General features: G+C 59.7%; 71 protein-coding genes, 4 pseudogenes and 1 other annotated feature. Of the genes and pseudogenes, 52 read left to right on the top strand and 23 right to left on the bottom strand.

All coding sequences use genetic code 11. The annotated features are described in order from the left end of the window. Positions 1-20: 20 nt before the first annotated feature. From NKI20_RS07425 to gfa, 3 genes and pseudogenes are all read left to right on the top strand, one after another. Positions 21-480 (top strand): annotated as a pseudogene (locus NKI20_RS07425) (glutathione S-transferase family protein); the annotation flags it as partial. 55 nt (positions 481-535) lie between these two features. Next, positions 536-1,663: an S-(hydroxymethyl)glutathione dehydrogenase/class III alcohol dehydrogenase gene (locus tag NKI20_RS07430; protein ID WP_352829500.1), complete on the top strand. Its 1,128-nt coding sequence runs from the start codon at positions 536-538 to the stop codon at positions 1,661-1,663. 286 nt (positions 1,664-1,949) lie between these two features. Further along, a pseudogene (gene gfa, locus NKI20_RS07435) lies at positions 1,950-2,372 on the top strand (S-(hydroxymethyl)glutathione synthase); the annotation flags it as partial. A gap of 124 nt (positions 2,373-2,496) precedes the next feature. Here gfa and dddP read toward each other — a convergent pair. The 6 genes from dddP to NKI20_RS07465 all read right to left on the bottom strand — a co-directional run bounded on the left by dddP (position 2,497) and on the right by NKI20_RS07465 (position 10,196). Continuing rightward, complete coding sequence (gene dddP, locus NKI20_RS07440; protein WP_352829502.1) at positions 2,497-3,828, bottom strand: dimethylsulfonioproprionate lyase DddP; 1,332 nt, start codon at positions 3,826-3,828, stop codon at positions 2,497-2,499. Positions 3,829-3,894: 66 nt separating this feature from the next. After that, on the bottom strand, positions 3,895-4,926 hold the full coding sequence (locus NKI20_RS07445; protein WP_352829504.1) for a GlxA family transcriptional regulator: 1,032 nt from the start codon (positions 4,924-4,926) through the stop codon (positions 3,895-3,897). 81 nt (positions 4,927-5,007) lie between these two features. Next, positions 5,008-5,700, bottom strand: a complete 693-nt coding sequence (locus NKI20_RS07450; protein ID WP_352829506.1) for a cobalamin B12-binding domain-containing protein — start codon at positions 5,698-5,700, stop codon at positions 5,008-5,010. A 92-nt stretch (positions 5,701-5,792) separates the two neighbouring features. After that, positions 5,793-7,442 (bottom strand): ABC transporter substrate-binding protein, encoded by a 1,650-nt coding sequence (locus NKI20_RS07455; protein ID WP_352829507.1) that lies wholly within the window; start codon positions 7,440-7,442, stop codon positions 5,793-5,795. 53 nt (positions 7,443-7,495) lie between these two features. Next, positions 7,496-9,037 carry a trimethylamine methyltransferase family protein gene (locus NKI20_RS07460; protein WP_352829508.1) on the bottom strand — a complete coding sequence of 514 codons (1,542 nt, stop codon included), beginning with the start codon at positions 9,035-9,037 and terminating at the stop codon, positions 7,496-7,498. Positions 9,038-9,287: 250 nt separating this feature from the next. Further along, entirely contained in the window at positions 9,288-10,196 is a 909-nt protein-coding gene (locus NKI20_RS07465; RefSeq protein WP_352829509.1) for a LysR substrate-binding domain-containing protein, read from the bottom strand. 137 nt (positions 10,197-10,333) lie between these two features. Between NKI20_RS07465 and NKI20_RS07470 the strand changes: the two genes are divergently transcribed. The 22 genes from NKI20_RS07470 to NKI20_RS07575 all read left to right on the top strand — a co-directional run bounded on the left by NKI20_RS07470 (position 10,334) and on the right by NKI20_RS07575 (position 35,005). Further along, a complete protein-coding gene (locus tag NKI20_RS07470) occupies positions 10,334-11,689 on the top strand; it encodes an NAD(P)/FAD-dependent oxidoreductase (RefSeq protein WP_352829510.1) in 1,356 nt (451 codons plus the stop codon). A 17-nt stretch (positions 11,690-11,706) separates the two neighbouring features. Continuing rightward, entirely contained in the window at positions 11,707-12,579 is an 873-nt protein-coding gene (locus NKI20_RS07475) for a dihydrodipicolinate synthase family protein (RefSeq protein WP_352829511.1), read from the top strand. A 1,056-nt stretch (positions 12,580-13,635) separates the two neighbouring features. Next, complete coding sequence (locus NKI20_RS07480) at positions 13,636-14,907, top strand: ABC transporter substrate-binding protein (protein WP_352829513.1); 1,272 nt, start codon at positions 13,636-13,638, stop codon at positions 14,905-14,907. 75 nt (positions 14,908-14,982) lie between these two features. Continuing rightward, on the top strand, positions 14,983-16,044 hold the full coding sequence (locus NKI20_RS07485) for a dehydroquinate synthase/iron-containing alcohol dehydrogenase family protein (protein WP_352829515.1): 1,062 nt from the start codon (positions 14,983-14,985) through the stop codon (positions 16,042-16,044). 140 nt (positions 16,045-16,184) lie between these two features. Then, entirely contained in the window at positions 16,185-17,018 is an 834-nt protein-coding gene (locus NKI20_RS07490) for a helix-turn-helix transcriptional regulator (RefSeq protein WP_031250987.1), read from the top strand. 253 nt (positions 17,019-17,271) lie between these two features. Continuing rightward, positions 17,272-18,228, top strand: coding sequence for a branched-chain amino acid ABC transporter permease (locus tag NKI20_RS07495; protein ID WP_352829517.1), 957 nt, complete (start codon positions 17,272-17,274; stop codon positions 18,226-18,228). Then, positions 18,228-19,268 (top strand): branched-chain amino acid ABC transporter permease, encoded by a 1,041-nt coding sequence (locus tag NKI20_RS07500; protein WP_352829519.1) that lies wholly within the window; start codon positions 18,228-18,230, stop codon positions 19,266-19,268. Before NKI20_RS07495 ends, NKI20_RS07500 begins: the two co-directional genes overlap by 1 nt. Beyond that, positions 19,268-20,053 (top strand): ABC transporter ATP-binding protein, encoded by a 786-nt coding sequence (locus NKI20_RS07505; RefSeq protein ID WP_084629368.1) that lies wholly within the window; start codon positions 19,268-19,270, stop codon positions 20,051-20,053. Before NKI20_RS07500 ends, NKI20_RS07505 begins: the two co-directional genes overlap by 1 nt. Beyond that, entirely contained in the window at positions 20,040-22,199 is a 2,160-nt protein-coding gene (locus NKI20_RS07510; protein WP_352829522.1) for an ABC transporter permease, read from the top strand. The genes NKI20_RS07505 and NKI20_RS07510 overlap by 14 nt, the downstream gene beginning before the upstream one ends. Next, entirely contained in the window at positions 22,200-23,039 is an 840-nt protein-coding gene (locus NKI20_RS07515) for a phosphoenolpyruvate hydrolase family protein (RefSeq protein WP_352829523.1), read from the top strand. Between the two features lie 5 nt (positions 23,040-23,044). Continuing rightward, positions 23,045-25,729, top strand: a complete 2,685-nt coding sequence (locus tag NKI20_RS07520) for a flotillin domain-containing protein (protein WP_352829525.1) — start codon at positions 23,045-23,047, stop codon at positions 25,727-25,729. Between the two features lies 1 nt (position 25,730). Continuing rightward, positions 25,731-26,168, top strand: a complete 438-nt coding sequence (locus NKI20_RS07525) for an SRPBCC family protein (protein ID WP_023725041.1) — start codon at positions 25,731-25,733, stop codon at positions 26,166-26,168. 99 nt (positions 26,169-26,267) lie between these two features. Further along, positions 26,268-26,684 (top strand): nuclear transport factor 2 family protein, encoded by a 417-nt coding sequence (locus NKI20_RS07530; protein WP_023725040.1) that lies wholly within the window; start codon positions 26,268-26,270, stop codon positions 26,682-26,684. A gap of 13 nt (positions 26,685-26,697) precedes the next feature. Beyond that, positions 26,698-27,144 (top strand): SRPBCC family protein, encoded by a 447-nt coding sequence (locus NKI20_RS07535; RefSeq protein ID WP_023725039.1) that lies wholly within the window; start codon positions 26,698-26,700, stop codon positions 27,142-27,144. Beyond that, complete coding sequence (locus tag NKI20_RS07540) at positions 27,141-27,947, top strand: FAD binding domain-containing protein (protein ID WP_352829527.1); 807 nt, start codon at positions 27,141-27,143, stop codon at positions 27,945-27,947. Before NKI20_RS07535 ends, NKI20_RS07540 begins: the two co-directional genes overlap by 4 nt. Further along, a complete protein-coding gene (locus tag NKI20_RS07545; RefSeq protein ID WP_352829529.1) occupies positions 27,947-28,429 on the top strand; it encodes a (2Fe-2S)-binding protein in 483 nt (160 codons plus the stop codon). The genes NKI20_RS07540 and NKI20_RS07545 overlap by 1 nt, the downstream gene beginning before the upstream one ends. Next, positions 28,426-30,267 (top strand): xanthine dehydrogenase family protein molybdopterin-binding subunit, encoded by a 1,842-nt coding sequence (locus tag NKI20_RS07550; protein ID WP_352829531.1) that lies wholly within the window; start codon positions 28,426-28,428, stop codon positions 30,265-30,267. Before NKI20_RS07545 ends, NKI20_RS07550 begins: the two co-directional genes overlap by 4 nt. A gap of 1 nt (position 30,268) precedes the next feature. Continuing rightward, positions 30,269-31,291 (top strand): xanthine dehydrogenase family protein molybdopterin-binding subunit, encoded by a 1,023-nt coding sequence (locus tag NKI20_RS07555; RefSeq protein WP_352829533.1) that lies wholly within the window; start codon positions 30,269-30,271, stop codon positions 31,289-31,291. Continuing rightward, positions 31,291-32,175, top strand: coding sequence for an AAA family ATPase (locus NKI20_RS07560; protein WP_352829535.1), 885 nt, complete (start codon positions 31,291-31,293; stop codon positions 32,173-32,175). Before NKI20_RS07555 ends, NKI20_RS07560 begins: the two co-directional genes overlap by 1 nt. Then, entirely contained in the window at positions 32,172-33,266 is a 1,095-nt protein-coding gene (locus NKI20_RS07565) for a vWA domain-containing protein (RefSeq protein WP_352829537.1), read from the top strand. The genes NKI20_RS07560 and NKI20_RS07565 overlap by 4 nt, the downstream gene beginning before the upstream one ends. Further along, on the top strand, positions 33,263-34,138 hold the full coding sequence (locus tag NKI20_RS07570; RefSeq protein WP_352829539.1) for an amidohydrolase family protein: 876 nt from the start codon (positions 33,263-33,265) through the stop codon (positions 34,136-34,138). Before NKI20_RS07565 ends, NKI20_RS07570 begins: the two co-directional genes overlap by 4 nt. A gap of 18 nt (positions 34,139-34,156) precedes the next feature. Further along, positions 34,157-35,005: an N-acyl homoserine lactonase family protein gene (locus tag NKI20_RS07575; protein WP_352829541.1), complete on the top strand. Its 849-nt coding sequence runs from the start codon at positions 34,157-34,159 to the stop codon at positions 35,003-35,005. Between the two features lie 215 nt (positions 35,006-35,220). On the opposite strand, the gene NKI20_RS07580 is transcribed toward NKI20_RS07575, so the two are convergent. Continuing rightward, positions 35,221-36,096, bottom strand: coding sequence for a LysR family transcriptional regulator (locus NKI20_RS07580; protein WP_352829542.1), 876 nt, complete (start codon positions 36,094-36,096; stop codon positions 35,221-35,223). Between the two features lie 144 nt (positions 36,097-36,240). On the opposite strand from NKI20_RS07580, the gene NKI20_RS07585 reads away from it, so the two are divergent. The 4 genes from NKI20_RS07585 to NKI20_RS07600 all read left to right on the top strand — a co-directional run bounded on the left by NKI20_RS07585 (position 36,241) and on the right by NKI20_RS07600 (position 40,599). Further along, positions 36,241-36,813 carry an isochorismatase family protein gene (locus tag NKI20_RS07585; RefSeq protein ID WP_023725028.1) on the top strand — a complete coding sequence of 191 codons (573 nt, stop codon included), beginning with the start codon at positions 36,241-36,243 and terminating at the stop codon, positions 36,811-36,813. A 106-nt stretch (positions 36,814-36,919) separates the two neighbouring features. Further along, positions 36,920-37,975, top strand: a complete 1,056-nt coding sequence (locus NKI20_RS07590; protein ID WP_352829544.1) for an alkene reductase — start codon at positions 36,920-36,922, stop codon at positions 37,973-37,975. Between the two features lie 54 nt (positions 37,976-38,029). Beyond that, on the top strand, positions 38,030-38,785 hold the full coding sequence (locus tag NKI20_RS07595) for a pirin family protein (protein WP_352829546.1): 756 nt from the start codon (positions 38,030-38,032) through the stop codon (positions 38,783-38,785). Positions 38,786-39,009: 224 nt separating this feature from the next. Further along, positions 39,010-40,599, top strand: coding sequence for an MFS transporter (locus tag NKI20_RS07600; RefSeq protein WP_352829548.1), 1,590 nt, complete (start codon positions 39,010-39,012; stop codon positions 40,597-40,599). Positions 40,600-40,762: 163 nt separating this feature from the next. On the opposite strand, the gene NKI20_RS07605 is transcribed toward NKI20_RS07600, so the two are convergent. After that, positions 40,763-41,994, bottom strand: a protein-coding gene (locus NKI20_RS07605; protein ID WP_352829550.1) for an IS3 family transposase whose coding sequence is annotated in 2 segments (ribosomal slippage) — positions 40,763-41,703 and positions 41,703-41,994 — 1,233 coding nt in all. Because the reading frame shifts where the segments join, the coding sequence is not laid out codon by codon here. Beyond that, positions 41,594-41,710, bottom strand: a sequence feature (AL1L pseudoknot). It overlaps the preceding gene by 117 nt. On the opposite strand from NKI20_RS07605, the gene NKI20_RS07610 reads away from it, so the two are divergent. Continuing rightward, on the top strand, positions 41,975-43,000 hold the full coding sequence (locus NKI20_RS07610; protein ID WP_352829552.1) for an HlyD family secretion protein: 1,026 nt from the start codon (positions 41,975-41,977) through the stop codon (positions 42,998-43,000). The genes NKI20_RS07605 and NKI20_RS07610 overlap by 20 nt on opposite strands. 196 nt (positions 43,001-43,196) lie before the next feature. Here the strand turns inward: NKI20_RS07610 and NKI20_RS07615 are convergent, their stop codons facing one another. Then, positions 43,197-43,961: an SDR family NAD(P)-dependent oxidoreductase gene (locus tag NKI20_RS07615; RefSeq protein WP_023725023.1), complete on the bottom strand. Its 765-nt coding sequence runs from the start codon at positions 43,959-43,961 to the stop codon at positions 43,197-43,199. Between the two features lie 335 nt (positions 43,962-44,296). Between NKI20_RS07615 and NKI20_RS33690 the strand changes: the two genes are divergently transcribed. The 3 genes from NKI20_RS33690 to NKI20_RS07630 all read left to right on the top strand — a co-directional run bounded on the left by NKI20_RS33690 (position 44,297) and on the right by NKI20_RS07630 (position 47,832). Then, positions 44,297-44,926 carry a hypothetical protein gene (locus NKI20_RS33690; protein ID WP_502898048.1) on the top strand — a complete coding sequence of 210 codons (630 nt, stop codon included), beginning with the start codon at positions 44,297-44,299 and terminating at the stop codon, positions 44,924-44,926. A 217-nt stretch (positions 44,927-45,143) separates the two neighbouring features. Continuing rightward, positions 45,144-46,202, top strand: a complete 1,059-nt coding sequence (locus NKI20_RS07625; RefSeq protein ID WP_352829554.1) for a methyltransferase domain-containing protein — start codon at positions 45,144-45,146, stop codon at positions 46,200-46,202. A gap of 196 nt (positions 46,203-46,398) precedes the next feature. Then, a complete protein-coding gene (locus NKI20_RS07630) occupies positions 46,399-47,832 on the top strand; it encodes a pyridoxal phosphate-dependent decarboxylase family protein (protein WP_352829556.1) in 1,434 nt (477 codons plus the stop codon). 146 nt (positions 47,833-47,978) lie between these two features. On the opposite strand, the gene NKI20_RS07635 is transcribed toward NKI20_RS07630, so the two are convergent. Then, positions 47,979-48,893, bottom strand: a complete 915-nt coding sequence (locus NKI20_RS07635; RefSeq protein WP_352829557.1) for a LysR family transcriptional regulator — start codon at positions 48,891-48,893, stop codon at positions 47,979-47,981. Positions 48,894-49,012: 119 nt separating this feature from the next. Here NKI20_RS07635 and NKI20_RS07640 point away from each other — a divergent pair, with 119 nt between their 5' ends. Next, a complete protein-coding gene (locus tag NKI20_RS07640; RefSeq protein ID WP_352829559.1) occupies positions 49,013-49,972 on the top strand; it encodes an NmrA/HSCARG family protein in 960 nt (319 codons plus the stop codon). Positions 49,973-50,013: 41 nt separating this feature from the next. After that, positions 50,014-50,379, top strand: coding sequence for a hypothetical protein (locus NKI20_RS07645; RefSeq protein ID WP_352829561.1), 366 nt, complete (start codon positions 50,014-50,016; stop codon positions 50,377-50,379). Between the two features lie 223 nt (positions 50,380-50,602). Here the strand turns inward: NKI20_RS07645 and NKI20_RS07650 are convergent. The 3 genes and pseudogenes from NKI20_RS07650 to NKI20_RS07665 form a co-directional block, all read right to left on the bottom strand. After that, a pseudogene (locus NKI20_RS07650) lies at positions 50,603-51,040 on the bottom strand (integrase core domain-containing protein); the annotation flags it as partial. Positions 51,041-51,119: 79 nt separating this feature from the next. Next, positions 51,120-52,259 (bottom strand): epoxide hydrolase family protein, encoded by a 1,140-nt coding sequence (locus tag NKI20_RS07655; protein ID WP_352829563.1) that lies wholly within the window; start codon positions 52,257-52,259, stop codon positions 51,120-51,122. 1,004 nt (positions 52,260-53,263) lie between these two features. After that, positions 53,264-54,445: an ROK family protein gene (locus NKI20_RS07665; RefSeq protein WP_023725021.1), complete on the bottom strand. Its 1,182-nt coding sequence runs from the start codon at positions 54,443-54,445 to the stop codon at positions 53,264-53,266. A 252-nt stretch (positions 54,446-54,697) separates the two neighbouring features. Between NKI20_RS07665 and NKI20_RS07670 the strand changes: the two genes are divergently transcribed. The 8 genes and pseudogenes from NKI20_RS07670 (at position 54,698) to NKI20_RS07700 (ending at position 63,178) form a co-directional block, all read left to right on the top strand. After that, complete coding sequence (locus NKI20_RS07670) at positions 54,698-55,990, top strand: glycoside hydrolase family 30 protein (protein WP_352829565.1); 1,293 nt, start codon at positions 54,698-54,700, stop codon at positions 55,988-55,990. Between the two features lie 60 nt (positions 55,991-56,050). After that, a complete protein-coding gene (locus NKI20_RS07675) occupies positions 56,051-57,301 on the top strand; it encodes an ABC transporter substrate-binding protein (RefSeq protein ID WP_352829567.1) in 1,251 nt (416 codons plus the stop codon). 59 nt (positions 57,302-57,360) lie between these two features. Further along, positions 57,361-58,281, top strand: coding sequence for a carbohydrate ABC transporter permease (locus tag NKI20_RS07680; protein WP_032996096.1), 921 nt, complete (start codon positions 57,361-57,363; stop codon positions 58,279-58,281). A 44-nt stretch (positions 58,282-58,325) separates the two neighbouring features. Then, the gene (locus NKI20_RS07685; protein WP_050593900.1) at positions 58,326-59,108 is read left to right on the top strand and encodes a carbohydrate ABC transporter permease; all 783 of its coding nucleotides are present in this window, start codon (positions 58,326-58,328) and stop codon (positions 59,106-59,108) included. 37 nt (positions 59,109-59,145) lie between these two features. Further along, complete coding sequence (locus NKI20_RS07690) at positions 59,146-60,147, top strand: ABC transporter ATP-binding protein (protein WP_352829568.1); 1,002 nt, start codon at positions 59,146-59,148, stop codon at positions 60,145-60,147. A gap of 96 nt (positions 60,148-60,243) precedes the next feature. After that, positions 60,244-60,507, top strand: a pseudogene (locus NKI20_RS33695) (IS91 family transposase); the annotation flags it as partial. Positions 60,508-61,458: 951 nt separating this feature from the next. Further along, a complete protein-coding gene (locus NKI20_RS07695; protein WP_352829570.1) occupies positions 61,459-62,352 on the top strand; it encodes an alpha/beta hydrolase in 894 nt (297 codons plus the stop codon). Positions 62,353-62,476: 124 nt separating this feature from the next. Then, positions 62,477-63,178 (top strand): TetR/AcrR family transcriptional regulator, encoded by a 702-nt coding sequence (locus NKI20_RS07700; RefSeq protein ID WP_352829572.1) that lies wholly within the window; start codon positions 62,477-62,479, stop codon positions 63,176-63,178. Between the two features lie 109 nt (positions 63,179-63,287). Here NKI20_RS07700 and NKI20_RS07705 read toward each other — a convergent pair whose 3' ends face one another. Beyond that, a complete protein-coding gene (locus NKI20_RS07705; RefSeq protein WP_352829573.1) occupies positions 63,288-63,881 on the bottom strand; it encodes a TetR/AcrR family transcriptional regulator in 594 nt (197 codons plus the stop codon). Positions 63,882-64,031: 150 nt separating this feature from the next. Here NKI20_RS07705 and NKI20_RS07710 point away from each other — a divergent pair, with 150 nt between their 5' ends. The 8 genes from NKI20_RS07710 (at position 64,032) to NKI20_RS07745 (ending at position 73,345) form a co-directional block, all read left to right on the top strand. After that, positions 64,032-65,204, top strand: coding sequence for a patatin-like phospholipase family protein (locus NKI20_RS07710; RefSeq protein WP_352829575.1), 1,173 nt, complete (start codon positions 64,032-64,034; stop codon positions 65,202-65,204). 105 nt (positions 65,205-65,309) lie between these two features. Beyond that, positions 65,310-66,095: an acetoacetate decarboxylase gene (locus tag NKI20_RS07715; protein ID WP_352829576.1), complete on the top strand. Its 786-nt coding sequence runs from the start codon at positions 65,310-65,312 to the stop codon at positions 66,093-66,095. Between the two features lie 43 nt (positions 66,096-66,138). Beyond that, positions 66,139-66,909 carry a 3-hydroxybutyrate dehydrogenase gene (locus NKI20_RS07720; RefSeq protein ID WP_352829615.1) on the top strand — a complete coding sequence of 257 codons (771 nt, stop codon included), beginning with the start codon at positions 66,139-66,141 and terminating at the stop codon, positions 66,907-66,909. A 223-nt stretch (positions 66,910-67,132) separates the two neighbouring features. After that, entirely contained in the window at positions 67,133-68,215 is a 1,083-nt protein-coding gene (locus tag NKI20_RS07725) for an efflux RND transporter periplasmic adaptor subunit (RefSeq protein ID WP_352829578.1), read from the top strand. Continuing rightward, positions 68,215-71,313, top strand: coding sequence for an efflux RND transporter permease subunit (locus NKI20_RS07730; protein ID WP_352829580.1), 3,099 nt, complete (start codon positions 68,215-68,217; stop codon positions 71,311-71,313). The genes NKI20_RS07725 and NKI20_RS07730 overlap by 1 nt, the downstream gene beginning before the upstream one ends. Before the next feature lie 13 nt (positions 71,314-71,326). After that, positions 71,327-71,926 (top strand): hypothetical protein, encoded by a 600-nt coding sequence (locus NKI20_RS07735; protein ID WP_352829582.1) that lies wholly within the window; start codon positions 71,327-71,329, stop codon positions 71,924-71,926. A gap of 166 nt (positions 71,927-72,092) precedes the next feature. Next, the gene (locus NKI20_RS07740) at positions 72,093-72,527 is read left to right on the top strand and encodes a hypothetical protein (RefSeq protein WP_352829584.1); all 435 of its coding nucleotides are present in this window, start codon (positions 72,093-72,095) and stop codon (positions 72,525-72,527) included. 608 nt (positions 72,528-73,135) lie between these two features. After that, positions 73,136-73,345 carry a hypothetical protein gene (locus tag NKI20_RS07745; protein WP_352829586.1) on the top strand — a complete coding sequence of 70 codons (210 nt, stop codon included), beginning with the start codon at positions 73,136-73,138 and terminating at the stop codon, positions 73,343-73,345. A 6-nt stretch (positions 73,346-73,351) separates the two neighbouring features. Here NKI20_RS07745 and NKI20_RS07750 read toward each other — a convergent pair whose 3' ends face one another. The 8 genes from NKI20_RS07750 to NKI20_RS07785 all read right to left on the bottom strand — a co-directional run bounded on the left by NKI20_RS07750 (position 73,352) and on the right by NKI20_RS07785 (position 81,314). Continuing rightward, the gene (locus tag NKI20_RS07750) at positions 73,352-73,588 is read right to left on the bottom strand and encodes a hypothetical protein (RefSeq protein WP_352829587.1); all 237 of its coding nucleotides are present in this window, start codon (positions 73,586-73,588) and stop codon (positions 73,352-73,354) included. 353 nt (positions 73,589-73,941) lie between these two features. Further along, positions 73,942-74,658: an aspartate/glutamate racemase family protein gene (locus tag NKI20_RS07755; protein ID WP_352829589.1), complete on the bottom strand. Its 717-nt coding sequence runs from the start codon at positions 74,656-74,658 to the stop codon at positions 73,942-73,944. A gap of 28 nt (positions 74,659-74,686) precedes the next feature. Continuing rightward, entirely contained in the window at positions 74,687-75,949 is a 1,263-nt protein-coding gene (locus NKI20_RS07760; RefSeq protein WP_352829590.1) for a MalY/PatB family protein, read from the bottom strand. A 31-nt stretch (positions 75,950-75,980) separates the two neighbouring features. Continuing rightward, complete coding sequence (locus NKI20_RS07765) at positions 75,981-76,709, bottom strand: amino acid ABC transporter ATP-binding protein (protein WP_502898053.1); 729 nt, start codon at positions 76,707-76,709, stop codon at positions 75,981-75,983. Between the two features lie 63 nt (positions 76,710-76,772). Next, positions 76,773-77,912 (bottom strand): amino acid ABC transporter permease, encoded by a 1,140-nt coding sequence (locus NKI20_RS07770; RefSeq protein ID WP_502898049.1) that lies wholly within the window; start codon positions 77,910-77,912, stop codon positions 76,773-76,775. A gap of 3 nt (positions 77,913-77,915) precedes the next feature. Continuing rightward, entirely contained in the window at positions 77,916-79,103 is a 1,188-nt protein-coding gene (locus NKI20_RS07775) for an amino acid ABC transporter permease (protein WP_352829592.1), read from the bottom strand. Positions 79,104-79,174: 71 nt separating this feature from the next. Then, positions 79,175-80,188 (bottom strand): amino acid ABC transporter substrate-binding protein, encoded by a 1,014-nt coding sequence (locus tag NKI20_RS07780; RefSeq protein ID WP_352829593.1) that lies wholly within the window; start codon positions 80,186-80,188, stop codon positions 79,175-79,177. A 163-nt stretch (positions 80,189-80,351) separates the two neighbouring features. Then, positions 80,352-81,314, bottom strand: a complete 963-nt coding sequence (locus NKI20_RS07785) for a LysR family transcriptional regulator (RefSeq protein ID WP_352829595.1) — start codon at positions 81,312-81,314, stop codon at positions 80,352-80,354. A 600-nt stretch (positions 81,315-81,914) separates the two neighbouring features. On the opposite strand from NKI20_RS07785, the gene NKI20_RS07790 reads away from it, so the two are divergent. Beyond that, complete coding sequence (locus NKI20_RS07790) at positions 81,915-83,012, top strand: polyamine ABC transporter substrate-binding protein (protein ID WP_352829596.1); 1,098 nt, start codon at positions 81,915-81,917, stop codon at positions 83,010-83,012. 52 nt (positions 83,013-83,064) lie between these two features. Here NKI20_RS07790 and NKI20_RS07795 read toward each other — a convergent pair whose 3' ends face one another. After that, positions 83,065-84,810 (bottom strand): adenylate/guanylate cyclase domain-containing protein, encoded by a 1,746-nt coding sequence (locus tag NKI20_RS07795; protein WP_352829598.1) that lies wholly within the window; start codon positions 84,808-84,810, stop codon positions 83,065-83,067. Positions 84,811-85,313: the final 503 nt, after the last annotated feature.

The raw sequence follows: 85,313 nt of genomic DNA on the forward strand, positions 1-85,313 counted from the left end.
TCACTAACCTTGCTGGGCCGGAATGGTTCCTGGAGCTCAACGCGCTCGACCAGTTGCCGGTCATCCAGGATGACGGTCCCAATCCTGCGCGACGCGCAGGCGATCCAGATCTATTTGGCTTGAAATACGATCCGTCGCGCACCTGGCAGCCGCGCGGCGATCGCGCTCTGCTCGGCGAGATCAGCTAGTGGCTGGCCTTCGCCTACGGATCACCTCGAGCGCTTCGGTCGCCCGCTTGCACGATGCGATGTTCTACGATTTTGATATCGATGCCGCCGCGCCGGCGCGCACCGCCTGCTCTGCATGCCCGACGAACATCGGTGGTTTGACGAGCAGCAGGGCCGTGGCTGGGTCTGTTCGGCCTCGCATCCGACCATCGCCGCGGAGGTCCGGCGCTGGTGCGATCGCGTGAAGCGCATCAAGGGGTTCATGGTCATGTCGGGTGTGTTCCTGGCCGGACATGCCAAGGCCGCGGCATGATTTCAATCAGCAAGCCGGAGCAAGTGCTCCGGCACAATGTCTTGGGAGAGAACAAATGAAAACCCGCGCCGCTGTCGCCGTTGCCGCTGGAAAGCCGCTGGAGATCATGGAGGTCGACCTCGATGGTCCGCGCGACGGGGAAGTGCTGGTCGAGATCAAGGCGACCGGCATCTGCCACACCGACGAGTTCACTTTGTCGGGGGCCGATCCGGAAGGCCTGTTTCCGGCCATCCTCGGCCATGAGGGTGCCGGCGTCGTCGTCGATGTCGGCAAGGGCGTCACCTCGGTCAAGAAGGGCGACCACGTCATCCCGCTCTACACGCCGGAATGCCGGCAGTGCCCGTCCTGCCTGACGCGCAAGACCAACCTGTGCACGGCGATCCGCGCCACGCAGGGGCAAGGCCTGATGCCGGATGGCTCGTCGCGCTTCTCGATCGGCAAGGACAAGATCTTTCACTATATGGGCTGCTCGACCTTCTCCAATTTTACCGTGCTGCCCGAGATCGCGGTCGCAAAAGTCAATCCCGACGCGCCCTTCGACAAGATCTGCTACATCGGCTGCGGGGTCACCACCGGCATCGGTGCCGTCATCAACACCGCCAAGGTCGAGCAGGGTGCAACCGCTGTCGTCTTCGGTCTCGGCGGCATCGGCTTGAATGTCATCCAGGGGCTGAAGCTTGCGGGCGCCGACATGATCATCGGCGTCGATCTCAACAACGACAAGAAAGAATGGGGCGAGCGGTTCGGCATGACGCATTTCGTCAATCCGAAGGAGATCGACGGCGATATCGTGCCTCACCTCGTCAACATGACCAAGCGCGGCGCCGACCAGATCGGCGGCGCCGACTACACATTCGACTGCACCGGCAACACCAAGGTGATGCGCCAGGCGCTGGAAGCCTCGCATCGCGGCTGGGGCAAGTCGGTCGTCATCGGCGTCGCCGGTGCCGGCCAGGAGATTTCGACCCGGCCGTTCCAGCTGGTCACCGGGCGCAGCTGGATGGGCACCGCCTTTGGCGGCGCGCGCGGCCGCACCGACGTGCCGAAGATCGTCGACTGGTACATGGACGGCAAGATCCAGATCGACCCGATGATCACCCACACGCTGAAGCTCGAGGACATCAACAAGGGCTTCGACCTCATGCATGAGGGCAAGTCGATCAGGAGTGTGGTGGTTTATTGAAAGAGGTTCGAATTCGCTTCGTCGACCCTGAGAAGTCGACGATCCATCGAATACGGAACTTTGGCGAGGATCTTTGGCGGAGCTTTCGACAGGAAAAGCACGTCACGATCAATCTGGAGGAGATCGACCGTGCTCAAGATGAGATCGCTTACCTCGTGCATGACAGTTTTTCAGGAGGAGCCTGACCGAAGTGCATCGTCTGCTGAAGGTGCATTTCAAGGAAACTGAGGTGGTCATCGAGACCTAATCGAGATGACAAAACAGGGAGGAAGAAAATGCGGAAAAACTGCATCCCAAGATCGACAATGGCCTACCCAAGGAAAGCGCCAGCTTTGCCGGCGGCACGCTGGTCTGTGCCTGCACCAGCAAACCGGTGAAGGTGAAGATCAAGGGCCAGATCGCCCACAACCATGCCTGCGGCTGCACCAAATGCTGGAAGCCGGCCGACGCGCTGTTTTCGGTCGTCGGCGTGGTGCCGAGCGACAACGTCAAGGTCACGGCAAACAAGACGAAGCTGAAGGTAGTTGACAAGAAGGCGCTGATCCAGCGGCATGCCTGCCGCGGCTGCGGCGTTCACATGTATGGACCGGTCGAGCGCGACCATGCCTTCAAAGGTCTGTCCTTCATCCACCCGGAACTGTTTCAAGAGAGTTACTGGGCACCGCCCGGCTTTGCCGCCTTCGTCTCCTCGATCATTGAATCCGGCGTCGCCTCATTTCGGACCTGCTGTCGACTGACGTCAAAGTCCAAGAGCGGCACTTAATTAGAGACGGTCGCGATTGCCTCAAAAGCGGACACGGCTAATCGACGAACAGTTTCACAGATGGACAATGCTAGATCATCAAAGCCGGATCAAATGGGCATTTTGTCAGGTTTTCAAAACCGCTCTCCGTGATCAAAACCTGCTCTTCGAGCTTTACGCCTTCACGGCCGCCGACGGCACCGATATAGGCCTCAACGCACAATGTCATTCCCGGCTCGAGAACATAGTCGAATGCTCCCGGGATAAAGTCTTCGGGATAGAGGATCGCGGGATATTCGTCGCATAGACCGATGCCGTGCATCATGACGCCATATCGCTGATCCACGAACTCGGCAGGGAGCTTGTGGCCGCGCTCGGTTAGTTCGTTGAATGATACGCCAGCTTTTAGCATGGCCATGTTGGTCATCATGTGCCCGAACACGATGGCGTGTAGCCTTCGCTGTTCGTCGGTTGGCCTGCCGTCGCCGCAATACCAAGTGCGCGAAAAATCCGCACACATACCATAAGGCCCGATCATGTCGGTGTCGAACGCGACCAGGTCCGCTGGCATAATGCGTCGAGGGCCGGCTTCTTGCATCCACGGGTTCGTGCGTGGGCCGGAAGTCAAAATGCGCGTTTCGATCCACTCGCCGCCGCGGGCGATGTTTTCGGCATGAAGAACCGACCACAATTCTGTTTCGGCGATGCCTGGCCGCAAACGATCGCGCATCTTGCCAACGGCGATTTCGCATGTGGCTAGCGAGCAGCGCATCGCGTTGATCTCGTCGACACCTTTGATGGCCCTCGCATGCTCCATGAGTTGCATGCCGTTGCAGACCTCGATGCCGACTCCTTCCATCGCGCGCAGGCCGGGAATTTCGATTTTGTCGACGGCAAGACGTCGGTTCTTGCCGGAACAGCGTCGCATTAATTCATCGATCTGCCCCGCGAATTGTTTGGCGATTGGTTCCTCTGCATCACCGGCAACGAAATAGTAGAATCCCGCCCCACCGTCTCGGATTTCGTTGATGAGCGGCAGGTAGGTCGAAAGATGATTGCAGCGGTGAAAGTCCCAGAGAACGACATACCCATCCGCTGACACGAACACGGCTCGCGACGGATTGTGCATGGTCCAGATATGCATGTTCGAGGAGTCGGTCGCATATCGAATGTTCAGCGGATCGAAGCAAAGCACGCCGGCGTAATCCCGTTGGCGCAGCTGTTGCACGATGCGGTTTAGCCGGGTTTTCCTCATCCGTTCGACGTTAGGGGCAGTGAGTCCGAGCTGCTCCCATTCAGCAAAAGCGACATCTGTAGGGCCGATTTCCACCCGATCGTTGTTGTCGATGGTCCCGTCCGCCTTGAGTGCCGTTGCGCCTCGGGTCGGATCGATCTTGTGATTCACGATCGAAAACGAAGACATTGATGATTCCTAACGGCCGAATATGCGTGTCTGTGGGCCCGCCGAATTGACCGTCACGGCTGAAGATCAGGATCGACAAGCGCTCGGATTCGCGCCGAACGCTTGGCGGAAGCACTTCGAGAAATGTGATGCCGACGCGAAACCGCACGCGATGGCGATCTCGACCACCGGCAGTTCTGTCTTTTCAATGAGACGCTTGGCGCGGCTAAGCCTCAAATGCAGGTAGAACCTCATGGGAGACGACGTAATCGACCGCTGGAAAAGCCGTTCGATCTGACGCTGCGAGCGGCCGACGCATTTTGCGATGTAGCGGAGCGGCAGCGGGTCTTCAATATGCTCCTCCATGATTTGAATGACGTCTGCCAGCGACTTGCAGATGCCGGTTTCACCAGCGTTGATGGTCGATTGTCTGTCCGAAGCGGGGCGCCAATGCCCGGCAGTCGTATGTCGGCAGACAGCCAACGCGATGTCTCTGCCAAGGCGCTCGCTGATCAGCTCCATAACCAGGTCGAAGGACGCGAACTCTCCTGCGCAAGTCAGGAGGAGAGGATCGCGAACGAACAGTTGGTCGGTAACCTGCAGGCGGCCAAACTTTTCCGAAAGGGCGGCCCTCTGGTTCCAATGGATTGTGCAAGCGGTATCGTCGAGTAATCCGCTTTCCGCCAGCAGCCATGTGGCGGTACCCAACGCCGCGATTGAAACCCCTTGCCGCTTGCAAAGCCGAAGAATCTTCGTGAGGGAAGTCGACATCTGCTTTTGGACCGGCTCGCCCGCGCAGACGATGACCATGCTTGGTCCCTTGCGGGACTGAATGCATTCTCCAGTGCCGGCAAAATTACCGCCGACCGAAAGGATGAACCCGCTGGCGCATTCAACTGGCTGGCCATCCGGGCTCGCAATCGTCCACTCGAAGGCGGATCGGCCGGAGATGGAATTCGCAAGGCGAAGGGGATCCACGAAGGACGAAAGGCCGAGCTGGGAAAATCCTGGTAGTGCAAGAATAGCCAGTCGGTACACGTCTTGGGTGTCGATCACCTGCCGGCTGGGATTCCATCCCACAATCCGTGAAGGGTCTCCCGCTGAAAATGGCGCATTCATAAGGTCATACATCCTCGTTGACGGTCATCAACATCGAGCGGGCGTTGGCACCAGTGTCTTGCAGGATGGATACCGCCGCCATCAGCCGCGGACGTTGTGCTTGCGCTTCATGAAGTCCTTGGCGGTTTCGACTGCCACAGCCGCGTCGCGGCAATAGGCGTCGGCGCTGACGGCCTTGCCGAATTCCTCGTTGAGCGGCGCGCCGCCAACCAGCACGACATAGTCGTCGCGAATGCCCTTTTCCTTCATCGTGTCGATGACGACCTTCATGTAGGGCATGGTCGTGGTCAGCAGCGCCGACATGCCGATGATGTCGGGCTGGTGCTCTTCAATCGCTGCCATGTATTTCTCGACCGCATTGTTGATGCCGAGGTCGATGACGTCGAAGCCGGCGCCTTCCATCATCATGCCGACGAGGTTCTTGCCGATGTCGTGGATGTCGCCCTTGACGGTGCCGATCACCATCTTGCCCTGCTTGGGCGCGCCAGTGGCGGCGAGCAGCGGCCGCAGGATGAACATGCCGGCCTTCATCGCATTGGCCGACAGCAGCACTTCGGGAACGAACAGGATGCCGTCGCGAAAATCCTCGCCGACGATGCGCATGCCCTCGACCAGTGCCTCGGTCAGCACCTTGTAAGGCACCCAGCCGCGCTCGAGCAGGATATTGGTGCCTTCCTCGATCTCGTCCTTCAACCCGTCATAGAGGTCGTCGTGCATCTGCTGCACCAACTCGTCGTCGGAAAGCTCGGAAAGGATGATCTCGTCGTCGGCCATGTCGGGTCGCCTCACGCATAGTTCAAAGGAGGTCGGTACCCCATGCTCGATGGGGCACCGACCAGGCTTCCGGTTGGAGCCTTGGGAGTCTGCTAGGCTGCCAGCCAGACCTTCTGCAAATCCATCTGGAAAGTCTGGTGGATTGCATAGTTCTGAACTTTTTTGTTCATGTGACCAAAGAGGCTCTGCCAGAACGGCTGGATGATGACCCCAGAATCCTGAAGCACATCTTCGATGTCCTTCATCAGTTCCTTCCGCTTGGTGGCGTCGCTGACCGAGAACGCCTTTTTGAGCTTGGCATCGAAGTCGGGGTTTGCGTAAGCAGTCTCATTCCAAGCCTCGCCAGTGCGATAAGCCAGCGCCAGGACCTGAACCCCGAGCGGCCGCATGTACCAGACGGTCAGCGAATAGGGATACTTCGCCCAGTCGTTCCAGAAAGTCGAACCCGGAAGCACCGTGCGCTTGACCTTGATGCCGGCCTCTCGAAGCTGCGCCGCAATGGCGTCACCGGTGTTCTTCTGCCAGTCTTCGTCGATCGAAATCAGCTCGTGCTCGAAGTCGGCATTTCCGGATTCAGCAATGAGTTTCTTCGCGCCCTCGACGTCCCGGCTTTTCTTAGGCAGGGCAAAATATTCCGGGTGGATCGGGCTGACGTGATGGTTTTCGCCGACCGTTCCCCGTCCTGCATAGCCGAGTTGAAGGATAGTGTTGTTATCGACCGCCATCTGCAGCGCGTTACGGACCTTCTTGTTGTCATATGGTTTGTTGGTCGTGTTGGTGCGGCACACTAGAGTCGTTGCGGTAGCGACCTCCGATTTGACCACGTCCATCTTGTCCAGGATGTCGATGAAGTCAGCCGGCGTCTCCATATTGACGTCGATCTCACCGGAGTCGAAGGCAGCCACCGTTGCCTGGAAGTCGGTGCCATAGTCGATGAATTGCACGCCATCCAGCAGGGCTTCGCCGCCCCACCATTTGCCATTCTCGCGGCGTTTGACTTCAGCCTTGCTGCCGACCGCATAGGATACCAGTTCGAATGCCCCCGTTCCGATCGGCTTTGCGACCGGGTCAGCGCCGTCGGAATCGAAACTGCGATGGACGATCAGTCCGGGGTAGTCGGTGAAGTTCGCGATGATGGCGATATCCGGCTCGCTCAGCTTGAGCTTGACGGTATGGTCATCGACCTTGACGATCGCTCCATCTCTTGCCTTGCCGGTCTTGGCATCGATCAGCCCCCCGACGCGCGCGGCCATCGAATTGCCGGAGACGCCCTTCTCGCACCAGCGGGTGATGTTGAGGACTACGTCATCGGCGTCGAAAGCGTCGCCATTGTTCCAGGTAACACCCTTTCGGACATGGAAGACATATTCGGTGGCATCGTCATTGACCTCCCAGCTTTCCAGCAGGACAGGTTCAAACGTGAATTCGTGTGTGTAGCGAACCAGCGGCTCGAGCCAGCAGCGAGAAATGTTAGCAAGTTCAACCCAGTCATAGGTACGTGGGTCTTTCTGCGCCTTGACGGGCATGGACACACGTAGGGTCCCGCCCTTCTTTGGCTCGGCGGCGCTTGCGGGCTGGGGCAATGCTACGCCAATCAAGCCGTAGGCCATTGCAGCCGAGGCGCCGAACGTGCTCGCAAGCGCGAGAAATTCGCGCCGGTCCATTTGTCCCGCTTTGACTTCGCATGCCATCTTTTCGATGGCAGCCGGAACGCGATTCCCATTGCTTCTGAAGAGTCCCATTTTCTTCTCCCTTGGTTTTCCCGGATGTTGATTGCAGGCTCGTGCGCGGGCCCTTAGGCGAGGCTTGGCGAGATTTCCTCCTGGCGTTGCGCCACGAATGCATCGAGTTCCTCGCGCACGGCTGGATCCATCTGCGGCTGCTCGTAACTCGCGATGATCGATTTCGCCTTCTCACGGCAGCGCTGCGCCATATCCTTGGAGCCTTTGACCTTCCACTGCTCGTAGCTGAGGTAATCGAGAATCTCCGGCGCGAAGAATGCGTCCTTGAAGCGCTTGAGCGTGAAGGAATCTCCGAGATAGTGGCCGCCGGGGCCGATGCGCCGCACGGCCTTGAGAGCGTCGTCGAAATGCTCGAACGAAATCCCCTGCGCGTATTTTTCGATCAGCAGGTTCTGTTCGGCATCGGCGACAAACTTCCCCATGCAGCATACGAGACCGGCCTCGTCCCAGCCGCCCGCATGCATCATCAGGTTCGCGCCTGCACTCGCTCCCGACATGTAGGCGATCGCCGACTCGTATCCGGACTGAGCATCAAAGGTCTTGGCGGACGACTGGGATGCAGTCGTGCGCCACGGCAAACCATACCGCCTTGCCAGTTGGCCGATGACGGCGTTGATCAGGGTGACTTCGGGCATGCCGGACATCGGGGCGCCGCTGCGCATCGACACCGAGACTGAATATTGCCCATAGATCATTTTGGCGCCGGGCCTGACCAGTTGGGTGTAGGCGAGCGCTGCGAGTGCCTCGGCGTTCAACTGGGCGATTGTGGCCGGGATGTCGGCGGGAGTGTTTGCGGCGCCGAGCACAAAAGGCGACAGCAGGACGACCTGGTTCGCCTCGACGAAAGCGCGGAGCCCTTCCAGCATGGTCGAGTCCCAGACAAGGGGCGAGTTTCCCGATACGTGACCGAGCATCACCGCGTTCTGATACATAAAGGCCTTGCCGTGGACGATCTGCCCCATGGCGATCGAGTCCTCGGCTCGCTGCTTCCCGGTCGTCAGACCGAAGAACGGCATGTTCGTTTCCACCAGGCTCGAATGGTTGATGTGCAGATGGCGCCATGGAACGGCGATGTCGGTCGGCTCACAGGTGAACCCGCCCGCGATATGGAACCCAGGCAGCATCTGGGTCAGCCGGTTCATGTTCCGCAGGTCCTCGATCGTGGATGCGCGTCGCACACCCTCAAGATCCCGGACATTTGGCGCGCCTTGCATGGCGCTGAAGGTCATGGTGTCGGGCGCGATCTCGAAACGCTGTGACGGATCGCGAGAGGTCATCTCAAAGCGGGATGGCGCCTTCGAGATGAGATGCATCAGCATCTCGCCATCGAGGCGCACACGTTGGTCTTGGACATCTGCGCCAGCCTCCTTCCATTGCCGGATCGCCGTTTCATCCCGGAATTCGATTCCGATCTCGCGCAGGATCGCCAACGAAGCCTGGTGAATGCGCTCAAGCTGCTCGGCCGTGACGGCCTCCACAGGCCGAATGCCGTACTTGATGGTCGAGACGCGAGGCCTCTTCTCTGTTTCCCGGGCAGCTACGACCGACGCGCGTCCTCCGCGGCGTCGGATTACGGGAGTATCGGTGTCCATCATCGCGTTTTCCCAGGGGGCGCAAAAGGTCCCCGCCAACAGAAGTTTCTTCGGTCCGCGTACGGACCCCGCTCATTGACCTTGATGGTAGGGGTCAACGATCATTCTGAGAATGTGCAAAAGGTTTCGCTGGCGTTAAACTCAGTTTATACCTGGGTCGACTGCGCAGGCCCTCGTTACCTGGCAAGGACCCCCGAAAGGCGACGCGGCGGGGGGTGGGTACGGGAACCGAGGCAGCGTTGCCGGCAGCCGTCTAAGGGCGCAATTCCTTCGAGTGAGCGAGGAACCAGTCTACAAGAACCTTGGACCTCTTGTTTTTGCCCGGATCTTCATTGGACAGGAGGAAGAAGGCGCGGTCGGTCTTGATCTCGGTCGCGATGGGTCGAACCAGCAGCCGGTTGTTGAGCAATTGTTGGGCGGTCAGGGACCATCCGAGCGAGATTCCTTCGCCTGCAAGAGCTGCCTGAAGCGTCAGCTGATAGTCATTGAATACAATGTTCGGTTTAGTCTCGCTGGCATCTCCGCCTGCGAGCGCGACCCATTCGGGCCAGCTCATGCGCCGGCGAAAGGCATCGGACGAATGAATGAGCTGGTGTCGAACCAGCTCATCGACGCTCTGAGGAGCGGGATGCGCCAGAAGATATGCGGGGGAGCAGACGGGGAAAATGATCTCGTCGCAGACGAACCAACTGTTGGTCCGATCAAAATCCCGTGGTCGCACCCACACGGTAACGTCTACTTCGTGGTCGGGCTCGATATCCCGATCGGTGGCGACAACCTTGATCTTAACGTCGGGATGCTCTTCCTGGAAATGATAGAGCTGAGGCGCAAGCCAATGTGCCGCGAGGGATGTCGACGCCGCAAAAGTGACGTACTTCGTACCGCGATCGGAGATGGTCTCGAGCCGCTGTTCCAGACGGCGGAAGCTGGTGCGCACCTCATCGTAGAGCTGCCTGCCTGCCTCCGTCAGCTGCACTCCTCGATTATCGCGGGCAAAGAGTGCGGTCCCACAATGCTTCTCGAACATCTTGATCGAGTGCGAGACACTCGGCTGCGTCACGTTGAGCTCGCTGGCTGCATTTTTGAAACTTAGGGTTCGGGCAGCCGCTTCGAAGACAAAAAGCGAATGCGTCGAGGGCATCAGGCTGCGAAGCTTTGACATGAAGCAGTTCTATATCAGACGCTATCTTTTCCGTCTACGAAACACCCGCCAAGCGGTCTATTCCAAACAGGACACAACGCGACCGCCGATCGTAGCTAAGGCTTCGTCACCGGCCGCCCTAACCCAGCGAGTTGGCAGTGGATTCGTTCAACCAAACCATGACGAAAGAGCGCAAAGTCGTTCAGCCACCCCATCCCGAACCGACTATGTCCGGTTGGTACACTACGTCAGGGCCGGAGTTGGTGCTGCTACCTCAAGAAGGCGACGTTGCATGTGACTGCCTGGTGATTGGCGGCGGCTGGATGGGGCTTCACGCGGCCCGTCGATTTGCCGAACTTAACCCGCAGTCTTCGGTTGTCTTGGTTGATGCCGGCCGCATTGGCAACAATGCATCCGGACGGTGCATGGGTTTCGTCATCGATCTCGCGCATAACCCTCGGAAGCGCGATTTCGTCGAAGACATCAAAGGGAACAAGGAAGAGCTGTTCGTTAACCTGGACGGGATCGCCTACATCCGAAGCGCTGTCGAAGAGCATGGGGTCGATTGCGACTGGGACGCGCAGGGAAAATACCACAGCGCGGCCACCGCTCACGGCGTGGAGGACCTGCACCGCTTTTCGGAGGCGCTGGATAAGCTTGGCCAGAACTACAGCTGGGTGGAGACCCCCGAAATCCAGGCGATCACCGGCAGCAAGCACTACATCAAAGCCTTGCATCATCCCGGCACCGTCTTGGTCCAGCCTGCGAAATATCTCCAGAATACGACAAGAAGCCTGCCCGCGAACGTCACGGTTCACGAAAACACCCCCATCGTGGCGGTGCAGTTCGGGGCACCGAAGCACGTCTGCGAGACCCCCACCGGAACTATCAGGGCTTCGAAGGTCATCATCTGCGCGTCAGGCTATCTGACGAAGTTCGGTTTCTTCGATAACCGCGCCATACCGCTGTACACATTTGCGAGCATGACACGACAGCTCACCGAGAGCGAGCTTTCGCAGGTGGGGAACAAGAGAGCCTACGGACTTATCCCAGCCAACAGCTTCGGCACGACGGTTCGTCGCACGATCGACAACCGGCTTTTCCTTCGCAACGTCTATTCCTATGCGACGGACTTCAAGACCACCACGCAGGACGTGATGAAGGCTCGGGTGCAGCAGCAGATCGCATTCGATCGGCGGTGGCCGGAGCTCTCGTCGATGGGCTTCGAGGCCAGTTGGGGTGGTCTTCTTACTCTCGCGCAAAATGGCGGAATGGTCTTCGGCGAGTTGGCGGAGAAGGTCTACGGCGCCGCATTCTGCAACGGTACAGGCGTCGCGCGAGGAGCTGCCTTCGGCAAGGCCATAGCCGACCTGGCGTCAGGGCGATCGTCGCCGGTAGTCGACATCCTCAAGACGCGCGCAAGTCCCAGCAAGCCCTATCCCAAGCCTGTCACAGCGATGGGCGTTCGAATCGTAACCGCGGTCCGTTTCCGACAGGCCGGAGCTGAAGTCTAGATACAACGAGAGAGATCATGGCGGACCTGAAGGGCATAAATCTGGCAATGCAAACACCGTTCGATGAGAATGGTGCGATCAACTATTCGATTTTCGAGGATCTGATCGACAAGTACCTCGCCGCAGGTGTTCACGGGCTGGTGCTTGGCGCAGGGACCGGGCAACATCCCTATCTTACCGAGGCCGAGTGCAACCGCCTCTACGAAGTAGGCGCAAAGCGAATAGCTGGTCGCTGCAACGTCATTTGCCAAACCTCCGCTTTGAATATGGACGAAGTCATCAGAAGGTCGCGTCACGCGGAGTCCGTCGGCGCCGACGCATTGATGGTGCTGCCACCCTACCTGGAGGGTCCGAGTGATGAGCAGGGAATCTTCGACTTCTACAAAGCGGTCGATGCTGAACTAGGTATCGACCTGGTCGGCTACAACATCCCACAGGCCACCGGCATTTCGGTTTCACCACAGCTGTTTGAGCGCCTGAGCCAGTTGAAGAACTTCAACTACATCAAGGACAGTGCAGGGGACTTTACTGTCCATCAGGAATACCTGCAGACAAGCGGCACGGTCCTCAATGGCTGCGACACCACCACACTCTACGCGTTGATGGCCGGGGCACGCGGCGTCATATGGGGCGGTGCGAATTACATGCCTTCTGAAGCGGTCGAGCTATATAGATTGGTGGACCGCAAGGAATACGAACAGGCGCTAGCGCTCTGGCAGCGCATGTTGCCCTCGTTGCTCTTCATCTGGAGGTCGCCCTATACGCCGTCGGTACTTCGAGCGGCGCAACTGCGCGGCTACGGAACAGGAAATGTTCGCAGCCCATTGAGAAAGCTATCGGCAGATCAGGAAGCGCAGCTTCGCCGTTCGCTTGAACCTTTGGGCGTCTAGAGCGAAGAGAGGCGAGGGCTTCGTGAGAATCGTTCATGTTGGTGCGAGTGGCGTGATCGGCAAGGCCGTGTCGGCCGAACTCGGCAGACGGCATGATGTCATCGCTGTCGGTCGAAGCACCGGCGATTCCCAGGTCGATATCGACAATCCTTCGTCAATAAGTCGAATGTTCAGTCAGATTGGCGAGTTCGATGCCCTGGTATGCACAGCGGGCAGGTGTGGACAAACCGGGAAACTTAGCACCGACGGTCTGCATTTGGGTATGTTGCGAACGCGATGGCGGCTCCAGACGATGATGATCCCGATAGACTATCGACGTTCGCCTTAAGGCGGAGGCGGGACCGATTCAGGAAGGAATTGCGCGATCTCCTAAGTATCGCCGATCCGACCGAGTTCCTTCAATTGGTTTGGTCGCTTGCGTCGCTGCACGAGGGAGAGTTCGGCCGCGCGCGCCGCTTCGGCCCAGACTTTAGTCTACCGGAGATGGAGCTAGCGAAGGAACGTTTTCGCTTTGCGCCCTGGCTCCTCGAGACGGCTTGCTGAAGTGAATTCCCAGCGGCAATTGCATCGACCAGTTGCGCTTCCGCCTTGGACCTGACCGATGCCGCACTCGCCGACCTGGCGGCCATCCCCGCCGCCGAATAGCATCGCCGCCTGACGACCTAGACTAGCGGTCAACCAGCAGCTTCCTGACTTTAGCGAGGCGGGTCAGAATCCTGACCCGTCAGCGCTAGCCACTCGAGATACAGCGCAACGTCCCGCTGAGTCTCCCAGACCTCCGTCGCCACGGGTTCCGGCATGCAGTCGAACAGCGAACGGTTGGCGCAAAACATTCGAGCGGTTCGGGCGAACCGACCTGAGCTGTCAAGGGCCCGTGGATATTCCCCCTCAGGTTTCCGAGGCGACGAGTGGTGCGGGTATAAACTAGGTCGCTGGGATTCAAGAATCCGACGCTCGGCAATGACTCGCCACCCTCGGCGCTTCTCCTGCGCTCGAAGCTGGTTGACGCTTCCTGTCCGCTCGCAATGACAAAGAGCGTTGTTCAGGGAGGTTATCGTGACAAGATTCTATAGACAGGCGGTATCGACGCTTGCCATTTCTACGCTCGCTATCGTTGCCAGCGGAGCCGGTCATGCTAAAGCCGAGGCGCTGAAGGTCGGCATTCTGGCCACGTTGGAAGGAACCTACACCCTACTCGGCCAGGATGGCGTGCGCGGCATAGAAGTGGCGCTCGGCGCTGCCAAGAAAATGGCTGGCGGCCGAGAGATCGAGACGATCGTCGCATCCACCGATACGACACCTGACAGTGCCGTTCGGGCGGCACGCAAGCTGATCGAGCAGGACGGCGTCCAGATTATCATCGGACCGGTTTCCGGCTCGGAAGGCATTGCGATCCGTGACTACGCCAAGACCAAGCCCGATGTCACCTTTATCAACGGCAGCTCTGGCGCGATGGAAACGACATACGTGGATCCTTCCGCGAACTTCTTTCGCTTCAACACTGACGGCGCGCAGTGGTCCGCAGGACTTGGAAAATACGTATATGACAAAAAGGGCTACAAGACCGTGGCGACGGTCGGAGAAGATTATTCCTTCATCTATACCCAGGTCTTCGGCTTCGTGACGGAGTTTTGCGGCGCCGGCGGCAAAGTTGCCAATCGGTTCTGGGTTCCGCTCGGAACGAAGGATTTTGCCTCAATCATCGCCGCGCTGCCGGACGATGTCGATGCGATCTATCTGGGGCTGGGAGGCGGCGACGCTGTAAACTTTCTCAACCAATATCAGCAGGCCGGCGGCAGCGCCAAGCTGATCGGCGGCACGATCATGGTTGACGGCACCGTGCTGACCTCGCAGGGCAAGGCCAAGGAGGCCTTGATTGGAACCCCATCGTCTGGACCGCAAGCCGATACCTGGAACGACCCGAAATGGCAGGCCTGGGTCAAGAAGTACCAGGACTTTTTCCCTGCCGACAAACGTTTTCCAACACCGTCGCTGTTTGCGACGACATACGCGAATGCGACCAACGCCATGCTCCAGTGCCTTGAAAAGACTGGTGGGGATCTCTCCGGCGGTCAGGCTAAGTTCCGCGAATGTCTTTCGACGCTCACACTGGACGCGCCAAACGGACACATCACGCTTGACAAGAACCGCCAAGCGGTGGGCTCGAACTTCGTGACCGAGGTGGCGCAACTCGCCGACGGGAGCCTCGCCAACAACCTGGTCGAGAAGGTCGACAACGTCAGTCAGACTCTCGGCATCGATCCGGCGGCCTTCGCCAAGATCGGCTTGCCGAGCCGCGACGTGCCGGAGTGCAAGGCGTCCTACTAAGCCATAGCCAGGCTGCCTCAAGCGCCGGTCGCGACGTGCGGCCGGCGCCGCTCTAGATGACGCGGAGATGCCTAGATGACGCTGATCACATATTCTTCGCGCGTGCATTTCTCGGACGGCATAACAGAAGAAGCGATTTTCGCGGAATTTGAAAGTTCCGGCATTCACCGCCCCATTCTTGTCGGGGACTTTGCATCTCTCAGTCCGCAAGTTTCAGAGCGGCTGATCGCAGCATTGCCTGCCTGGCGGCTCGGGAGTGCATTGGATATGCCTGTTGACGCCGCTGGCGCTGCCCTAGCCTCCAGAATAGTCGAAGCATTTCGTGACAGACGCGCAGATGCACTGGTTGCAGCCGGCTCTTCGCGAGCACTTGAGATCGTGCGACAGGCACATCAAGGATTTCGAAAAATTGCGGGGAGGGGTCTGCCGCCAATGCTCTTTATCCCTTGGGTGTATGGCCTTCCAGATCCACAAGACCAAGCGGCACATTCAGGGCGCGAACAACATCCCGAGCTCAAAACGTCCACGGTGATCATTCTCGACCCGACCTTGACGAGCGACGCAGACCGACACGCGACCGCATCGGGCTTGGCCACGGCGCTGTCGCGCGCCATCGAGGCCTTTCTCTCGCCGGCGTTTCATCCTCCGGCCGACGGTGTCGCGCTAAGCGCTGTCCGCTCAGCAGCCCGCGCGCTTCGAACGATCGACCAACGCGCCGACATTGGCTGGCGCCGAGACGCGATGGCTGCGAGTTTCGGTGCAACCCTTGCGCAGGAGAAAGGCGCTGGTCCGGTACAGGCGCTCGTCTATGCGCTGTCCAGGCACTTGAAGGGACCGGCGGATGGAGGTGATCTACGGGCGGTCCTGCTGCCGCGTGTCTTGGCGGTGAGGAACATTCCGGCCGAGCAGGCGCGACTGCTCAAGGAGGCACTCAACCTCGATGGCGATGCCTTGATCGCAGAGGGAATTGCAGAGCTTCTGCGTCCTCTAGGCTTCCCACAACGGTTGTCGGATGTCGGTATCGCTGAGACGAACTTGGAACTCGCGGCCATAGATGCAGAAGAAATGGTCCATCTCTGGCCTCGAAACGCGACCCTCATGGCGGGCGCGAAGTCGCTGCTGGCGGCCGCTCGTTGACTTCCAGCGGTCTTTTTTCGTTACTGAGCGTCTGATCATCGTGCTGTTTGGCTTGCGTTGCGAGGAGTTTCTCTTGCGCGGCAAAGAAAACAGGCCACACTCCGAACCTGAAAAAGAGTATGGCATCTGGGAGGAATGTCATGAGCGAGGCTTTGGCCGTCAGCCATGCCGCTTTTGGGCGAGCAACGTTATATCGCCTCGATCGGCCCATCATCGTACATGCCCATCGCGAGGGGCATCTGATCTTCTATTTGTCGGAAGCGACAGCCCGAATGGCAGTCGGCGACGCCAACGTTTTGCTCGATAAGAGCACAGTCGTTGCGGTCAGCCCCTGGGAGCCGCATAATTTCCAGGTCGATAGCGCGTGGGCTGGCGCGGCGTGCATATGTCTGGTGCTCTACATCAAGCCCGTTTGGTTCCTGGAAAATGCGCAGTCAGCCGAGTACGCATTGAGCTTTGGCCGCTCCGACATTCGTGTCACGCCATCCCTCTTGCATCTTGCCATGCGGCTTGCGGCCGCGCTGAGAGACGGCATCGAAGATGTCGACGTCGAGCCGCTGTTTTTCGAAGTCACCCGCCTTGCGTACCAGCTCTCCTGGGAAGACGGGCAAACGACGTTGGTTCGACCCCATCACACGAACGCGCTTTGTGACTTTCGCGTCAGGCGATCACTGCGCTTGCTCAAGGAATTCGTCGGCGACGAGATCGAAATAGAAAGCGTCGCGCGGGAAGTGGGGCTTTCGCGTCCGCATTTCTTCAAGCTCTTCAAGCAACAGGTCGGGATCCCGCCGACCATGTACCTAAACACACTGCGCAGCGAGCGGGCGATAGAAAGCCTCATCACAACGGACCGCACAGTCGCCAACATTGCCGACGACCTCGGCTTCTCCAGTCAGGCCAGCTTCAGCCGTTTTTTTGCGGCCAACGTTGGCATTCCGCCGTCCGAGTATCGTCGCGTCGCTCATCACGTTTGAGCCGCAGCCCCCGCGCGGGCACCTTTTTCCGATCCGCTGCGTCGTGACGAGACTTTCGGGTAAATCCGTCGGCGTCGACTGATCCTAATTTAGATTCACAGAGAAAGAGGGCGCGGCTGCGAGCATCGCCCCGAGGAGGAACTGTGTCCGGATTCGCCAAGTCGCTAACTGTACCCGACGTCTGTGCGGAAGACGCATCGTGAGAGATTTTGCTGCCCGTCGTCCCCTGTCCACAGGGCTCATCGGGCTCGCCTTGCTCGCCCTGATCTGGCTGATCTTCGCCGTCTGGCCTGCAGGTCTGGAGGACGTCATAGGGCGCAAGAAGGTATTTTTGAACGCCTTCTTCAACGGCATTACACTTGGCGGTCTGTATTTCCTCGTTGCCTCTGGCTTCACCCTGATCTTTGGCCTCATGCGCAACGTGAATATGGCGCATGGTTCGCTCTACCTGCTTGGCGGCTACGTCGGTTTCTTTGTCTCCGAATGGACGGGTTGGTGGCTTCTCGCCTTCCCCGTGGCGTTCGTGGTCGTCGGCGCGCTGGGCGTCGTCATGCAACTTGTCGTCTTCCGGCCGATCCAAGGTCAGGACCTGCGTCAAACGCTGGTGACGATCGGTCTGTCCATAGTGATTGCGGATCTCATGCTGTGGGGTTTCGGAGGCGACTTCTATAACATCCAGGCGCCATCATGGCTGGGTGGGCCGATGGCCACCTTCTTCGTCACGGCGGTCAAGCCTTCGGGCGATGCTGTCTATCTCAGCTATCCGCTCGTGCGGGTCGTCATCTTCGCCGCATCTGTCGTCGCTGGCATTGGAATATGGCTGCTGCTCAATCGGACCCGTATCGGCATGGTGATACGTGCGGGGGTTGACGATGGCGAGATCCTAGAGGCCATGGGGGTACGGCTTCAAATTGTGTTCGTCGCCGTTTTTGCCTTCGGCGCGGGGCTCGCCGGTTTGGCCGGAGTCGTGGGGGGTACTTTCCAGTCGCTGGCTCCTGGCGAGGACATTCGGTTTCTGCTGGGCTCACTCGTCGTGGTCATCGTGGGTGGCATGGGTTCCATTCCCGGAGCAGCGATCGGCGCCCTGATTATCGGTCTCTCCGAACAGTTCGGGTCCGTCTACTTCCCGACCTATGCGGTGGTGGTCACCTTCATCATCATGGCTGTGGTGCTTGCGTTTCGGCCACAGGGCCTGCTGGGGAGGGCGTAATGGCTTTCAATATCGACCAGCCCCGTACCGAACCGTTGCTCCTTGAGCGCGTTCCGCCCGCGTATTGGATCATTGGGTCGCTTCTTCTGACGATGCCCGTTTTCGCCGGCCCTTTCGTCCTGTTTCAAATCTTCGGCTGGAGTTTCGCCCTTGGCCTGATTGCGCTCGGGCTCACCGTGCTGGCCGGCTACGGCGGCATGGTTAGCCTGGCCCAAATGACCGTTGCGGGCTTTGCCGGCTATATGCTTGCGATTTTCGGCAACAGCGCCGTCGTCTCGATCAGCCAGGGTTGGCCATGGTATGTGGCAATTCCGCTGGCGATCATCCTAGCTGCTTTATTCGCGACCGCCATCGGCTGGCTGGCGGTACGAACAGCCGGCATTTACACGATCATGATCACGTTGGCGGTGGCCGCCGCGTTCTTCTATTTTACCCGGCAGAATTACGACATTTTCAACGGCTTTACAGGGTTCAACCACACACTGCCGCCGGAACTCTTCGGCATAAATTGGCGACACCCGGTCCCGTTCTATTACCTGTCTCTCGCCATGGCGGCGCTGTTTTACGCCATTGTCTGTTACGTCGTGCGCGCCCCATTTGGCATGGCCCTGCAAGGGGTGCGCGACAATTCCCGGCGAATGGCGGCCCTTGGCTATTCGGTTACCGCTCATCGGGTCTCAGCCTATACGTTCGCCGCCATACCCGCTGCCATCGGCGGGATATTGCTGATGTGGGGTTCAGGGCAGATTTCGCCTGGCACTGCGGGCATTGGACCGGCGATCGACATGTTAATCATCGCAGTCGTCGGCGGCCTTCGTCACCCTATCGGTCCCTTCATTGGTGCGCTGTTGTACGTCGTCCTCAAGACGTTTGCGATCGACATCCTCATGGCGCTTGGGTTGGGCGCGGAGCGGTTCAATCTCCTGATCGGTGTTGGATTTCTTGTCATTGTGGCGCTTTCTCCAGACGGCATTCTCGGCCTTTGGGACCGCTGGCGCGATTCACGAGGGGTCGACCGCCTGACGGGGAGGCGATCGTGATGGCCGTGGCCCCAAGCATCGCCGCTGGCGCAGCAAACGCGCTTGAGCTACGCGGATTGTCCAAATCGTTCGGTGCGCTGGCAGCACTGGCCGATATTGATCTGGTCGTAAGCCCCGGTGAACGTCGTGCTGTGCTCGGCTCCAACGGAGCCGGAAAGACAACCCTCTTCAATTGCATCACTGGCGACTTTCGGCCAACGGCCGGTGCCATCCGTTTCTTTGGCGAGGACGTCACCGCGTTTCCGGCTTACGAGCGCATTCGCCGCGGGCTGCGCCGGACCTATCAGATATCCCTTCTGTTCGGCGGGCTTTCTGTTGCCGACAACATCTACCTTGCTTGCCGGGGCGTGTCGCGCGGCAGGTTCTCGATGCTGCGGCCCAGACGCGACGACGCACTAGTCGCTGCTTCCGAAGACCTCGCCCGCACCGTCCACCTTTCGGATGTGAGCGACAGACGCGTAGCCGACTTGTCCTACGGCCAACAACGCCAGCTCGAGATCGCCATGGCGTTAGCGGGCGCGCCTCGCCTAGTGCTTTTTGATGAGCCGGCGGCCGGACTGAGCCCGACCGAGCGGCGGAATCTGGTCGACATTCTCACCGGTCTCCCAAGCCACATCGGCTACATCATCATCGAGCACGACATGGATGTGGCGCTACGCGTCAGTGACCGCGTCACCTTGATGCACAACGGCCGCATCTTCAAGGATGGCAAACCAGCCGAGATTGAAGAAGATCCGGAAGTGCAGGCGCTCTACCTCGGCGGAGGCGAGCATGGCCACTCCTGAGCACGGGATTCCAGCGCTCGAAGTGCGCGACCTCAACGTCTATTATGGGCGCAGCCATGCGTTGCAAGGCGTCAGTCTGACCTTGTCGCGCGGAGTCATGTCCGTTGTCGGCCGCAACGGGATGGGCAAGACGACGCTGTGCAAGGCGATTATGGGCATTTTGCCCGCAGCATCCGGATCCGTGGCGTTCCGTGGCTGGCAGACGAGTGGAGCTCGTCCGGCCGAGATTGCGCGTGCCGGCATCGGCTATGTGCCGCAGGGGCGGCGCCTATGGCGTTCGCTCACCGTTGACGAGCACCTGCGGCTCGTCGCAACGAAAGGCGGCGCCTGGACGCCTGAGCGTGTCTACTCGATTTTTCCTCGTCTTGCGGAACGCCGGCAAAACGGTGGTGCCCAGCTTTCGGGTGGCGAGCAGCAGATGCTGGCGATCGGGCGCGCCCTTCTCACAAATCCGAAGCTTCTAGTGATGGACGAGCCGACCGAGGGGCTGGCGCCTGTGATAGTCGATCAGGTGGCCGAAATGCTTGTCGATCTCGGCCAGCAGGGCGACATCGACGTTCTTGTGATCGAACAGAACATCGGCGTTGCTTGCGCGGTCGCTCGCGACGTGGCGATCATGGTCAACGGCCGCATCAGCCGGATCATCGACGCCCATGTTCTCGCCGGCGATCGGGATCTTCAACAGACATTGTTGGGGGTCGGACGCCACGCGCACGACGAGATCGCGCCTGCTGCCGAGCCAGCCGCCTCCATCCCTGCAAGCTCGACTAAAATATATGTTTCCAACCCGGTGGCGCCGACACGGTGGACCCCTCCCGTCCCCGTCGGGCTCATCGAGGGCGCGGCCCGTACGATGACGCCGGTCGCAACGATTGGCTCGGGCCGCGCCGACCCTTCCGATCGACGGAAAACTCCGAGTGGCGGTGTAGTCTATGTCTGCGGCACCCTGGATACCAAGGGCATCGAACTGCGCTTCATGCGCGACATTCTCAAGGGCCATGGTCTGAATGCCCGGCTCGTAGATCTGTCCACAACCGGAAAGCCATCCGGCGCCGAGATTCCGCCCTATGTGATCGCCGCTTTACACCCCCGCGGTGCGGCAGGAGTCTTTACCGGGGATCGCGGCTCGGCCGTGGCGGGCATGACCTTGGCGTTCGAAGCATGGATGAAGAGGCAGACCGACATCGCTGGCCTTCTGGCGGCAGGTGGGTCAGGGGGCACAGCTATGGTCGCTCCTGCCTTCCGGGTTCCGGCAATCGGCGTGCCAAAGCTGATCGTATCTACGGTCGCCAGCGGCAATACCGCGCAATATGTAGGTCCCGCCGATATCATCATGATGCATTCGGTCGCCGACGTTCAGGGTATCAACTCGATCACGCGCGAGGTCTTGGGCAATGCGGCCAATGCCCTTGCCGGAATGGTCAAGGCACGTCTGGTTGAAAAGCCGCCGGCGCCTGCCAAGCCGGCCATAGGCCTGACGATGTTCGGCGTCACGACTCCCTGTGTCGACGCGATCACGTCGGCCTTGAGCGCCGACTACGACTGCCTCGTCTTCCATGCGACCGGCACGGGCGGACGGGCCATGGAGAAATTGGTCGATTCGAAGCTTCTCGACGGCGTCATCGACATCACCACGACCGAGCTCTGCGATATGGTCGCCGGCGGCGTCTTTGCGGCGGACGAGACACGTTTCGAGGCCATGATCCGGTCTGGCCGGCCGTACATAGGCGCTGCCGGCGCGCTAGACATGGTCAACTTCAATGCGCCGGAAACGGTGCCCGAACGCTATCGCGATCGGCTGTTCTACCGGCATAACCCGCAGATCACGCTGATGCGCACAACGGTCGAGGAAAACGTAGCGATTGCACGTTTCCTGGGCGCCAAGCTGAACCGGATGACTGGCCCGGTCCGGTTCTTCCTGCCCGAGGGCGGTCTTTCGCTGCTGGACGCGCCAGGCAAACCCTTCTGGGACCCAGAAGCCGACGCGGCCCTGTTCAAAACTCTTGAGAACGTGGTGCAGCAGAACGCGAACCGGCAACTGATCCGCGTCAAAGAGAACATCAACGACCTCGACTTCGCTCAACTCGTTGTCCGCACGTTCCGCTCCCTCCACACACAAACGCCTGCCGCCAGAAAGGGCGCGTGAATGTTCCCTCGTAATGAGCTTCTGAAAAAATTTCGCGCCATGCGTGACCGAGGCGAGCCGATCATCGGCGGCGGTGCGGGTACCGGTCTGTCGGCGAAATGCGAGGAAGCGGGCGGTATCGACCTGATCGTAATCTACAACTCCGGCCGCTACCGAATGGCCGGTCGCGGCTCGCTTGCTGGTCTCATGCCGTATGGCGACGCGAATGCAGTCGTCATGGAGATGGCCACCGAGGTCCTGCCCATCGCCAGAAATACGCCGATATTGGCTGGTGTCTGCGCTACCGATCCGTTTCGGCTGATGGACCGTTTCCTGGATCAGGTGAAGTCTGCTGGATTTTCCGGCGTGCAGAACTTTCCGACAGTCGGCCTGATCGACGGCAATTTCCGGGTCAATCTGGAAGAGACTGGAATGGGCTATGCTCACGAAGTCGAGATGATCCGCATGGCGCGGGCGCGCGAACTTCTGACGACACCTTACGTCTTCAGCGAGGCCGACGCCCGGGCAATGGCTGAGGCCGGAGCAGACATCATCGTGGTGCACCTGGGGCTGACGGTCGGGGGTTCGATCGGCGCCGGCACCGCGGTCAAACTGGAAGAGGCGCCCGCAATAACCGACGCCTGGGCCGCGGTTGCGCTCGACGTCAATCCAGATGTGCTCGTGCTGGTTCACGGGGGCCCGGTCGCTACACCGGAGGATGCCGCGTTCGTGCTGAACAACACCAGGCATTGCCATGGTTTCTATGGCGCATCGTCAATGGAGCGGCTCCCCACGGAGCAGGCGATGACCGAGCAGACCTCGAAGTTCAAGAAGATCGTTCGTCAGACGGCCGGGAGATAAGCCACATGATAGGTCAACTTATCGGACAACTCATACTCTGGCTCATACTGGCCGTAATTGTCGTCTTCGTCCTCTTCTGGGTGATGCACTGGCTCTATCGCCGGTCGACGAAAGAGGTGGCGTTCGTACGCACCGGCTTCCTCGGCGAAAAGGTGGTGATCGACGGCGGTGCATTTGTTTGGCCAATCGTCCACGACATCACGCCCGTCAGCATGAATTCCATCCAACTCGGTGTTACCCGCGATCGGGAGCAGGCGCTCATCACCAAGGACCGGCTTCGCATCGATGTAGATGCGGAGTTCTATATTCGCGTCAAACAGGATCGGCAGAGCGTCAGCCTGGCCGCTTCGACGCTCGGGCGCCGCACACTTGAGCCGGAGCGTATCCATCAACTTCTTTCCGGCAAATTCGTTTCGGCGCTGCGCACCGTTGCCAGCCAATTAACGATCGACGAAATCCATGAGAACCGCGACGACTATGTCGCGCGGGTGCAAGCGGTCGCTCAAAACGGATTGGACAAGAACGGGCTGGAACTTGAAGCGGTGGCTATCACCGACATCGACCAGACGGACATCGCATATTTCAATCCATCAAACCGGTTCGACGCAGAAGGCTTGACGAGCGTCGTCGAGGCTGTCGAAGGGCGGCGGAAGCTGCGCAACGACATCGAGCAGGAAACCATGACGCAAATCCGGGCACGCAACCTGGAGGCGGAACGGAAATCGCTCGACATCGAGCGCGCAAGCGAGGAAGCCCGGCTCGAACAGGAACGTGAGATCGAATTCCGCCGCGCCGCGCAGCGATCCGAACTGACGCGCGAGCGTTCTGAACGTGATCGAGATGCCGAGCATGCGACCCTTCTCTCCCGGGAGGCGGTCGAGACGTCGCGCATACGGATCGAGCAGCAGATCACCGAGGCACGGATCGCTTCTGAGCGTGAGGTGCGCCAGCTTGAGATTGGGCGGAAACGCGCGATCGATGAGGCCGAGATCGCGACCGTCGAAGTTATCGAGAAGGCGCGGCTGACGCAGCAGCAGGAGATCAGTGCGACCCGTATCAAGAACCAACAGAGCACCGATGTAGCGGAGATTACGGCTCTCGAGACTGTGGGAAAGGCTCGCATCACCCAGGAACGAGTCGTCACGGAAGCGCGGATCGCGAATGATCGGGAGACGCAAACGCAGGAAATTGAACGGCAGCGTGCAGTCGACGAAGCCGGGATCACGGCGCGTCAAGTGGTCGAGACGGCGCGCATCGCCAACGAGCTACACATCACGGAGGCGCGCATCGGCATGGAAAGAGCGACTCGCGAAGCCGAGATCGCACGCAACCAGGTCGTGGACGAGGCCGAGATCAAATCAAAACACGTCACGGAAGAGGCTCGGATAGCGCGCGAAAAGGCGCTCGCCGCGGATCGCATTGCCTATGAGCAGGATTTCAAGGAACGCGAAATTGCACGGAACCGCGCTGTGGAGCTTCTCGCGGTTTCCGCCGATGAGGAAGTGCAGGCGGCCAAGATCATGGAGCAGGTGCGGTTGCGCACGGCCGAGATTGCCCGCGACGGCGAAATTCGCTCGCGTGAAATCGCGAAGAATGAGGCAATCGAAACGGCCGAGATCAGTTCGCGCCGACAGGTCGATAGCCAGCGAATTGATGAGGAAGGCGCCACCGCGGCGGAGAAGATCGCCCGTGACATGCGCGTTAGGGAGCTGGAGATCGAGCGAAACAAGTCCAACGATTCTGCTCAACTCGTCGCCGACACAGCTGTCGAGACAGCGCGGGTGACGAAGGCGAAGACCATCGATGCCGAGAAGATCGGCGCCGAGTTGGCTCTCGATACACGCAGGCTCGAGCGGCGCAAGGCGTTGGAGCAGCTGGAGATTTCGCGCGTCCAGATCGTGCGCGAAGCCGAAATCGCCAGCCAGGAGGAGATCGAACGGGCCCGGATCGCTTCGGAGCGCGGGCTCGACGACGCTCGCATAAGTCATCAGACGGACCGTCGCAAGCTCGAGATCGCACGGGAGAAGGCGGTGGAGGAGGCCGCTATGGAGAAGGCGATCACTATCTACGCGAAGTCGCTGCAGGAAAGTGCGGCCGCCGTCGAAGCCGAACAGGCACGAGCGCTCGCTGCAGGGGCCGCCGAAGAGGTGGCCACGGCGCGCGAGACCGCCGCCGCGAAGCGTCGCAAGGCGGTCGATGTGACGATGGCCGAGAAGGAAGCGGAACAGACGAAGATCGCCGCCGGCGCCGACAAGATCCGAGCGGCTGTCGAGGCCGAGGCGCAGAAGCTCATCTACGAGGCCGAAAACGTGCTGTCGGATGGCGCCCGCTTGGGAATGTTCCGACGTCGGCTGCTCGAGCGGATCGAGGGCATTGTTGCGGCTTCGGTGAAGCCGCTTGAGAAAATCAACGAGATCAAAATCGTGCAGCTGGGCGGCAGTGGTGCTCCCGGTTGGGGGGGCGAAGGCGATGCTAACCGCCCAAGTCCCACCGAAGAGGTGATCAACTCGGCGCTGCGCTACCGTGTGCAGGCGCCGATGATCGACAGCCTGCTGGCCGACATCGGCATAGACGGGTCGAACATCGCGCGCCAGGGCGGCTTGATCCGAGATGCCGCAGACATGCAGCGCGTCGCGGCGGACACTGCCAAACAGAAGGCAGCGCCGAAGACCGACGGCGGGAAGGCCTGAGATGGCGCGGGTCTATGCATCGTCGGTGATCGGCGCCCCGGCAGCCAAGGTTTGGGAGCGTGTGCGCGATTTCAACGGGCTGCCGCGGTGGCACCCGCGCATGCGCGACAGCCGTATCGAAGACGCGCTGCCTTCCGACAAAGTCGGTTGTATTCGCAGCTTCCAACTTCAGAACGGTGACCGGCTGCGTGAACGTCTACTCGGTCTCTCCGACTACGACATGTTCTGCACCTACGAGATCGTCGAGAGCCCGATGGCGGTGACGGATTATGTCGCCACCCTTCGACTTACGCCCGTGACCGAAGGAGACCGCACGTTCATCGAGTGGTCGGCCGAGTTCGGGTGCGACCCGAAAGACGAGGACGACCTTGTCAAACATATCAGCCGAAATGTCTTCATGGGCGGCTTTGAGGCGCTCAAACGCCATTTCGCGGGCTGATGACGTGGACTGAAAACCAAGTTCAACAAAGGGAGGAAGACAATGCAACGCATAACATGCCTGATAGCAGCGAGCCTGGCGACCATGGTGAGTGGTGCAATGGCGCAGGACAAAAAGCCGACACTGCCGCCACTGAAGGTTCAGTCCAACGCAGAGATGGTCGTCGTCGAACATGTCGATGCGCTGAGCAAATGCGACTGGAATCGGCTCATGGCGCAGTACCCTGAGGAGATTCTTTTCATTCTGCCGAACGGCGGCTCGGTCGAAGGCCGGAACGCGGTCGGTGACCTATTCACCGGCTTCTGCAAAGAGCGCGCCGCAGGCGGCTTCAAGGGCGCGGTCTTTAGCCCCGAGAAGGTCAAGACGATCGGCGACACGGTCGCCGTCTCTTGGCGTGTGGATGCGCCCTGGCTGGCAGAGCCTTACAAGGGCGCCGACGCCTATATCACGAAGGATGGCCTCATGTACACGCAGGTCACGACCTTCGATCCCGCCGGAATGAAGTTGAAGAAGTAAGGCGGCATAGGTCGTGGTCAGGGTCGTCCGCAGCACCATCGTCAGCGCGCCAATCGAGGCGGTCTGGGACGTCGTGCGTGACTTCAATGGCCACGACCGCTGGCACCCAATTGTCGTGGAGAGCCACATTGAGCGCGGATTGTACTCTGACCGCGTCGGCTGCGTGCGGAACTTCCGTTTGGCAAACGGCACCGAAATGCGTGAGAAGCTCCTTACGCTGTCGGACCTGGAATGGGCGCTCAGCTACTGCCTCCTCGATACCCCACTGCCGATCTTCAACTATGTGGCACACGTGCGCCTGCTTCCCGTGACTGACGGGCATCACACCTTCTGGGAATGGCTAGGCCGGTTCGATGCACCAACCGGTCGAGAGACCGAGTTGGCCTCCATGATCGGCAACGACATCTACCAAGCCGGATTCGACGCAGTCCGCAGCCAATTGGAGGCTAGCACGTCGTGACAACGATAGAGCGATTTCAGACAATAGCGGAAGCGGCGCGTTCCGGCCACGCCAGGGACGTCCATGTTCTAGGCGGCGGAACGCTGCTGATGCGGCAGTTGAACTACGCGCCCCAGAGTGTGGCCCGCATTCTCGTGGTTGAAGATACTTCTATGCGTGAGGTGACATCCGCGGGCAACCGCATCCGGATTGGCGCTGGGGTTACCTTTGCCGCAATCGCCTCAACCCCCGATCTTGCGTTTCTCGCGCCGGCTGCGCGCGCTATTGGTGGACCCGCCATCCGCAACATGGCGACAGTCGGAGGCAATCTCTTCGCGCCGTCTCCCTACGGCGATTTCACCACCGCGCTCCTGGCGGCAGGGGCGGACGTGGTCATGGCGGATGACCGCACCGAGGCGTTAGAGACCTTCCTTGCTGCGCGCGGGACTGTAATGCGCGGCCTGGTCGCTGCCGTAACCGTCCCACGGCTGACGACTGGCGAGTTCCGCTTCCGAAAGGTTACCCGGGTAAAGCCCAAGGGAATTTCGGTCATGAGCATCGCCGCGCACCTACCGAAGACTGGGACGCGTTTCGGCGAAGTGAGGATCGCGTTCGGCGCCATGGGACCACGACCCCTCCGTGCCCGAGCCGCCGAGGCAGCTCTCCGCGGCGCTCCGTCCGACCTCGCGGGAGTGCAAGCCGCCCTTAGGGTCACTTGCGACGGTCTCGAACCCGAAGACGACGCGCTCGCCAGTGCGTGGTACCGCCGCGAAGTGGCTGCGGTTCATCTCGGACGTCTGCTGATAGAGGGGCAAGGCGCCTGATGCCGAAAACCGCACTTTCCTTCCATCTCAATGGCACTGAGCGATCGGTTTTCGTGGACGATGGAGCAAATCTCTTGGATGTGCTGCGCCGCGGCGCGGGCGACCTCTCACCGAAATACGGATGCGGGCAGGGCACATGCGGCGCCTGCTCCGTGCGGATCGATGGCGAGCTGCGACTGGCCTGCCTGACCTTGGCCGAAACCGTCGCCGCTACACATGTGCAGACGCCGGCGGGCCTCGCCGATGGGCCTGTCCTCGATCCCTTGCAGACCGCGTTCATTGAAGGCTTCGCCGCGCAATGTGGTTTCTGCACCGGGGGCATGCTGATGGCCGCCAAGACACTGCTCGTCCGAAATCCTCGGCCAAGTCGAGAACAAGTCGCCGAGGCAATATCCGGCAATCTATGCCGCTGTACCGGCTACGAGCCGATCATCGACGCCATCCTGACCGCAGCCAACCGCGCGGGAGTGAATTCCCTATGAGCTCCATCGAATTCCGGCGCGACCTCTTTGCCGACGAGCGAGACGACACGCTCAAGGTAATCGGCAAGCCGCATCTGCGCGTTGACATCATCGGCCACGTTACCGGCCGCACTCGATATTTTGACGATCACCTCTTTGACGGCATGCTGCACATGCGCGCCGTTCGATCACCGCATCACCATGCTCGAATTCGCGGCATCGACACGTCGGCGGCGGAACGCATGACCGGCGTCATTCGGATCGTACGCGCGGCGGATGTACCGCGGAACCTCAATACGCTGCTTTCTATCATAGGGTTCGGGCGAGACGACGAACCGCTGATCTCATCGACGAAGGTTGCCTATCGGGGCGAGCCGGTGCTGGCCATCATCGCTACGAGCGAGAGCCAGGCCCGTGCCGCCTGCGACGCGGTTCGCGTCGATTGGGAGGTGCTGCCGCACGTGCTCGATGTCGAGGAAGCAATCGCTCCCGGTGCGCCGTCCGTGCAAGAGGCCTATCCTAACAACACTTTCGACTACGGTCCTTACGATCATCAGAAGTTGCGTTTTGGCGATGTCCAGGCCGGATTTCGCGCGGCGAAACATATTGTCGAGGCGACCTATCAGATGTCGCCGATCGAACAGGCGCCCATGGAGACTTGCGGCGCCATAGCCGCGCCTGAGACCAACGATCGATATGTGTGCCACACCAGTACCCAGGCCCTGTTCTTTTCACTCGGGACGACGGCCAAGATTCTCGACATCTCATCAGCGCGGCTTCACTTCATCGGCGGCACCGTCGGTGGTGGGTTCGGGGGCAAGGTGGACAGCATTACCGAGCCGATGGCCGTCCTGGGTGCCATGCTCACCGGACGCCCCGTCAAGTTTCAATGGGACCGCGAAGAGGAGATGCAGGTCGGCGCGCCCCGTGGAGCGGAGCGCTGGGTTCTAAAAGATGGCGTTGCCGCGGACGGCCGCATCCTGGCTCGCGAATTCACCGGCTATTTCGACAGCGGCGCCTATACGCGCCTATCGTCCTATGCGGTACAAAAAGGGACAGGCCACCTGCCGGGTCCCTATACGATCCCCAATGTCGCCGCCAACGTCTATATGGTGTTCACCAATCGTACGCCGGCCACGGCGATGCGCGGCTTCGGCGTCACCGGTGTTGATTTTGCGATTGAATGCCACATGGATCGGGTTGCCGAGGTGGTCGGCATAGACCCGATAGAGTTGCGCATCCTCAACGCCTATCGCGATGGCGACATGAAGGCGCATCGGCGCGTCGCCAAGAACACCGCGCTGATCGAGTGCTGCCAGGTTGTGGCGGGCAAGGCCGATTGGTCACTGCGGCCCGAGTTTCTACAGGCGTCGAGCCTCTCTGGTGGCGGGACACCGGAGCGAGCCGTTATCCCCGAGACCGCGCTCGACACCGAGGGGAAGATCGGTGAGCGCCGGCAGGGCAAAGTCTCGATGAACGGACCATCGCCGCGCGCGAGCAGGATGCTCCCTGCTGGAACCGTGCATCCACAGGATGCGCGGGCGTTGGTACAAAATCGGGACATGGTGCTTGAAGCGGGACGCGTGGGTCACCGGACTGGCGCGCCGAGGCTTGCTCCTGAAGCGACAGCCGGTTCGCCACCGGGCCTGCCACCCGTAGTGCCGCGTGTCGCCATGCCGCCGGCAGCAGCGGGTGTAGCACCCCCCGCCGGCAGCAGACAGCCGCCGCCCATCCCACCAACACCTATGGCACCGCTACCGCCGCCGTCTTCTGCACCCTACCAGCCGGATGAGGCATTCACACGTGGCGTGACGCGGCCGGGTGCGTCGCGGTTTCTCTCAGGCATACGGAGGCGATGAAATGTCGATCCACAAGGGCCGCGGTTTTGCTTGCATCAACTACCCGATCGGCATGAACCTCGGCGGCGACCCGTCGCAGGCGCTGGTCCATTCCAATCCCGACGGCAAATTCATGGTCACGCTGTCCGCGATCGATCTCGGTCAGGGCATGAAGTCTGTCGTTCGTCAGATCGCGGCCGAGGCGCTGGGCGTGCCGATCGCCGACGTACAGGTCGACACGGCGGACAGCGACACCGGCCCTCACGACATGGGATCATTCGCTTCCCGCGGTACGCATCGCGTGGGCAATGCAGTCATCAGAGCTTCCGCCGAAGCACGCAAGCAGATGTTGGAAGCGGCTGCGGAAGAATTGGAAGTCGCCGCCGCCGACCTCGACACGGACGGCAAGGGCAACATCATTGTGAAGGGGTCGCCCTCCCGGTCCATCACCATATCGCAGACCGCTATCGCTGCCCAGTTCAAGCAGGGGCGCACCTTGTCCGGGCGCGGCATTTTCTTGATCCCGCCATCTCCGGTCGATCCCGACACCGGCGAGATGACGCCCGTCACGACGTTTGCTCATGCCGCTCTGGTCGTCGACCTGGAGGTGGACGATGAGACCGGCGAAGTCGTGGTAACCGAGATTAATTCCGCCTACGAGCTCGGCCGCGCTCTAAACGAGAAGCTGGTCGAGCAGCAACTTATCGGCGGTGCCTGGATGGGTGTTGCCCACGCACTCTACGAGACCACGGAGCCTTATTACCCTCAGCGCACTCACTTGCCGCTGGATTTCAACACCTACCTGATGCCAGGCCCAGCTGAAGTCGTGCCACATCATATCGCGGTGCTCGAGCGTCCTGCCGAGGATGCGCCCTTCGGCGGCAAGGGCCCCGGCGAAATGTGCGCGAACCCCGTGCTGCCCGCAGTCGCGAATGCCATCTACGATGCTGTGGGCGTGCGCTGCGATGCACTGCCGTTTACGCCAGAGAAGATACTTCGTGGCCTGCGCGCCAATGGCGGCGCTAAAAAGCGGGCTGCGTACTAATGGCGATCAGGGCATCGACCTCGGGCATTTCATCGCCCATCGAGCTCCGCGAGGCGCTTGTCGGCGCTCAATACCTGGCCGGCGATGACCTGGCTACGGCTGCTTATCTCGCGCTGGCGCTCGGCAAACCCCTCCTGCTGGAAGGCGCTCCGGGCGTCGGCAAGACGGAAGCCGCCAAGGCGCTTGCGGGGGTGTTGGGCCGTCGCCTCGTCAGGATGCAGTGTTACGAAGGGATCGACGCCTCCGCTGCGCTCTACGACTGGAACTATCCACGCCAGATGCTCGCGATCCGCCAGTCCACCGAGGCCGGCCTCAATCTGTTTTCCGAAGAGTTTTTGTTGGTTCGGCCGCTCTTGGATGCTCTGCGTTCACCACGAACAACGCTGTTGCTGGTCGACGAAATTGACCGCGCAGACGCCGAATTCGAGGCCTTTCTGCTTGAGTTTCTATCCGACTTTTCAATCTCCATACCGGAGACCGGGACAGTACGCGCGGACGAACCTCCGGTTGTGGTGCTGACTTCCAACCGCACGCGGGATCTGCATGAGGCTTTGCGGCGACGCTGCGTCTACCATTGGATTTCCTATCCGGACGCATCCCTCGAAACGGAGATCGTGATGGCCCGGGCCTCATCGGTTGCGCGAGCGACGGCAGAGGCGGTGGTTGCTTCGGTCGGGCTCATGCGGCAGGAGCCCCTCGCCAAACCTCCAGGAGTAGCGGAAACGGTCGAGTGGGCGGAGGCTGCTACCCTGCTCAACGCACAAGGCGCTCGCTGGCCGGACGCTTTTCGCCGAGCGATCGGTGTCGCCGTCAAGGATCAGGACGACCTCCTGTACGTCGCCCCGATGCTGGACCGGCTTCTGCCTGGGGAGGCCGTGCAATGATAGGCCTCGATCCATTCCTGTCTTTCGCGCCGCTCTTGCGCAGCGCCGGCTTTGCGGTCGCTCCCGATCAGACGATCGGGTTTGTCGCGGCGGTGGGTGCGCTTGGCCCGCAAGGACCAGAGGATATCCGGCGCGCGGGCCTGTCGTTGTTTGCGATACCGCACGAGCGCATTGCCGATTACGACGCGCTCTTCAGGGCTCATTTCCTGGGCCACACGCTGCCGGGAGGGGATCTTGTCGATGACGACGATACCGGCGTCGAAGCGCATGAGCCCTTGGGTATCCAAGCCGATGTGAGCCACGAGCAAGAAGGTGAGCCTTCGGGGGAGGCCGCCAGCTTCGAGGAGCAACTGGGCGTGGCGACGCTTGGCCAAGGGAAGGACGAGGGCGGTCTGCAAGGATTTGACCAATTTCTGCGGCGGCGCCTTCCCATGCGGCGAACATTTCGGCGCACCCCGGATAGGCGGGGTGATGACATCGACCTTCGGCGGACGCTTAAGGGAGCGATGCGGCATGGCGGTGAAACCATCAAGCTGCACCGCACGCTCCGCCGCGTTCGGCCGCGTCGCCTGCTGCTCCTCATAGATGTCTCGGGTTCCATGGCGGGCTACTCCGAGCCGGCCCTGAAGATCGCCCATCGCGTTGTTCAAGTGGCCGAGCGTGTCGAGGTGTTCACGCTTGGCACGCGGCTCACGCGTGTCACTGCGGCGCTGTCACCTCAAGAGCAGGCGGTTGCTCTTTCCAGAGCATCACAGGCCGTGGCGGATTTCGAGGGAGGCACCCGGCTCGGCGAGGCGCTTGGAATATTCCTGGCCGTGCCGCGCTACGCCGCTTTGGCGCGCGGCGCTGCCGTGGTTGTCGTTTCCGACGGCCTTGAACGTGGTGACCCGGCCGAACTCGCCAAAATGGTGCACAGTCTAACGAGGCTTTGCTGGCGGACGCTGTGGATTTCTCCCCTCGCCGCCGAACCCGGCTACCGGCCAGAAACACAAGCCATGCGTGCCATCGCCCCAATGGTCGACAGACTTGAAGGAGCCGCCGACCTGCGTGGCATGTGCCAGGCCATTCTTGGGTTGTCGAGGCTCGCATGATCGACGCGCACCACCACATTTGGCGGCAAACCGATCTGCCTTGGCTCTTGGGTGTGGAGCGTCCGCGCATTTTCGGCGAATACGCGGCTATTCGGCGCGACTACCTCGTGGAGGAATTCCTGTCGGAAATTGACAGCACGGGAATCAACAAGTCGGTCTACATCCAGGCGAACTGGGCACCCAATTGGGCAGCGGACGAGGCGGCATGGGTGCAGGCTACCGCGGACCGGACCGGCTGGCCGCACGCAATTGTTGCTTTTGCCGATGTGACGGTTGCGGACGTGCGTCCTGCCCTCGACAAACTCGCCCGCGTCTCGCTCGTGCGGGGCATCAGACACCAGCTGCATTGGCACGAGAATCCGCTCTACCGCTTTGCGTCCCGTCCGGACCTCTGCACGGATCCGAAAGTGATGAGCAACATTGCCCGCCTGGCCGACTATGGCTTCAGCTTCGACCTGCAGGTTTTCGCCAGCCAGATGGAAGGCGCTGCAGGGCTAGCGAGGGGCTGCCCGGATGTCACTTTTGTGCTCCAGCACGCTGGAATGCTGGAAGACACCAGCCCCGAGGGTCGAGCCGCCTGGAAAGAAGGCATGAAGCTGCTCGCTTCATGCCCGAATATCGCAACCAAGCTCTCCGCCTTCGGCACGTTCATTCATCGGAACGATCCTGCCTTCATCGCTGACATGGTCGCGACAACTGTGCGTCTGTTTGGCGCCAATCGCTGCATGTTCGGCTCAAACTTCCCGATCGAACGCCTCTGGACGACCTATGGCGAGCTGCTTTCCGCTTTTCTGGAAGCCGCTTCCGGACTGTCCAAAAAGGCCAGATCGGCAATTTTCAACGATACCGCAGCTCGCCTCTATCGGCTTTGACTAAACAGGGAGACAGCAATGGCACTCACGATCCACGTTCTGGACTATGGTGATATCGAACTCGAAACGAGCTTTCTCGTGCTTGGCCACGAATGCGGGCGGGTGCGCCGCGTGCCGGTCTATGGCTTCCTCATTCTTGGGGGCACCTATCCGGTCGTCGTCGACACCGGTTACCGCGACAACGCCATCATGGAATCGCTTGGCATGCGCGGCCTCCAATTCCATGACAACATGATCGAGAACCAGCTAGCCAAGCATGGCGTGAAAATGGGCGACGTGCGGTACGTCTGCCATACCCACCTCCACATCGACCATGCCGGCAAGGATGACCTTTTTCCGATGAACACGACCGTCGTGGTCAATCGCCGCGAGATGGAATTCTCCGTATCGGGCATCATGTTTCCGCAATACCCGAAGCCCGATATCAAACACCTAGTCGACCGCCTCTATGAACCCGAGGCGCTCCGTTTCCTTGACCTCGACATTACCGGAGCTGAGGAGATCATCCCGGGCGTCTGGTGCGAACGTGCGGGCGCCCACACCGAGGGCTCGATGAATGTGATCGTTGAAACCGCCGACGGCCTCGCCTGTCTGTGCGGCGACGTCATTTACGACTTCAACGATCAGATCGTGAACCACGTCTACACCAACAACCATATGGAGCCCCGAACAACGGGCAATCACTCGAACACCAAGCGCGAGGAAAAAGGCGCGATAAAGAAGCTGCTCAACAACTATCGATACTTGCTGCCGGTTCACGATCGCCCGGCAAAAATCGAACACCAGCGGGTGGTGGGCCGGCTTGGCATGACTGTACCAGGGCCGTTGACCGAGACGGTGCCGAACCGCCCCTGGTTTCCGGCTTAGGGCAATGGCACACGAGGCGCTCGATCCGCGCTTCACAGCGATCGTTGATGAACACACGCCGGTACGCCTGCTAGCGACTGGGCTGACGTTCGCCGAAGGTCCGCTCTGGCACGCCGGCCCGCCCCAGTGCAGGTTGGCTGGCAGATCCGCGCGGTGAGCGCGCCAGCGTAAGCCATACAACGTGATGAAGCTCCGCCATCAGGGAGTCATCCAGCTCACCGCCATTGCTCTCTCAGAAAATCAACAAAACGCTGCGTCTTCGCCGGCAGTAGTCTGGTTTCAGTAATGGCATTGATGGCGATAGCTGTGGCCTGCCAGTCGGGCAGGATTCGCTGCAGGGCTCCGTTGGCGACATCGGCGGCGGCAACGCGTTCGGCAAGTACCGCTACGCCCATTCCAAGCGTGCAGAGACGCTGGATCATGCCAACGTTGTTCATCATAAATCGGCCGCCCACTTTGGCGTCGATAGTATCGACGCCCCGATGCAGCTTCCATGTATCGGCTTCGCCAGTGTGCAGTCGTAGACATTGATGCTGTTTCAATTGGTCTGGATGACTGGGCTCGCCGGCATGTTCAAGATAAGCCGGCGCGGCGTAAAGCATGCGCGGCAAGCGAAACAGAAGGCGCGAGATGAGATTGGAGTCAGGAGATTCACCCATCCGGATCGCCACATCAACGGGCTCGCCCACCAGGTCCACCCGGCGAGGGGAAAGGTCGAAGTCGAAGGTGATGCCCGGATAGCGACGAGCAAAATCAGCTATCAGGGGCGCGAGAAAGATCTGGCCGAAATCGACAGGCAGAGTGACCCGCAGGAGGCCTGTAGGCTGCGCTAGCATCTGGCCGAGTTGCTCGTGGGCAAGCCTGGCCTCCTGCACGATGCGCTTGCAGCGTTCGTAGTAGATTTCTCCTGCCTCTGTCAGCTCGATCTTGCGTGTTGTCCGGTGCAAAAGACGCAAACCGATAGCGTTTTCCAAGCGAGAGATGCGTCGGGAAAGTGTCGAGTTAGGCATTCCCAAGATTTCCGCGGCACCCCTAAAGCTCCTTGCCTTAGCGACCTCCACGAACAATGCCATGTCGTCCAAAGATCTCATCGATTGCTCCAATAATGGCATATTCCATTCCGCCAGACCCTATTTATCTCGAAAATGATATCGATGACAATGCGCTCATCAGCGATCGAACGCCCCACGGTGAATGTTGCTGGAGTTTGGAAAACCAAGTCACGGAGAAGCGCAATGACCTACGAGAGACTGAAAGCAGAAGACGCCGCGATGCTGCTGATCGACCACCAGGTTGGCACCATGGGATGGGTTGGCTCCACGACCTTCGAGGAAATGAAGAAGAACGCGATCATACTCGCGAAGGCAGCTAAGATTCTGAACATCCCGACAGTATTGACCTCCAGCATGGAGGACGCTCCTCAAGGACCGCTGCTAAGCGAACTCGAAGACATCCTGCCAGCAGAATTCTCTGCCCGCATCAAGCGGGCTGGCGTCGTCAATGCGATGGATGACGACGCGTTTGCGGCGGCCGTGACGGCGACCGGCCGCAAGAAGCTGATCTTGGCAGGAGTTACCAACGACGTGTGCACGGTCTATCCGGCGCTGACGCTCGTTGGTCGCGGCTATGAAGTGCAGGTTGTCGCCGACGCCGGTGGTTCGCCCACCAAAATCGCCGATGATATTGCCTTGCGTCGTATGGAGCGCGCTGGCGCGACATTGACGAGCACCAATCAGCTCATCGCCGAGTTGGCCGGTAGCTGGAGCACAGCCGAGGGTGGGCAGCTCGTTCATGCTCTGATGGGCTGAGACCCACTCTTAATACCATAGCGAAGCGTCCTTCGGCGCCCTCCCTCCCGATGCTGTTTTCACGGCAGCATCGGAAGTCCTCCATCGAGCATCTTGAGGTAACAACATGACGGACATCTGGCAGTCTATTAAACTGGGTCGAACTGAATTGGCCAACCGCTTCGCAATGGCGCCGATGACCCGCAGCCGTGCCAAACCCGACGGCACACCCGGCGATCTCGCGGCTGAATACTATGCCCAGCGTGCCGCTGTTGGTCTGGCGATTAGCGAAGGCACGCAGCCGTCGGATGACGGGCAAGGCTATCTGTCCACGCCTGGCATCTACACCGATGCACATGTTGCCGGATGGCGTGCGGTCACGTCCGCTGTGCACGCCAAAGGCGGTCGCCTGTTCATCCAGTTGATGCATGTCGGCCGGGTCTCGCACCCGGACAACACACCCCATCACCGCCAGCCTGTGGCCCCTTCGGCGATTTCGCCCGGTTCTCAGATGTTCACGATGAAGGGGATACTCGACATCCCGGAGCCACGCGCCCTGAGCATTGAGGAGATTCGTCAAACCATCGGGGATTTCAGGTTGGCCGCGCGCCGCGCCATCGAGGCCGGAGCGGACGGTGTGGAAATTCATGGTGCCAACGGCTATCTCGTCCACCAGTTCATCGCCCCAAGCGCGAACGTCAGGATGGACGAATACGGTGGGTCAATCGAGAACCGAGCCCGCTTCGCAATCGAGATAGCAAGGGCCGTCGCGCAAGACATCGGGTCAGAGCGTACAGCTATTCGGCTGTCGCCGGGCGTTCCCATGAACGGAATCGATGAGGGTGCCGATGGTCCGGATCTATACCGCTATCTGATCGAAGAGTTGGACCAGCTGAATCTTGCCTACCTGCACCTCTTGCATGTGGGTAACGAGCCTCTTCTCCGAGACATCCGCAAGCTGTTTAAGCGAGTGCTGGTTGTCAACCGACCAGGCCGGCCGCGCGAGCAGATAGGTTCAGACGTCAAGTCGGGTCTTGCAGACATGGAAGCCTATGGTCAGGCTATTCTTGCAAACCCCGACTTCCTGAAACGTGTCAAGAAGAACGCTCCTCTGAACGACGGTGACCGCAACACCTTCTATGCCGGCGGCGCTACTGGCTACGTCGACTACCCGACTCTTTGACCATACCTCGCGTTGGCGGGCAGCGCTCCCGACGTTTGAAGAAAGGACATCGCCATGAACCAGCCTGTCAAACTCGAGCGTTCGATGAAGCGCAAACACGGCTCTGGCGGCTTCGGCATCGAGATTCTCTGGCCGGGCCTCGCGCGCAGGGACCAAGGCGACAGCGGCATTGGCGCAATCGGTCGGATCGATCATGCGAGGGTCCTGCCGGGGACAGTGGTATCCATGCACCCGCACAAGGACGACGAAATCCTTACCTACCTGCGTAGCGGCAGGGTACTCCACCTGGATACGGAGGGCCATTCAGAGCCGGTCTTCAATACCCGCCTCATGCTGATGAGCGCCGGGCACACCTTCCAGCACGAAGAGCAGGTCCAGGTCGACGGCGGTGTTCTGGAAGGACTGCAGATCTTTGTCCGCCCGAGCGAAAGCGATCTTGATCCTATTGTGCAGTTTCACGACTTAGCCTCCCCATATAGCGAAAATGCCTGGCGGCTCATCGCGGGTCCATCCGATGCCCCCCTCACGTTTCGTGCACCGGCCTGGGTGCACGATAACCGCATCAGCGCAGGTCAGGTAACGGGGCTGCCACCAGCGCCCGCAGGTGAGATCAGCAGGCTGATTTATGTTTTCCTGGGTCAGGTCTCTGTCGGTGACGTCACTTTGAAAACAGGCGAGAGCCTGCTCATTGATGGAAGCGAGCGCGAAATAGTCGCCCAGCAGCAAAGCGACCTGGTTTTGTTCACCACGGATCGCGCGGCACCTACATTTAAGGGAGGAATGTTCAGCGGGAACGCATTGGCGGCGTGACAGCCCTCATTCTGCCCGAGCCTCATCAATGTCTCGCAGTCGAGGAACTCGATGAATAATCCGTCCCAAAGCCGTCGGCCCATCGTCTCGCTCCCAACCCTGCAATGCGGTCGCGCGAATAGACCAAGTGCGGCGCGGTCGGCGGCAGGAGATACGAATGGATTTATTCGGAGCTTGCTTCTGTGCAAACGAACGCAGCCCGCCTCCTCGAAAAGAGCGATGCCATGAGCGAGCTTGGCACGCCTCAAACCGGTTCACCGCCATCGGGCGCGGCGCCTCAACCGCTATTCAGCACGCGTCTGGCGCTTGGCCTCATGGGGATTTTGCTGGCTGCGATGACGGCCGGTCTTATCGGTCGGGTGCCTGGTCTGGTTCTGTCCGATATCCAGGGAGCTCTTGGGGTCGGACGGGATGACGGATCGTGGCTCACTACAGCCTATTCCGCTGGTGAACTGGCTGCCATGCCGTTTGCAAGCTGGTTCGCGATTACGTTTTCCATGCGGCGGTTCCATCTGACGACGCTGGCTTGTGCGCTGGCGATATCCGCGATCATACCCACCATTGAAGATCTAGATCTGTTGTTGGGATTACGCGCATTTCAAGGGATGGTCGCAGGAGCGATGATACCTGTGCTGATGATGGCCGCGTTGCGCTTTCTGCCGCCGCCACTTAGGCTTTACGGGCTGGCGCTATTTGCGCTGACAGCGACATGCTCACCCAATGTCGCCCTATGGATTGCTGCCTTATGTGTTGATCGTCTTGAAGACTGGAGATGGGTCTACTGGCATGTGATCCCTCCGGGTCTTTTGGCAGCTGGACTTGTTGCCTGGGGCATTCCCGAAATGCCGCTTGAGTTACCACGACTGAGGCAAGGAAACTGGCTAGGCATGGCTCTGGGAATGCCCGGCCTTGCCCTGGTCGTCGTTGGCGTGGATCAGGGCGTGCGTCTGGAGTGGCTACACTCGCCTTTGATCACTGCTGCTCTTGGGGTCGGCACCGTTTTCACTGCGCTGTTTCTGGTCAGTGAGTGGCGGCACCCGGCTCCCTTTATACGCCTCCAACTGCTCGAGCGTCGAAACATATGGTTGAGCTTTCTGATCTTTTTGTTCCTGCTAATGACGCTTTCTACCAGTGTGACTTTCCCGGCGAATGTACTGGCTAACCTTCAGGGGTTCCGCATCGGGCAGAGCGCTTCAATTGGCCTGATCGTCGGGTTGCCGCAACTGGTGCTCGGGCCATGCGTTGCACTGCTGCTCTATCGCAAATGGGTCGACGCGCGTTATGTATTCGCCTCTGGATTGGCCTGTATCTCGGTTGCCTGTTGGCAGGCCTCAGGCATCACTGACGAATGGATGGTGCAGCAGTTCATCACGGCTGAGGTCCTGCAAGCCGTTGGTCAGCCCATGGCGGTAATCTCGCTGTTGTTCCTGGCAACGAGCGTGGTTCAGCCTAGGGAAGGCCCCTTCGTCGCGGGGCTTGTCAATATCCTGCGCGTCTTCAGCACCACGCTTGGTGGTGCATTGATCGGCCAGGTGACAGCAGTGCGCAGCCAATTCCACTCAGAAATGCTGCTCGACCATGCAGGTCATCAAATGGCAAGGCTGCCATCGTCAGACGCGTTGTTTAGTACGTTGGGGGATGTGGTGACGCAGCAGGCCAGCGTTCTGGCGACAGCGGATGTCTACCGGATATTCGGCATACTGGCCTTGGTTCTGATCCCGCTGGTCCTGTGCCTTCGATACATTCCTCCCCCGATAGTGGGCGGTACCTCCCAGACTGCGCCGCCGCTCCTAGCGACGGGCGTATCCTCGTGATCCTTACTTTGAAAAGCGCACCCATGAACACCAGCAATCGCTTTCGCACCGCTGTCGGCCTTATTGTCGTCGCCACCTTGGCCGGAGCGTACTTCATTCTCAATCGACCTGAAGCCAGCGCGTCTGAACCGCCCCTGGTTTTCCGGAGGCCGTTTCGTTTGAGTCACGCGGCTATGGCTGGTTCATCCAACATGGCGTAGTAGCGTTCCTCGGCTTCGGCCGGCGGGATGTTGCCGATGGGCTCCAGCAGCCGGCGATTGTTGAACCAGTCGACCCATTCGAGCGTGGCGAACTCGACGGCCTCGAATGAGCGCCAGGGTCCGCGTCGATGGATCACCTCGGCCTTGTAAAGACCGTTGATCGTTTCGGCGAGAGCATTGTCGTAAGAGTCGCCGACACTGCCCACCGAAGGTTCGACGCCGGCGTCCGCCAGGCGCTCGGTGTATCTGATAGAGACGTATTGGCTGCCTCTATCGCTGTGATGGATGAGCCCGCCTCCCTGCACGGGCCGCCGATCATGGAGAGCCTGTTCCAGAGCGTCCAGAACGAAGCTGGCATGCGCCGTCCGGCTCACCCGCCAGCCGACGATCCTTCGCGCATAGGTGTCGATGACAAAGGCGACATAGACGAAGCCCGTCCAGGTCGCGACGTAGGTGAAGTCGGAGACCCACAGCATGTTCGGCGCCGGGGCATGGAACTGGCGATTGACGTGATCGAGAGGGCATGGTGCCGCCTTGTCGCTCACCGTGGTGCGGATCGGCTTGCCGCGGATGATGCCTTCGAGGCCCATGGCCCTCATCAGGCGGGCAACCGTGCAGCGGGCGACATCGAAGCCCTCGCGTTGCAACTGCCGCCAGATCTTGCGAACGCCGTAGACGCGGAAGTTAGCCTCGAACACGCGTCGGACCTCATCCTTCAAAGCCTCATCCCGCTTCACCCGAGCCGACAGCCGGGAGGGATCGATGCGCTTGGCGACATGGTCGTGGTAGGTCGACGGGGCGATCGGCAGCACCTTGCAGATCGGCTCGACCCCATGCGCCTGGCGGTGATCGTCGATGAACGCGATCATGGCTTGAACCGGCGGTCGAGCTCCGCCTGGGCAAAATACGCGGAAGCCTTGCGAAGTATCTCGTTGGCCTGGCGAAGCTCGCGGTTCTCGCGTTCCAAAGCCTTGAGTTTCGTCGCCACATCCGTAGGCACACCGGCTCGCACGCCACTGTCGCGCTCGGCCTTCTTCACCCACTCATGCAGCGTCTGCGCCGTGCAGCCGATCTTGGCGGCGATCGACGAGACCGCCGCCCACCGCGAGGCATGCTCGCCTTCGTGATCCAGAACCAGCCGCACCGCACGGGCTCGGACCTCGGGAGAGAACTTGTTGGTCGTCTTGCTTGTCATGGCTCCACCTTCTCAGGAGTTGGAGCCTCCGATCAACCCGGGGCGGTTCACGTCCGAGCAAAGCACGGACGATGCATATGTTCAGGCCGACTTCACCATAGTCGTCCCGCAAGTCACGGGCCTCATCACGGAGGTGGCGATCACTGACCATCAACGGGTGCAGGCCGGCGCTCCCCTTGTCAATATTGATGAACGCAATCTACGTATTTCCCTCAACGAAGCGCAGGCAGATATTGCCGGAGCCGAGGCGAATGTCGATAGCCTAAAGGCTCAGATCGCGCGCCAGCAAAGCACTATTGAGCAAGCTCGGTCGGCTGTTGCTGCCTCAGAGGCTAATCTTAGATTTGCGGAGGCTGATGGCAACCGTGCCATTAGCCTCGCCCGCGCAGGGACAGGGTCCGTCCGGTCCAGGGAAGAGGCTCAGGCCCAGTGGGATATCCAGCGAGCCGCCTTTGATAGAGATGTCGCCGGTCTGCATTCATCGGAACAACAAACCGGCATTCTGAATGCCGACCTGGAAAAGGCGTTAGCCGATTTGTTGGCGGCTCAGGCGGCGAAAGCGACTGCAGAGCTGAATTTGTCATATGCGCGGGTGACAGCGCCTGTCTCCGGTGTGGTGGCCCAGCTCGAGGCTCGTGTCGGTGGATATGCTCGCGTGGGCGAGGCATTGCTAACGCTGGTTCCTCTGGATGCGATTTATGTGGAAGCCAACTTTCGCGAGACGCAATTAAGCCGCATGCAAGTCGGTCAGCCAGTCCTCTTGAGCGTTGATGCACTTCCGGGCGTAAGGCTTAAGGGACGGGTTGAAAGCCTTGGACCTGCCAGCGGGGTCAGTTTCTCGGCGGTGGCGCCTCACAATGCGACGGGAAACTTTACAAAAATCATACAACGGTTGCCAGTACGCATAAAGCTGGATGACGATCAGGAAGATGTTCAGCGGCTCCGTGTAGGGATGTCGGTCCGTCCGACCATAAATGTCAGCGTCAACTCTGGTGGCGCCAGCTAAGATCGACATAACTATCTCGGCGATGGTGTCGTAAGCGCCAACGTCAACAGCACGTTCAAGAAACTCAAGGAGTGGATAGAGGAGCCGACGGGATCTGCGGTGGGTTGTTAAGGCACAACTGCGTCCGCAGCCTTCACCCGCATACCTGCCATGCCCTCAAAACCCAAAGAGCTCGCGGAGGGGGCAGCTTGCCGGCCTAGACAGCCAGGTACCCGCCATCGATCGGAATCGAGGCTCCGGTTACGAAACTGGAGGCGTCCGATAGCAGCCAGAGCACGCCGGCGGCGATTTCCCCCGGTTGCGCGAAGCGACCCATTGGATGGCGTTCGCGCATCGCTTCAAATTGAGAGGTGAATGCCGGTTCGGTCGACAGTCGCATGATCATCGGGGTCTCGACGATGCCGGGCAGTACGGCGTTGACGCGAATGCCCTTCTTGGCATAGTCGATCGCCGCAGCCTTAGTCAGCCCGATCACGCCGTGCTTGGCGGCGATATAGTCGCAGGCCGCCTCGGCCGCGACGACGCCAAGGCCGGAGGCGGTGTTGACGATCGATCCGCCTCCGCTGGCGAGCATAGCGCGGATCTCGTGCTTCATGCACAAGAAGGCGCCGGTGAGGTCCACCGCGATCACCTTGTTCCAGGATGCCAGCGGCAATTCATGCAAGGGCTTGTTGCTTTGCTCGATGCCGGCATTGTTGAATGCGCCGTCGAGCCGTCCATAACGGTCGACAATGCCGTCGATCACATCGGAAACCTGGTGCTCGTCTGTAATGTTGACTGTGATCGGTTCGACCACTCTGCCTTCGGCGGAGATTTTCGCAGCCGCCTCGGTCAAGGCCTGTTCGTTGAGGTCAAGCATCATGACCTTGGCGCCCGCTGCGGCGAAGAGAGCGGAAGCTTTCTGTCCGATGCCTCCCGACGCCCCCGTAACTAGGATGATTTTGTCTTGTAACGCGCTCAAGTCATTCTCCTACCAAGGTGGGGTTAGTCCTCCCCAGGTACAGCAGCAGCCGCGTCTCCCACAGACACGTCACCGACGGGACAAGGCTGAATATGAGCCCACGCGGATTTGGGATAAAGGTGGAAAAATTGAATTCACCGATCCACAATTGCAGCAATGAGCAAAGAACTAACGAACGTTATGGCGATATCCGTCGAAGTCGTGAAAGCCAAGGGCTTCGCGGGCAGCGGATGCTATCGACATCCCCACTCTTCGCTGTCTCGACGGATTAACGCATTAGAGAAGGCGATCGGCCTGCGGCCATCCAGCGCTGTGTCAAGGAGCAGGACCTCGAGTTGGGCAAGCTCGTCGAAGCCCTCAACAGTGAGGACGCCGATGTAAACGGCGCTCATTATCGACCATACCATGAAGGGCTGGATCGGTGCGGACGAGTTCAGCGCTTAGCGGAGTTAGAAAACGGTCCGTTTATCGCGTTTCGCGAGACGCGAAAGCAGGTAATCGACCTCTGCTTTTTGCCGTCGGAAATCGATGAAGCGCTGCGTCTTCGCCGGCAGCAGGCGTGTTTCGGGCAGCCGAGCGATCTGACGTGCAATCAGGCCGGAACTGGGCGACTCCCCCATTCGGATCGCTACATCGATGGGCTTGCTCACCAGATCAACTCGCCGCGGCGTGAGGTCGAATTCGAAGCTGATGGTCCGCTCCACCGAACGACGTACAAGATCGAGCTGGCTGAAGCGGGCGAGATCTACTTCGACGGTTGTAACCGCTCGTCGACGAGGTCTGGCCGGCGACGCATGAGCAGCTCGGCGATATGCTGGCTCAGCCTAGCAGGGTCTTGCTGGCATCGATGCCGGGGCTTCGCCAATGTGTTCCTGGCCCCGCTGATCGCCGAATTCTCCCGCCTCTATCCTATGCAGGATCGGGTCAAATTTGGATTCTCGGTGGATCAATCATTGCGGGCCTGAGCGGGTACATTCTGCTGAGGCTGTTAGATCGATGGGCTCGTTTCAGAGGACCGTTTTGTCATGCCCGTCGGCAATAGTTCCGAAGGCGGGCTAAGCCCCGGATGGAAATATCGAAGGCGCTGTAACAACGTCCCACCACTCCACGTAGACGCTCTTGTTGGTCGCATCGACGGCCGATGCAGATCCTGTCCCGGACCGGCCTCACAAGGAGCGCATAATGAGCCGCGATGCTTACCTGAACACCAGCAGCGGCAGCACCGATGCGAGAAAGGCGTTCGAGCAGGCGGTCTACGGTCTTGCAGCGCATCGGCCCAGCACCGGCATGGCATTGCAGGCTACCCTGGCGGCCGATCCCGATCACATCGCAGTACATGCGCTCAGCGGATTTGCAAACCTCATCCTCGCCCGTTCGGAACTGGCGCCCAAGCGCTTGCGCGTCGGCAAACCACCCGCCTCATCAACCGGAGACAGGCACATCATGACCTCGACGAAAAATTCCGCCCTTAATGGCACCGACCTTTACGAGCGCATGGGGCAGCGGACCACGCAGCCGTTTGCCGTGCAGCTCCTGGACGAACTGGAGCCTTTAACAGATCTGTCTGTCATCGACGTTGCCGCAGGGACGGGAGGGTTGGCTGAAGCGGCATCTGAGCGGGGCGCCTCGGTTGTGGCGGTCGATCTGGCGCCAGCAATGATCGAACGCACCGACGAGAGACTTCAGAAGTATCCGCGATCGAGCGCCAGGATCATGAACTTTGTGGCTCTCGATATGGCCGATGGCATTTACGATGTGGCTATTTCCAATTTCGGAATTCTAGCTTATCCCACGTGGCAAAGCGGGCTTGACGAGATGGTTCGCGTCGTCCGTCCGGGCGGGTCTATCGCGCTCACCATGTGGACCAACCTCGACGACTGTTCTCCGGCGCATTTGCTCCACCGCGTTTTTCGCCAGCACTTCCCGAACAGGGACTTATGGCCACCGGGTCTGTTCCCGATGTTCTCCCCGGCGTCGCTGGAAGAAGGCTTGCTCGAGGCCGGATGCGTCGATGTCAGGGCGCAGACGGCCGAGGCGGACTGGTCTCCATTTTTGTCCGTCGACGTCGTGGACGAGTGCGACCCGATGTTCAGGAGCTTTCCCGGATATGCTGGCCTCGATGACATCGAGAGAAGCAATTTGCAGAGGTCTCTAAAAGCGGCTTTCGACGCCTATGCTGACGTCGGCGGAGTTATCCATCTGCCGACGAGAGCGTATATGGTCGTGGCGAAGAAGGCATAGTGAGTAGCACCTCTTGATCCAGTCGGGTCGTCGCAGATCAGAGGTTCGGCCAGGAACCCTGACCTGTCCCCGATCCGGAAAACTTCTGCGCTGATAGGCAACCCGGCATCACCTCAATCAGCCACATCAATACCTTTACCCGTTCCGGCCGGACGTCTTCGGCCCGACTGCAAAATGAGAAGGATATGAATCCGATATGAACCCGAGTGATTTTCGCCGCCACGGTCATGAACTGATAGAGTGGATAGCTGACTACTACGAGAATATCGAGACACGGCCCGTGCAGCCGCCGACAAAGCCCGGGGACATCAAAGCACTGCTGCCGGGGTCCGCGCCGGATCAGCCGGAACCCTTCGAGAGGATCATCAGCGACCTGAACTCGATCGTGTTGCCCAATGTTACGCATTGGCAACATCCCGACTTCTTTGGCTACTTTCCTTCGAACTCGCTGGGTGCGGGGATCCTTGGAGAACTAGTCAGCACGGGCCTGGGTGTGCTTGGCCTGTCCTGGCAGGCGTCACCCGCTGTTACAGAGGTCGAGGAGGTCGTTGTCGACTGGTTCCGACAGATGGTTGGTCTTTCCGCAAACTGGATGGGCGTCATCAATGACACCGCATCCACGAGCACCCTGGTATCGCTGTTGTGTGCGCGTGAGAGAAGCACAAATTATTCGATGACCCGCGACGGGTTTCAAGAAGATGGCCAAAATCTCATTGTCTACACCTCAGCCAGCGCTCACTCCTCTGTCGAAAAGGCGGCCCTGCTAGCGGGATTTGGGCGCCTGAATGTCAGGCATATCGAGGTGGACGAAACCTTCTCGATGCGAGCGGATCTGCTTGAGCAGGCGATCGCACTCGACAAGATCAATGGGAAGCAGCCGTGTGCAGTTGTTGCGGCAATCGGTGGGACAGCGACGACATCGATTGACCCACTCTCGCAGATAGCGTCGATCGCACGCGATCACAGTGTGTGGCTTCATGTAGACGCTGCAATGGCTGGCAATGCGATGATCCTACCGGAGTGTCGCTGGATGTGGGCTGGAATCGAGCTTGCCGACAGCCTCGTCATCAATCCCCACAAATGGCTTGGGGTGCCCTTCGACTGCTCTCTCTATTTCGTTCGCGATGAGCAGCATCTGCAAAGGGTCATGTCGACAAACGCGAGTTACCTTCAATCAAGAGTCGACAGTCTGGTTCGCAATCTCCGCGACACCGGGATCCCCCTTGGCCGACGTTTCAGAGCCCTGAAACTTTGGTTTTTGATCCGAGAGCAGGGCGTATCTCGCCTTCAATCTCGATTGCGCCGCGACCTCGATCTGGCAAAAAGCCTTGCGGTCGAGATTGCGAGCACGCCCGATTGGCATCTGGTAGCGCCGGTAAACCTTCAGACGGTGTGCATCAGATATCAGCCGGAGAATGTTCCGGGGGAGCGGCTGAACGATTTTACGCGTGCCTGGGCCGAGGAGGTCAACGCTTCAGGTGAGGCATTTGTCACTCCGGCGGCAGTGAATGGTCGTTGGATGGTCCGGATTTCGATCGGAGCTCCAACTACAGATGAATTCAACGTGAAGCATCTTTGGAACCTGATCAAGAAAATTTCGGCAGCCAAAGCTCACGAGTTCGGGAGTTAGGACGCTCGCTTTGTGACCGGGCAGACGCTTGTCGTCGATGGGGGCTGGATGCGGGTGTAAAGAGTGCCGAGCCTCGAGCGGGTGGGTCGGCGGTGCATCACCGACCGGAAGCCGATTTGTTTGGGGCCGGACTTGGAGGATTTCGATCAAAGCCTGGCGGTCGGCGAGTTAGAGACCACGAGATCGTGGATCTGCTCGCGGATCCATTGCTGGCCCTGATGCCCGTGGGTGCGCTCATGCCAGATGAGCTCCACCTGAAACCGCTCCGAGAGCCATGGGACGTCTATCCACGCGACCTCGGCCATGCGGCCCCGCATCAGACGTCGCGGTACCAGCGCGACAAGATCGCTGCTGGCGACGATGCTCGGAATAACCAGGAAGGAGGCGGCAGACGCAACGATCGCACGAGAGTGACCAAGTGCCTGTAGGGTGGCGTCCACCGGCGTCGAGAAACCACCGCCTGAAGGTGACACGATGACCTGCTCAAGTCGGCCGAAGCCCGCTGCGGTCGCTCCTTTCTCTATCCGCGGATGGCCGGAACGGCCGATGAGAATATAGCTCTCCTCGAAGAGGTGCCGGGTACGCAGGTGGGCCTGCCCAGGCTCCGGTGTGGCGATGGCCAGATCGACATCGCCGTCGGCCAGTTGCTGCGATAACCTGGCTGGGGCGAAGCGGTGTATCGCAAGCCGGAGGGTGGGCGCCTTTTTGCGCAGCGCCACGATCAGAGGCGCCACCACGACGGCCTCGACGTAGTCCGTGCACGCGATCGAGATGGTCAGTTCGGCGGTCGCGGGATCAAAGCTGTCATGGCCCTGGAGCGTGCTGCGGAGCTGGTCCAGCGAGGCTCGGAGCGGTTCGATCAGTTCGAGGGCCTTCGCCGTCGGCACCATGCCACGATGCGCTGGCACGAGCAGGGGATCCTTGAAGAGATCGCGAAGACGGTTCAACTGCGCGCTGAGGGCCGGTTGGCTCATATGCAGCCGAGCCGCGGCCCTCGTGACGTTTCGTTCGACAAGCAGAGCTTCGAGACTGACGAGGAGGTTGAGGTCGATGCGCTTCATATCCATGGGATGGATAGTAACGCATAAATCAATCGATTTCACATATGGCCTGTGGGTTGCGATTAAAACCTCCAGGGAGTGCCGTACTGCGCTGCTCCAGGAAAGTGATGGAGATACACATGTCGATTGATCAAAAGCCTACCATTGTCGTCGCAGGCAGCCTGAGCAAGCAGGGCCGGAGCGTGACGGAGTCGTTGCTGGGGAGTGGAAGGTATCACGTTCGTGCCATGACAAGTCGTACTGACTCGCCTGCGGCCCTTAAGCTGGCAGAGCAGGGCGCTGAGCTCATTGCAGTACCGCTTGCCATCAACCACAGGAGCGATTTTGTGAAAGCGTTTCGGGGAGCGCAGGGCGCCTTCCTGATGACCCCAGTCGTCGCCCCTCCAGCTACCTACGAGTTCGATATCGGCAGGGATCTGGCAGATGCCGCCATGGAGGCGGGTGTTGATCACATCGTCTTCAGCACGCTGGAAAACGTCGATGAGATCACTGGAGGTTCGAAGTTCGCGCCGCATTTCACGGACAAGGCGCGCGTCGGGGCTTATATCCAGGGTTTTCCTGTTCGCAGCTCATTCGTCGAGCTCGCGTTCTTCTACACCAACCTTCTCGAATATTATACGCCGCGCCAAGAGGGCGATACGCTCGTCTTTCCAATCTATCTGCCGGAGCATTTCCGAGCACCCTTCGTCGATCCGCTGACGGCGACAGGGCCAGCCGTTCTGGAAATCTTCGACCATCCCGAAACCTATGCCGGGCAAACGCTCCCGATCATCGGCGACATCCTATCGCCGGCCGAGATGATCGAGACCTTCAAGCGCGTCACGGGCCGGAAGGCTGTGTATGCATCCGCCTACTCCCCTGATGAGCTGGTTCGTCATTTTCCGGAGTTCGGGCAAAATCCTGAGCTCGTTCGAGAAAACATCGGCATGGCGGAATATGCGGTTGAATACGGATATTTTCGGAAAGACCGGGACCTGGCGTGGAGCAGGCGGATCAATCTCTCAAGCCTGACCTGGGAGCAGTTCCTGATAAAGACCGGTTGGACGGGCGACAAAACGGCGTTCGGCCTCAACTGGTGACCCTTGGTTGCTTGTAGCGGTCTGTGGAGCGTTGGTGCATCGTGCGCACGCTCATCAATGAAGTAGTTGCCGATCTCGATGATGGAACTTCTGAGATTGCCCTCGTCATTCATTGGGTTGGTGGCGTCCACACCGAATTGCGCCTGCCGAAGCGACGCCGAGGGCAAAGAAACGCGACGCCTGACGACATTGTCGACGCTGTGCGACAGCTCGTCCTTATCGCCAATGACGATGTGATTGCCGGTGTCCTCAATCGCAACGGACTGACGACCGGCAATGGCAATCGCCGGACACGGGAGCGGGTCACTGCGCTGAGATCATATCGCAAGATTCCGGTCTTCCGCCCCCAGATCGACGGATCGAGCCGTGGCTTAATCTGGGCGGCGCGGCGAAGTTGCTCGGAATAACGCCAAAGACGCTGCGTCTGGCGGCCGAGGCAGGCGAGATTGAGGCGACCCATCCGCTACCCGATGGCCCATGGATATTCAGCCGCTGAAAACTCGCGACAACAGAAGCGCGTCAGATCCTCGATCGCGTCCGGCAGAACCCTCGACACCCCACAGGATCGCATCCCGATCAGGAAAACTTATTCTCTTCAACAACATAGAAAGATGGGCGTTATGAAACAGGATTGTAATCCTCCTTCCATGCGGTGATCTCGGCTCTGGCTTGAAGCAATGACAAGAACAGTGTTTCGTTGAGACACTCATCGCGGAAACTTCCATTAAAGCTTTCCACGAAGCCGTTTTGCATCGGCTTTCCCGGTGCGATGTAGTGCCATTCCACACGTGTCTGCTGGCACCATCTGAGGATTGCCATTGAGGTCAGTTCCGTGCCGTTGTCCGAGACAATCATGTGCGGGCGTCCGCGTTTGGCCATGACGATATCGAGTTCCCGCGTGACGCGCAGACCCGAAAGGGATGTGTCGGCGACCAGCGCCAGGCATTCCCGTGTAAAGTCATCGACAATGGCCAAGACGCGGAACCGCCGTCCATCGGTGAATGCATCGCTGACGAAGTCGAGGCTCCACCGTTCGTTTGCCCGTGACGGCAGCGCGATGGGCCGACGCGGTCGTGACGACGCAGGGCATTGAAGCCTTTCGACGCCAGCGCCACGCGCCGCGCTTCGGAAACGGAGATCTCCACCTTCAAGAGCGCGCTCCCGACACCGTCGCGATAAAGCCGCGCAGGTCGGCCAGCATCAGTTCCGGCTCTTCCAGCGCGGCGAAATGCCCGCCCCGCGGCATGTCGGTCCAATGCACGACGTTGTAGGTCTTCTCTACGAACGAGCGCGGCGGCGGCAAGAACACCGGATCGGGGAAGGCCGCAACGCCGGTCGGCACCTGGATGCGGGCGCCGGCCGGAAGCATCAGCGACTCCTCAAGCCGGCTGCCGTAGTAGATCCAAGTTGCAGTCACGAACGATGCCGGTGCGATGTAAAGCATGATGTTGGTGAGGAGTTCCTCCTCGGAAAACTTGCTCCAGATGTCGGGGTCGCCATCGGCGGTTGTCGGAAGATCGGCCCACTTGCCGAACTTTTCAAGTATCCAGCCCGCCGCTCCGACCGGGCTGTCGGCCATTGCGACGCCGAGCGTCTGCGGACGGGTTTCCTGCTCGTGAAAGTAGGCGCGCTCCCGATCGGCAATCGCGGCCCGCTTGGCGGCGAAGGTCTTCTCCTCGCCGGTCGTCGGAGCGGCGTCCTCCGCACGCACGGTCATCATGTTGATATGGATGCCGAGCAGAGCGTCCGGTCGATCATGCGCTGCCCAGGCCGCGATGCCGTGGCCCCAATCGCCCCCTTGAATGAAATACCGCGCGTCGCCGAACAGTTGGATCATCAGCCTATGCACGAGCGCAGCAGCCCGCCGCGGGCCGATCGGGCGCGTGATCGGGTTGGAGAACGCGAAGCCAGGAAGCGAGGGGACGACAACATCGTGCCCGTCCGCTGCGAGCGGCTCCAACAGCCGCTCGAACTCGAGATACGAGCCCGGCCAGCCGTGGAGAAGCAGGACGGGCGGCTTGAAGCCGTCGCCTTTCACATGAACGAAGTGGAGGTGCTCGCCTTCCACGTCGGCCATGAAGTTGGGGAGTGCGTTGAGTCGCCGTTCGACCGCACGCCAGTCGTAGCTGTCCCGCCAATACGCGGTGAGCCGCTTGAGGTCATTAACCCCGACCCCCGCTGACCAGCCTCCCGCATCCGGCAGCTGGCTCCAGTCATAAGCCTCGACCTTAGCTCTGATCGTGGCGAGCCGTTCGTCAGGGATGTTGATCGTGTAGGGTGAAATCATGATGTTCTCCGCTTAATGGGATGCGGTTCGATGGAGAGGGCGTCCACCAATCTGCTTTCCGTATTGTCGATGGATGTTCTGAGAGCCGACGGCCGCTCGGCATACTGCTCGGTACGTCGCCGAGGTTGAAATCGAACCTTCTACCTGTTGTTATCCAACGAATGGATACCCACTCGATACTACGCGCCTAGAGCGGCAGCCTTGTCGACGATGATGGGATTTGAGCCTATGACCTGTTACAGCTGTCTCGGCGCGCCCTTTCGAATGGTGGGGGTGGGACAAGACCACTTCGACGAGCTTGCAGCAAATTCGCGGCGTATCGAAGGGAGGTATGTTGAGTTTCGCACCCCACCTAAGCTGCCATATAGCGAAGGGGTATGATGGCATAAGAATGTGACGGAAGACATCGCGACCTTCATACCCAAAACGCGACGATACCAAAAAAGTACAACGCTTGGCCATTTCGCCCGAGGATCTGGAGCCCGACCCGTGCCTTAAGAAAAGACGATGGACAAAGGCACGCCCGTATGACAGTAATAGCCCTCTTCCCCAAGATACTCCGGCAAGGCTCGGTGACCAGTTTGTTGCCGAAAACTGAAAGCGGGCGTAAGAGTCTGCTCTCATCATGTCTATTCCAGGCCTTCCAGTATGACGCTGTCGATCTGACATCGAGAAATCCCCATATCTTTCAGATGGTAATCTGGAAGCTCCTTTAATTGAGCGGCGGATTTTTTTTAATCGCATTCCGGGCAAGCCACCGCTGGAACACGTTGCCAACAAGGTTATGAGAAAAAGGCGGCACAGAGCCTTTCGGTTCGCGCCGTTTCGAAACGCCTGAAGATCAGCAAAACCTCTGTGGCGACGTATCTGCTGCGAGCGAAGGAGACCGGACTTTCGGTTCCTGCGGGAGCGGTTGAGGGCCGAGTAGATGTGCCGGCTCATACCCGCTCGGTGAAACTGCTCACGAGCCGCGGCAATTTTCAAGGCACAATCGCGGTCCGACACTATTGCGCCGCGTCGGCTATCCATCCGCTCGCTTGTTCGAAATCAAAGAATTGCTGGATGGCGAGCGCCGAAGCTCCCCGCGACCAAATGTTGTTTTCCCAGTCGACTTCGACCGGCGGCGGCGTCTCGAAGCAATATTCCTGAATCGCGGCGATCATCGGATCGACCAGGGATTTTCCGAAGCGGATGGCCTCGCCGCCCACGATCACGACTTCCGGATCGACGAGATCGATCATGGTCACCAACCGCATGCCGATGTCGTGTCCAGTCTGCCCAAGATAGGCCACGGCACGCGGGTCCCCGGCCAATGCAGCCTCCTGCAGATCGGCAGGGCTTTCACCGACATTGCGAGCGCGAATGTCCTGCCACGCCTTGACCATCGCGGGTTCCGAAAAGCGGTTACCCCAGCTTTGCCGGTTCTCGCGCGGCGCTCCGAGCGCCGCGGAATCGACTGCAAAGCCAACTTCGCCGGCCGCATAGCGCGCGCCGCGATGGATCTGTCCATCGAAGATCAGAGCGGCACCGACACCCGTGCCGATGATCAAAACCAGCGCGGAACTTCGATGGCGGGCATGGCCGAAAAGCTGCTGCGCGATCGCGAATGCATTGGCGTCGTTGTCGATCCACACTGGAACATGAAGGCGTTCCGCCAGAAGCGCGGCGATGGGCACCTGCTTCCACCCGAAACGGTGCGAGATCAGGCAGACGCCGCTTTCGATGTCGACAAGGCCGGGCATGGCCAGACCAACCCCGATCAACTTGGTTTTTCGCTCACTTTCCTCAGGCAGCAGATACTTGACCGCCTCGTCTGCCGCAGCGGCCACCCTTTCCGGCTGAAGATCAGCGAGGAGCACGACGCAGGTGGCAATCGCAGCGGTCGAGAGGTCAGTCAGAACCGCCTCCAGCCTGCCTTCCATCAGTTTGAGCCCGATTGAAAAACGGGCGCCATATTCGATGTGAACCGGTGTAGGCTTGCGACCGCCACTGCTCTGGCTACTTTCTCCTTCCTTCAAGAAACCTTGCTCCATCAAATCGCCCACGACGCCGGTAATCGCCGCATTGCTGAGCCCGGTTCGAGCGGCGATTTCTCCACGGCTCAGCCCGCCATCGCGCCGGAGAAGATTGAGTATCAGTCGCCTGTTCATCGCCCGCGTCGTGCGTTGGTCGCCCTTAAGTGCCATTCTAGATTCCGTCACATTTCTTTTTTCAGTAAGTGAAATATGTCTTGCGCCGGACCGCATCCTGCCTTAGAAGGGTTGCAAGGATCAATCGCTGCTTTTGGAATTTTATGGCGCGTCCGGGAGGAGTTCCGGACATCCTGAGCCGGGCGAGGGCGTCGGCGCATAACAAATAGGTTCACAGCATTTTGCGTTTCGCGGCGCGCGGTCATCCGTGCGCGCGGACGGGCACCTGCGCACTGAAGGTCCAATGCCATGTCTCCTAATGGGATTTCGTCTTCCCCAACTGAACAGTGGATCACGCACGAGATCGCACGAGCGGATGCAGACGGCCCCCCAACGCTGTGGACCGAGGGCGTCGTCCTAAAGAACTTCAAGGGCTTTGGCGGCTGCTTCAACGAGCTTGGATGGCGAGCGCTGGCGTTGCTGGACGAGGATCAGCGGAAAACGGTGATTGCCGAATTGTTTTCAGCGGGTGGCTGCGGTTTCAATTACTGCCGAATGCCGATTGGGGCCAGCGACTACGCCGAAAGCTGGTATAGCCATAACGAAACCGAAGGCGACTTCGCGATGCACGCGTTCTCGATCGCTCGCGACCGCAGGAGTTTGATCCCCTACATCGAGGCGGCGCGCGCTGAGGCCGGCGAGGACTTCTATCTCTTCGCCTCGCCCTGGAGCCCGCCGACATGGATGAAATTCCCACAAGCGCATAACTACGGGACGCTGGTCTGGGAACCGCGCTATCGAAAAGCCTACGCCGACTACTTCGTCCGCTTTGTGGAAGCCTATGCCGAGACGGGCATATTCATCGACGCAGTGCATGTCCAAAACGAGCCGAACTCAGACCAGAAGTTCCCGTCGTGTTTGTGGACCGGCGCACAGATGCGGGACTTTATCCGCGACCACCTGGGCCCGGCCTTTATGGCCGCCGGCCTGGCAACCGAGATCTGGGCCGGTACTATTGAACGCGGCGACTTCAACAGTTGGGCCGGTACCATCTTTTCCGATCCTGAAGCGGCCGCCCATATCAAGGGAGCCGGATTCCAGTGGGCGGGCAAGCACGCAGTCCAGCGTACCCGTCATGCATTCCCGGAACTGCCGATTATCCAAACGGAGAATGAATGTGGCGACGGAACGAACACCTGGCAACAAGCACACTACGTTTTCGATCTGATCCAACATTACCTCTCCAACGGCGCCGAAGCCTATGTCTACTGGAACATGGTGCTTGAGCCTCGAGGTACCAGCACCTGGGGCTGGCAGCAGAACTCGTTGATTACCATCGATCCGGACCGCCGAAAGGCGATCTACAATCCGGAATTCTATGTGATGAAGCACTTCAGTGCCTTCGTTCGCCCAGGTGCCCAAGTGCTGAAGACAGCAGGCCCGCTCGCGAGCAATGCGCTGTCCTTCCAGAACGGTGACGGAAGCCAGGTCCATGTTATTCAGAACCCGTTCGACGCTCCGACGACAATCACGGTCCGGGGCGACCGTGAAGCTGTGTCACTGACCCTCGCTCCACTTTCTATCAGCACTCTAACGCTCTGAGGCGTTGCTGCCTCATTCACTTTGTTCTCTGGAGGAGAAACGATGAAACGGTCCATCAGCATGCGCAAGCTCGGCCTTGCAGCCCTTTTGATTTCGCTTTGCTCGACAGCAGCCTTCGCGGACGCAACCGTGAAGGTTCTAAGGCCTGAGGTGCCGAGCAACGAGAAAGCTTACTATGAAAAGGTGATCACGGAATTCGAGAAAGCCAACCCTGACGTCCACGTGAATTTCGAATACATCGCCAATGAGGCTTACAAGCAAAAGCTGACCACATTGCTGCAATCAGATCAGAAGCCAGATCTGATCTACAGTTGGGCGGGCGGCGTTCTGGGCCAACAGGCAAAAGCCGGCGTGCTGCAAGACATATCCGCATCCCTGACCGGCGACTGGGCCGCCTCGCTATCCAGTTCCGGCACGGCGGCCTTTACTGTCGGCGGCAAAATCTACGGCGTGCCGGTGAATGCCAGCGACGTGGTGTTCTGGAGCAATCTCGATGTCGCGAAGAAGGTCGGCATTGACGTCAACGCCATCAAAACCTGGGACGATTTTCTCGCAGCCGTCAAGAAGGCAAAAGACGCAGGCGTCACCCCCATCATGGTTGGTGGAAAAGACAAGTGGCCGCTGCATTTCTACTACGGCTATCTGATGGTGCGGGAAGCCGGCAGGGATGGCATGGCTGCAGCGATGGACGGCAAAGGCGATGGCTTTGCCGCGGCTCCCTTCATCAAGGCCGGAGAAGATTTCAAGGAACTCATCGCACTCGAGCCGTTCGAGCCGGGTTTCATGGACACAACTTTCGAGCAGGCAAGCGGGCTGTTTGGTGATGGCAAGGCCCTGTTTCATCTCATGGGCGATTGGGACTACGGGGTCTCCAAGCAGAACTCTGTGAGCGGTAAAGGCATTCCCGACAACAAGCTCGCTACGATACGTTTTCCTGCGGTTGTCGGCGGCGCCGGCGAAGCAAGCGATACCTTTGGGGGCATGAACGGTTTTGCGGTGATTGCAGGCGCTCCCCCCGAAGCCGTCGAATTCCTCAAGTTCCTGACCTCCGCAGACAACCAGAAGGTTGCTGGCGCTGAGGGCGTGTTCATCCCCGTCGCCAAGGGGTCGGAGGCGAACATGACCAATCCCTACTTCCGCAAAACAGCCGAAGCCCTTGCCCAATCGAAGTTCCATCAGATTTTCCTCGATCAGGCGCTGGGCTCGGATGTCGGCGCCACGATCAATGATGCCGCCGCAGACCTTGCCCAGGGAGTGGTCACGCCGGAGGAAGCAGCCAAGTCGGTCCAAGACGCCTGGGCGATGCGCTGAACCAATCCCATCGGGCGTCAATTGGCGCCTAGGAGGGCATCTACTTTAGGGAGGATATCATGATGGACGTCGCAATCGCGGGTCCGGCAGTCGAATTGCGCCGCAACACGCTCTTTACAAATAGGGTTGGCGCAATCCTTCTCATGCTGCCGCCGGCGCTCGTTCTCTTTACACTTTTCGTCGCGTCACCGCTGATCGATGCCGCCTACTACAGCCTGTTCAAATGGGACGGCTATGGCGTGCCAACTGACTTTGTCGGATTCGACAATTTCAGACAGGCACTCGGACACGCGGTGTTCTGGCAGGCGCTGCGCAACACCCTCGTGGTGCTCGCCGTGTCAATATTCATCCAATTGCCGATCGCGTTGGGTCTCGCGCTGCTGGTTTATGAGAAGACGCCGGCGAATACGCTCTTTCGGTTGATCTTCTTCCTGCCTTTTATCCTCGCTGAAATTGCCTCGGGGCTGATCTGGAGCTTCGTCTTCGACGGAAATACGGGAATTGCCGCGGCCCTGTTCAGGGCGCTGGGAATGGAGCCGGTGTTCATTCTTGCCGATCGTCACTGGGCATTTGCAGCCATAACACTCGTCGTGGTCTGGAAGTATTTCGGTTTCCACATGATGATTTACGTCGCGGCACTGCAAGGCGTGCCGAAGGAACTGCTTGAGGCGGCACGGCTCGAGGGGGCCGGGCGGTGGCAGGTCGTTCGGTACGTGCAGGTCCCCATGATTGCCTCGGCGATCGGCGTCTCGGCCTTCTTCGCGATTGTCGGCTCTCTGCAACTGTTCGATGTGGTGATCCCACTCACCAATGGCGGCCCGTCCAACAGCAGCCATACCGTTGTGACGTATCTCTACAGCTTTGGTCTTACCCGCACCCGCATTGGCTTCGGCAGCGCAGTGGGCGTCATGCTGTTCGTCGCTGCCGTCGGAATTGCCGTCCTTTATCAACGCCAGAGCAGCAGGGGTAACAGGCTATGAACGCTTCTCGTGTCCTTCCTGGCCTTGGGAAAGCAGCAGTCCTTATGTTCTTCACCGGCTTTGTCCTGGGGCCGCTGACGGTTGCGGTGTTCGGCGGGTTCAAGAGCAATGGCGAACTCCGCAGCAACCCCTTCGGGCTCCCCGCACAATGGAATCTGGAATACTATTCCGGACTCGTCGGCGATCCATCGTTCTGGCGTTATCTTGGAAATTCGCTCTTTATCTCATTGGCGACCGTGCTCCTGACCATTATCGTCGCCGCTTCCGCTGCTTATGTCTTCGCCCAGATCCGCTTCTTCGGCTCGCGCATGATGCAATCCTATCTGCTGGCTGGCCTGGTATTTCCATTCGCCACCGCGATCTTGCCGTTGTTCATCAAGGTTCGCGATTTCGGATTGCTGGACAGCTATTGGGCCGTCATCCTGCCACAGACTGCCTTCGGCGTTTCCCTTTCGATCCTGCTGTTCAAGAGCTTCTTCGAACAGTTGCCGAAGGAATTGTTTGAGGCAGCCTATGTTGAAGGCTGCGGCTACGTCCGCTTCTTCTGGCAGTTTACCCTGCCACTTTCCACGCCGATTCTGGCGACCGTGGGTGTGTTCGTCTTCGTCCAGAGCTGGAACAATTTCCTGCTGCCGCTCGTCGTGCTCAATTCAAGAGAGCTCTTCACTTGGCCGCTGGGGATGATGCAGTTCCGCGGCGAGTTTCTGGCAGAATGGAACCGCATCCTCGCGTTCATTTCTCTGACCATTCTGCCGGCGATCATTTTCTTCGTCGCCGCTCAGAAATACATCGTCGCCGGCCTCACTGGCGGCGCGGTTAAGGGATGACTGTCGCAAGTTTCACCAACATTTCGGGAGGAAAATCATGGCCAATGTCGAGCTGACGCACATCAACAAGACTTTCGGGGCAGTCGAAATCATACCGGACCTGACGTTCTCAATCCCGGACGGCTCGTTCACGGTTCTGGTCGGCCCTTCCGGCTGCGGCAAGTCAACCTTGCTCCGGATGGTCGCCGGCCTGGAACAGCCAACCCGAGGATCGATATCCATCGGGGGTCGAGACGTCACCCATGACGAGCCGTCGAAGCGCGGCATCTCCATGGTGTTCCAATCATACGCGCTGTTTCCGCACATGACGGTGGAACAGAATGTCGATTTCGGCTTGCGGCTCGCCAAGGTGCCGGCCGAGGAGCGGCGGGCACGTGTAGCGGCCGCTGCCGAAGTGCTGCATCTTGGCCCTCTCCTCAAACGCAAACCCGCGGCGCTTTCTGGCGGGCAACGCCAGCGCGTCGCTATCGGCCGCTCGATCGTGCGAAATCCGGACGTTTTCCTGTTTGATGAGCCTCTTTCCAATCTCGACGCAGCACTGCGCACCCAGATGCGTGTCGAGTTGGCCGACCTTCACGGGAGGCTAAAGGCCACGATGGTATACGTCACCCACGACCAGGTTGAGGCTATGACGCTCGCAGATCAGATTGTCGTTATGAACGCGGGGCGCGTGGAGCAGATCGGATCGCCCATGGAACTGTATTCGAAGCCCCAGACGCAGTTTGTCGCCAGCTTCATCGGCTCGCCACGGATGAATCTCATTTCGGGAGAACCCGCGCGTCAGGAAGGGGCCACAACCATTGGTTTCCGTCCAGAACACGTGACGATCGACAACGAGAAGGGCATGTGGGGCGGCAGGCTGCGGATTGCTGAACATCTTGGCAATGAGACAATCGCCTATGTTGAATCCGACATCGGTGAGATCATTGTCCGCCTCGGCGGTCACCAGCAGATGAAACCGGGGGATGCCGTGCGGATGACCCCTGATCGAGATCATCTGCATCGCTTTGACGATGGTGGGGTGAGAATATCTTCGTAACGGTCGCGATCCACTCGACTCGCGAGCGGCTCAGCGAAAGCGATCACGAGCAAGTCAGCGGTCGGCAGCCGTGCAGCAAGGCAGGAGCGCAAATTCAACATGCTGCCGCGTGGGTTCCACCGCATCCGTCACTATGGGCTGCTCTCCAGCTCCGCCCGCAAGGCCAGCCTCGCACTCGCGCGCGAACTGCTGAACGTCGCTCCGCCGCCCGAAGACGACACTCCGGAAGAACCGGCTGACGCCCGCCCGCCTTGTTCTTTCTGCGGTGGACGCATGGTCGTCATCGAGAGGTTCGAACGGTGGTGCCAGCCTCGTGCACCGCCTGCCTCAAGAGCGCCGAACCGGGAGAAGGCCCCATGACCCGGCATGGACCGTTTGTCCACACGACCGCGCCACGATGGCGCCGGTCAACGGGATGTTATATGCACGTTGCCGTGGCGCCGGTCGTCACGCACACCAATCCCGTCGGAATCAACACTACAGGCTCTGCGACCTGGCCCGGAAGCCGCTTCCACGACATGCCCACCGCATCCTATGCGGAAGTCCGCGATAGGCGCTGGCACATCCCAAGGCACAAATCCCCATAGGCAATCGTCTGCGGCCCGCGGGTTCCTGCATGAGAGACTTTCGTACGCCTGACGGCACCCGAAACCCTTCAGCATCTCGGTCGTTCACGGCGGTCCTGTCCGCACCCATAAGCGGACGTCCTAATCACCTAATTCCCTTAAGGTGTTATCCCAGCGGCCCGGTGAGCAAATCCGGATAATGCAAGCGCTAGGAATCGGCAGGTTTGCACGGCTCGCGCTCTCTTAGTCGCAGAACATAAGGTCATGTTGACTTTATGGTCGTTTTGACTATTCTGTATGCAATGCATCGACGACCGCGCCTTCCAAGATAGCAGGATTGACAGGTTCTTGGCGATGAAACGGCCCGGTTGCGGGCGTATAGAAATAGGTCAGATCCACAATGCCAAGCTGTGCCTGTCGACCTCAGCCGGGGAAACTCGGAAGCTCTCACTTGGTGCTTTCGATTTTGGTGACCCTTTGCTTGATCGCAAATGGCTGCGCGACCCGGGCGGGAAACGTGCTCCAACCTGCTGCGGTCACCACGAGCGAGGCCAGGCGGGTTAACCTGCTGGTCGCCACAACACGCAAACCGTCGACGGACCCTGACCAACTTTATTCAGGAGAGCGCGGGACGGCGATCTCGTTGGACAGCGTCACTGTCACCACACCTCAGGATCGAAGCCGAAAGATCAGTCAGGTCCAGCGGCCTTCACACCGTCCTCCTGATTCCTCTCGGGAGTTCGCCATGGCCGAGGTCGACAAAGTCGCAACGGAGAGGCAGGTCTTTGACTGGTTCCGCAAGAACCGAAATGCAAAGCGTCAGGTGCTCATTTTTGTGCACGGCTACAACAACTCCTATGCCGACTCCGTCTTTCGTTTCGCTCAGATCGTTCTCGACACAGGAACCGACGCTGCGCCTATTCTCTTCGCCTGGCCCTCGCGGGCCAGGGTCTTCGACTATCTCTACGACAAGGAGAGCGCGAACTACTCGCGTCGAGCCTTGGAGGATTTGATCCTCCAGGCTTCCATGAGTCCCGATGTCGACGACGTCACCATTCTCGCTCATTCGATGGGGACATGGCTTGCGGTGGAGGCGTTACGCGGCGTTGCCATGCGTAAAAACGGGATCCCAGCTAAGGTCAGGAATGTCGTCTTGGCGTCTCCGGATATCGACATCGACGTGTTTCGCCGTCAATTTGTCGAGATGGGGCCAAATAAGCCGCGGTTCACAATTTTCACGTCGACGCGGGACAAGGCCCTTGAGTTTTCGCGATTGCTATCGGGCGGAATTTCGCGTGTCGGCGGTACCGATCTCACGCCCTATGCGGCGGTTCTTGAAGAGCTCGGAGTTACCGTCATCGACACGAGCGCAATAAGGTCGGGAGATCCACTCGGGCACAATGGGTATGCCGACAGCCCGGAGATTGTTCGGCTGCTGGCGCAGCGCCTGGGCGGTCGATCGGTACCGGCAGGCGAAGCCAAGTTCTCGGATCGCGTAGCGTCACCCACCGTCTACGACCGGCCGTTGCCCCGCAAAACGGCGCCCGCCCGAGTAGATAGCAACGAGGCACGCAAATTGTTGAAGCGCGAGCCTGTCACGTCGATGGGACAGATCGTTGATGGTCAGATCTCGTACTGAGATATCTGTGTAGACGGCGGGCTCACTCCAGACTCAACTCGAGTGTGATCAACGGCGAGCTTGTTGTGGACGTTATGGTCAATATGACCTATTGTGCAATCCGTTATTAAAGACAGGACCAACGATGGCGAAGATCAATCCTATTCGTCGAGCTGAAATTGGGCGTGAAAAGCGCGCGCGAACCCGTGCAGAGCTCGTTACCGCGGCCAACTCGTTGTTCGCCAGACAGGCCGTGGAATCGGTAACAGTCGACGATGTGGTCAGGGAGGCCGCCGTTGCCAAGGGTACGTTCTACGTTCATTTCGATGGCCTAGAGGGTTTGACGGCGGCAGTCGCGGAGGAACTGGTCCAATCTTTCGACGAAATGCTGCAGTCCGACCGACTATCACTCGACGATCCTGCCCTTCGGATTGCGTTCGGGTGCAGCGCATTCATCGACAAGGCCCTCAATGATCCCCGCTGGGCCAGCCTTGTCGCCAGGATGGCGACGGTAGATGCAAAGGGTGGCGAACTCCTCCGAGGCCGAATCTTCGAAGACCTGCAACAGTTCTCGAACAACCTGCCGGACGGCGGGGCATCCGCGCAGCTGAACCTGGAAATCGTCGTTGGGATCATGCTCCAGCTCATGCGCGCGCTTGGCGAGCGCAGGCTGTCGCCGCTTGATCGTGATGCGGCCATAGGCGCCATCCTGCGCGCGATCGGCCTCGATGCCCGGGAGGCAAAGTCCGTCCTCTCGCGCTTGCCTACATCTGCCGACGGCGCAATGCCTGATGGGCCACGGCAAAGGAAGTCTCAGCGCCCAGGTGCGGTGGGCAGCGGGGCCTGACCTTGGACCGCCAACCCTCACGCGGCGGTCTCCGTTATCTGTTCGTTGAGATTGAGTGCTTCGTCGCGGCTCCACATGCGTCCGGCCGTGATGCTTTATCCAACCCTGTTCAGCGCTGACCGAGGCCGAGAGCGCGAAGCGTTGCGTCGAGCGCTTGGCTGGTCGTTTCGGGCCGGGGACCGCGCGCAATAATTCCGCGCGTCACCTCCAGCCATATTCCAATGGCGATGTCGGCTGCCAGCTCAACGTCGCGCACGCTCACTCGACCCTGAGCAATCGCTTCCTCGATGTCCGCCTTGAGGTTCGCGCGAACCCCTATGCCGAACTCAATGGGTGATTGCGAGCTCTGAATAACAAGGCGGGCCCAGTCCATGTCCGCGCTCGCTCTCTCCAGGAATTTCATGAAGGCGAAAGAGAAGCGCTCGATCGGATCCTGCCGCTCGAGCCTCGCAGGTGACAGCAGCTCATCAAAGCTCTGACTGAGCCCGGCCCCCACCGCAGCGGCCAGATCTCCGATGCTCTTGAAATGGCAGTAGAAGGTCCCCTTGGCAACGCCCGCGGCCTCGACCACAGCATCCACCGTAACCGCCTCGTGCGTACGTCCCCCAAGGAGCGTCGCGCCTGCTTCCACGATCTGCGCACGCGTCCGCGCCCGCTTCTCGCGCCCTATCTCTGCCCTGCGCGCCACATCGACCTTTGCCATGCGTCATGTCCTTTTTGCATTGCACCATTACGCAATTCTCATATTGACCACATAGTCGTTTTGACATATAAGTGCAAATTGAAAATTGGAGGTCGCGATGCGGACGGCGAAGGGCCGCGAGGTCACGCTCGGTGATAAGGAAAGCATTTGATGAACGTTCAGTCCCAGAAGGATTTCCGAACGGCGGAACGGCGTCTCCCTTTCGAATGCATTGCGTTGGTGCTGCAAGGCGGCGGGGCACTTGGAGCCTACCAGGCTGGCGTCTACGAAGCCCTTGCGGAAGCCGGCATTAATCCAGATTGGGTTGCCGGCGTCTCCATTGGCGCCATCAACTCGGCGATCATCGCTGGAAACGAGCCGGCCGAACGGGTTGCGAAGCTGCGGGCCTTCTGGCGCGAGATCACTGCCAATCCGCTTCTCGACTGGGCTGCCGCCACAGACGCTCTTGCTCCTAAGGGCAATCTGCCGCGCGCACTCTTCAATCAATTCAGTGCAGCCTGCGCGCTCGTCGCCGGCGCCCCAGGCTTCTTCAGCCTTCGGCAGCCCGCACCCTGGCTGCACACGGATGGCTCGCTCCAAGGTACAAGCTTCTACGACACCAGCCGCCTGAAGAGCACTCTGGAGCGGCTTGTGGACTTCGACCGGATCAACGCGGGCGGCATGCGTTTCAGTGTCGGCGCGGTGAACGTGCGGACAGGAAATCTCGTCTACTTCGACAACGAGACGCATACGATCCGGCCCGAGCACGTGATGGCCAGCGGCTCGCTTCCGCCCGGCTTCCCTGCGGTCGAGATCGAAGGCGAACTCTACTGGGACGGCGGCCTCGTTTCCAACACGCCGCTGCAGTGGGTCGTCGAGCACGGGACGCGGCAAGACACGATTGCCTTCCAGGTCGACCTTTGGAGCGCGCGCGGTGAGATACCCCGCAACCTGGCCGATGTCGCGGCGCGGCAAAAAGACATCCAGTATTCGAGCCGCTCGCGCGCCCATACCGACCAGTTCAAGCAGTACCAGCGCGCCCGACACGCTCTCGCCAGCCTGCTTTCGAAGCTGCCGGCCGACTTGCTTGCCAGCGAAGAGGCAAGAATGCTGGGCGGGATTGCAGACCACAAGGTCTACAAGCTCGTGCACCTCATCTACCGCGCAAAGCAGTATGAAGACCACTCGAAGGACTACGAGTTCTCGCGTTTGTCGATGGAGGAGCATTGGCGGGCAGGTTACTTCGATGCCGTTCGCACATTGCGCCATCCCGAGGCACTGAGTCGGCCGGACAATCTGGACGGGGTCAGCACCTATGACCTTGCCATCGACGGGCTGGAATAGCGGTCAGCCCAAAGACGATTGACGTCCCCTGCCGGTCCCGAAGGCGACCCGGCTTCTCCTGAACGGAAATGAACCGCTCGATCCAGCCCAAAGGAATTTCAAGCTATGCACCAAGACACTCTCCGGGCGAGGGCTTTCGCCATGCCCCTGACCAGCCCGGCCTATCCGGCCGGGCCATATCGCTTCCGAAACCGGGAGTATCTGATCATCACATATCGCACCGATCCGCAGAAGCTGCGCGACCTGGTGCCGGAGCCGCTTCAGGTCATCGAGCCGCTCGTGAAATTCGAGTTCATCCGCATGCCGGACTCGACAGGCTTTGGCGACTACACCGAAAGCGGGCAGGTCATCCCGGTCTCCTTCCGAGGCCGCAAGGGCAGCTACACCCACTGCATGTTTCTCGATGACCATCCGCCGATCGCCGGCGGGCGCGAGCTGTGGGGTTTTCCGAAGAAGCTCGCCAGCCCAACGCTTCGAACGGAGAAGGATACGCTTGTTGGCACGCTCAACTACGGCCCGGTCCCCGTCGCGACCGGCTCCATGGGCTACAAGCACCGAGCCGCCGACCTCGCGAGCGTGAAGGCCTCGCTCGCCCAACCGAACTTCCTCCTCAAGATCATTCCGCATGTCGACGGCACGCCGCGCATCTGCGAGCTCGTCGAATATCACCTTGAGGACATCGATGTGAAAGGCGCCTGGACCGGCCCGGCAGCCCTGAACCTTTGGTCACATGCACTGGCGCCGGTCGCCGAGCTGCCGGTCCTGGAAGTGGTATCGGCGGTTCACATCGTCGCGGATCTCACGCTCGCGCTCGGCAAGGTCGTGCATGACTACCTCGTGCAGGCAGAGCCTTGCCATCGGAAAGGAAGAATCCATGAACTTGCAGACTGAGATCTCATCGAACAAGCGCGCCGATGGAGCCGGCGGACGGCTCCTGGACAACGTGGCGGTGATCACTGGAGCCGCGAGCGGCATCGGCAAGGAGATTGCGCTCAGCTTCGCCCGTGAGGGAGCAAAGGTGGTCATCGCGGATCTCGATCAGACCGCGGCGGAAAAAGCCGCGTTCGAGATCGATCCGATGGGCAAGCGTGCGCTCGGGGTTGGCATGGACGTCAGCAACGAGGAGCAGGTGGAAAGCGGAATGGCGAAGGCGATCGAAGTCTTCGGGCGCCTCGACATCCTGGTCAGCAACGCCGGCGTCCAGATCGTGGCGCCGATCGTGGAGTTCGAATTCGCGAAATGGCGGAAGCTGCTTTCCATCCACCTCGATGGGGCTTTTCTGACGACCCGTGCGGCCTTGCGGCAGATGTACAGCCAGAACAGCGGCTGCATCATCTATATGGGATCCGTGCATTCCAAGGAGGCGTCGCCGCTCAAGGCTCCTTACGTTACCGCCAAGCACGGCCTCGTTGGCCTGGCGAAGGTCGTGGCCAAGGAGGGGGCCGCGCACGGCGTCCGCGCCAACGTGATATGCCCCGGGTTTGTGCTGACGCCGCTCGTCGAGAAGCAGATCCCCGAACAGGCTCGCGAGCTAGGACTCTCCGAGGTGGACGTGGTCACGACCATGATGCTGAAGGAGACGGTCGACGGCGAGTTCACGACCGTCCAGGACGTTGCGGAAGCAGCGCTGTTCCTCGCGGCCTTCCCATCGAACGCGCTGACCGGCCAGTCGATGGTGGTCAGCCATGGATGGTCCATGCAGTAGCGGGGTTCGGAGACGCGCGTCTCATCGCGCGCCTCCGTCCTTACCTAAGATCGATCTCCGCTACTCGTCATACGTTTTTGCATAGCACAATTGTACATTTCTCATATTGACGATATCGTCGTTTTGACATATAAGTTCAATATGAAAGCGAACCCCGGCCGCTAACCGGGGCTCCTTCGTCACCAGTTCCCTGCAACCCCGATCCTTTCGAGCGGAGGATTTCATGCGCCTATCGTACGGCAAATTCCTTTGTGTCTGTCTCGCCGGCCTCTGTCTTGCTGGCTGTTCCGAAGAGGAGAAGGCGGCATCTCCAGCACCGCGGCAGGCGCGGGCCGTGGTGGTGACGCCTCACAAGCTCGCCACGGTGGCGCAGGGCGCCGGTCGCGTCCAGTCGCGTTATGTCAGTGAGGTCGGCTTTGAAGTCGGCGGCCGCCTCATCTCGCGCGATGTCGACATTGGCGCCATCGTCAAGAAAGGTCAGAAGCTCGCCGAGCTCAGTGCCGTCGACTACCACAACAAAGTGACCGCTGCGGAGGCCGACCTCACGGCGGCCAAGGCCACGCTCGTCCAGGTCGTGGCCCAGGAGGATCGTTTCCGCATTCTGCTCGGCAAGGGCTTTACCACCCGTTCCCTGTACGACGAGGCGCTGAAGTCGCTGCAGAGTGCACAAGCTGCCGTCCAGGCGGCCGAAGCCAATCTCCGTATCGCCCAAAACCAGCTCGGCTACACGCAGCTGCTCGCGCCCGACGACGGCATCGTTACGGCAACGGCGGCGGACCCCGGTCAGGTCGTCGTCGCGGGCCAGATGGTCGTCGAGATCTCCCGCAATGACGCACGCGAGGCCGTGTTCGCTGTCGCTGGCTCAGACATCACCGGGGCAAAGCTCGGCATGGCGGTGAACGTTTCGATCCAGGGCCGGCCGGACATCGCAGTCATCGGCGCGATCCGCGAGATTTCGCCCGAGGCCGACAGCACGACCGGCACCTATCAGGTGAAGGTGGCGCTGGCTTCGCCGCCGCCAGACATGCGGCTGGGGGCAGTCGTCGTAGGCCGCGTCGAAAGCGAAGGAGGTGAGGAGGTCACCACACTACCCCCGACCGCATTGCTGCAGTCCGGAGACAAGCCGCAGGTCTGGGTGATTGGCGGTGACGGCAAGGTTCAGCGCCGGAACGTCCAGCTTCTGCAATTCGATACGGACTCCGTTGTCGTCAGCCGCGGGCTTTCGGCAGGAGAGAAGGTCGTGACCGCCGGCGTCAATTCGCTGGCAGACGGTGAGTTGGTCAACGCTGAGACGGAGGTGAAGTGATGACCCGCTTTAATCTTTCAGAATGGGCCGTCCACAACCGGGCCATCGTCGTATTCCTCATGCTCGTCTGCGTCATCGGTGGCATCAGCGCCTATGAGCGGCTCGGCCGGCAGGAGGATCCGGACTTCACCGTGCAAACCATGGTGGTTCAGGCGGTCTGGCCCGGCGCCACCGCCGCCGATATGCTCACGCAGGTGACCGACAAGCTGGAGAAGAAGCTCGAAGAGACTCCCAAGCTGGATTACCTCAAGAGCTACACCAAACCCGGCCAGGCAACGATTTTCGTCTACCTCAAGGAGTCGACGCCAAAGAGCGATCTCGACGCCATCTGGTACCAGGTCCGCAAGAAGGTCAGCGACGTTCAGGCGACGCTTCCCCCCGGCGTGATCGGCCCCTTCTTCAACGACGAGTTTGGCGACGTCTTCGGCGTCATCTACGGGATCACCTACGACGGCTTCACGCCGCGAGAGGCCCGCGACTTCGCCGAGACGGCGCGGACCGAGTTCCTGCGTTCGTCCGATGTTGGCAAGGTCGAGATTTTTGGCGACCAGGACGAGAAGATCTATCTCAGCTTCTCACCCCAGAAGCTCGCCAATCTCAAGCTCAATCTCGACGAAGTGCTGACGGCGATCGCCCGCCAGAACGCCGTTGTGCCCTCCGGCGTCATCAACACGCCGCACGAGAACATGCTTGTCGACGTCACGGGTTCGCTCCTGACACCCGAGAATGTTGCGAACCTCAACCTCTGGATCGATGGGCGCTTCTACAAACTCACTGACATCGCCAACGTTCAACGCGGCTACAGCGACCCGCCCACGAAGATGTTCCGCGTCAACGGCAAGCCGGCTATCGGCATTGGCATCAACATGCGCGAGGGCGGCAACAACCTCGAATTCGGCGAAGGCCTGCACGAAGCGGCCAAACGCCTGACGCAACGCGTTCCCGTCGGCATTAATCTCAATCTGGTTTCGGACCAGCCCGAGGTCGTGCGCGAGGCCATCGGCGAATTCACCAAGGCGCTGGTCGAGGCGATTGTCATTGTGCTCGCCGTCAGCTTCCTCAGCCTCGGACTCAGGGCAGGGCTCGTGGTTGCCCTGTCAATACCGCTGGTACTCGCGATCGTCTTTATAGCCATGGAAGCGATGGGCATTAGCTTGCAGCGCATCTCGCTCGGCGCTCTCATCATCGCGCTCGGCCTGCTGGTGGATGATGCGATGATCACTATCGAGATGATGATCTCGAAGATCGAGCAAGGCATGGAAAAAATCAAGGCGGCTACCTTCGCCTACACTTCTACCGCCTTCCCGATGCTATCGGGAACTCTGATCACGATCCTCGGCTTCCTGCCGATCGGCTTTGCCGACAACAACACCGGGCAGTATACGTTTTCGCTGTTTGCCGTCATTGGAGTTGCGCTGGTTGCGTCCTGGTTCGTGGCCGTAATCTTCGCGCCGGTAATCGGGCTTTCCTTGCTGCCTTCCCGCATGAAGGCGCACGCCCTTGGGCCTGGCCGCTTCATGCGCGCTTTCATCGGCTTGCTCGGTTTCAGCATGCGGCACCGCTGGCTCACCATCGCCGCCTCGCTTGCCGCCTTCGGTGCCTCGCTCTACGGCATGGGTTTTGTGCAGCAGCAGTTCTTCCCGGCGTCGAACCGGCCCGAGCTTGTCGTAACGATGACGCTGCCGAAGAATGCCTCGATCGCCGCGACCGAGACGGAGACGAAACGGCTGGAAGAGTGGCTTGCCAGCGACCCGGACATCTCCGGCTATTCTTCTTACGTGGGCGGCGGCGCCATCCGCTTCTATCTGCCGCTCGACGTCCAGCTCGACAACGACTTCATGGCGGAGACCGTGGTTGTCGCGAAGGACCTTAAGGCGCGCGACAGGGTTCTGGTGAGGCTCGAGACGCTGTTTGCCGACAGATTCCCGGACGTGAAGGCCCGCATCTCGCGCCTGGAGCTCGGGCCGCCCGTCGGCTGGCCGGTGCAATACCGAGTGAGTGCGCCGACGGCCGAGGAGGCGAGGAAGCACGCGGAGGGACTCGCAAATGTGCTGCGGTCATCCGGGCTGGTGCGAAACGTCAACTACGACTGGGCGGAGAAGAGCAAGGAGCTGCGCATCGTGGTCAATCAGGACCGCGTGCGTCAGGCTGGCCTGAGCTCGCAACAGGTCGCGCAGGCACTCGACCGCGTGATCAGCGGCTCGACGGTCACTCAGCTTCGCGACTCAATCTATCTGGTCGATGTCGTTGCGCGGGCCGAGAGCAGCGAGCGCTCAAGCGTTGAGGCCTTGCGCAATCTTCAGATCCCCACCGCGACAGGCGTCTCAGTGCCCCTGCGCGAGCTTGCCGATTTCCAGTATGATCTCGATGAGGGTTATATCTGGCGTCGCGGCCGCCTGCCCACCATCACAGTTCAGGCGGAACCGCTGCCGGGGCTGCAGCCCGCCTCCGTCCACGAGCAACTGGCAGGCGCGATTGAGGCGCTGCACAAGTCGATGCCGGAGGACACTTTGATTGAGACCGGTGGTACGGTCGAGAAGAGCGGCCAGAGCAACGCCGCGCTACTGGCCCAGTTTCCGCTGATGATCACGCTGATGCTCACCGTACTCATCGTGCAGCTAGGCAGCTTCCGCCGGATGGCGATGGTGATCAGCGTGGCGCCGCTAGGCCTCATCGGGGTCGCGATCGCGCTGCTGACCACGAGCACGCCGATGGGCTTCATCGCCATCCTCGGGATCATCGCACTTGCAGGCATGATCATCCGCAATTCCGTGATCCTCGTCGATCAAATCGAGCATGAGCGGGCGCGCGGCATCGATCCGTGGCAGGCGGTGATCGACGCGACCACGCACAGGTTCCGGCCGATCATGCTGACCGCGGCTGCAGCCATCCTTGGCATGATACCCATCATGCACGACGTGTTCTGGGGGCCGATGGCCTACGCCATTGTCGGCGGGCTCGCCGTGGCCACGGTGCTTACCCTCGTCTTCCTCCCGGCTCTCTATGTCGCGGTCAATCGTATCCGGGAGAAGGACGAGCCGACTGCATCGGCCGAGCCGGATGCGATTGCTGCGCCCATGCTCGCACCTCAGCACTGAGAAGGGGATCGTCATGCCCGAAACGTCGTCCGCTCTCCTTCACCGCTACTTCGGATCGGATGCCACGATGTACGCTGGATCAGGTGAGACCGCCCGCGAGTATGCCGACAAGATGCTGCTCTCAGCGCTGCAGGAAGCGCAATCGGCGGCACGCTCGTACGACACGCGGGCCCAGATCGTCGGCGTGGGCTACATCCTTGCCCTCAACCTAGTGCTGCGGTTCGGCGATCTCTTGCCGATCCATGCGCCAATCGGCCCGCTGTTTTATGCGGTCGTTTGGGGGATCGTGATCATGCCGATCATGCAGTTCGGCCACGTTCTTTATCCAAGCCGCATGCGCGCGGAAAAGGAATTCAATGGCAAGGTGTCCGGAGCTTCCGCCGTCGCGCCGGTCTACTATGTCGAACCCGGCTCCTTCTCCGATGTCCGTGCCCTTGTCCGCCAGGCGTTGAAGTCCGATTGGACGTCGGTGCTGGCCACCGAATTGCTGAAGACCTCGCGTGTCCGGATCATCAAGCAGGCGCGCTTCCACCGCGGTCTGTTGATGACCGTTTTGTCCTTCATCGTGCTGGGTGGCGAGCAGTTTCTTAGAAGTTTTTCGCTGGCCTGGTGAGCAACATGACAAATTTGAACGAGACCACGAGCTATGAGGCCGGGAAGCGGAGCAGCCGGCCTCACCTCCTTTTCCGCTACCGCAAGGGAGAGCTTCGGCTCGGCAGGGATCAACTCCTCCGCCAGGCCGGCGCTCGACCGGAAAGTTCAAGAAGAGTCGCATGACTATGGACCCAGCAACCATCACCGCGGTCTCCGCACTGGCAGGTTCCGCCATTGGCGCCTTGTCATCCGTCGCCACAAGCTGGCTCACCCAGCATCGTCAGAATCGTATGCAGCGGCTCGAGCAGGAGGCGTCGCGTCGCGAGCGGCTGTTCGGCGAGTTCATCGACCAAGCATCGAGGGCCTATGCTGACGGAGTGGTCCAGGAACGCCTGGATGACCCGTCCAAGCTGGTCCCGATGTACACCGCCATTAGCAAGCTTCGCCTTTTTGCGATGCCAGGCACCATCGGGGCTGCCGAGGCAGTGCTTGAACACGTCGTCACGACATATGAGACGACTTCGTCCGCCTTGGCGGCCCGGAACTCGCGCGTGGCCGCCCATGACATTCTGCGCGTGTTTGCAGAGGCCTGCCGCGCGGAGCTGACGTCCGTGCGCTAACTCCTGGAAGACTTGTAAGCTGAACAAGTTCATCAGCGCCGCGTGTTGGCCATCTCAACGGCATTGAGTGACCTCCACCCTAGGTTGCCCTAGGCCCTTACTTAATGAGATTTGCAACAATGGCAGTCAGTTGTGACATCGCGGGACTAAGTTTACCAATGCACTGCGGGTATCGTTGCGGTCGTGTTGGCTGGTGATGACATGACATCAAAACATAAGCCTAGTTGGGGCTTGAAGCTTGCCAAGCCCCGATCGAATGAAAGTCCCCTTCGGGTCAGATCAGGTCCATGCTCCTAAGGAGGCTGAATGTCCGCTTCAAATCCGAGCCTCGAAGCTGCCAATCCGCTTCCGGTCCCAAAATCCGCCGGTCAGCAATGCGCCCTATTTCGGTCGTCCAAGTTGCGTTGGCCTACTTTCAAAAGCTGACGTCGCCTGAGCGACCCACTCACCAGACCACGGAGCTTTCTTGCTCGACCTGCAATCGGCCCCGAAATTGGTAGTGCGTCAGTTTGAAAACAAGGGCCATGCAGGTCATACAACCTAAGACCGCTTGAACGTGACGAGGAGTTGCGTCATGGTCCGACGTTGCCCTGTGACGTGAGAGCCCGATGAAGCGTGTGGAAAAGGCGCGGCCTTTCGTGGCTCCTGAAATCCACATCGGCACGGTCGCGGACGATGCAGGCGCGATTGGCATTCTCTCGATCCATACGGCTGAGGGTCTGGTCGATATCGCGCTGGACCTTCAATCCGCCGACGCCATCGTGGATGCCATCAACACAATACGGTCAAGGTTGGACTCGGACGGCGGCGGAATCTAACTGCGGCTATTCCGCGGCGTCTTTAGTCCGCTCGGCTAAGGCAAAAGCGTGTAGGTTCTTTGTCTTGCCGTGGTCGCCCTCGGCATTCGCGATGATTGAATAGAACGCTGCCCGAGCGATGTCCTTTTTGGAGGCTTTCGGGTGTTCGTCCTTAACTGCTTTAAGCAACTGCTTGGGGCTCATGTCCGGCGTCACGACGCGCATCAACGTGTCGGCAATCGCCTGCATTCTGTCCGCTTCCATGCCTAGTACTCCCAACTAAGTCCACCGGACGGGAACATAGCAGGCCTATTTGGACGCTGCCACCAACTTGCGGGCAACGCTATCCGGTCAAGGCTGAACAAGGAGATGTAAGATTCTCGCGGGATAACGCACGTTATCCACTTTGGCGGACTCCACCGCTGTTGCCATTTCCAGTAACTTGAGAGGTGACCAGATCGGATGACTGAATCGGTCGAGACTACTGAGGCCAGCAATGGGTCTGGGAAACCCACACTGGCCCCAGAATCAAAATGACCTGCAATCGATAGCACTCGCACGCAGGTCACTCGGAGAAAGGGGACGTTGGACGCCCTCCTTGCGAGGGCCGCTCTGCATCATTCAAACCTATCCAGCCCCTTCGCGCGCGCCGGCATGGCCCATACACCACGTTTGGAGGGTGCGAGGCCGCAACGTATCAGGGTCTCCGCAAGACCGACCGCGGCGCCGACTCCGTCCACCACGGGAATATCGTGCTTGCGCTGGAGCGCGGATGCGAACTCGGCCATACCGGCGCAACCCAGCGCAATCCCCTCCGCCCCCAGCCTGATGCCTTCGCGTATGAGCTCCGAAATTCGTTCGGAGGCACCACTCCCGGGTTTCTCCAAGTCAAGGACCGGGATGTCTGAAGCAAACACGCGGCGGCAGCGATGGGAGAACCCGTAACGGCGAATGTTGTCTTCAATCAGCGGCGCGGAACGCGACAATGTGGTCACGACACAGAAGCTGTGAGCGACAAGGCTGACGGCATAGAGCGAGGCCTCACCGATACCGATGACTGGCTTGGTGGCGATTGCCCTTGCCGCGTCAAGACCCGTATCGTCGAAGCAGGCAATGATATGGGCGTCGACATTGTTCCTTTCCGCCGCAACCACCTGCTTAAGCAGGCCCGGTACGGAGAGGGCACCATCAAACGGCCCTTCGATCGCTTCTGGTCCGGCGGTGGGCTGCATGCCCATTATCTCGGTTCCTGGGCCAGCCACCGCCATGGCGGCGGCGACGATCCCTCTGGTCATCGATGCGGTGGTGTTGGGATTGATGATGGCAATTCGCATGCGGAGCATCCTGGCTTGGTTCGCTCAATCACAAGGACGCCAGCGCATTTGACATGCGCTCCAGGCCTTGGCGCAACAGAGGACGCGGGCAGCCGACATTCAGGCGGATGAAGCCATCGCCGCCAGGCCCATAGACGCGGCCGTCGTACAGATTGACCCCGGCCTGATCGACAAAGAACTTCTGAATTCCACCCACTCTGCGATCGAGCGCGCACGCGTCCAACCACACCAGGAACGATGCGTCGGGCCGCATGGGCGTAATGCCTGGAAGGTGTTCGCCGGCGAACTCGCAAACCAGATCAATGTTGCTGGCGACGTAGCGTGTGAGTTGGTCGAGCCATGGCGCGCCGGTGCTGTAGGCAACCTCCAATGCCAGGCGGCCGAAAAAATTCGCATTCACCATGAATGATGCCTGCATTGCGGCAAGCAGCGCTTCGCGGCGCTTTCTGTTGGCGACTGAGATGGTTGCCGAAGGAACCCCGGCAAGGTTGAAAGTCTTCGTCGGAGCGGTGCAGATGAACGACTTGTCCGCGGCATCGTCCGAGATGGACGAGAAGACGATGTGGGGTCGATCCGACAACCTTATGTCGCAGTGAATGTCGTCCGATATGACCAAAATCCCATGGCGCTCACAAATGTCGTTCAGCGCCGCCAATTCTTCGCGTGTCCAGGCGATGCCGGCAGGGTTGTGAGGATTGCAGAGCAGGAACACCTTGGCGCCGCCGGCCGCCAGCTTCTCGAAGTCTTCCAGATCGAGCTCATATCTGTTGTTTCGCAGCCTCAGCCGGTTCGTAAGCAGAACTCGCCCATTTCCCTGAACAACCTCGAAATAGGGCGAGTACACGGGCGACTGCACAATGACCCCGTCACCGGGCTTCGTGAAGGTTCGTAGTATCGCAGCGACTGACGGCATGATCGCCGGCGCGGGAAGCAGGGTCTCCAGCACCGGAGACCAATTGTGCCGCCCCGTGAACCACGATTGCACGATCTCGTAGTGGCGTGGATCGCGACGGGTGTAGCCGTAAATGCCATGGTCCGCCGCTTCGCGCAGCCGCGCGATGACAGTTTCCGGGGCACGAAAATCCATATCCGCCGTCCACAGAGACAGCAGGTCCTGGCCCTCGATCTGCGGAGAGAACTCGTCCCACTGGTTGGCCCATTTGACGGATCCGAATTGCTGGCGGTCGTGGATTTGGTCGAAATCTATTCCCGCGATATTCCGTTGCCCAAGCGCTGATGCGGGCGTGTCTGCACAAGCCATTTGACAGTCACCTAAAAAATCTGTTGCCACGGTTACGGCCGCTTTGCCTGCGCGGACGTCTCTATTTGAGGATTTGCGCCAGAAACTGCCGTGCCCGTTCCGACCAGGGGTTGGTGAAGAACTGATGGGGCGTGTTGGCCTCGACGATCTCCCCACGGTCCATGAACACCACGCGGTCGGCCACCTCTCGCGCGAAACCCATTTCATGCGTCACGCACAGCATCGTCATGCCTTCGCCGGCGAGTGACACCATCGTGTCAAGTACCTCCTTGACCATCTCCGGATCGAGGGCAGAGGTCGGCTCGTCGAAAAGCATGATCTTGGGGTTCATGCAGAGAGCCCGAGCAATCGCAGCGCGTTGCTGCTGGCCACCCGACAACTGCCCGGGGTAGCTGTCGGCCTTCTCCGCGATCCTGACGCGCTCCAGATAATGACGCGCCAATTCCTCAGCCGCCGCCTGCGGCATCTTCCTCACCCACACCGGCGCCAGCGCGCAGTTCTCAAGCACCGTGAGGTGAGGAAACAGGTTGAAGTGTTGAAACACCATCCCGACATTGCTGCGGACTTCGTCGATCTTGCGCAGATCCTCGGTCAGCGCCTTGCCGTTGACGATGACCTCGCCCGACTGATGCTGCTCCAGATGGTTGATGCAGCGGATCATCGTCGATTTGCCCGACCCGGAGGGGCCACAGACTACAATGCGTTGACCGCGTGGCACCGGGAGGTTGATGTTCTTGAGCGCATGAAACGAGCCGAACCATTTGTTGACGTCACGCAGCTCAACGGCCATCGCCTGATTGTAGGGCGTTCCCTTCGTCGCTGCGTTCATTGCTTGGGACATCATCGTCGCTTCCTAGGATTCGTGGCCGCGCGCCAGTTGGCGCTCCATCGATTGCGAGTAGCGGGACATGCCGAAGCAAAAGCCCCAGTAGACCAGCCCCGCAAAGAGGTAGCCGGTCGAGGAGATCGTCGGACCTGCCCAGCTCGGATCGACCCGCGCCGTTTCGACGGCCCTCAGGAAGTCTGCGATGCCGACGATGGCGACCAGCGTCGTGTCCTTGAACAGGCCGATGAAGGTGGAGACGATGCTCGGTATGACGATCGTCAACGCCTGAGGGAGGACGATCAGGCGCATCATGCTGAAGTAGCCGATCCCGAGCGCATTCGCCGCTTCGTATTGGCCCTTCGGGATCGCCTGAAGGCCGGCCCTCACAATTTCGGCCATATAGGCGGACGAGAACAACGCTATCGCAATGAGCGGGCGGAGAAGTCGATCTGGCGTCAGATAGTCCGGCACGAACAGCGGCATCATAAAGTTCGCCATGAACAGCACCGTGATAAACGGCACTCCCCGGACGACTTCGATGAATGTGACGCAAACCGCCTTGATGAAAGGCAGCTCCGACCTGCGTCCGAGTGCCAGGATGACCCCGATCGGAAGCGAGAAAACAATGCCCACAATCGACATCAGCAGCGTGATCAAGAGTCCGCCCCAGAGCGTCGTATCGATGACAGGCAAATGGAGCCAAGCGACGCCGCGCACCAGAATGAAAGCGGCAACGGGGTAGACGAGGAAGAACAGCAACGCCGCCACTTTGCGCCGCGGCGCCTTCGTCCACAGCAGCCAAACGATCAGGATGGCACCGAGAGCCTCTGCGAGGTCCACGCGCCACCGTTCGGAAACCGGGTATGCGCCGTATCTCAGATAATCGAACTTCTCGGCAATGAAGGGCCAGCAAGCTCCTTCGCCGTTCGTACGGCACGCATCTCGGCCGCCACTCCAGACCGCATTGAAGATCGCAAAACTCAGAAAATGCTGCAGCAGCCACACGGCAAGGAGGACAAAGCATATCGTCAACGCGCCTGAAGAAGGCGTCGAAAACAGATTCTTTTTCATCCAGGTCACCGGACCCGGCCGAATGTCTGCGGGAGGCGCCATCGCCGGTATGAGCGCGCCGCTCACAAATGGCGAATGCATAGACTGATCGCTCATGCATCACCTCTCGACGATCGCAAAATGTCGGTTCCACGCGTTCATGGCAAACGAGGTGGCAAGGGAGATAACGAGATAGACGGACAGGGTAATCGCCATGACCTGGACGGCCGCTCCGGTCTGGTTGAGCACCGTTCCTGCAAAGATTTGAACGAGGTCGGGATAACCGATGAACACCGCAAGCGACGAGTTCTTGATGAGATTGAGATACTGGCTTGTCAAAGGCGGTATGATGATGCGCAGCGCCTGCGGAACGACGACCAGGCGAAGTGTCTTGCCCGGCGCCAGTCCGAGCGCATACGCAGCCTCGGTCTGGCCCTTTGGCACCGCTTGGATTCCACTTCGGACAATCTCGGCGATGTAGGATCCGGTATAGACCGACAGACCGATCAGGAGAGCGGCAAACTCTGGATAGAGCTGATGTCCGCCTTGAAAATTGAAGCCCCGCAGCTGCGGCGCGACGAACGAGACCGGCTCGCCAGCCGCCAGGAACACGATCAGCGGAAACCCTGTCAAGATCGCTAGGCTGACCAGAAATGCCGGCATCTGCTTGCCTGTTCGTCTCTGGACGCTCTTGGCGCGAACCCAGAATGCAACACAGCAGAAAATCGCCGCCACGAATGCCAGGCCCACCAGCCCCGCTCTCGGATGTAACTGGATCTCCGGAATGATTAGGCCGCGATTGTTAAGGTAAATGCCGCCGGGGATCGCGATCGACGCCTTCGGGGCGGGCAACGGCTTAAGAACGGCGTTGTACCAGAACAGCAACTGCAGCAACAACGGGACGTTGCGCACAAGCTCGACATACGAGGTCGCCACCTTCGAAACGATCCAGTTCGGCGACAGGCGGGCAACACCGATAACGAAGCCAAGCAAGGTCGCCAGCAAGATTGCGAGGACGCTGACGTAGAGGGTGTTGACCACTCCCACCCAGAAAGCCTGACCGTAGGTGGACAGTGCATCGTACGGTATCAGGGTTTGATTGATGTCGAAGCCGGCAGACTCATTCCAAAAATCGAAGGAGAGCGGCATCCCCCGCACCCGCATATTCGATGCGGTCTGCATGCCGATGCCCAGGACCAAGGCCAACAGGCAGCCAGCGAGCAAGAGCTGGTAGAAGACGCCGCGCACTTTTGTATCGTGCAGCGATAGTCTCCTAAGCGACCGCGCGGGATGCGACAAATCGGACATGGCCTGTTCCTCTTGGGATCTGTGCAACGGCGCTGGCGGTGACACGCTAGCGCCTTGCAACCATGCTTTGTCTAGCGAATCGGCGGAGCGTATTGAACGCCGCCTTTGTTCCAGAGCGCGTTCATGCCGCGCTCCATTTTAAGCGGCGAATCCTTGCCGACATTGCGATCAAACACTTCGCCGTAGTTGCCCACCTGCTTGATCACCTGGACTGGCCAGTCGTCGCCGAGCCCGATGTCCTTGCCTATGGAGCCTTCCACTCCGAGCAGACGGCGGATGCTGGGGTTGTCCGACGCCTTCATTGCATCGACGTTCTTGGAGGTGACCCCATATTCTTCCGCGGCCACCATCACGTACAGCGTCCACTTTGCCACATTGAACCATTGGTCGTCACCCTGCCGCACCGCCGGGCCTAGCGGCTCCTTGGAGATCAACTCGGGTAGAACGACGCTGTCGTCCGGCTTGGCCATGCGAAGCCGCGACGCGTTCAGGGTGGAGGTGTCTGCGGACAAGACGTCGCAACGTCCCTCCTCGTAGGCCTTCACGACAGCTTCCTCGTCAGCGAAACCAACCGTGGTGTACTTGATCGATTGCGAACGAAAATAGTCGGCAAGGTTCAACTCGGTTGTGGTGCCCTGGGTGACGCAAATCGATGCACCCTCAAGCCCCTTGGCTGAGGTAACGTTGTCCGCCTTGCGCACCATAAATCCCTGGCCATCATAGAAGTACGTGCCTGCAAACAATATTCCGAGCGACGTATCGCGAGAGGACGTCCATGTTGCGTTGTGGGCGAGAATATCGACCTCTCCCGACTGCAAGGCGGTGAAGCGATCTTTTGGCGTCAACGGGATGAACTTGACCTTTTGCGCATCCCCGAGCACGGCGGCAGCCACGGCGCGACAGTAGTCGACCACAAATCCGGTCCATTTGCCTTCATTGTCGGGAAGGCTGAAGCCAGCTGTGGCCGAATTTGTGCCACACGTTAGCATTCCATTTTTCTTGACATTGTCGAGCGTTGCGGACCACGCCGAGGAGGCGGTGCACGCGATAGCTACGGCAATCAAACCCTTAACCGTTGATCTCATTTCGGCATTCCCCTGTTTTTGTTAAAGGGACTGTGCTCTCCAGGCCAAGTATTCGTCAAATTGATTGTTCTCATGATGAAAATGAGCACCGCTCATAATTTGCGAAGCACCTGCTCACGGGTGAAAAGGCGCTTGAGTGGTGAAACAGACGACAGCGCGCGACCTATTTTACGGCCGACCCCGGTGCTCCGACGGTCACCCCTTGGTGTCTCTTCGTCCGCGACTCGTTGTAGATGCCCACGATGATTTCCCGGAGCCATTTGGTACCCGGGTCATTCGCCATCTGGCGGTGAACAATGAGCCAGGCATTCACATTTGATATAGGAAGGGGCGGCGGGACCAACGTCACCTCACTCCTCTCGTCCAGCATTTGCAGGATGGCATCACCGCAATGGGTAATCAGTTCAGTGCCACGAAGCGCCCAGGGCAGCACCAGATAGTTCGAGATGGTCGCAACGACATTGCGCCGTAGACCCATCTGTTTGAGGGCGGCGTCCGCGAGGCCTTCTGCCAGACCATCTGCGGAAATCTGCAGGTGAGAACTGGCCAAATACGTTTCCAGTGTCATTGCGTCCCTGGCGACCTTGCTTCCACTCCACACCGCGCAAAACAATCGATCCTGGCCAAGCTCCACCTTCAAGAGACCTGGGTCGTCGCGTATTGCCGCTCCCGTCAGCGCACAGTCGACTTGTCTCAGATAGACCGATGAACCGATTTCGGGTCCGTTTGCGGGAATGACGTTCAGCGTGGCGCCAGGAGCTTGCCTAGAAAATTCTCGAATAAGGCCTGGGATGAAAACCATGGCATGATAATCTGTAAGTCCAACGCGAAAGTTACGTCGCGTCGTTGCTGGATTGAAGATCTGATGCCGGTCGATCGATGCGCGGATCGTTGCAAGCGCGGCAGAAATATCTGACAGCAGCTCAACTGCCCGAGGAGTTGGCCGCATCTCGCCCCCATCTCTGGTGAACAATTCATCCTGCAATAGATACCGAAGCTTCGATAGGGAGTGGCTTACAGCTGATTGTGTTCTGCCTAATTCGGTAGCCGCGCGCGTCACGCTCCTTTCACGCATCATCACGTCAAAGACTCGCAATAGATTGAGGTCGATATCGTTATAGTTCATGGAACTACCCTCATCTTCCACCTAGAGACCGACGCGCTAGGCGGCACTACCACGTTGGATTGCGACGGTGACAGATGGCGCACGAAGAGTGAAGATAGAGGTCCCGCGCTACGCCTTTGACTCTGGCGGTTGAACAGGTGACGGCCAAGGCGGCGGCGCGCGATTTCGCCCCGCTGCGGATATTGCGAAGCTCGGCTTCAAACATATCGAGAGCTTCATCGAGGAGTCCGACGGCGAGCGCTGCGAGCGTTTTGCGCTCGATAGAGACATCGGATAGGCACTGCTGGCGAGCAAAGATGCAAGACTGCGAGGTTTTGAGCTCCGCCAATAGTTTGTGCTGCTTGGGTCCGTTAACGAGGGTCGCCAGCGGAACGTCCGCTTGCTGATGACCTCATCCTAGAAGCTGACCGTTTGCTCGCGGCCCCAAAACCGCAACCGACGGTAGGTGCAAGGCCGGGAAAATCTCCCTACCGCATTCGACGACTGAGTTTGCCCATTCAACTCTTGTTCCCTTTCAGTATGTGCTAATATTGCAACCGTGCGCGGCCGCTTACAAGGTACGGCGTTCGCAGCTTGGGAACTCCAACCTATGGTGAGCACATGATCCGCAAGGCGCTTCTTTGGTCGGCTGCATCGTTGCTCGCCGGGGCCATGACCCCGTCCGCGCACGCTACCGACAAGGTCGTCAATCTTTACGACTGGTCGGACTACTTGGATCCCTCGGTCATCGACGACTTCACCAAGGACACCGGTATAAAGGTCGTATACGACGTCTTTGACTCCAACGAGATCCTCGAGACCAAGCTACTGACTGGCGGCTCCGGCTACGACGTCGTCGTGCCAAGCGCCAGTTTCCTGGCCCGCCAGGTCAAAGCCGGCGTTTTCCAGAAGCTGGACAGGTCGAAGTTGCCCAACATCGCCAACATGTGGGACGTCATCGAGCAGCGCACCGCCAAGTACGACCCAGGCAACCAGTACTCGGTGAACTACATGTGGGGGACGGTGGGCTTGGGATACAACACCGCGAAGATCAAAGCTGCGCTCGGTGTCGACAGGCTCGACAGTTGGGACTTCTTCTTCGATCCCGAGAAGCTGAAGAAGCTCGCTGATTGCGGGGTCTATGTGGTCGACTCGCCCACCGAAATCCTGCCCATCACGATGAATTATCTTGGCCTGAACCCCGAGAGCACCTCGCCGGAAGACTTCGGCAAGGCCGAAGAGGCATTGATGCGTATCCGTCCCCACGTCCGCAAAATCGAGTCATCCGAGTACATCAACGCTTTGGCGGGCGGCGACATCTGCCTGGCGATCGGCTGGTCGGGCGACGTCCTGAAGGCGCGCGACCGTGCCGCTCAAGCCGGTAACGGCGTCACAATCGCCTACTCGATCCCTCGGGAAGGCACTGTGATGTGGTTCGATCAGCTAGCAATCCCAGCAGATGCACCGCATGTGGACGAAGCGGATGCCTTCATCAACTACCTGATGAAGCCTGAAGTCGCCGCCAAGAACACAAATTATGTATTCTTTGCTAATGGCAACAAGGCGTCGGACCAATTTGTTGAAAAGAGCATTCTCGGCGACAAGTCGATCTATCCTGACGATGCCACGCTAAAGAAGCTTTTCGCCATCTTTCCGTACGACCCGAAGACGCAGCGCGTGGCGACGCGCACCTGGACCAAAATCGTCACGGGTCAGTAATTGACGACGGTTGCGCTTCCGACGAACCGCCTGATTATTCGTCGGTCATCCGTCAATCCGCAATGCCTGCTTTCCGCAGGCCATCTAGCCACTGCTCCACGTCCTCCTGACGGCGATATGGAGAGCCGCGCTTATAGTCGCCTAGAGTGAAACCAGGCTTGCGCTCGATGCACCTGCCCCAAGCCAATCTTGCCTCTTCCGCGCGTCCGAGCTGTCCCAAACACGCAGCCAGATTGGCGAACCCGCGATCATAATTGTTGTTGTCCCAACGACGGAACGAATCCAGCGAAGCCTCATATTCACCGAGCAGATAGTAAGTGAATGCGAGCAGCTCGTGGACGTCGCGGTGTTCGAGTGGACTCAGTCGTCTCAGCCGCTCGCCGATTTCACGGGCCTCAGCGAGTTGACTACTCCAAAGGCAGATATAGCCGACCCAAACGAGAACATTAGGGGTGGTCGGACCGAGGGCGAGCGCGCGTTTCCAATGGGTCTCGGCGACCTCGAAGTTCCTTTTCCATGCATGCAGAGCAGCGACGACCGCCTCCGCGATTCCGCTGGCGTCGCCGAGTTCGATGGCCCGCAGGGCTGACTGCATAGCCAACACCTTCATATCTCCGTCCGCTCTGAAAACGGAGAGGGTCGCGTAGGCGTCCGCGAGCCATGCATGCGCCCGCGCCGAATCAGGCTCCCAGCCAAGAGCCAGCTTTAAGAACTCGACACCAGCGACGGTATCCTTTTCGGTGAATCGGTGCATAGCATCGATGCCGCGCAAGAGCGCGTCATATGCGCTCAGGTTCGTTTGCGTTTGCCTGGTCCGAACGATTTCAGCAGCGCCTACCTTGCCGACCAGTGCCCAGGCGATCCTCTCTGTCACCTCGTCTTGAACGGCGAAAAGGTCATCAAGGTCTCGATCGTAGCGCTCGGCCCAGACGTGATTGCCAGTGGCCGCTTCTATCAACTGCGCGGTGATCCTGACGCGTGCAGCCGCCTTTCGAACGCTTCCCTCGACGACGTACCGTACACCGAGCTTCCTTCCGACCTCGGTGATGTTTACGGATTGACCCTTGAAAGCGAACGAGGAATTGCGCGCGATCACGAACAGACTCTGACTGCGACTGAGCTCGGTGATGAGGTCCTCCGCTATTCCATCCGAGAAATAATCCTGCTCGGGGTCCGCCGACATGTTTGTGAAAGGAAGCACCGCCACCGATGGCTTGAACGGGAGCGGCAAATCCTCTGCTGAAGCAATTAACGCCGAAGGTGGATCATCCCGCTCTTCTGTTTGAACCCGGTAGGCACGCACAGGCCCAGCAATGTTCTTCATCGTATGCTCGCCCAGGTCGACGAGCGTATAGGGAATCTTTCCCTTCACTTGATCATAGACGCTGCGTCCAATGACGACACCCCCGGGCTCACTGACCTTTTCCAGCCTGGCGGCCACGTTTACGCAGTCACCATAGATCGTCGTCTCATCCAGGATAACCTCACCGGCGTTGACACCCATTCTGAAGGCCATGCGCCGGTCTTCAGGAAGATCCGTATTGCGTGCCGTTATGCGTTCTTGCGTCTCGACTGCGAACTGCAGCGCATCGACGGCGCTGGGAAACTCGATCAGCAGACTGTCGCCCGCGGTGCCGACCAGCCGACCCCTGAATTGCGCGATCTTTGGATCGATCACTTCGGCGCGCAGTGCCTTTAGATGGGAGAGAGTCCCGGCCTCGTCGGCCCCCATCAAACGCGAGTAGCCAGCTACGTCCGCTGCCAAAACCGCCACAAGCTTTCGTTCCGGGCGCGCCACGATGCCTCCTGGACTAAAAGACGTCACGTGGGTTTGCTGGGATCGTAGCACTCGCGTCTATGCGCAACTAGCCGCCATAGAAGGTCCGCTTTGGCCAGCTTCAGACCTTGGTCCCACCGGGATGAACGTCCGCTATCGTTCTTCAGACGCCAGAAGCCGCCATTCGGCTGTCGGCCCCGAACGAGACGCTCCTCGCTCGTCGCAGAGCGTCGTCAATGGTTCTACCGCGACCTTCCAATGTGAGACTGAAACACCGTCATGATCCTCCTTTCACCGTGTTAAGGTAAGCGAGGCGTCAATCGGGTGGAAATGTAGCGCCGCAGGTGGGACAAGAACATCGAAAAACATTGGAACAGATTTGAATGCTTTGCTGTCCCACTAGTCCCTAACTGCTTGATTTAGCTTCTTTTCCAAACATCCTCCGGGCCCACCATTCAGTTCACCATCCACTATGAACTCCGGCTTAGAACCCCAACTTTCCGGCTTATCGTCAGAAGCAATGG

It is taken from the genome of Mesorhizobium sp. M0830, assembly GCF_040319965.1.
Lineage (GTDB): Bacteria > Pseudomonadota > Alphaproteobacteria > Rhizobiales > Rhizobiaceae > Mesorhizobium.

Excerpts from the sequence above, each read along its gene's own strand:
- NKI20_RS07430 (WP_352829500.1), top strand. The coding sequence starts at position 536 with ATGAAAACCCGCGCCGCTGTCGCCGTTGCCGCTGGAAAGCCGCTGGAG.
- dddP (WP_352829502.1), bottom strand. The coding sequence starts at position 3,828 with ATGTCTTCGTTTTCGATCGTGAATCACAAGATCGATCCGACCCGAGGC.
- NKI20_RS07445 (WP_352829504.1), bottom strand. The coding sequence starts at position 4,926 with ATGAATGCGCCATTTTCAGCGGGAGACCCTTCACGGATTGTGGGATGG.
- NKI20_RS07450 (WP_352829506.1), bottom strand. The coding sequence starts at position 5,700 with ATGGCCGACGACGAGATCATCCTTTCCGAGCTTTCCGACGACGAGTTG.
- NKI20_RS07455 (WP_352829507.1), bottom strand. The coding sequence starts at position 7,442 with ATGGGACTCTTCAGAAGCAATGGGAATCGCGTTCCGGCTGCCATCGAA.
- NKI20_RS07460 (WP_352829508.1), bottom strand. The coding sequence starts at position 9,037 with ATGATGGACACCGATACTCCCGTAATCCGACGCCGCGGAGGACGCGCG.
- NKI20_RS07465 (WP_352829509.1), bottom strand. The coding sequence starts at position 10,196 with ATGTCAAAGCTTCGCAGCCTGATGCCCTCGACGCATTCGCTTTTTGTC.
- NKI20_RS07475 (WP_352829511.1), top strand. The coding sequence starts at position 11,707 with ATGGCGGACCTGAAGGGCATAAATCTGGCAATGCAAACACCGTTCGAT.
- NKI20_RS07485 (WP_352829515.1), top strand. The coding sequence starts at position 14,983 with ATGACGCTGATCACATATTCTTCGCGCGTGCATTTCTCGGACGGCATA.
- NKI20_RS07490 (WP_031250987.1), top strand. The coding sequence starts at position 16,185 with ATGAGCGAGGCTTTGGCCGTCAGCCATGCCGCTTTTGGGCGAGCAACG.
- NKI20_RS07500 (WP_352829519.1), top strand. The coding sequence starts at position 18,228 with ATGGCTTTCAATATCGACCAGCCCCGTACCGAACCGTTGCTCCTTGAG.
- NKI20_RS07505 (WP_084629368.1), top strand. The coding sequence starts at position 19,268 with ATGGCCGTGGCCCCAAGCATCGCCGCTGGCGCAGCAAACGCGCTTGAG.
- NKI20_RS07510 (WP_352829522.1), top strand. The coding sequence starts at position 20,040 with ATGGCCACTCCTGAGCACGGGATTCCAGCGCTCGAAGTGCGCGACCTC.
- NKI20_RS07515 (WP_352829523.1), top strand. The coding sequence starts at position 22,200 with ATGTTCCCTCGTAATGAGCTTCTGAAAAAATTTCGCGCCATGCGTGAC.
- NKI20_RS07520 (WP_352829525.1), top strand. The coding sequence starts at position 23,045 with ATGATAGGTCAACTTATCGGACAACTCATACTCTGGCTCATACTGGCC.
- NKI20_RS07525 (WP_023725041.1), top strand. The coding sequence starts at position 25,731 with ATGGCGCGGGTCTATGCATCGTCGGTGATCGGCGCCCCGGCAGCCAAG.
- NKI20_RS07530 (WP_023725040.1), top strand. The coding sequence starts at position 26,268 with ATGGCGCAGGACAAAAAGCCGACACTGCCGCCACTGAAGGTTCAGTCC.
- NKI20_RS07545 (WP_352829529.1), top strand. The coding sequence starts at position 27,947 with ATGCCGAAAACCGCACTTTCCTTCCATCTCAATGGCACTGAGCGATCG.
- NKI20_RS07550 (WP_352829531.1), top strand. The coding sequence starts at position 28,426 with ATGAGCTCCATCGAATTCCGGCGCGACCTCTTTGCCGACGAGCGAGAC.
- NKI20_RS07555 (WP_352829533.1), top strand. The coding sequence starts at position 30,269 with ATGTCGATCCACAAGGGCCGCGGTTTTGCTTGCATCAACTACCCGATC.
- NKI20_RS07560 (WP_352829535.1), top strand. The coding sequence starts at position 31,291 with ATGGCGATCAGGGCATCGACCTCGGGCATTTCATCGCCCATCGAGCTC.
- NKI20_RS07565 (WP_352829537.1), top strand. The coding sequence starts at position 32,172 with ATGATAGGCCTCGATCCATTCCTGTCTTTCGCGCCGCTCTTGCGCAGC.
- NKI20_RS07570 (WP_352829539.1), top strand. The coding sequence starts at position 33,263 with ATGATCGACGCGCACCACCACATTTGGCGGCAAACCGATCTGCCTTGG.
- NKI20_RS07575 (WP_352829541.1), top strand. The coding sequence starts at position 34,157 with ATGGCACTCACGATCCACGTTCTGGACTATGGTGATATCGAACTCGAA.
- NKI20_RS07580 (WP_352829542.1), bottom strand. The coding sequence starts at position 36,096 with ATGAGATCTTTGGACGACATGGCATTGTTCGTGGAGGTCGCTAAGGCA.
- NKI20_RS07585 (WP_023725028.1), top strand. The coding sequence starts at position 36,241 with ATGACCTACGAGAGACTGAAAGCAGAAGACGCCGCGATGCTGCTGATC.
- NKI20_RS07590 (WP_352829544.1), top strand. The coding sequence starts at position 36,920 with ATGACGGACATCTGGCAGTCTATTAAACTGGGTCGAACTGAATTGGCC.
- NKI20_RS07595 (WP_352829546.1), top strand. The coding sequence starts at position 38,030 with ATGAACCAGCCTGTCAAACTCGAGCGTTCGATGAAGCGCAAACACGGC.
- NKI20_RS07600 (WP_352829548.1), top strand. The coding sequence starts at position 39,010 with ATGAGCGAGCTTGGCACGCCTCAAACCGGTTCACCGCCATCGGGCGCG.
- NKI20_RS07625 (WP_352829554.1), top strand. The coding sequence starts at position 45,144 with ATGAGCCGCGATGCTTACCTGAACACCAGCAGCGGCAGCACCGATGCG.
- NKI20_RS07630 (WP_352829556.1), top strand. The coding sequence starts at position 46,399 with ATGAACCCGAGTGATTTTCGCCGCCACGGTCATGAACTGATAGAGTGG.
- NKI20_RS07635 (WP_352829557.1), bottom strand. The coding sequence starts at position 48,893 with ATGAAGCGCATCGACCTCAACCTCCTCGTCAGTCTCGAAGCTCTGCTT.
- NKI20_RS07640 (WP_352829559.1), top strand. The coding sequence starts at position 49,013 with ATGTCGATTGATCAAAAGCCTACCATTGTCGTCGCAGGCAGCCTGAGC.
- NKI20_RS07655 (WP_352829563.1), bottom strand. The coding sequence starts at position 52,259 with ATGATTTCACCCTACACGATCAACATCCCTGACGAACGGCTCGCCACG.
- NKI20_RS07665 (WP_023725021.1), bottom strand. The coding sequence starts at position 54,445 with ATGGCACTTAAGGGCGACCAACGCACGACGCGGGCGATGAACAGGCGA.
- NKI20_RS07670 (WP_352829565.1), top strand. The coding sequence starts at position 54,698 with ATGTCTCCTAATGGGATTTCGTCTTCCCCAACTGAACAGTGGATCACG.
- NKI20_RS07675 (WP_352829567.1), top strand. The coding sequence starts at position 56,051 with ATGCGCAAGCTCGGCCTTGCAGCCCTTTTGATTTCGCTTTGCTCGACA.
- NKI20_RS07680 (WP_032996096.1), top strand. The coding sequence starts at position 57,361 with ATGATGGACGTCGCAATCGCGGGTCCGGCAGTCGAATTGCGCCGCAAC.
- NKI20_RS07685 (WP_050593900.1), top strand. The coding sequence starts at position 58,326 with ATGTTCTTCACCGGCTTTGTCCTGGGGCCGCTGACGGTTGCGGTGTTC.
- NKI20_RS07690 (WP_352829568.1), top strand. The coding sequence starts at position 59,146 with ATGGCCAATGTCGAGCTGACGCACATCAACAAGACTTTCGGGGCAGTC.
- NKI20_RS07695 (WP_352829570.1), top strand. The coding sequence starts at position 61,459 with ATGGCCGAGGTCGACAAAGTCGCAACGGAGAGGCAGGTCTTTGACTGG.
- NKI20_RS07700 (WP_352829572.1), top strand. The coding sequence starts at position 62,477 with ATGGCGAAGATCAATCCTATTCGTCGAGCTGAAATTGGGCGTGAAAAG.
- NKI20_RS07705 (WP_352829573.1), bottom strand. The coding sequence starts at position 63,881 with ATGGCAAAGGTCGATGTGGCGCGCAGGGCAGAGATAGGGCGCGAGAAG.
- NKI20_RS07710 (WP_352829575.1), top strand. The coding sequence starts at position 64,032 with ATGAACGTTCAGTCCCAGAAGGATTTCCGAACGGCGGAACGGCGTCTC.
- NKI20_RS07715 (WP_352829576.1), top strand. The coding sequence starts at position 65,310 with ATGCACCAAGACACTCTCCGGGCGAGGGCTTTCGCCATGCCCCTGACC.
- NKI20_RS07725 (WP_352829578.1), top strand. The coding sequence starts at position 67,133 with ATGCGCCTATCGTACGGCAAATTCCTTTGTGTCTGTCTCGCCGGCCTC.
- NKI20_RS07730 (WP_352829580.1), top strand. The coding sequence starts at position 68,215 with ATGACCCGCTTTAATCTTTCAGAATGGGCCGTCCACAACCGGGCCATC.
- NKI20_RS07735 (WP_352829582.1), top strand. The coding sequence starts at position 71,327 with ATGCCCGAAACGTCGTCCGCTCTCCTTCACCGCTACTTCGGATCGGAT.
- NKI20_RS07740 (WP_352829584.1), top strand. The coding sequence starts at position 72,093 with ATGGACCCAGCAACCATCACCGCGGTCTCCGCACTGGCAGGTTCCGCC.
- NKI20_RS07745 (WP_352829586.1), top strand. The coding sequence starts at position 73,136 with ATGAAGCGTGTGGAAAAGGCGCGGCCTTTCGTGGCTCCTGAAATCCAC.
- NKI20_RS07750 (WP_352829587.1), bottom strand. The coding sequence starts at position 73,588 with ATGGAAGCGGACAGAATGCAGGCGATTGCCGACACGTTGATGCGCGTC.
- NKI20_RS07755 (WP_352829589.1), bottom strand. The coding sequence starts at position 74,658 with ATGCGAATTGCCATCATCAATCCCAACACCACCGCATCGATGACCAGA.
- NKI20_RS07765 (WP_502898053.1), bottom strand. The coding sequence starts at position 76,709 with ATGGCCGTTGAGCTGCGTGACGTCAACAAATGGTTCGGCTCGTTTCAT.
- NKI20_RS07770 (WP_502898049.1), bottom strand. The coding sequence starts at position 77,912 with ATGAGCGATCAGTCTATGCATTCGCCATTTGTGAGCGGCGCGCTCATA.
- NKI20_RS07775 (WP_352829592.1), bottom strand. The coding sequence starts at position 79,103 with ATGTCCGATTTGTCGCATCCCGCGCGGTCGCTTAGGAGACTATCGCTG.
- NKI20_RS07780 (WP_352829593.1), bottom strand. The coding sequence starts at position 80,188 with ATGAGATCAACGGTTAAGGGTTTGATTGCCGTAGCTATCGCGTGCACC.
- NKI20_RS07785 (WP_352829595.1), bottom strand. The coding sequence starts at position 81,314 with ATGAACTATAACGATATCGACCTCAATCTATTGCGAGTCTTTGACGTG.
- NKI20_RS07790 (WP_352829596.1), top strand. The coding sequence starts at position 81,915 with ATGATCCGCAAGGCGCTTCTTTGGTCGGCTGCATCGTTGCTCGCCGGG.